A 115,343-nucleotide genomic window follows, 5' to 3' on the forward strand; every position below is an offset into this window, starting at 1 on the left:
CTAAGAGATACACCCTATATGTATCGATTACAGAACGGGCAGGTTTCTGCCGTAATAGATTTCCTGCATTTCGTGATACAGCAGATCGGTAATTCTTTTCCGTTCAGCAGCGCTGAGCTCTTCTGGACTGACGTTGAACAGGTAGTGTTTCAGGTCGAAGTCTTTCAATAACATCTTGGTATGGAAGATATTTTCCTGATATACGTTCACGTCCATCATGTGATAGAGCGCTTTCATGTCCTCTGACATGAAGTTCTGAACCGAATTGATCTGGTGATCGATGAAATGCTTTATGCCGTTGACATCACGGGTAAATCCCCGCACGCGATAGTCGATAGTCACAATATCGGATTCAAGCTGGTGGATGAGGTAGTTCAGCGCTTTCAGCGGTGAAATCACGCCGCAGGTAGAAACTTCAATATCTGCGCGGAAGGTACAGAGTCCGCCTTCCGGGTGGCTTTCCGGATAGGTATGGACACAGATATGGCTTTTATCCAGATGGGCAACGACGGAGTTAGGCAACGGTCCCGGGTGTTCTGAGGTATCGACATCTCGTGGATCGATGGGTTCTTCGCTGACCAGAATGGTCACGCTGGCGCCTTGTGGGTCATAGTCCTGACGGGCGATGTTAAGGACGTTGGCACCAATAATTGAGCAGGTTTCAGTGAGGATTTCTGTTAAACGGTTAGCGTTATATTGTTCGTCGATATAGGCGATATAAGCATCGCGATCGTCGGCCGTTTTGGTGTAACAGATATCGTAGATACAAAAACTCAGGCTTTTCGTTAGGTTGTTAAAGCCGTGTAGCTTCAGCTTGTGCAATTTACGTCACCCCCTTATGGCTGTGTGATTCCCTAAGTAATGGATTATTGGGCATTTTGTAACGCGCTCAACAGATACTGTGGCAGGGCAAAGCTGCCGATGTGAACATCAGGCGTGTAATAGCGACAAGCGATAGCGGATTGCGCAAAACGCTGGCGCAGCGTGGTGGCCTCTATCTGGCGCAGCGCAGGGTTATTGCTGGCCCAGGCAAACGTCATAATGCCGCCGTAATAAGTCGGGATCGCTGCCTGATAAAAGCTGACATCTTTGAAATAGTGGCTGAGTTTTTTATGGCTGCCGACGGCTTCATCCTGTTGCAGGAAGCACACCCCATTCTGCGCGACGAAAATCCCGCCTTCGTTCAGGCAGCGGGCGCAGCCCTGATAGAAATCGGAGGTGAACAGGCTTTCACCTGGGCCGATGGGGTCGGTGCAATCGGAAATAATGACGTCAAATTTTTCGTTGCACTGTCTGACAAAGTTAACGCCGTCATCAATCACCAGATTAAAACGCGGGTCGTCATAGCTACCGGCGCTGTGATTGGGCAGATATTGGCGACAAAATTCCACCACGCCTGCATCGATTTCTACCATCATGATATGTTCGACGCCGCGGTGCCGACTGACTTCCCGTAGCATACCGCCATCGCCGCCACCGATGATCAGTACGCGTTTGGCGCTGCCGTGTGACAGAAGGGGAACGTGGGTGAGCATTTCGTGATAGATGAATTCATCGCGTTCGGTGGTTTGCACCACGCCGTCAAGCGCCATCACGCGACCTAATGCGTCGTTTTCAAAGATGATGAGATCTTGATGATCGGTCTTTTCGTGATACAGCACGCGATCAACCGAAAAGTACTGGCCAAAGTTGGCATGCAGGGTTTCATACCACATTTCTTTCTGGGACATGTTAGGGCTTCCTCCGCGATAACAGCCATGAAAATTGGCGCGCCATCATAGCTGACTCTTTTGCCGCTTGCACGGTCAAATTTCAGTCAGCACAGAGGAGGGGGGAACTATTGTGCGTAGGAGAGCAGACCCAGTGAATTACGTGCCAGAGACTGACATTTCTTTGGTGTCGGGATAGCGATTTTACTCAGATCGCGATAGCTGTCTTCACCCATCGCCGTCATGTCATACGCGCTGTAATTACTGAGATCCCAGCGGTTTTGCTGAGCAAAAGCGACCAGCGTCCGACGAATCTGTTCATTCGGCAGATCTTGATAACCACAGTGGTTTTTCAGATAAACAAAGATCGCGGTCAGATCGGCCAGATCTTCCGCTTCAAATTCATTCAGCGCCTTGCTGGCGGAAGAGAAGCTCATCAGGCTTAGCAGGAGCAGAGCCAGCGCAGAGTTTTTCATGGTTGAACCTGTTCCAAATGTTGTCAGATGACGTTATCACAGATATCCCATGAGGTTCCAAGTTTTCTTACGGGAAACATCTGATATCCCCGTCATTCTTCAAGCTGCATGTGCGTTGGCAATACTCGGCTCATCTCTGAGCCTCGCCCTGAAGGGTCGCCGCAAGCGGCGCTCAAATCGGCTAAGCCGATTTGTCCTCGCTCACCCCAGTCACTTACTTATGTAAGCTCCTGGGGATGAATGAGAGACATCCTGTCTCTCACCAGAGGCCAGCCACTGGCTGGTCAAATTCGTTCCTGACGAATTTGTCGCTGTGTCGCCGCCTGCTTGCAACTCGAATTATTTAGGGGATTGCGATAAAAAATGAATGGCGAAAAGGCGGAAAACTCATAATTGCAATCGATTGAAATGATTGGTTTTTATTTTGTTGATAGTCGGCGATGGCAATCGCCTCAGGTTAATCGCAGGATTAAAGCCCATTTATCGCTGTTTGATACGATGACGCCGCCGTTAGCCTCTGTTATTAATAACAGCGATCTCATCTAATACAGTTTTTATTCTATGATCTCCGGTGTCTGGCGCGTCAGTAGTTGGTTGTTGGCGGGACTGTTGCTGCTTCCTTTAGCAACGGTTTTTTATCAGGCTTTTTTTGCCGATGGGATGGGATTTACCCAACTGTGGCAAATCGGGTTACCCACCTATCTGATACATTCAGCGGTCATCGTGATTGGCACGCTTTTCTTCAGTTTACTGTTTGGGTTGCCTTCCGCCTGGTTTATCGCTATGTACCGTTTTCCCGGTCATCGCGTACTGCAATGGGCGCTTTGCCTGCCGCTTGCGATGCCCGCGTTCCTGCTCGCCTACCTTTATACCGATGTGTTGCGGCATCTGTCCCAGTTGTTGAAGGAAGGCGGGCTGCAGATAGCCTCGTCATGGGGGGAATCCCACATCGCTGGGCTACCCGTTTCGCTGGGCTGCATCAGTCTGGTGCTAGCGCTGGTACTTTATCCCTATATTTACCTGCTGGTGCGTGAAGCGCTGGCGAAACAGCCTGCCAGCTTGATTCATTCGGCTCGATTACTGAATCAAACACGTACCCAGGTTTTACGCCGCTTATGTTTACCTATTGCATGGCCTGCGATTGCCTGCGGTAGTGCGCTAGTGGTGGTCGAAACGCTGGGCGATTATGGCGCGGCGTCTTATCTTGATACCCCAACGATGACAACGCAGGTGCTGGATATCTGGCAGAAGCAGGGCGATATCGGTGCGGCGGCACGCGTTGGCGTATTGATTTTGCCTGCGATCTTCCCCTTGATGTTTCTGGTTAATGTCTGGCGTCGCAAGCAGAGAATTTATCAAGCTCAAGCCAATCCTTCTCAGGTGGTTCCGCCTGTGTTGAGCGGGTGGCGCAGTAAGGTGGTTCGCAGTTACTGCTGGGGCATCGTTTGTCTGTCGTTTCTGTTCCCGGTGCTATATCTACTCTTTCTGGCGCTTCGACACATGATGTCGGTATGGGATATGGCGTTCCTCCATGCAGTGATGAATAGCCTGTTAGCATCAGCCATCGCGACTATCATCATTACGCTAATGGCGCTGTCGTTTATCTTCTATACGCGCACGGCTGGGATATTTGCCAATCAGACACCAGTTCGGCTAGTCAGCCTGAGTTTTGCCTTGCCCGGCGCGGTACTGGCCGTCGGACTGTTTACCTTGCTGTCGCTGGTGGACAGCGGAATTAATCTATTTGCCAACGTGGCGGGGTTACCTCCCGCGGAGGCTTTGCTAGCGGGATCGCTGTTTATTCTCATCCTCGCCTATAGCGTTAAATTTGGGCGTCTGATGCTGGACAGCCTTGAGCGCAGTATGGAAGCCATTCCGCGTTCGCTGGACAGCGCGAGCCTTGTACTGGGGGCTTCCCCGCTCAGCCGCTGGTCACGCCTGCATATCCCGCTGTTGCGCCGCAGCCTGTTTATCGGGGCGCTGCTGATTTTTACGGAAAGTATGAAAGAGCTGAATGTTTCGCTACTGCTACGCCCTTTCGGGATTGATACGTTGGCAACGTATGTTTTCCGCCTTACGGCGGATGAGCAGATTGCGTCATTTGCCTTTCCTGCGCTTGTGCTAGTGCTGGTGGGGCTAATCCCTGTTTTCTGGCTGAATCGCGCACTGAATATAAAAGGATAATGACATGGCCGCGCCGATAGATATTCTGAGCGTTCAGGCGGTAAGTTGTACGTTGCAGCAGTCTCCCGTGTTGGAGAACATCTCATTTGCCGTGCGTGATGATGAGACGATCTGCCTGTTGGGGCGAAACGGCTGTGGTAAAACGGCGCTATTACAGGTGATTGCGGGCCTGCTGCCGATTACTCAGGGCAAGATTTTGCTGGAAGGTGAACCCGTCAGCTCGCCGCAAGAGTACGTCCTACCCGAGCTGCGTCAGGTTGGCCTGATTTTTCAGGACTACGCGCTCTTTCCGCATCTGACGGTGGAAGGCAATATTGCGTTTGGTTTATATGGCCGCTCGGACAGCGAGGTAAAGCCAATCTGTGCGGAGATGCTGACGCTCTTGCAACTGGATGATGTCGCCGCGCGCTATCCACACGAGCTATCCAATGAACAGCAGCAGCGTTTGGCGATTGCCCGGGCGCTGGCCTGTGAGCCGAAACTGCTGTTGTTGGATGAACCTTTCCCGGGTCTGGACAGCCAGACTCGCTACTGCCTGATCACCGAATTACGGCAGGTTCTCAAACAGCGTCATGTTGCCGCGGTTTTCGCTACGCACAGCCGAGAGGAGGCCTTTGCCTGCGCCGACCATCTGATTTTGCTGGATGAAGGGAAGATTATGCAGCAGGGCTATCCCTCCGAGCTGTACCATCGACCGAATAGCCGCTTTGTGGCTGATTTTATGGGGAATACGAACTATTTACCTGTGAAAATTATGAGCGACCATCAATGGCAAAGCCCATTGGGCGATCATCAGGCGACCCATCCGCTCAATCAGCCGATGGATTCACAATGCGACTGGATGGTGCGTCCGGCAGACGTGGCGTTGGCGCTCGATCCCGATGGTCCGGCGTCGATCGAAGATAGGCTATTTATGGGCACATCAAACTTGTATCGGGTGAAGATGGGAGAGCTGCTGCTGCTGGTGCAGACTGGCAACTGGTTTGAACCGGGGCAGCAGGTGCGTTTAAGCATTAAGACGGATCCGCCAGTCTTGTATCCTGCTTTACCCGCCGTCAGCAGTTCGGCTGACGGCCCTGAAACGAAATGATTATGCCTTTGTGTGCAGGTCTGACGCAGGCATGAGCCAGGTGCTATTGTGCTTTTCAAACCCTCATTTCGGGTCGTCATCCACCGCCAGCGGCGCGGCCCCAATGACGTTTTCGCCAACAGCCCAATGAACTGTTGACTGGAAAGCGGGACATTCACTTTGTAGCAAACATCCACCAGTGGTGTACGCATGGTGTCTCTTTCATGGTGTGGTTTCTGATATACTTCGCGCGCTTGGGCATTGCCTAGGCTGATTCAAACGTCAGCATTGGCGCATCATCGATAATGAGTCTGTCATTTTTCCGATGGTGCTGAATACCTTACTTCAAAGAGTTATCAGTATGATGAAACATACCGTGGAAGTCATGATTTCTGAACAGGAAGTGATGGCGCGGGTTACCGAACTGGGGCAACAGATCAGCGAGCACTACCGTGATAGCGGCAGCGATATGGTACTGGTGGGGCTATTGCGCGGATCGTTTATCTTTATGGCCGATCTATGTCGGGCGATCGATGTCCCTCACGAAGTGGATTTCATGACGGCATCCAGCTATGGCAGCGGTATGAACAGTACGCGCGATGTTAAGATCCTGAAAGATCTGGATGAGGATATTCGCGGCAAAGACGTATTGATCGTTGAAGATATTATCGACTCGGGCAATACGCTGAGCAGGGTGCGGGAAATTCTGCAACTGCGCGAGCCGAAATCACTGGCTATCTGTACGTTGCTGGATAAACCAGAGCGCCGTGAAGTGGCGGTGAAAGTCGAGTGGGTTGGATTCTCGATCCCTGATGAGTTTGTTGTGGGTTACGGTATCGACTATGCCCAGCACTATCGTCATTTACCTTACGTCGGCAAGGTGGTTCCGCAGGAATAGCGTACAAGATAAGGCTGATGCCGTGAGCGACGCCCAGCGAGTGGGCGTCAGACGGCGTATCAAGGCAGGGAAGAAATCGCGCGGCGATAACGCTGTTCCAGCGTCTCCCGGTTGGTCGCGGTCACTTCCAGATCGCGCAGACGGCCATCCTGAATACCGTAAACCCAACCGTGGATCGTGACCTTCTGACCACGCTTCCAGGCAGACTGCATGATGGTGGAGTGGCCGAGGTTATAAACCTGCTCGACAACGTTGATTTCACAGAGCGTATTCAGCCGCTGTTCGGGAGGCAATTCCCCCAGCAGCGAACTATGCTTGTACCACAAATCACGGATATGCAGCAGCCAGTTGTTAATCAAACCCAGTTCTGGGTTTTCCACCGCAGCCTGAACACCGCCGCAGCCGTAGTGGCCGCAGATAATAATATGTTCGACTTCGAGAACTTCGACGGCATATTGCACGACAGACAGGCAATTGAGGTCGGTATGAATAACCAGATTGGCGACGTTGCGGTGAACAAACAGTTCACCAGGCTCAAGGCTGGTCAGACTTTCCGCAGGTACGCGACTGTCCGAGCATCCAATCCATAGAAAACGGGGTCGTTGTGCCTGCGCCAGACGTTCAAAATAGCCAGGATCCTCTTCCACCATCGTTTTAGACCAAAGCTGGTTGTTCGCGATGAGCGTTTCAATTTCTTTCATGAAAGTAAATGACCTGTAACAAACAAGGGGCAGTGAGGAGTAATATAAGGCAACATGCGTCGTTTGAAAAACGATAGTTTATACTCGTCATACTTCAAGTTGCATGTGCGTTGGCTGCGTTCACTCACCCGAATCACTTACTTGAGTAAGCTCATCGGGCTTCCTTCTCTTGCCGCCTTCCTGAAACTTGAATTATTTAGAGTATATATTTGTCACACTTTGAATCTGTAGAACTCACTGATAATAAGGCAATCCATTTCTTATGACATATGCACTGGAACTGGCGCAACTAACCAAAACCTATTCGGGAGGCGTCCAGGCGCTACGGGGGATCGACCTGAACGTGGAAGCGGGGGATTTCTATGCGCTTCTGGGGCCAAATGGCGCGGGAAAATCGACCACGATTGGGATTATCAGCTCGCTGGTGAATAAAACGGCCGGTAAAGTTCGCGTCTTCGGCTATGACCTTGAGCTGGACAAAGTGAATGCGAAACGCCAACTGGGGTTGGTCCCGCAGGAATTTAACTTCAATCCTTTCGAAACGGTATTACAGATTGTGGTTAATCAGGCTGGCTATTATGGCGTGAAACGTCAGGATGCGTTGCAGCGTGCCGAAAAATACCTGAAACAGCTGGATCTGTGGGAGAAACGCAATGAAAAGGCGATGATGTTGTCCGGCGGGATGAAGCGTCGTCTGATGATTGCACGTGCGTTAATGCATGAGCCTAAGCTGCTGATTCTTGATGAACCGACCGCCGGTGTAGATATCGAATTACGTCGTTCCATGTGGGGCTTTTTGAAGGAGCTGAACGCGCAGGGCACCACGATTATCCTGACAACGCACTATCTGGAAGAAGCAGAAATGCTGTGCCGCAACATCGGGATCATTCAGCGGGGTGAGCTGGTGGAAAATACGTCGATGAAGCAGTTGCTTGCTCAGTTGAAGTCCGAAACGTTTATTTTCGATCTGGCGGCGAAAAGCCCGCTGCCACAGCTGGAAGGCTATGTGTTCCGCCTGGTGGATACGTCAACGCTGGAAGTAGATGTGATGCGTGAGCAAGGTTTGAACGCGTTATTCAGCCAGCTCAGTGCACAGGGGATAACGATATTAAGTATGCGTAATAAAGCGAACCGGTTGGAAGAGCTGTTTGTCACCTTGGTTAATGGGGACGGGGCGAACGGTAAGGGAGAAAAGGCATGATGCATTTGTATTGGGTAGCGCTACAGAGTATTTGGGTGAAAGAAGTCACTCGATTTGGGCGTATCTGGATTCAGACGCTGGTGCCGCCAGTGATCACCATGACGCTGTATTTCATTATTTTCGGTAACCTGATCGGCTCACGTATTGGTGATATGCATGGTTTTACCTACATGCAGTTTATCGTTCCGGGCCTGATCATGATGGCGGTCATTACCAACGCCTATGCTAACGTCGCTTCTTCCTTTTTCAGCGCCAAGTTTCAACGCAATATTGAAGAACTGCTGGTCGCGCCAGTACCGACTCACGTGATCATTGCGGGCTATGTTGGTGGAGGGATTGCTCGTGGCCTGTGCGTCGGGGTACTGGTGACTGCCGTATCGCTGCTCTTCGTCCCGCTGCATGTTCATGCCTGGTGGATCATTGTTCTGACACTGTTGCTGACGGCGACGCTGTTCTCGTTGGCGGGCTTATTGAATGCGGTGTTTGCAAAAACCTTTGATGATATCAGCCTGATTCCGACATTTGTGTTAACGCCGCTGACCTATCTGGGTGGGGTGTTTTACTCGCTGACGCTGCTGCCGCCGTTCTGGCAGGCCGTTTCCAAGCTGAACCCAGTGGTGTACATGATCAGCGGCTTCCGCTATGGCTTCCTAGGTATTCAGGATGTACCGCTGCTGTTCACAATGTCAGTGCTGATTGCCTTTATCGTGGTGTTTTATCTGCTGGTCTGGTGGTTGATTGAACGCGGTCGCGGGTTACGGACGTAGTATGTGAATGAGAAGGCGGTGGTAACACCGCCTTTTGCTTATCTAAAGCGATCAGGCAACCTGAACCGGAATCGCTTTTGCCTGACGTTGCAGCTCGTTATCGCCAGAGAAATAGGCAACCTTCGGGCTGTGACTTCTGGCCTGTTCGTCGGACATCTGCACGTAAGAGCAGATAATCAGTTTGTCGCCCACGCAAGCAAGGCGAGCGGCAGCACCGTTCACAGAGATAATGCGTGAGCCTCTTTCGCCAGAAATGGCGTAGGTCGAGAAACGCTGACCGTTATCAACGTTGTAGATATCAATCGCTTCGTATTCCAGAATGCCGGCAGCATCCATAAAATCCTGATCGATGGCGCAAGAGCCTTCATAATGCAAGTCAGCCTGAGTTACTTTGACCCGGTGCAGCTTGCCTTGCAGCATGGTACGTATCATCGCTTTGTTACCTCGGTTCATACAGTCAAATCGACCTGGTGGTTATCAATCAATCTGGCCTTGCCTAACCAGGCAGCCATCAAAATCACTGCACGCGTGCTGGCCGCGCTCAGCGGTTGCAGCGTATCTGCATCGCGGATAAACAGTTCATCAGGCGTAAAGCCCGCTTTACGCAGCTTGTCTGCCGCCTTTTCCAGCAAGGTGTCTATCTGGCGATCGCCGTTGTCCAACTGTGTCGCCATGTCCATCATCACCTGATAAACATACGGCGCCCGCTGGCGTTCTTCCGCACTGAGATAGCCATTGCGCGAACTCAATGCTAAACCGTCTTTGGCACGCACGGTAGGGACACCAATAATATCAATGTCATAGCCCATATCGCGGACAAGCTGCCGAATCAGCGCTAGCTGCTGGTAATCTTTCTCACCGAAGCAGGCGACATCCGGTTGTACCATATTGAACAACTTACTGACGATGGTCGCAACGCCCCGAAAATGACCGGGACGGCTGGCACCTTCCAACATGGAAGACAGGCCGGGCACATCGACAAACGTTTGCGACTCCAGTCCATTGGGGTATATCACATCCGGGCTCGGTGCGAAAACCAGATCGGCACCGCGGCGATTCAATTTCTCGCAGTCTTCCTGTAACGTCCGGGGGTAGCGGGCTAAATCATCTGGCCGCTCAAACTGCATAGGATTGACAAAAACGCTGACAATAACGATATCGGCACGCGCTCTGGCTTCATCGACCAGCGTCATGTGCCCGTCATGCAAATTACCCATAGTGGGAACTAAAGCAATGCGTTTCCCTTCCTGACGCCAGCGACGAACCTCGCGGCGCAGCAGCAGAGGGGTTTCGATTATTAACACACTCGTACTCCTAAAAAATATACCCGTCATCCTTCAAGCTGCATGTGCGTTGGCTACGATACTCGGCCCACTTGCGTGGACCTCGGCCCGTAGGGGCCGCTGCAAGCAGCGTTCAAACCTGCCTCTGGCAGATTTGTCACTCACCCGAATCACTTACTCAAGTAAGCTCATCGGGATTCTTTCTCTTGCCGCGTTACGAGGACCATAAATGAGCCTCGCCCTAAAGGGGCCAACGCTTTGCGTTGTTCAAAACGTTAACGTTTTGTCCTGCAACTCGAATTATTTAGGGTATAAGCCCGATTAACGGAATGCTCGTTTTTTAATGAAATGACTGTTCTTAATGAAACGAATGTTCTTCGGCCGGGTAAATACCCTGTTCGACTTCTTGTGCATACAAACGCACTGCCGCGCGGATATCACCACCGCTTTGCGCCAGAAAATTCTTGGCAAACTTAGGTGTGTTGTCGCCGGTAATGCCGAAAGCATCATGCATGACAAGAATCTGTCCATCGGTCACATTGCCTGCGCCAATACCGATCACCGGAATCGACAGGGCATCTGTTACGCGCTTGGCCAGTGCGACAGGCACACATTCCAGCACGAGCAGCTGCGCTCCAGCTTCTTCAAGCGCAAGGGCATCGGCCAGCAGTTGATTGGCATCGCTTTCGCTCCGGCCCTGAATTTTATAGCCGCCGAAGATGTTAACGGACTGCGGCGTCAGACCCAGATGACCGCACACCGGCACTGCACGTTCAGTCAGCATTTTTACCGTCGGGGCAAGCCAGCTTCCGCCTTCCAGCTTCACCATATTCGCACCGGCACGCATCAGTTCTGCGGCCTGGCTGAACGTTTGTTCTGGCGTGGCATAGGTCATAAAAGGCATATCGGAGAGAACCAGCGCCAGCGGTGCGCCACGGCGGACACACTGCGTGTGGTAAACGATATCGTGTGTGGTCACGGGCAATGTGGAATCGTGACCCTGCACGGTCATTCCCAGTGAGTCACCCACCAGCATCACGCGGATGCCTTGCTCGAAAAACAAGCGAGAGAAACTGGCGTCGTAAGCGGTAATCGTAGCGAATTTTCGCTGCTCTTGTTTCCATTGGCGCAAGTGGGAGATAGTCGTCGGTTTCATGACGGTCTTCCTATGTCAATAGGGCGAAGAATTGAGGGGGACATTCTAATGTAAGCCGACGTGTAGCGATACACCCGTCGCGCTTCAAGTTGTAGATGGGGGGGAATTATTCGCGGTCGACTGTTCCAGTTAGCTTCGCGTTATCACATGGTTCAGCATCCCACTCTTTATTATCCCATAAGGTCAGACCGTTGCGGTCGACATGGGTTAACCGCTGGGCGAGGGGTTCGCCGTCGGGGAATGCCAGTTCAGGGGCGATTTCTGCGAGCGGGTAGAGCATGAATTCGCGATTCTTCATGTCGTAATGCGGCACGGTCAGACGCTCGGTCTGGATAACGACATCGCCGAACAGCAGAATGTCCAGATCCAACGTGCGTGGACCCCAGCGATGTTCCTTGCGTTCGCGGCCTTGTTCCCGCTCGATGGCCTGTGTGTGGTCCAGCAGCGATTCTGCCGCTAATGCGGTTTCCAGTTCAACAACGGCATTGAGGTAGTCTGGCTGATCCTGCGGGCCAAGCGGGCGGCTACGATAAAACGAGGAGCAGCAAACGACGCGCGTATGTGGAATCGCATCTAGCGCAGACAATGCCGCGCGCACCTGTTGCAAAGGCTGGGCAAGATTGCTGCCCAGCGCCAGATACACGCGCGTCATTAGGCTGGATCTCGACGTGCTGTTGTCGGTTTACGCGGTCGACGAGGGCGGGAACGACGATGTGGCGTCGGGCCGTCATCCAGCGATTTCAGCATGTTTTGCTGACGTGGCGGTGCGGCAACCTGGAATTCTCCCCACCACTGAGCCAGGCGCAGCAGCTCCTGATGGTTTTCGATTTCGGCACGCAGGCAAAGCAGGTCATACGCGGCGCGGAATTTAGGGTGTTCCATCAGCTTATAAGCGCGTTTACCCTGACGACGCGACAGACGCATTTGTAACTGCCAGATATCACGGACTAAAGACGTAATGCGCTTAGGAATTGCCAGAGAACGGCACTGCTCATCCAGTATATCGTTCATCGCCAGCGAGAAGGCATCGAGGTAGGCCAGTCCGCTTTCCTGAGCCAATTTTTGTGCATGTTCAATCAGCGGATACCACAGCATGGCGGAAAACAAAAACGCTGGATTGACTCGCATATCATTTTGCAGGCGCTGATCGGTATTTTTCAGCACCTGTGCAACCATGCGCTCCAATGTGGAATCGCCGTTTGGTGTGAAGTAGCGACTCAGCAGCGGGAAAAGCGGCTGGAACAGCTGGTATTCACACAGCATTTTATAGGTTGGATAGCCATAGCCCGATTGAAGTAGCTTCAGCGACTCTTCAAACATGCGCGCCGCAGGAATATCGTGCAGCAATGAGGCCAGACGAGGAATCGGCTCAGCGGTTTCCGGGCTGACCGTCATGTTCAGCTTGGCGGCGAAACGGACGGCGCGCAGCATACGCACCGGGTCTTCACGGTAGCGTGTTTCGGGATCGCCAATCATACGGATGACGCCCTGACGCAGATCGTTCAGGCCATCGGTATAGTCACGTACGCTGAAATCAGAAATGCTGTAGTAGAGGCTGTTGATCGAGAAATCGCGGCGTTGGGCGTCTTCTTCAACGGAACCAAAAATATTGTCGCGTAACAGCATGCCGCTTTGGGCCTGCTGAGAGGAGTTTTTGACTTCTTGCTGTTCCTGATGCTGTTCGTGGTGACCACGGAACGTGGCAACTTCAATCACCTCTGGCCCGAACATGATGTGGGCGAGACGGAAACGACGCCCGACCAAACGACAGTTACGGAATAGCTTGCGCACTTGTTCGGGGGTGGCGTTAGTGGTGATATCAAAATCTTTCGGCTTTTTGCCCAGAAGCAGGTCGCGTACGCCGCCGCCAACCAGATAAGCCTCGTAGCCCGCTTTGTTCAGGCGATAAAGTACTTTCAGCGCGTTATCGCTGATATCGCTGCGTGAAATAGTATGTTGGTCACGCGGAATCACCGTCAGATGCTGGCGCGGTTCCTCTGATTCGACCATTTCGTTCTCACGATTCAGTACCTTACGACAAAAATTAGCAACTCGGGAAAAGATAATACACCTCGATAGTGATGGATAAATCAACGGCACAGCAAAAAATTTCTGGGAAACGTTTTTGACATCGACCCAGTGACGGCCTGCAAATGTGACGGCCAAAGAGAGTGCGTCACTAAAAATAGCGGCTAATCATAGCTCACCAATGCTCCTTTGAGAATGCCGATGTGATCGCGGACGGGTTTATTGCCGCCTGTAACGGAACAACATCAAGGGACCAGTGCGCGACAGACCAGGCCAGAAGTGCAGAAAGCGTCATCTCCTGACCATTCTCCGGCAGCGGTTGGTTCAAGAACTGCAGTGCAGCCAGCAGCACGGGACGCGGATCGCTATTCGGCAGCGCTGGTGCATGATTCTGCTTGGAAAGTTTATTGCCCTCGGTATTCAGCACCAGCGGCAGATGAACATAGGTAGGGATCGCGTAGCCCAATTGCTGATAGAGCGAAATTTGTCGCACTGTCGGCTCGATAAGATCGGCACCGCGCACGATCTCCGTAATCCCCTGATCGTTATCGTCGATCACGACGGCCAGATTATAGGCAAACAGCCCATCGCGGCGGTGGATAATAAAATCTTCCTGCGCGAGTGCCGTGTCGGCATACAGCTCGCCACGCAATTTATCGTGAAAGTGAAATACCGGCGTTGTCTGGCGCAGGCGTAGCGCGGCGTTATCGGAGGGCAGGTTACGCGTCCGGCAATAACCGTCATAGTGTCCACCTAGCTGCTGAATACGGTTACGCGTACAGGTGCAGTAGTAGCTAATGCCTTGCTGTTGAAGTTGCCGAAGAATCTCGCGGTAACGCGCATGCCGCTGCGACTGGTAAATCACCTCGCCGTCCCAATACAGGCCGTAATGTTCTAATTGTGCAAGGATACGGGAGGCAGCGCCGAGAATTTCCCGTGGCGGGTCGATGTCTTCAATGCGTACCAGCCAGCGCCCTTGTTGGGAACGCGCTTGCAGATAACTACCGAGTGCAGCGATCAGTGAGCCAAAATGCAGGTCACCAGAAGGAGAGGGGGCAAAACGCCCGACATAACGATGTGTTTTGGTGAAAGCAGTTGTTCCAGACATAAGAGGTTGATGCTATCTCGTCAGCGCTTTATCCAGACAGAAGATAGAGTGATGAACATCATTCATCAGCGGTAGCATTCCTGGAGTCGGCCCCCGCGACGGGCAGGAGCCGATTCTGGACAGGAAAATTAGCCTGCCATTTGCTTTTCGCGTATCTCTGCCAGCGTTTTGCAGTCGATACACAGATCGGCGGTCGGACGTGCTTCCAGACGGCGGATGCCAATCTCGACGCCACAGGATTCACAGAATCCGAAATCCTCATCTTCGATTTTCACCAGCGTTTTGGCGATTTTCTTGATCAGCTTGCGCTCACGGTCACGGTTACGCAGTTCGAGACTGAACTCTTCTTCCTGCGCTGCGCGATCCACGGGATCCGGGAAATTAGCGGCTTCATCGCGCATGTGCGATACCGTACGATCCACTTCATCCATGAGTTGGTTGCGCCATGCTTCAAGAATACGTTTGAAATGAGCCAACTGAGCGTCGTTCATATACTCTTCGCCCGGCTTCTCCTGGTACGGCTCTACTCCGGCAATTGCGAGAATGCTCAGAGAAGATGTCTTACGGTTTTGCCCTTCTTGCATGTTGCTTCTCCTACATAACACGACACGCATAATACCCTTTTATGCAGTGAAATTGCGGCGTTGTTGGCCATAACTTCAGCTATCTGGGTATATCGGCCCCCAAGGGGGGAAAAAACAGGCCGCTATAAATAGCAGATGAAGATGGGGTTGGCAATGCTTCCTGACACCGGCCTGATAAAGTGTGAGGAACAACCTGCTTACATTAAATAATAAACAATGTGTTACGCCTTTGGTGGTACGTTCGGCGTGTTATGCAATGCTTGTACATCATCCCAACAACGGTAGCTTATGCGTCAATTGAATACCATCAGGGCATAATGTGGAGCCGTAACATAAAATTTCAACCCCAGCCAGCTGTGCTTCGATAAATAATTCCGCATAGCGTGAATCAATATGCCGAGCGGGAGAAACCTGCTGGATCCCTGAATGGAGCACGGCGAAAAAAAGGACTGCACGTTTTCCATTGGAAACCATCTGTTGCAGCTCACGCAGATGCTTTTGCCCTCTGAGTGTAACCGCATCCGGAAAGTAACCACATTCATGTTGCAATAATGTGACGGATTTCACCTCAATATAGCAGTCAATCCTGTCCTGCGCCTGTAAAAGCAGGTCGACTCGGCTATTTTCCGTACCGTATTTTACTTCCGTTTTTACGTTCGGGTAACCTGCTAGCTCTTCTATACGATTTTCCAATAAGGCTTCGTACAATAATGTGTTGGCACGCAGAGTATTGACACAAATCCAGTGATTTTGTTGCGTTTCAGTTAGTTCCCAGCTCTGGGCATACTTACGCTTAGGGTTATCCGATGTGGAGTACCAGACGGTATCGCCGGGCATGGCGCAGCCCGTCATCGCACCGGTATTGGCACAGTGCAGCGTGAGCGTCTCGCCTTCCGGGGTCACGACATCGGCCAAAAAGCGTTTGTAACGTTTAATCAATCGGGCAGGTTGTAAACGTGGGGTATAGTTCATGCGTATCCTGTTTTTTGTTTATCCACTCGACTACTTATTTAATAAATGACCAGCTTTCCAGCTGTTGATAGCGGGTTTTGCCGTTGTCGAAAAGTGACTCGTAAAGCGAAAAGTGCGTCATGTCGACCTGCCAGCTAAAGGTGGCGGGGGGAATCGCAACGGGGCGAGTCGCGCCGCGCAATAGCGTAATGTGCGGGTGAAACGGCAAGGCCGTTTGATAGCAGCCGTTGCGCGCGGCCTGAGAACGCAGCAGTTCCGCCAACTGTAACAGCCCACGCGGTGCACGGCGGCAGCCCAGCCAGACCACGCCAGGGCGCGGCCAGTGTCCGGCGTCATTCAGCGTAAGGGAAAAGGCGGGTTGGTGGATACGGCTCGCCAGCGTTTGCAAAACCTGCGCTTTTTGCTTGCTGACATCGCCTAAAAACGCCAGCGTCAGATGAAGATTGACCGCCGCGACCGGACGACCGGCTTCCAGAGGGAAGTGCTCGGCACGCCAGCGGAGAATCTCTTGCTGTGTAGTTTCCGGTAGTGATAAGGCAAAAAACAGGCGGCGTGTGGCTGGCATGGCGATCTCTCTGTTCTGATTCCATCAGATGCTACATTCATCCAGATGCTACAATGCTCGCCGCTGAAAGTTAACTTTATACGGAGATGTCTGTGATTTTACCGCCCGTCAGCGCCGTGCTGGATGATGTCATAACGGCGCTACATACCGCGCCTCAGGTGCTGCTTAATGCGCCAACAGGGGCGGGGAAATCGACCTGGCTGCCGTTGCAATTGCTGCAACAGGGCAATGTGGACGGGCGCATCATCATGCTGGAGCCGCGTCGTTTGGCGGCGAAAAGCGTGGCCTGGCGGCTAGCGCAGCAGCTCGGTGAGGAACCGGGACAGACGATAGGTTATCGCATGCGGTCGGAAAGCCGCGTGAGTGACGCAACGAAGCTGGAAGTCGTCACCGAAGGGATGCTGACCCGCCTGCTGCAACAAGATGCGGAACTGCAAGGCGTGGCGCTGATCATCCTTGATGAATTTCACGAGCGCAGCGTGCAGGCCGATTTGGCATTGGCGCTGTTGCTCGATGTGCAACAAGGGCTGCGTGAAGACTTAAAACTGCTGATTATGTCCGCCACGCTCGACAATGCACGGCTGGCGACGCTGCTGCCGGAAGCCGTCTGCGTGGTTTCCGAAGGTCGCAGCTATCCAGTTGAGCGGTGTTATGCGCCGCTGAATAATCAGGAGCGTTTAGAAGAAGGCGTTGCGCGACAGGTACGGCGTTTGCTCAGTGAAGAAGCTGGTTCGCTGCTGCTGTTTTTACCCGGCGTCGCGGAGATTCGCCGTGTGCAGGCGCTGCTGGAAAATAGCGTGTCGAGCGAGACAGATCTTTGTCCTTTATATGGTGCATTGACGCTGGCGGAGCAGCAAAAGGCGATTCTGCCCGCGGAACCGGGCCGTCGTAAGGTGGTGTTAGCCACCAATATTGCTGAAACCAGCCTGACGATTGAAGGGATCCGGCTGGTGATGGATAGCGGCCTTGAGCGTGTAGCCAGCTTTGATGTGAAAAGCGGCGTCACGCGACTGGTGACGCAGCGAATCAGTCAGGCATCGATGGTGCAGCGCGCCGGACGTGCCGGACGTTTGAGCCCCGGTATTTGCTGGCATCTGTGCTCACGTGAACAGGCAGAACGCGCAGCGGCGCAAAGCGAAGCTGAGATATTGAACAGTGATTTAAGCAGCGTCTGGCTGGATTTATTACAGTGGGGCTGCACTGATGTGACGCAGTTAACCTGGTTGGATACCCCGCCAGCTCCTGCGCTTTATGCTGCACGCCAACTGCTGTGCCAGCTTGGTATTACTGATGAACAAGGTCGGCTGACTGCCGAGGGTCGGAAAATAGCCGCGTTAGGCAGCGATGCCCGTTTGGCGACGATGTTATATGCCGCGTCACAGCAAAATTCAGATGCGCTGGCGACCGCCGGATGTCTGGCGGCGATCCTCGAAGAGCCGCCGCGTAGCGGGTCGATTAATCTGGCCGACTGGCTGCATCGCCCATTGCCGCACTGGCTGCGGCGAGCAAAACAGCTGACACGCCGTTTATCGACGGCTCCGGGGCGCATTGACAGCGTAGAAGCCGACTGGCTGCTGGCACAAGCTTTCCCCGATCGCATCGCCCGGCGGCGCAGTCAGGATGGGCGCTACCAGCTTGCGAACGGCAGCGGTGCGATGATGTCGGCTGATGAGGCGCTATCAGGTACGGAGTGGTTGCTGGCTCCGGCGCTCTTACAGAACGATCGATCAGCACAAAACAATCAGAACGCGGATGCGCGGATCCTGCTGGCGTTGCCGCTGGATATTGAACGGCTGGAACGGCGGCTACCCGGATTAATAAATGAGCGTAACGTGGTGCACTGGGTCGAAGAAAAGGGTACTCTGCGCGCCAGCCAGCGTGACCAGATAGGCTGCCTGACGCTACGAACGCGCCCGTTGAATAAGCCTTCCGATGAAGCACTACAGCAGGCGCTGTTATCCTGGATTCGGGAGCAGGGGATTGAAGCATTAAACTGGGACGCTGCGGCGTTACAGCTCCGCGCTCGGCTACAGTGCGCTCGCCAGTGGTTGTCTGAGGTTGACTGGCCGCTGGTGGATGACGATACGCTGCTGGCAACGCTGGAAATCTGGCTACAGCCGTCACTTGTCGGCGTGCGTGATTTACGGGCGCTGCACCAGATTAATTTGAGCGATGCGCTGCTGCGACTGTTGGACTGGCCGCTGCGCCAGCGGCTGGATAGTGCGCTGCCCACGCACTACACGGCACCCGGCGGTAGTCGTTTGCCTATCGCCTATTATGACGATAAGCCTCCCGTGCTGTCGGTGCGAATGCAGGAAATGTTTGGCGAGCAGCAGAGCCCGCAGCTGGCAGAAGGGCGTGTGGCGCTGGTATTGGAACTTTTATCACCCGCACAGCGACCACTACAGATTACGCAGGATCTCGCGGCATTCTGGCAAGGCACCTACCGCGAGGTGCAAAAAGAGATGAAGGGGCGTTACCCCAAGCATGTCTGGCCGGACGATCCGGCGAATACGGCTCCGACGAGACGTACCAAGAAATATCAGAATCACTAATTTCAGATGTTTCCGCTTTCCCAAACAAGGAGTTGGAAACAGAGTAGGCGGCTTGAGCGCAGAGCAGATAGCCGTGAACAACCTGATGGAGAAGTTATTGTAATGTCTGGGGATGACCGCGAACCTATCGGACGCAAAAGTAGAGCGCCAAAACGTAAGCCTGAACGCAAGCAGGCCATACGACGCCGTAGGGATGACGACTATGATGATGAAAGCTATGACGATTATCGGGGCGACTATGACGACAATGATGATGACGACATCGATGACACCATGACGCGTAAATCGCAGAGAAGACAGCGCTGGTTAGGGCTGGCGATCAAGCTGTTCCTGATATTTTCCGTGGCGATGGCGATCTATGGCGTGTACCTCGACAGCCAGATCCGCAGCCGTATTGAAGGCAAAGTCTGGCAGTTGCCGGCCGCCGTCTATGGTCGCATGGTCAACCTTGAGCCGGGCATGGCCTATAGCCAGAAAGAGATGATCAGCCTGCTGGAAGGTATGCAATACCGTCAGGTGAGCCGCATTACCCGCCCAGGTGAATTCAGCGTGCGTGGCAACAGCATCGACATACTGCGCCGTCCGTTTGATTTCCCCGATGGAAAAGAAGGGCAGATTCAGGCGCGCCTGACGTTTGCCAACGATCGCTTGTCGCAGATCCAGAATCTGGACAACCAGCGTAACTTCGGCTTTTTCCGCCTCGATCCGAAGCTGATCACCATGATGCAGTCGCCGAATGGCGAACAGCGTTTGTTCGTGCCGCGTGCCGGTTTCCCCGATCTGCTGGTTGATACGCTGGTCGCGACCGAAGACCGTCATTTTTATGAACACGATGGCATCAGCCTGTACTCAATTGGTCGTGCGTTCTTAGCGAACATCACGGCGGGGCGCGCAGTTCAGGGCGGCAGTACGCTGACGCAGCAGTTGGTTAAGAACCTGTTCCTGACTAACGAGCGTTCGCTGTGGCGTAAAGCTAACGAAGCCTATATGGCGCTGATCATGGATTATCGCTACAGCAAGGATCGTATCCTTGAGCTGTATCTGAACGAAGTGTATCTCGGTCAGAGCGGTAACGATCAGATCCGTGGTTTTCCGCTTGCCAGCTTGTATTATTTTGGTCGTCCGGTGAATGAACTGAGCCTCGATCAGCAGGCACTGCTGGTGGGCATGGTGAAAGGGGCATCGTTGTATAACCCGTGGCGTAACCCACAGATTACGTTAGAGCGACGCAATCTGGTGCTGCGTCTGTTGCAGAATCAGCAGGTTATTGATGCCGATCTGTACAACATGCTGAGTGCACGTCCGCTGGGCGTACAGCCGAAAGGCGGCGTCATCAGTCCTCAGCCCGCGTTTATGCAACTGGTACGTCAGGAACTGCAACAGCGGCTTGGCGACAAGGTTAACGATTTATCCGGCGTGAAGATCTTTACCACGCTCGATCCGGTCTCGCAGGATGCGGCGGAAAAAGCGGTGGAAGTTGGGGTTCCGGCACTGCGTGCTGGTCGTAACGTCAGCGATCTGGAAGCGGCGATGGTGATTGTCGATCGCTTCAGCGGCGAAGTTCGCGCGATGGTTGGCGGTGCTCAAACGCAGTACGCCGGGTTTAACCGTGCGCTACAGGCGCGTCGTCCTGTCGGATCGTTGGCGAAGCCGCCGACTTATTTGACCGCGCTGAGCCAGCCGGATACCTATCGTCTGAATACCCAGCTGGTGGATGAGCCGCTGTCGATCAAACAGTCTAATGGACAGCTATGGCAGCCGAAGAACTACGATCGTGAGTTCCGTGGCCGCGTCATGCTGGTTGATGCGCTGGCGAACTCGCTGAACGTGCCGACCGTCAATCTGGGTATGGCCGTGGGGCTGAATCAGATTACGGAAACGTTGAAGCGTTTAGGGATCCCAGAAAACGTGATTCAGCCTGTACCGGCGATGCTGCTGGGTGCGATCAGTCTGACACCGATGGAAGTGGCGCAGGAATACCAGACGATCGCCAGCGGCGGCAACCGCGCTCCGCTTTCCTCGCTGCGTTCGGTGATTGCGGAAGACGGTACGGTGCTGTATCAGAGCTTCCCGCAGGCGGAACGCGCGGTTCCGGCGCAGGCGGCTTATCTGACGCTGTATGGCATGCAACAGGTTGTCGAACGCGGTACGTCGCGTTCCCTGGCGGTGAAATTCCCAAATTATCATCTGGCGGCGAAAACGGGTACTACCAATGACCTGCGTGACAGTTGGTTTGCGGGGATCGACGGTAAAGAAGTGGCGATTAGCTGGGTAGGGCGCGATAACAACGGCCCGGCAAAGCTGACGGGGGCGAATGGTGCGCTGACGATTTATCGTCGCTATCTGGAAAACCAAACGCCGCTGCCGTTAATGCTGACACCGCCGGAAGGCATTACGACCATGACGGTGGATGCCAGCGGTAACTTTATCTGTAACGGCAGCAGCGCTGGGCGCGTACTGCCGGTCTGGACGGACAATCCGCAGGCACTGTGTCAGGCGAGCCAGCCGCAGCCTTCAGCGCAGCAAGACCAGCAAAACGGAGAAGGTGTCGCGGACTGGATCAAACAAATGTTTGGTCAATAATCTCTCACAGCCCCCAGTTAATCTATTGTCTCTTATAGACAAAGACAGGGGTATCACGGGCTTTGTCGTTATTCGGCGTAATTTCCGCCAAAAGCCTCGAGATCACGGCGGGAAGGGAAGCCCGCCGACGCCGTGTGATTAGCCGGAGAGGTTAATAGCTTCGACCAGCATCCAGAAGGTGGTGAGCACCAGAGAAAGCGCCATGATGCCGTTGAAGGCTTTCAGTTTCCACTGTTCCTGAAGATGTTTACCGATGCGATCGCCGAGTAGTGCCCAGACTAAAATACAGGGCAGATTGAGCGCCATAAAGGCGACTACTGTGGTAAAAAGGCCGCCGCTGGCGGCATAAAGCAGCGCGATGTTGCTGGACATCAGCCAGGCTTTCGGATTTACCGCCTGAAATAGCGTCCCTTGCAGTACGGTCATCGGCTGTACTCGCCCCTGTAATTCCGGTGCCGATGAGCGCACGATTTTCCACGATAGCCACAGCAGATAGACGCACCCCAGCACAGTGAGCGGGAGGCGAATCATACTCATCCAGCTCAGCAGAAGTTCCAAGGCTACGCCCATCAGCGCCGTTTGTATCCCGCAGCCAACGGAAATGCCCATCATCATCGGTAACGTACGACGCAGGCCAAAATTGACGCCTGAGGTTGCCAGCAGCAGATTATTGGGTCCCGGCGTGATGGACATGACGGTGACGTAGCTGAAAAAAGAAGGGTCGAGCATGGTGTTATCCTGATGATGAGGGAAAACACTATGGTAGGCAGAAAAAAGAAATGGTTACAGATACACAAAATGACTATTGTTATGGGTACAAAATGTATTAATCGTTAACTGTACTCATCGGCTGGCGGGGGAACTGTGTCCATTATCGACTCACAAGAAAGTACGCTCTATCAACAGCTCGCGGAAACCTTCGCCACGGCGATTCATCAAGGAACGTTAGCGCCGGGAAGCCGTCTGCCTTCTATTCGCCGCGTTGCCGGTTCGCATCAGGTCAGTGTGAATACGGTGTTGAATGCCTGGCGCATTCTCGAAGATCGCGGATTGATCGAAGCACGACCGCAGTCCGGCTACTTTGTGCGGGGGCGTCTGCCGTCGCTGACGGAGAGCAAGCCCCACCGTGCGCAGGTGATTGTGCCGGGCAGTGAGCAACTGGATCTGATTGATACCGTTTTTGCTGCTCAGACGCACCCAGATTACATCAATATTTCTCTGGCGTGCCCGCAGCATGCCGATTTCTATCCGACCGAAAAGATCAGCCGTATTGCCGCTTCCTTGCTACGGCGACAGCCCGACCTGATTGGTCGCTATGCGCTGCCGCCGGGCAGTGAACGGCTGCGGCGCGAAGTGGCGCGGCGGGCGATGGATTTGGGTATGACATTGACCCGCGAGGACATCACGATCACCCACGGCTGTATGGAAGCGTTACAGTTGGCGCTACGTACGGTCACGCAGCCGGGCGACTGTGTGGGGCTGGAGACGCCAACCTATTTTTATCTCTTTCCTCTGCTTGCCAGTCTGGGATTGAAAACGCTGGAGATTCCCACCGATCCGCAACGTGGTCTTGCGCTGGATGCGTTGGAACTGCTGCTGTCAGAGCAGCGATTACAGGCGATTATTGCCATGCCGAACGCGCAGAATCCGTTGGGATGCAGCATGACGCTGGCGGATAAAAAGCGGCTGGCAAAGCTGGTGAACGACTATAAGGTTCCGCTGATCGAGGATGGGTTATACAGCGAACTTCAGTTTACCTGGCCGCTGTCGCCGACGGTGAAAGCCTTCGACCGTGACGGCTGGGTGATTTACTGCTCCAGCTTCACGAAAACGCTGGCACCCGATTTCCGCATCGGCTGGATGGCATCGGGCCGTTTCCGTGCCAAAGTGGCGCGGCTGAAAGCAGTCTCGTCAATGGCGGAATCGGCGCTGCTATCGGAAACGCTGGCGCAGTTTCTGGAGTCCGGCGGTTACGATCACCATCTGCGTACGTTGCGTCGCCGCTATGCCGCGCAGATGGATGAAGCGCGTGGGTTGATTGCCCGACATTTTCCGCAGGGAACACGCGCGACGCAGCCGCAGGGCGGTTTTGTTTTCTGGCTGGAGTTACCGGGTGGTGTGGATGGTGTTGAGTTATTCCATCGCCTGCTGCAAGAGCGGATTTGCGTCACGCCCGGCGAACTTTACACGCTGAGCGGTCGCTGTAAACATGCGCTTCGGCTATCGTGCTGCTACCCGTTTGATGAACGCTACACCTATGCGCTTAAGCGCGCGGGGGCGCTGGCCTGTGAGATGAGTGGTATCGAGCCGGGGAATGGGGATTAATGGTGCGTCTGGTTTGCGCTGAAATGACGGCGCCAGTGAGTGACGCCGTCGTCGTGTATTCAGTTGGCTTTTACAATCGTGAGAAGCAGAGCTGTGCGGCTTCTATAGTGCGATCGATGTCCTGTGGCGTGTGTGCCAGCGACATAAAGCCCGCTTCAAATGCGGACGGCGCGAGGTAAATTCCTTCTTCCAGCATCATGTGGAAGAACAGCTTAAAGCGCTCGACGTCACACTTCATCACATCCTGATAGCAGGTGACGCTCTCCGCATCCGTGAAGAACAGGCCGAACATGCCGCCTGCCTGATTCACCACCAGCGGAATATTTTCGGCTTTCGCGGCAGCCAGCAGGCCATCGGCCAGCTGATTGGTCAACGCGGTGAGCTTTTCATGTACGCCGGGTTTCGCGACTTCGGTTAAACAGGCAAAGCCTGCGGCCATGGCAATCGGGTTACCGGACAGCGTTCCCGCCTGATAAACCGGGCCGGTCGGTGCCAGCGCCTGCATGACTTCACGCTTACCGCCGAATGCGCCGACTGGCATGCCGCCGCCGATGATTTTCCCCAGACAGGTCAGATCTGGCACTACGCCGTAGTGTGACTGTGCACCTGCCAACGCCACACGGAAACCGGTCATCACTTCATCGATGATGAACAGGGCACCAAACTCGTCGCACAGAGCACGCAGGCCGGGAAGGAAATCTGGTAGCGGTGGAACGCAGTTCATGTTGCCCGCAACCGGTTCGACAATGATCGCGGCGATCTCGTCAGGATATTGTTCAAACGCGGCGCGAACAGATGACAAATCGTTATAGACACAGGTCAGCGTGTGGCGGGCGAAATCGGCTGGAACGCCGGGGGAATTAGGTTGGCCCAGCGTCAGCGCGCCAGAGCCGGCTTTCACCAGCAGGCAGTCGGCGTGGCCGTGGTAGCAGCCTTCAAATTTGATGATTTTGTCGCGGCCGGTGTAACCACGCGCCAGACGGATCGCACTCATGGTGGCTTCTGTACCGGAGTTGACCATCCGCACCATATCCATGCTCGGCACCAACGAGGTGACCAGACGCGCCATCTGCACTTCCATTTCTGTCGGTGCGCCAAAGCTCAGGCCGCGTTCTGCTGCCGCGATCACCGCATCACGGATTGCCGGGTGATTGTGCCCCAGCACCATCGGGCCCCACGAGCCCACGTAATCAATGTACGCTTGCTCGTCAGCGTCATAGAGATAAGCGCCATCAGCCCGTTCGATGAACAGCGGAGTACCGCCAACGCCGTTAAAAGCACGAACGGGTGAGTTCACACCGCCGGGAATAAGTTGCTGCGCCGCAGCATACAGGCTTTCAGATTTGTTCATTACGCGGTCCTGACTGGTCTTGATCGTAAAATGTAGGGGTATTCTAATGAACTGACCGCCGTTATGAAATCGCTGTGCGGGTTTTCACTTGAAAACAGACCGCGCCATACCCATAGAGAGTACTGGCTGTGGGGGAGAGGAGGCGGCATAATGCGGCGATTATTTCAACAGTAGCTGTCAAATCTTGAACGTTTTCGCATACTGCCGGATAATAAGCGTATGAATATGGGTCTATCACCTGATAAACCCTGAGTTGGGAGTAAAAATATGAGCGATGATATAGCAGCACTGCCTCTGCAATTTACCGATGCGGCGGCAAGCAAGGTGAAAAACCTGATTGCTGATGAAGAAAACCCAGAGCTGAAACTGCGTGTATACATCACGGGCGGCGGCTGTAGCGGTTTCCAGTATGGTTTTACCTTTGATGATCAAATCAACGACGGCGATATGACCATTGAGAAACAAGGTGTGGCGCTGGTGGTTGATCCGATGAGCCTGCAATATCTGGTTGGCGGTGCGGTGGACTATACCGAAGGGCTGGAAGGTTCTCGTTTCATCGTCACGAATCCGAATGCGAAATCCACCTGCGGCTGTGGCTCCTCTTTCAGCGTCTGATCCTGCTTTGCGGTTATTCACCGACTAAAAAAATAAAAACCGTGTCTCGGCAACAAGACACGGTTTTTTTATATGCCCGTCATACTTCAAGCTGCTTGTGCGTTGGCTGCCCTTACTCACCCCAGTCACTTACCTGTGTAAGCTCCTGGGGATTCGCTCGGTTGCCGCCTTCATGCAACTCGAATTATTTAGGGCATAGTAAACAAGCAATCTGTCACAAGACGCGTTAATTAAAAGAATACGCCTCGTGTTTTTACTGTGATTACCATTCGACCGTAATCAGACGCGTTTCCGTACCCTGTGCGATTTTGCCGCAGAGGTCGAAAATTTTGCCTGATCGATATGAATACGTGACTCAGTAATTTTAGGTTGTGGTACAGAGGCTACGTTACATTTCATTTGATATTGACCGGACTGAGGCGTTACGCCGCACGCCGGTAGTATCGTCCGTTGAGCGTTAATTTGTCCGCCCTGACACCCTGCATATGCCGTGCTACAGACCGCCATAAATACTAACGAAGCTATTGTCAGCGGAATGGTTTCATGGTGTTAATTAACAATCACTTGGCTGACGAAAGCGTGGGTCTTAACTCTGCTAATTGAGAACAAATTTGCTGGGCTGCCAATAGCAAACGAGGGCCGCTGCGGCTAAACCAGTCTTCATTGACGGTAATAACCGGAGCCGCTAACTGCGGCTGCCAAAACGCCTGCACGTTGGAAATCCTCTCTGGCGCACCACCGACAATAATGGCCTGCGGCTGGCGTCTTAACACCTGTTCACGGCTGACCTGCGGCCAGGGCACGGGGCTGTCGCTAAAGACATTTTCGGCGCCGCACAGTGAAACGATCTGGCTTTGCAGCGTTGCTTGCGAAGAAGTAAACAGCGGTTGAGTGCCAAATTGAATGAATACCCGCACTGGTGCGGCGTGAGGTGCCTTGCCAGAGTGCCGGAGCTCACCTATTTCCTGCTGAAAATCTGTCGCGGCTCGTTCGGCTTGCTCAGGATGGCGGCTGTAGGTCGCCAGCTGTCGTAGTGACGCCGGAATATCGTCTAACGTCTTCGCATCCAGATAAACGATAGGAATCGAGAAATTGGCGAGCTGTTCCAGCGGCCGCTGCGGGTTCCCCTCGCGCCACGCCAGAATCAGATCGGGTTTGAGGGCGAAGATCCGCTCCAGGTTGATTCCCTGCCAGGAAGCTACCTGTTCCAGCTTTTTCGCTTCTGGCGGGTAATCTGACCAGGCGCTGACCGCAACCAGTTGTTCGCCCATGCCTGCCGCATAGGCCATTTCCGTCGCGTGTGGTGCGAGACTGATCACTCGCTGCGGAATAGCATAAGCGGCGGTGCAGAGCAGTAGCCCAGTTAGCCAGCAGAGGAGCCTGACTGTCACGATTAGCGTGCGGCCAGCTTGGCCAGAATCGCTTCTACCATCCGCGTTGATTGCTGTGCCGCAACGCTCAGAAACTCATCGAAACTCAGGTGTGAGGCTTTATCGGCCACATCAGAAATCGCGCGCACAACGACAAACGGGACGGCGAACTGGTGGCAGACATGGGCGATCGCAGTCGCTTCCATTTCTACGGCAATCGCCTTTGGGAAAGTGGTGCGGATACGAGCTAACGGCTCTGCGCCGTTAATGAAGGCATCGCCGCTGACAACCAGGCCGCGCACGGCGTTCAGCTGTAACTCGGCAATTGCTTCCTGCGCCAGTGTGATGAGTTTTTCATCGGCAGGGAAAGCGGCAGGGCAGCCCGCCATCTGGCCAGGCTCATAGCCAAAGGCCGTGACGTCAGCATCGTGGTAGCGCACTTCATCGGAAATCACGATATCACCGACGTTCAATGTGGGTGCCAGTCCGCCAGCGGAACCGGTGTTAATGACCACGTCTGGCTTGCTGTGTTCCAGCAGCAGCGTGGTGCCCAGCGCGGCGGAAACTTTGCCGATACCGGATTTCAGCAGGGCGACGTCTACGCCGTTGATTTGTCCGGTGTAGATTTCGCAACCTGCACGCTGGAAGGTCTGACGGTTTTCAATCCGATCGCGCAGCAGCGTTACTTCTTGTTCCATCGCGCCGATAATACCGACTTTCATAAGGTTCCCCGCAAATTCTGTTATAAATGGAAGGCGTATACCTAATGCTGGTCACTGAAGTCCCATTTTAGGGGAAACACAGGGTGAGGTTCCCGCAGGGATGCCTCACCCCTGTGGTCGCACCGTGTATCTCGATCGTTAAATGACCAGCATTAGGTGTATATCGCTGATGTTAGTCTATCATGGCTAGCGGGATGAGATGGAATGTCCATTATTGTGCTGTCGCGGGATGATAGGGAGAACCGTATGTCTGATATCGATTTCGCCAAAAAAATGAGCTTTCAGCGCCATTTCAGCCGGCCTAAAACGGCTGAGGATGAATATACGATTGTGCGTCAGTTTGAGAGCGATCGGGGGCGTATTATTAACTCCGCTGCTATCCGCCGCTTACAGCAAAAAACCCAGGTCTTTCCGCTAGAACGTAATGCGGCCGTCCGCTCTCGTCTGACCCATTCAATGGAAGTTCAGCAGGTTGGCCGCTATATCGCCAAAGAGATTTTGCACCGCCTGAAAGTTGACGGGCGGCTAGCGTCGCTGGGTCTGAACGACAGAGAAACACCGTTTGAAAGTCTGGTCGAAATGGCGTGCCTGATGCATGACATCGGCAATCCGCCGTTTGGACATTTTGGCGAATCGGCGATTAATCAATGGTTCAGAAAATTACTGGATAGCCACTATCTGGACAGTGAATCCTCGGAACGCGTCGATGACTGTAGAGTGCCTACGCTGCGGATGCAGCAGGATGGGCTGGACGAATTGCGTGGGCAAATCCGACAGGATCTGAGTCACTTTGAAGGCAATGCACAGGCGATCCGGCTGGTGCATACGTTGCTGAAGCTCAATCTGACCTACGGGCAGGTGGCCTGCATTCTGAAATACACCCGTCCTGCGTATTGGCACGGCGAGCTTCCGGCGGATTACCATTATTTGATGAAGAAGCCGGGCTACTATCTGGCAGAGGAAGCGTTTGTCGCTAAACTGCGTGAAGAGCTGGATATGGGCGAATTTCACCGTCATCCGCTGAGCTACATTATGGAAGCGGCCGATGATGTCTCGTACTGTATCGCGGATTTAGAGGATGCCGTCGAGAAAGATATTCTCACGATCGAAGAACTTTACGACCTTTTGCGTGAAAATTGGGGCGCAGGAATAGAGAAAGACATCTTCGCTAAAACGATTGAACATGCCTACAAAGGACGTGAACGTTTAAAATGGCGCAGCCACGACGATCAGTTCTTCATGAATCTTCGCGTGAATACCGTGGCGCAGATGGTGCCGCATGCCGCGAAGCGTTTTATCGATAACCTGCCGGAAGTCTATGCCGGTTCGTTTAATCAGGCATTGCTTGAGGACGACAGCCCGCAGAACCGCCTGTTAGGCATTTTCAAACGCGTCGCCTTAAAGCACGTTTTTAACCATCATGAAGTTGAACAGTTGGAGCTACAGGGCGACCGCGTAATTCGCGGCCTGCTGGATATTTACAGCCCGCTGCTCGAGATGCCCTATCAGGATTTCAGCCAGCTTGTTAGCGACGATACGCACAAACGCTATCCGATTGAAACGCGGCTTTATCACAAATTATCCAGCAAGCACTGTCTGGCCTATTGCGAAGCGGTTGCTGAGCTGGAAGGATTACCCGAAACCGAGCGCGTCATCCGTGAATATTATTATCGGGCGCGCCTGATTCAGGATTACATCAGCGGTATGACGGATTTGTACGCCTACGACGAATACCGCAAGCTGATGGCGGCAGATTAGCGATGAACAGGCCGCAATGGAAATCACGACTTTTGTAAAGCCGTTCAATATTTCCTTACGCTTCACGATCTTCCCCTCGGGAACCTTGTTGGTCCATATTTATCTCATACAGCACGACCACTGAGTGTACCCGGTGTCGGGTACACGGGCCGTAAGACTCGCGTGTTGATGACTATGAGATAACCTCCTATGAAAAGAAAATCACTGGTTCTGAGTGCGCTGGCGTTAAGTCTGGCGATGGCGATGGGCTCCACCACGGCGAATGCCGCTGAGTCAGCGGCGTCTGCCGCGTCATCGGGTCAATTACCCAGCTTGGCCCCTATGCTGGAAAACGTCATGCCTTCCGTGGTGAGCATCTATGTGGAAGGGCATACCACCCATGCGGGCAATGTGGGAAAAGAAGGTATCCCACCGCAGCTTCAGCCGTTTTTTGGTGAAAACTCGCCTTTCTGTCAGGAGGGATCGCCGTTCCAGTCATCGCCAATGTGTCAGGGAGACGGTGACGACGACGGCCAGCCAGCGCAGCAGGAAAATTTCCAGGCGCTGGGCGCGGGCGTCGTTATTAATGCAGAAAAAGGCTATGTGGTGACCAACAGCCATGTGGTGGATAATGCTGACAAGATTCAGGTTCGACTCAGCGATGGTCGCAAATATGACGGCAAAGTGTTAGGCAAAGACCCGCGTTCAGATATCGCGCTGGTGCAGTTGAAAGACTTTAAAAACCTGACGGCAATTAAGGTCGCAGATTCTGACCAACTGCGGGTCGGTGATTATACGGTAGCGATTGGTAATCCGTATGGTCTGGGTGAGACGGCGACATCGGGCATTGTGTCCGCGCTGGGGCGTAGCGGGTTGAATATTGAAAACTACGAGAACTTTATTCAGACCGATGCAGCGATCAACCGAGGGAATTCTGGTGGTGCGCTGGTCAACCTGAACGGAGAGCTGGTTGGGTTGAATACCGCGATTCTTGCTCCAGATGGCGGCAATATCGGGATTGGTTTCGCTATCCCCAGCAATATGGTGAAAAGCGTCGTGGCACAGATTGTCGAATTTGGCGAAGTAAAGCGCGGAGAGCTGGGTATCACTGGGACGGAGCTGAACTCCGAACTGGCGCAGGCGATGAAAGTTGATGCACAGCGCGGTGCGTTTGTAAGCCAGGTACGGCCGAAGTCGGCGGCAGATGAGGCGGGCATCAAGGCGGGCGATGTGATTGTCACGCTGAATGGTAAAGCGGTCAGCAGCTTCTCTGCACTGCGTGCGCAGGTTGGATCGCTGCCAGTGGGCAGCAAAGTCGCGCTGGGACTGCTGCGTGAGGGTAAAGCGCTGACGGTTGAGGTAACGCTGCAACAGAGCAATCAGGCTCAGGTGGCTTCCGGTAATCTTTACTCTGGCATTGAAGGTGCCGAGCTGAGCAATACTCAGGTGGACGACAAAAAAGGCGTCAAGGTGGATAACGTTAAACCCGGTTCCGCAGCGGCTAAGGTTGGCCTGAAGAAGGACGACATTATTCTGGGCGTTAACCAACAGGCGGTACAGAATATTGGCGAGTTGCGTAAAATTCTGGACAGCAAACCGGCCGTATTGGCCTTGAATGTGCGTCGCGGTGACAGCACGATTTACCTGTTGGCTCAGTAATCAATCTGTTCAGTATGTAAGTTAATAATTACCTTTTAAGACAATTTGTTACGTTAGTCTTTTTGCTGGGCACGCGGGTGCCCGGCTACCTCTCGCTTCTCCCTGAAAGTGCTTTTGTGAGTTCTTCCACAGATTTAATCTAATTCCCGTTTCTTTGTTAATTTGCACAATGTGTGGCGCGCCGTGTGGCGGTATGCTGGTGCAATTGTCAATGTTCCTCTCAGAGGTAAAAATGGCGTCGTATCATCTTAATGCCAAGATGGCGCAGGATATTGTCGCGCGGACCATGCAGATCATTGATAGCAATATCAACGTGATGGATGCTCGCGGTAAGATTATCGGCAGTGGCGATCAGGAACGATTGGGGGAACTGCACGAAGGCGCGCTGCTGGCGCTTTCACAGGGGCGAGTTGTCGATATTGATGATGCTGTGGCGCGTCACCTGCACGGTGTGCGCCCGGGCATCAATTTACCTTTGCGCATCGACGGTGAAATTGTTGGTGTCATCGGCCTGACGGGGAATCCTAGCCAGCTACGGCAGTACGGCGAGCTTGTCTGCATGACGGCGGAAATGATGCTGGAGCAAGCGAGGCTGTTGCATATGCTGGCGCAGGATAGCCGCCTGCGTGAAGAGCTGGTACTGAACCTGATTCGCACCGACGATCTGTCTCCCGCGCTCATGGAGTGGGCGCAGCGCTTAGGCATCGATCTAAATAAGCCGCGTGTCGCAGCGGTGATCGAAGTGGACAGCGGGCAGCTCGGCGTCGACTCTGCTATGGCAGAGCTACAGCAGTTGCAGACGTTGCTGACCACGCCGGAACGCGACAACCTCATTGCTATCGTTTCTCTGACGGAAATGGTGGTGCTAAAACCGGCACTGAACAGCCACGGTCGCTGGGATGCAGAGGAACACCGGCGTCGCGTGGATACGCTGATGTCGCGTATGGCGGAAAGCAGTCGGCTGCGGGTACGGCTGGCGCTGGGGAACTATTTTGCGGGCTCCGGTAGCATCGCGCGTTCTTACCGCACGGCACGAACGACCATGAGCGTAGGCAAACAGCGTATGCCCGCTCAGCGCTGTTATTACTATCAGGATTTGATGCTGCCCGTGCTGCTGGACAGCCTGCGCGGTGGCTGGCAGGCAAACGAGCTGGTGCGCCCGCTCTCGAAGCTTAAAGCAATGGACGGCAATGGTCTGCTGCGTCGGACATTGGGTGCCTGGTTTCGTAACAACGTCCAGCCCGGCGCGACGGCAAAAGCGCTGTTTATCCACCGCAATACGCTGGAATATCGCCTTAACCGCATCTCTGAATTGACGGGGTTAGATCTGGGGAATTTTGACGACCGTCTGCTGCTGTACGTGGCTTTACAACTGGATGAAGAAGAGTAGGGCAGAAAGACACGCCGTTTACGTCTTCCGTCACTCAAGTTTCCCTTGCACCGTATCCACCTGATGCCGCAAGGCATCAGGGTTACCTCATATCGCGTCGTAAAACATTTCCGCTGCAATAAAATCGCTTAGACTGAAAACTATTACATAATCATTAACAATATAACGCGATAGCATAAATTATCGCGAAACAATATTTTTGCCCCTTCCTTATATCCACTATTGTCACTTCCATGTTGTCAGCCTGATTGATCTTGACCCGTCCTATCTCAAGCTGCATTTACGCGGTTCAAATCGATAACGTTTTGTCCTGTAAATAGAATTATTTAATTTATTAATCAGTCACATCCGTCATGATTTCATCTGATACTTTCGAGCATTAGGGAGTGATAAAAATGCCAATACGTCGTCTGGGGTTATCTGTTGCTACGGCAGCACTGTTGTTTTCCGGTGTGGCCTCGGCGGCTACCGAATTATTAAATGTGTCTTACGATCCGACGCGCGAACTGTATCAGCAATACAATGCGGCGTTTATTAAGCATTGGAAAGCCACTAGCGGTGAAGATATCACCATCAAAAATTCGCACGGCGGTTCTGGAAAGCAGGCGCGTTCGGTAATTGACGGCTTACAGGCTGACGTGGTGACGCTAGCACTGGCGGGTGATATTGATGCGCTAAATCTGAATCAACCGATGATCGATCCTAAATGGCAGGCACGTCTGCCTGACAACAGCACCCCTTACACCTCCACCATCGTTTTTCTGGTGCGCAAAGGTAATCCGAAGCAAATCAAAGACTGGAACGATTTGGTGAAACCAGGCGTTGATGTGATCACGCCAAACCCGAAAACCTCCGGCGGCGCGCGTTGGAACTTCCTAGCTGCCTGGGCTTATGCCAAAGCGCAACCGGGTGGTAATGATGAAACCGCACTGAAATTTGTCACTGAACTGTATCGCCATGCGCCCGTACTGGATACCGGTGCGCGTGGGGCAACCATCAGCTTTGTGCAACGTCAGCTAGGCGACGTGCTGCTGGCATGGGAAAACGAAGCGTACCTGTCTCTGCAAGAGCAGGGCGGCGATCAGCTTGAGATCGTGACGCCGTCTCTGTCGATTCTGGCAGAACCGCCGGTTGCCGTTGTCGACAAAGTCGTTGAGCGTAAGGGAACGCAGAAGCAGGCCGAAGCCTATCTGCAATACCTCTACAGTGATGAAGCGCAGCGCATCATCGGTAAAAATTTCTACCGTCCACGTAATGCCAAGATCGCTGAAGAGTTTAAAGATCAGTTTGCACCGGTGAATCTGGTGACGATTGATAAGGATTTCGGCGGCTGGAAAGCGGCACAGGACAAATTCTTTAACGACGGCGGTGTGTTCGACGCCATCTTTAAAGAGATTAATAAGTAAGTTTTTAATGTCTGACGGATTAAGGCCGCTATCACCCTAGCGGCTTTTTTCAGGTTAAGAAGGCAGAGGATCTGCCGCCTTAACCTTTCTGTCAGGTAGCGCGCGTCGGCAAGCAGTTGTTGGCTGGGTAGTGAGTATGAAAATTAAAGGCACGGTATGTCACAACGTTCTTCCTCAGTGATCCCCGGTTTCGGGCTAACGTTAGGGTTTAGCCTGAGCTATTTAGGATTAATTGTCCTCATTCCGTTGGCGGGGATGTTTTTGTATGCCAGCCAACTAACGTTTGCTCAGTTTTGGGATCTGATCACCAGCCGTCAGGTGCTTTTCTCCCTACGGCTTTCGTTTGGTACGGCGCTGGCAGCGGCGTTGATTAACGGTATTCTCGGGACGCTGCTGGCCTGGGTGCTTGTGCGGTATACCTTTCCCGGCCGTAAAGTGATCGATGCCATGATCGACATGCCCTTCGCGCTGCCAACTGCCGTGGCGGGGATCGCGCTGACGGCGTTGTATGCGCCGAATGGCCTGATTGGCTCGCTGTTTCCGTTCAAAATTGCCTACACCGGTATTGGCATCACGCTGGCGCTCATTTTCGTCACGCTGCCTTTCGTGGTCAGAACGCTGCAACCGGTGTTGGCCGATATTCCGAAAGAAGTGGAAGAAGCAGCCGCCTGCCTTGGTGCACGTCCGCTTCAGGTTTTCCGCCATGTCTTGCTGCCTGCGGTGTTACCGGCGTGGCTGACGGGGTTTGCGCTGGCCTTTGCCCGTGGGGTTGGAGAATACGGTTCCGTGGTATTTATCGCGGGGAATATTCCATTTAAAACCGAAATTCTGCCGCTGCTGATCGTCTCCAAGCTCGATCAGTATGACTACAAGGGAGCAACTGGGATCGGCGTATTCATGCTGCTGGTTTCTTTCATTATGCTGCTGCTGATTAACGTGTTGCAGCGCCGCATTCAACCGAAACTGTAAGGGCCGGTCGTCATGGAACAGGTTATTTCCGCTCAGGCCAGCGCGGCTAAAAGAAAAAAACAGCCCGCCGCCTATTACATTCTGATTTCACTCGCGTGGGTCGTCTTTTTTCTGATTCTGGTGCTGCCGTTGATGATGGTGGTGACTCAGGGGCTGGATAAAGGTGTCGGCGCATTTTGGGACGCGATTACCGAACCGGATGCGATCTCTGCGCTTAAGCTGACGCTACTCGCGACCGTCATTTCTGTACCGCTAAACGTAGTGTTCGGGCTGGCGACGGCGTGGTGCGTGACGAAATTCGAATTTCGTGGCAAGAGCTTCTTGCTGGCGCTGATCGATTTGCCATTCTCCGTTTCGCCTGTGGTTGCAGGGCTGGTGTACGTGCTGCTGTTTGGGGCACAAAGCTCGCTCCATCCCTTTCTGCTCGAACACGATCTGCAAATTGTTTACGCCGTGCCGGGTATCGTACTGGCGACAATTTTTGTCACGCTGCCTTATGTTGCCCGTGAACTGATTCCGCTAATGGAAGAGCAGGGCTCGCAGGAAGAAGAAGCGGCGCGACTGCTGGGTGCGAACGGCTGGCAAATGTTCTGGCACATCACGTTGCCGAATGTGAAATGGGCGCTGATTTACGGCGTGGTGCTGTGTACCGCGCGTGCAATGGGGGAATTTGGCGCCGTTTCCGTCATTTCCGGCCACATTCGCGGACTGACTAACACGCTGCCGCTGCATATCGAAATTCTTTATAACGAGTACAACATCGTTGCCGCTTTCAGCGTGGCGATTCTGCTGCTGATAATGTCACTAGTGGTGTTGCTGCTGCGCCAGTGGAGTGAAGGTCGATTGACGAAGCAAATACAGAAACAACAGGAGTTGGCCAAAAATGAGCATTGAAATTCGCAATATTAATAAACAATTTGGCCAGTTCCGGGCGCTGAACGAGATTAATTTGTCGATCCATAGCGGTGAGCTGGTGGCGCTGCTTGGGCCATCGGGCTGTGGTAAGACGACGCTGCTGCGTATTATCGCCGGGCTGGAACAGCCGGATAGCGGCAGCATTATCTTTCACGGTCAGGATGTGTCCGTTCACGATGTGCGTAAACGCAACGTGGGGTTCGTATTCCAGCACTACGCGCTGTTCCGTCACATGACGGTGTTCGATAACGTGGCGTTTGGGCTGCGAATGAAGCCGAAAAATATCCGGCCATCGAAGAGTGACATCGAAAAGAAAGTGCATGAGCTGCTGAATCTGGTGCAGTTGGACTGGCTGGGGGATCGCTATCCTGAACAGCTTTCCGGCGGCCAGCGTCAGCGTATTGCGTTGGCGCGTGCGTTGATCGTCGAGCCGAGCATCCTGCTGCTGGATGAACCTTTTGGCGCACTGGATGCCAAGGTACGCAAAGAGCTGCGTCGCTGGTTGTCTCAGTTGCATGAAGATATCGATCTGACGTCGGTATTTGTGACGCACGATCAGGAAGAAGCGATGGAAGTCGCTGACCGCATCGTGCTGATGAACAAAGGCGTGATTGAACAAATCGGCACGCCAGCGGAAGTGTATAACAACCCAGCCAGCGAATTTGTTTACCATTTCCTTGGCGACAGTAACCGACTGAAAGTGGCGCAGACGGAAGAGACGATTCTGTTTCGTCCGCATGAAGTGTCGTTATCCGTTCAGGCGCAGGAAGGCTATCAGGCAGTGACAGTGCGAGATATTCGCCCACTCGGTGCCTTGACTCGTTTGTCGTTGAAGCTGGGCGAGCAGTCAGAGCTGATTGAAGCGGAAGTTGCAAAAGACGATGCAAGTCTGCACGGGCTACAGAAAGGCGATGTGATTCAGTTCAAACCCAAGCGTTATAGTCACGATTGGGAAATTTGATCGATAGGGCATCGAAATAAAAAACCCGCGAATTCGCGGGTTTTTTGCTTTTGTCGTGAATACCTGCCTGGTGGCAAGGATTAGCGATAAGCGGGGTTAGAGGCAACAGAATAGCGACCACTACCGACCAGCATGATGATAATGCCCGCGAAGAAATAGAGTGCTTCCAATTCCAGCGCCCAGGCCCCCACTTTGGTCAGAGTGAAGAATTTACCCATTCCCACCATCAGCGTAGCAACAACCAGCGTCAGCGCAGCAATCAGGCCTGAAACGCGGGTAAATACGCCCAGAATAATCAGAATCGGGGCAACAACCTCACCGATATAAACGCCATAAGCGATAAAACCAGGCAGGCCTGCACCTTGCAGCATCTGTACGATCCAGCCTACACCGTGCTCAACTTTTGCTACGCCGTGAAACAGCAGCAGAATACCCACGGTTAAACGCAGTAAAAGTTTACCTGCATCGGGATGATCGGTTAAACGCGTGAACCACTGATTCAACTGAGAAATCATACTAGACAACCTCGTGAGTTAACGAAAAGTGCTATTGGATATAAGGCGGCAGTGTCGTCGATTTAACGCCTGAATAGAAAACAAATAAATTTGATATTTTCTGTCAAAAAATTAGGTGAACAGGGCAAGTGCGGATAAGCATAGCACCGCGATTGCGGTGGTCTAATGATGGATGGGAATAATGCAATAACAAGATGTTATGAAAAAGGGTGTAGTCTGAATGGCTGAAGGTCAGAGGAATGGGTTGTATACAGGGAATCGTTTTAAGAGTGGATGCAGTTTGGAACCTATCCCGGATGCGACAGGCCCCTTTTCCATAACCTGTTTATGCTTCGCCGAGTAGTGCTTTTTTGGCGGCATTGAGAAAGTCGTCCGACAAAGTGTCGCCAGCTGTTGCGCGTGCTAGCGCCAGCGCGCCGGATAACAGGGCGAATTGCGCCAGAGCATGCTGCTTGCGCTGCTCTTTATCCTCTATCGTGGAGAGGGACTCCAGCCTGTCCAGCATGGCTTTGACACCGCTGAGATAAATGTCGTGTACTGGTTTATCTGCACTTTCTCTGGCTATGTCATTGGCTAGTGCCGTGAGGGCGCAGCCATCTTTTGCGCCGTCGCGATGGGCGGGGGAAAGATAGTGTTCCACCAGTGTTTCCAGATTATGTTTATCTGCATGCTGGCACATTTCCTGCCAGCGAGTACCGGAATCCTCAAGCGCTTTTCGGCTGGCGATGGCGGCGAGTTCATCTTTAGAGGCAAAATGACCATAGAAACCACCGTGGGTTAAGCCTGCCGCAGCCATCAAGTCGTTCACGCTAACGCCGTTCAGGCCCCGTTCACGAAAGAGCTGTGAAGAAACCTGGATGATTTCTTCTCGGTTACGCTCCATCTGTTGTTTTGATACACGGGCCATGTTGTTCTCCTTTTTCTGTCAGGCATCATCTTAGGGTATGAAAAAGTCAGACTCAATAGATGATGCCTTTCATCAATAGCCGGATCAGGCCCGTGGCGGCCACGGTGTAATAATATGAGCGCTGTCGCCTCCCTGGGCCCGAGGCAATGACCCTGCGATCTGATCGTGCGGCGTCCCCAGAGAAATAGCACTGACTTCATCCAGTCGCTCGACCTGCTCGTCGCTTAGCGTCACATTTAATGCGAGCAGCGTATCATCCAACTGCGCCAGCGTGCGGGAACCCAGAATAGGGATCAGGCTGGTGCTAGCGCGGGCTGATTTATACCGCAACCAGGCGATGGCAATTTGTATTGGCATGACGTTCAAGTCGTTTGCAACGCGAAAAACCTCATCCAGCAAGGTCGTGTCTTGCTCGGTGTGCACTAATCTTCCGCCAAAACCGATCAGACGGCCTTCTTTGCTTTTACGGTATTTGCCCGTCAGCAGGCCGCCGCCCAGCGGAGACCAAAGTGTCGCTGCCAGCCCCATTGCTTCTGCCATCGGCAGCAGTTCTCGTTCTGCGGTGCGCTGCACCAGACTGTATTCCACCTGAATACCGGCAATTCGCGACCAGCCGCGCAGTTCCGCGATGGTATCTGCTCGGGCAATGCGCCAGGCGGGAAAATTAGAGAGGCCTGCGTACTGGATTTTCCCTGCCCGAACGAGATCGTCGAAAGCGCGAACAATCTCTTCCAGTGGCGTTAATTGGTCATCAAAGTGCGCCCACAGCATATCAATACGATCGGTTTTCAGTCTCTTCAGGCTGTTTTCTACCGATGAGAGCATGTTCTTGCGGCTATTGCCGGTTTGGGAAATTCCGGCATCCGGCATGGCACTTAAGGTGTACTTCGTCGCAACGACAAAATGGTCGCGATCTGCGGCAATGAATTCTCCGACCATTTGCTCAGATTGGCCTAACTGGTAAGCATCCGCTGTATCGATGAAGTTGCCGCCCGCGTTGGCATAACGATCAAATACCTGTTTAGCCTGTTCTTTTTCAGAACCATAGCCCCAACCGGTGCCAAAATTTCCTGTTCCGAGAGCAAGTTCGGAAACGCGTAAGCCCGTATTACGTCCAAAAGTCGTGTATTTCATGCTGCTACCTTTATTTTTAGATGTTGGATGACATTTATTATATATGTCATGTATCATCTATATTGCAAGTGGAGCGGCATTATTTTTACGGGATGTCGAGTTAATTGGGGTTGCTTAACCGTATGAATGGCGTTTTTAATCACTGCTCAACGCCGCTATGACGTTAAACCTTAAAAGGAAATATTTATGTCTGATGATGTTCTGTTTAGTCCCTTCACGCTGAAAGGGTTAACCCTTCCTAACCGCATTGTCATGGCACCGATGACGCGAGGTATGGCTGAAAACGGCATTCCTGGTCCAGCGCAGGCGGAATATTATCGCCGCCGTGCCGAAGGGGGAGTTGGGCTGATTCTGACAGAGGGAACGGTAGTCGATCGTCCCGCTTCGCGTAATATGCCAGGAATCCCGCTCTTTCACGGCGAAGCCGCGTTGACCGGTTGGGACGCGGTGGCGAAAGCGGTTCATGCCGCTGGTGGTCGTATTGGGCCGCAAATTTGGCATACGGGTTCAACCCACGGACGTGGCTGGGAGCCTGATGCGCCTGTTGAAAGCCCCTCGGGAATCGTCGGTCCAGATGAGCCTCGCGGTGTGGTGATGACCGAAGAAGATATTGCCGATACCGTGGCAGCTTTCGCTCGCGCTGCGGCGGATGCGAAACGATTGGGTTTTGACACGCTGGAACTGCATGGTGCACATGGTTACCTGATCGACCAATTCTTTTGGTCGGGCACGAATAAGCGTGAAGATGCCTTTGGTGGCGCAACGATCCGCGAACGCTCTCGCTTTGCCGCTGAGGTAATTCGTGCTGTCCGGGCCGCTGTTGGTGAGGATTTCCCGCTGATCCTGCGTGTGAGTCAGTGGAAGCAGCAGGACTACAGCGCGCGTCTGGCGAGTTCCCCACAGGAGATGACGGACTGGCTAGCACCGTTGGTTGAGGCTGGTGTGGATATTCTTCACTGTTCCCAGCGTCGTTTCTGGGAGCCTGAATTCCCAGAGGTTGATGGGGCGGAAGGGCTGAACTTCGCCGGTTGGGCGAAAAAACTGACGGGGGCGGCGACAATCAGCGTTGGCTCGGTGGGGTTGAGCTCGGATTTCTTTGCTGCGTTTGGCGGTGAAGGTTCTGGCACGGCGGAATTGGACAATCTGCACGCGCGGATGGAGCGAGAGGAGTTTGACCTGATCGCGGTAGGCCGAGTCCTGCTTTCTGATGCGCAATGGGTACAAAAAGTGCGTTCTGGGCAGACTGATAAATTACGCGGTTTTGATGCTGCGGATTTAGCCGTACTGGCGTGATATTTAGGTGCCGTAGCTGAGTAGGGCTGCGGTACTTTATTGAATATTGGGAAAGCTAATGCGGAATCATTGAGCAGGTTGTCACCTACACGATACATGCAATATATAACATTGGGGGGATTTATTTCAGAGAGGATTCACTTTGCGGAAGTGGTGGGTCGTGCAGGATTCGAACCTGCGACCAATTGATTAAAAGTCAACTGCTCTACCGACTGAGCTAACGACCCGCAGAAGTGGTGGGTGATGACGGGATCGAACCGCCGACCCCCTCCTTGTAAGGGAGGTGCTCTCCCAGCTGAGCTAATCACCCACTTCTGAACTACATTTACTTCTTGATTTTCTTCAAATTCTAATAAGAAGACCAGCTGGTATGAGATTGGTGGGTGATGACGGGATCGAACCGCCGACCCCCTCCTTGTAAGGGAGGTGCTCTCCCAGCTGAGCTAATCACCCAATCTCAAATCTTCTTACTCTACACAGCGAGCTACTCTTATTTAAGACTCAAAAGAGTGGTGGGTGATGACGGGATCGAACCGCCGACCCCCTCCTTGTAAGGGAGGTGCTCTCCCAGCTGAGCTAATCACCCCCGCTGTGTGGAGTCGCATTATAGGGATCCTTGAATGTGAGTCAACGCTTTTTAAAACTAAAATGATTGTTCGTTGCAAAATTAGTCAAGGCGTCGTATTTATCGCCGTTGGTGCTGCATCCTTGCGCAATTCAGCCTGTTATCTTGCCACCGCTAGCAGAATAAAAGCATGTGCGGCATGTTACGGCGTTGAGGAATCGAAGCAGAGTGATAGAATGTTGCCCACTTTTGTTCTCTGAGCTTATGTCGGTCTATGCCGACAGCCGTTGCGTAATAAGGCTGTAATCCCAAATGAAAATCAAAACCCGTTTCGCCCCTAGTCCTACTGGCTATCTCCACGTCGGCGGCGCTCGTACCGCACTGTATTCCTGGCTGTTTGCTCGTCATCATGACGGCGAGTTCGTGCTGCGTATTGAAGATACCGATCTGGAGCGTTCAACTCAGGACGCGATTGATGCCATTATGGATGGTATGAACTGGCTGAGCCTGAACTGGGATGAAGGCCCGTACTACCAGACTAAACGTTTTGACCGTTACAACGCAGTAATCGATCAGATGCTGGAAAACGGTACGGCATATAAATGCTATTGCTCTAAAGAACGTCTGGAAGCGCTACGTGAAAAGCAGATGGAAAACGGCGAAAAGCCACGTTACGACGGCTGTTGCCGTGGTTCTCACGAACATCATGCTGATAATGAGCCGCACGTCGTGCGTTTCCTCAACCCGCAGGAAGGCTCGGTCATCTTCAATGACCGCATCCGCGGGCCGATCGAATTCAGCAATCAGGAGCTCGATGACCTGATTATCCGTCGTACTGACGGTTCACCAACCTACAATTTCTGTGTCGTTATCGATGACTGGGATATGGAAATCACGCACGTTATCCGTGGTGAAGACCATATCAACAACACGCCGCGTCAGATCAACATCCTGAAAGCGTTGGGCGCACCCGTGCCAGAATATGCGCATGTGTCGATGATCCTGGGCGACGACAGTAAGAAATTGTCCAAGCGTCACGGCGCTGTGGGTGTAATGCAATACCGCGATGACGGCTATTTGCCGGAAGCACTGCTGAACTATCTGGTGCGTTTAGGCTGGTCGTCTGGCGATCAGGAAATCTTCTCTATAGATGAGATGAAATCGCTGTTCTCGCTGGATGCTGTCAACAAATCGGCGAGCGCTTTCAATACTGAGAAGCTGCAATGGCTGAACCATCACTATATTAACCATTTACCCGCAGAATATGTGGCGACGCATCTGTCATGGCATATTGAGCAGGCTGGAATTGATACCCGTACTGGGCCGCAGCTGAGCGAACTGGTTGGCTTACTGGGCGAACGTTGCAAGACGCTGAAAGAAATGGCGGACTCTTGCCGTTATTTCTATGAAGATTTTGCTGAGTTTGACGCTGATGCAGCGAAGAAACATCTGCGTCCGGTTGCCCGTCAGCCGCTTGAGCTGGTACGCGAGAAGCTGGCCGCGATAACGAGCTGGACGCCGGAGAATATCCATCACGCCATTCAGGGCACGGCGGACGAGCTTGGTCAGGGCATGGGTAAAGTCGGTATGCCACTGCGCGTTGCGGTAACCGGCGCGGGTCAGTCTCCGGGCGTTGACGTGACTGTGCATGCGATTGGTCAACAGCGTTCGCTGGCGCGCATTGATAAAGCGTTGGCGTTCATTGCTGAGCGTGAAGCGCAGCAATAAGCCCTACTGCATGAATAGACAAGAAGCCCCAGCCAAATGCTGGGGCTTCTTATTTTATGACTTAGGGGATTATTGACCGGCGATAGCAACCGCTTTACCGATGGCATCGGGGATCACGTCGCCATGCCCTTTACCGGGGAACAGAATAAAGTCGGCTTTTGTGCCTTGTTCGTTAAGCTGTGCGACCAGCGCTGTTGCTCTTTCCACCATTTTTCTTTGGCTGAGACGCTCTGCCCGCTTTTCATCAACCGGTTTACCCGCCTGCGTTTTGGCTAGCTCATCTTCATTTTCCCCTGCCGTGACGGTAATGGATTGCGGCGGTGTAGCGATCAGCCGCGTTCTTGCCGGAATCACAACGCCATTTCCCCACCAGATAGACGGGCTTGCGGCAACATAACGCTGGAAAGATTCGGTGTGGTTAAAAAGCGTATAGAGCGTAAACAGACCGCCGAAAGAGTGCCCGGCCAGCGTTTGTTTTTGCTTATTCACGGCGTAGTGCGCTTCAACCCAGGGTTTTACCGTGGACTGCAGGAATTGATAAAACGCCTCAGCTTCGCCGCCTGCGGCAAAATCTGGGTCGGTGAGCGTTGTCGGTGGCGTGTAGTCACGCGTTCTGGCGGGAACATCGTATGGCTTATCGATCGGATAACCCACGGCGACAATCATCGGTGCCGCGCCATTTTTTGCGTTATAGCTATTTACGGCAACGGGAAACTGAGCATTGCCATCCAGCATGTACAGAACCGGATAACCCCCTTCAGGTGCCGGTTGGCGGGGAAGTGCGATGAAAAGCCGATAGGCATGCTGCGCATCGCTTTTCATCTCAATTTGCCTGATCTCAAATTGAGCTTTTGCTTGTTCGGTCATATCAGGAATAGTGGGCTGTGCACGAACAGGCAACATGCCAGAGGCAGAGACCATCATGGAAAATACAATCATAGGAAAATAGCGCATGTGATGGGGCTTATATAGGAGGCAGAAGCGTAACGTGAAGTGATGATAATAAATCGCGTTATCGTTAGCAGCTTTTTATTGTGCTTATGATGAGATGACATCGAAATGGCCGCCTGTTTTTCTTACCTTTGGCGTCTTTTTCAGCGGTTAATAGGATAACCGGATTTAGCCGTTGACACTGCGAATCGGGTTTCATATTATGCGACGCGTTCGCACAGTACTTGCCCTCGCGGTGATGCTGTAAGATACGGGGCTATAGCTCAGCTGGGAGAGCGCTTGCATGGCATGCAAGAGGTCAGCGGTTCGATCCCGCTTAGCTCCACCAAACACTCCCTCTGTTTGGTTGATTATCACGAACATTCCACACGTTGTGGGGCTATAGCTCAGCTGGGAGAGCGCTTGCATGGCATGCAAGAGGTCAGCGGTTCGATCCCGCTTAGCTCCACCAAATCATCGCATACTTCTTATTTCATTCCGTTTTTTCAATTTCTCCCTATTCAATCAACGTTTTTCATTTGCTTAATACGTTTGTCAGCGATTCTTTGTAAATCATTCTTTGTAAACGACAGTTGGTTGCCTTCATTTTTTGAAGACAACCAAACCGTTATCGCTTAAGCCTCTTCCGAGAGCCTTGGCGTCCAGTCTATTGGCGACAGCCCTTGCTGTTCCAAAAGCTGGTTAGCCTGCGAAAAATGTTTACAGCCCAAGAAACCGCGGTGTGCAGATAGGGGGGAAGGGTGCGGCGATTTCAGAATATGGTGGCGCTGCTGATCGATGATGTTGCCTTTTTTCTGTGCATGCGAGCCCCATAGCAGAAAAACCAGGCCTTCCCGCTGCTCATTCAATGCCGCGATGACGCGGTCAGTAAACGTTTCCCAGCCCAAATTAGCATGCGAGTGTGCCTGTCCGGCTTCAACGGTTAATACCGTGTTGAGCAGTAAAACGCCTTGCTCCGCCCAGCTTTGTAGAAAACCATGCCGTGGAATTTCAAATCCAGGGATGTCGCTCGCCAATTCTTTATAAATATTACCCAGAGAAGGCGGGGCGGGTACGCCCGGACGTACAGAAAATGACAACCCGTGCGCCTGATTCGGGCCGTGATAGGGATCTTGCCCGAGAATGACGACTTTGACCTGATGCAGTTCAGTAAAGCGGAACGCGTTGAAAACATCCTTCTGCGGGGGATAGATAGTTTTACCCGCTGCACGTTCCTTCCCAACGAATTCAAGGGTATTAATGAAGTAAGGCTGCTGCTTTTCTTGTGCCAGCACGTCATGCCAGGTGAGAGATGTCGCCATCATGCACTCTTTTTTACAGGTTGAATGGTGTTGTCGGTAGCTTACCGATCTATCGTCCTGAGGTAAAACCGTAACCGCTATTCTCGGGATGAAAGGCCCTTTTTTGAAAAAAAATTGAAAATTTACAAAAATATTTGCAATTCAGCATGTTGGTAAAATTGATATAAAACAATATATTGCCATTATCCCACTAAGTTGCGGGGTTTTAAAATTGATTTAAGTCAAGGATGTCTGGTTGTCAGGCTGGTATATAAGAGGCAGATACAAACGGTTTTATACGATCGTTACGAAATTTAGCAATTTTTTTGCTGATAGCGATTTTTACTCAGTTAGTTTTTAACTAAGACAATAACACGCCGTTTTACGGAGGCAATTATGGTTACTGGTATTCAAATCACCAAGGCTAACGACAGCGCGCTGATCAATTCTTTCTGGTTGCTGGATGAAGAAAAATCACAGGCGCGTTGCGTGTGTGCTAAATCGGGTTATAGCGAAGATCAAATCGTTCCGGTGAGCGATCTGGGTCAGATCGAGTATCGTGAAATTCCGCTGGAAATCAAACCTGAAGTGCGTGTGGAAGGCGGTCAACACCTGAACGTAAACGTTCTGCGCCGTGAGACGCTGGAAGATGCCGTTAAGCATCCGGAAAACTATCCGCAACTGACTATCCGCGTATCTGGCTACGCTGTGCGTTTCAACTCATTGACGCCAGAGCAGCAGCGCGACGTTATCGCTCGTACTTTTACCGCAAGCCTGTAAGTTGTTACTCAAGCCTTAACAAAAAGGGAGCCGAAGCTCCCTTTTTTTACATCTATATAAAACATCGACTGTTTTATTCGGCAGAGGGTTCGTCGGTTTTCTGCGTTGGTTGACGACGCTTACCAATATTTTTAGCATCGCGATGACGAACTTTTACCTTAACTTTTTCTTTTTCCTTCTCTTTTTTCTCTTGTCTCTTAGCCAGCACTTTTTTCGACGGTTTCCCCGTCGTTTTGGCGCTTGGCGCTTTCGTCTCTGGGCGGAGTTCTTCAATGACGCGCGGTTTTAGCGGTTCATTCAAGTAGCGACTGATTTTTCCCAGCAGCAGATGGTCGTGCGCTTCGACGAAAGAGATAGCACAGCCTTTACGACCGGCGCGACCGGTGCGGCCGATACGGTGAAGGTAAGTATCCGATGTGCGTGGCAAATCGAAGTTAAATACGTGGCTGACATCGTCAATATCGATGCCACGCGCTGCGATATCCGTTGCTACCAGCACGTTGACACGCCCGTCGCTGAGACGTTTGATCGCCTCATTACGTTTAGCTTGCACCATTTCGCCTTCAAGATAGCAGGAGTTAATGCCCGCTTCACGCAACCAGCCAACCAGCTCATGCACTCGCTCACGCTTGCGTACAAAAACGATAGAACGCGTCACGTCCGGCTGTTTTAACTGGTGGCAGAGCAGCGCCGTTTTGTGTTTGAGATCGTCAGCGCGGTAATACCATTGCAGAATTTTTTTACGTTCCCGACGCGATGGGTCGGATTCGATTTCAACGGGTTCGTTGAGCAAGCGCTCGGCGAAATCTTTGATCGCGTCCCCTTCCAGCGTTGCAGAAAACAGCATCGTTTGCTTGCGCCAGCGGGTTTCTCCAGCGATGTGTTCAATATCCTGAGCGAAGCCCATATCCAGCATTCTGTCTGCTTCATCCAGAATCAGCGTTTCTACCGCGCGGCAATCGAAGTTTTCTTCTTTAATGTATTGCAGAAGACGGCCCGTCGTCGCGACGACGATATCCTGATTTTCACTGAAGACTTCTGCGTGGTTCATGTAGGCCACGCCGCCGGTGATCGTAGCGATATCTAGGTGCGTATGTGCAGCAAACGCTCGCGCCTGATCGGCCACCTGCATGGCGAGTTCACGGGTCGGCGTGAGGATCAGAATACGAGGTGGACCCGATTTTTTACGAGGGAAATCGATAAGATGCTGCAAAACCGGCAGCAGATAGGCGGCGGTTTTACCTGTTCCTGTTGGCGCGGAGCCCAGTACGTCACGGCCTTCCATCGCCGGAGGGATCGCCTCAGCTTGAATCACGGTCGGGCGCTCGTAGCCCATGTCGCGCAGGGCGTCTAACAGGCTTTCATCAAGATCAAGCTCGGAAAAATTGGTTACAGTCATGGTCTACCTCTATTTGGGGCGCCGATTATAGACGGATTGGCCGGTTTCTTCACCTGTTTAAGCAGACATCGGCACTTTTCCTGTACTGATGTTTCACCTATGCTACTGCGGTTTGCGTTTGGAATCTTATTTTCATGAGTCATCAGGCTGATAATAAACTGACACTGCGTCGGGATGGATTTACCTTCAAGCAATTCTTTGTGGCGCACGATCGTTGTGCCATGAAGGTGGGAACCGACGGCATTTTGCTGGGTGCCTGGACGCCGGTGTTTTCAGCCACAAGGATTCTGGATATTGGCAGCGGCTCCGGCCTTCTCGCACTGATGCTGGCGCAACGTTCTGAACCGCATGTTCCGATTGATGCCGTCGAACTGGATAGTGCCGCCAGCGATCAGGCAAAGGAGAACATTGCCGCCTCGCCATGGGCTGACAGAATCACGGTGTATGCTGAAGATATCGTCGGTTTTGCTGAGACGCGAGCCGCCGACTATTCGTTGATTATCAGTAACCCACCTTATTTCCCGCCGGGGATCGCATGCGGATCGGCTCAGCGCGATCAGGCTCGCTATACTACCTTGTTAACCCATGAAACGTTGTTGCGCTGTGCTCATCAACTGCTGATGCCTGAGGGCCTTTTCTGCGTGGTGCTGCCGGTTCAGGTTGCTGAGCATTTTATTCCGCTGGCGCAGCAGCACAATTGGCACGTTCACCAGCAGCTTCACGTATCGGAGCAGGAAGAGAAACCTGCGCATCGCGTTTTGCTGGCGCTGTCTCGCCAGGAAAGAGAATGTGCGAATTCCTCACTGGCCATTCGTGATGCAGAAAGGTGCTACTCGACGGATTTCCAGCGGCTGACAAAAGATTTTTATCTCTTTATGTAGATGGCAGACGCCTTGTTGCTGCGCCTGCCTTTGCTGAGTGAACTATTTTTTATGAGTTATTTTTTATGAACTACGGCACCAGAATGGTGGGGGTTGGGGCATCGAACTGTTCTGGGTAGTCCAGAGTGTAATGCAGCCCGCGGCTTTCTTTTCTTTCCAATGCGCAGCGGACGATGAGTTCGGCGACCTGCACCAGATTACGCAGTTCCAGCAAATTGTTGGAAATGCGGAAGTGGGCGTAGTACTCATTGATTTCCTGCTGAAGCAGTTGGATGCGGCGTTGTGCCCGCTCCAGTCGCTTAGTCGTCCGCACGATCCCAACGTAATCCCACATAAACAGACGTAGCTCGTGCCAGTTATGCTGAATCACCACTTGTTCATCTGAGTTATCGACCTGGCTTTCATCCCAATCCGGTAACTTTTTCACTGCTTTGATTTGCGGTAAGCGCTGCAAAATATCCTCAGCGGCTGACCAGCCGTAAACCAGACACTCCAGCAATGAATTAGACGCCATGCGATTTGCGCCATGCAATCCGGTGTAGCTGACTTCGCCAATCGCATACAGACCGTCAAGATCGGTACGACCATGCTGATCGACCAGCACGCCGCCGCACGTGTAATGTGCCGCAGGGACGATGGGTATCGGCTCACGCGTCAGATCGATGCCGAGGGACTGTAACTTTTCATCGATAGTGGGGAAGTGCTGTTTGATGAATGCTTCGGGCTTGTGGCTGATATCCAGATACATGCAGTCTGCGCCAAGCCGTTTCATCTCATGGTCAATTGCCCGGGCTACCACGTCACGCGGGGCCAATTCGCCTCTGGCATCGAAATCGGGCATAAAGCGTGTGCCGTCAGGACGTTTAAGGTACGCGCCTTCACCGCGCAGCGCTTCCGTTAGCAGGAAGTTTCGTGCCTGCGGGTGGAACAGGCAGGTCGGGTGAAACTGATTGAACTCCAGATTTGCTACGCGGCAACCCGCACGCCAGGCCATGGCGATGCCATCGCCAGAGGAAATATCGGGGTTCGTGGTGTATTGATACACTTTGGATGCGCCGCCGGTCGCCAGAACCACCGTTTTCGCTCGGCAGGATTCTACGCGTTCCCGTTCACGGTTCCATATATAAGCACCGACAATGCGGCGTGTGCCGGGCAGACCCAGCTTATTCGAGGTAATTAAATCGACGGCGTTGCAGCGTTCCATAATCCGAATATTCGGATGAGATAGCGCTTTCTGCACCAGCGTGTTTTCCACTTCTTTTCCGGTTGCATCCGCGGCATGCAGAATTCGACGATGGCTGTGCCCGCCTTCGCGCGTGAGATGGTAACGCTCTTCGCCGCTGGTGCTGGTTTCGGTATCGAATAGCACGCCTTGTTCGATAAGCCATTGCACGCAGTGTTTGGCATTGCTGGCGATAAACTCAACGGCTTCCCGTTCACACAGGCCATCGCCGGCGATCAGGGTATCTTCGATATGAGAGTCAATCGTGTCCGTTTCATCGAAAACTGCGGCGATGCCGCCCTGAGCATAAAACGTTGCGCCTTCGTTGAGTGGGCCTTTGCTTAATACCGTCACGTTGGCTTGTGAAGCCAGACGCAGAGCCAGCGAAAGCCCGGCAGCACCGCTGCCAATGATTAAAACATCACAGACGTATTCAGTGGTCGTTTGCATGGTCGTGTCGTGGGTGCAAAAAGAAGAGGAGATCGGATGGTAGCACCCAATGGTTGATTGCTGCATTGGTTTTTAGCCCCCTATCTACACGCTAAATAAGCGAAGGGAAGGGAATGCTGAATCGTGCGCATACCCCAAATTTATCGTATCATCCTCGGAGAAGCGTGGAGCCTCAGATGAAGACCATTTTTGATGAAGAGAATGCGTCATGATACGCATCGCAAAGACGAGTAACGGCGCTAAGCAAAATAAAAATGATGACTCGGAACTTTATTGGATGTCTTGGTTCTAATGAGGAGCTTGCTCTAAATGACTTATATAGCTGGCAGTACTATTTTACGCGTGGAGAACGGTTTGAGTAGAGATTACCTCGGATGAGCGAGCAACTGGCAGATCAGGTTCTGGTCGAGCGAGTCCAAAAAGGCGATCAAAAATCGTTTAACTTGTTGGTCGTTCGTTATCAGCATAAGGTAGCGAGCCTGGTATCGCGGTATGTTTCCCAAGGGGACGTGCCAGACGTGGTGCAGGAATCGTTTATTAAAGCCTATCGCGCGCTAGAGTCATTCCGCGGCGATAGTGCGTTCTATACGTGGCTGTATCGTATCGCAGTGAATACGGCCAAAAATTATTTGGTTGCTCAGGGACGCCGTCCGCCTTCCAGCGACATTGATGCTAATGACGCGGAAAACTATGAAAATGCGGGCGCACTGAAAGAAATATCGAACCCTGAGAATTTAATGTTGTCAGAAGAATTACGAAGCATCGTTTTCCGAACTATCGAGTCTTTACCGGAAGATTTACGTTTAGCGATTACTCTGCGTGAGTTGGACGGTTTAAGCTACGAAGAGATCGCCGTGATTATGGATTGTCCCGTCGGCACTGTTCGTTCTCGTATTTTCCGGGCGCGGGAAGCGATTGATAATAAAGTACAACCGCTTATTCAGCGCTAGCGAGCGTTTTCAGCTATCCGCATGACTAATGATGGATTTGACAAGGTAAAGGTGTCGGTATGCAGAAAGAGAAACTTTCCGCTTTAATGGATGGCGAAGCAGTAGATTCCGAACTGTTAGGCGCACTGTCACGGGATGATGCGTTGCAGCAAAGTTGGCAAAGTTATCATCTGATTCGTGATGTGATACGTGGTGACGTGAGTGAAAACGTGATTCACCTGGACATCGCTTCTCGTGTTGCTGCTGCAATCGAAAAAGAACCTGTTCGTCTGGTTCCACAAGCGCAGCCTGAATCTCAGCCACAGCCTGTCGAGTGGACGAAGATGCCTTTCTGGCACAAAATCCGCCCGTGGGGCAGCCAATTGACGCAAGTCGGTGTCGCAGCCTGCGTATCTTTAGCAGTGATTGTCGGCGTACAAAATTACCAGCAGGGTAATGCTTCTGAACAGGTTGTGGAATCCGGCGTGTTCAGTACCTTACCTGCTATGGGTACCGCCTCTCCAGTGAGTTTGGGTGTGCCGTCAGAAAATGTGGCCCCTAACAGCGGTCAGCAAAGATCCGATATGCAACGCAATCGCCTTAACGCCATTTTGCAGGACTACGAATTACAGCGTCGGCTGCATGCCGAGCACGCTCTGCCGCAGGAGGATCAGCAAGCGGCAATTCAGGTTCCCGGTACTCAATCATTAGGAACACAGCCCCGGTAATGAAGCGTGTTTGGTCCGCCGCCTGTTTTCTGATTGGCAGTCTGTTTTATTCTACTTTCGCCTCGGCTCAGAATGTTGAGCCGGGCGCGTTGCTGCAACAGATGAATGGCGCTACTCGTTCTCTGAATTACGAAATTTCCTTTATTAACATTACCCTGCAAGGTTTCGAGTCGGTACGGTATCGTCATGCTGTGGTCAACAACCGTGCCTTAGCGCAGTTGCTGTTTATGGATGGTCCGCGACGCGAGATTGTGCAGCGTGGCAATGAAGTCAGCTATTTCGATCCTGGTTTTGAGCCGTTTACGCTCACTAGCGATCATATCGTTGATTCTCTCCCTTCTTTGGTCTTCGCTGATTTTCAGAAACTATCGCCCTATTATGATTTTGTTCCTGCTGATGGACGGGTACGCATTGCCGATCGTCTGGCATCAGGCATTCGGGTCATCTCACGCGATGGCACACGCTACAGCTATACGGTGTGGATTGATGCGGAATCCAAACTTCCACTGCGCATTGATTTACAGGATCGCAATGGCGACAAACGGTTGGAGCAATTCTTAACGACATCATTGATTGTTGACGATGATCTGGTGAGCGTGATGCGTCCGCTGGAAGGTATCAAACTTCCTCCTGCGCTACCCGCGCCTGCTGCGGAAAAAGGTGATTTTACCTGGGTGCCTGAATGGTTGCCTGCCGGCATGAAAGAACAGTCGCACAACAAAAAAGTATTGCCAGGTTCGTCCATTCCTATTGAAACACGTCTGTATAGCGATGGTTTATTCAGTTTTTCGGTTAATATTAGCCCGTCTTCTGAGGTGAGTGAGGAACAGTCTGTACTCACGGGGCGGCGCTCCATTCACACCGTCATGAAAGACAACCGCGAGATTACCGTTGTCGGTGATATACCGCCCTCTACGACTAAGCGCGTGGCTGACAGCATTAGTATGAAGGCGGAGCCGTGATTAAAGAGTGGGCGACAGTGGTGTCATGGCAGGATGGAATTGCGGAGCTGCGGTGTGAGCCAAGTGCGGGCTGTGGCACCTGCAAATCCCGCTCGTCGTGTGGAACCGGTTTATTAAGTCAGCTTGGGCTCTCTGCCGAAAACACGCTGTACGTTCCTTGCGATCGGCCTTTGGAAATTGGACAAAAAGTGGAGCTGGGTATTTCTGAAGGACGGTTATTGTTTTCCGCCGCTCTGGTTTATGTTGTCCCGCTGTTTGGGTTGCTGTTCGGGGCAGCGATATGCCAAACGCTGTTCGGCACCGATCTGGCCGCGGTTATTGGCGCGCTGTTAGGCGGTAGCGTGGCGTTTATCGGCGTGAAGCGCTGGGCAAAGCAGCTAGGTAAAAATAAACGTTATGAACCCGTTATCCTGCAAATCGCACTGCCGGGCACGCTCTTACAAAATTGACCTGTTCACCCCAGCGTAAACGGCGCGCGGCGCGGAAATATTGCTTACTCGCTTGTTATCTTTCGACACGATATTTGCCACGTAATGACACTTTACTTCCTGCTTTCCTCTTGTTGTTCTGCTATTCCAAATAAAACCGTCATAATCAAGGGGAATGCACTGGACATGACTAGGTTTTCAGGCTTCTCGCATGTAGAATGCTGCGATTCAGGTGGAATAATATCGCTGCTGTTTTCACCTATGCGCATGCCCATCGGCAAGAATTTCAGGAATATCAAGGTAGAAAAATTTTTATAATGAAGCATATACGAAATTTCTCCATTATTGCCCATATCGACCACGGTAAATCAACGTTATCTGACCGTATTATCCAGATTTGCGGCGGTTTAACCGAGCGTGAAATGGCGGCGCAGGTTCTGGATTCCATGGATCTGGAACGTGAACGCGGAATAACGATTAAAGCGCAAAGCGTCACGCTGGATTATAAAGCGCAGGACGGCCAAACCTACCAGTTAAACTTCATTGATACGCCTGGACACGTTGACTTCTCTTATGAAGTTTCCCGCTCGCTCGCCGCCTGCGAAGGCGCGCTGCTTGTCGTTGACGCGGGGCAGGGTGTTGAAGCGCAAACGTTGGCTAACTGCTATACCGCGCTGGATATGAATCTGGAAGTGGTGCCGGTTCTGAATAAGATCGACCTACCTGCTGCCGATCCAGATCGCGTTGCTCAGGAAATTGAAGACATCGTCGGCATTGATGCCACCGACGCTGTGCGCTGCTCTGCAAAAACGGGGATTGGCGTGCCGGATGTTCTGGATCGTCTGGTGCGTGATATTCCTCCGCCGGAAGGCAGCCCTGATGAACCGCTGCAGGCGCTGATTATCGACTCCTGGTTTGATAACTACCTTGGCGTTGTGTCGCTGGTACGTATCAAAAACGGTACGATGCGCAAAGGCGACAAAATTAAGGTGATGAGCACGGGTCAGGTTTATAACGCCGACCGTCTCGGTATTTTTACGCCGAAGCAAATCGACCGTGATGTATTGAACTGCGGCGAAGTAGGCTGGTTGGTGTGCGCCATCAAAGATATTTTGGGTGCCCCAGTAGGGGATACACTGACTCTGGCGCGTCAACCGGCTGAAAAAGCGTTGCCGGGCTTCAAGAAAGTCAAACCGCAGGTCTACGCTGGCCTGTTCCCGATTAGCTCTGACGACTATGAAGCCTTCCGTGATGCGTTAGGCAAGTTGAGCCTCAATGATGCCTCTCTGTTCTATGAGCCAGAAAGCTCTACCGCGCTGGGCTTTGGTTTCCGCTGTGGCTTCCTGGGTCTGCTCCACATGGAGATCATTCAGGAACGTCTGGAGCGTGAGTACGATCTGGAACTGATCACTACGGCACCGACGGTAGTGTATGAAGTAGAAACGACGGCTAAAGAAACCATTTATGTTGATAGCCCGTCTAAACTGCCACCGCTGAACAATATTCAGGAACTGCGCGAACCGATTGCCGAGTGTCACATGCTGATGCCTCAGGAATATTTGGGTAACGTGATTACGCTTTGTATTGAGAAGCGTGGCGTGCAGACGAATATGGTGTACCACGGTAATCAGGTTGCGTTGACGTATGAGATCCCGATGGCCGAAGTGGTACTCGATTTCTTCGATCGCCTGAAATCAACGTCTCGTGGTTATGCCTCGCTGGATTATGGCTTCAAGCGTTTCCAGGCATCAGACATGGTGCGCGTTGATGTATTAATCAACAACGAGCGTGTCGATGCATTAGCCCTGATTACTCACCGTGATAATTCACAATACCGTGGCCGTGAATTTGTCGAAAAGATGAAAGAATTGATTCCGCGTCAGCAGTTTGATATCGCGATTCAGGCCGCCATTGGTAACCACATTATTGCGCGCTCTACGGTTAAGCAATTGCGTAAAAACGTACTGGCCAAGTGTTATGGTGGCGACGTCAGCCGTAAGAAGAAACTGTTGCAGAAACAGAAAGACGGTAAGAAGCGTATGAAGCAGGTCGGTAACGTCGAACTGCCGCAAGAAGCGTTTCTGGCAATTCTGCACGTCGGCAAAGACAGTAAATAAATTCTGAGGAGTTGGCATGGCCAATATGTTTGCCGTAATTTTGGCATTGGTGACGCTGGTCACGGGGATTGTCTGGTGTTTAGAACGTTTCGTCTGGGCACCCGCTCGCCGGAAGAAATTTGCTGCGATGAGCGGCGCCGATCTGGCTGATGGTGCCGTTTCATCGAAAGCCGTTGAGCAACCCGGCTGGATTGAAACAATCGCATCCGTCTTCCCAGTAGTGGCTTTGGTATTGGTTGTGCGCTCCTTCATTTATGAGCCGTTTCAAATTCCATCGGGTTCGATGATGCCGACGCTGTTGATCGGTGATTTTATTCTGGTGGAGAAATTTGCCTATGGCATTAAAGAACCCTTCACGCAAAAAACGCTGATCGAAACCGGTCATCCGAAGCGTGGCGACGTGGTGGTATTTAAATATCCGTCCGATCCTAAAGTGGACTTCATCAAACGCGTGGTTGGCGTACCGGGCGATCGCGTGAGCTATAACCCGATAACCAAGCAGGTGACGATTCGTCCATCCTGTCAGGGGCAGCAGGCGTGCGATACCGCACTGGCCGTCACATACAGTAACGTACAGCCTAGCGATTTTGTTCAGACCTTCAATCAGCCTGGACTAGAGTCGCGCAGCGGTTTTTATGAGGTGCCTGTCAATGACAATAGCGTGGAAGGGGCCCGCATGAGCGCGCGCAAAGAATCATTAGGCAATGTGACGCACAATATTCTGTTGGTGCCGGGTCAGCATGATCAACTCGGTGGTTATTACCAGCAATCGCAGCAGCAGCTTGCGACATGGGTTGTCCCTGCCGGACACTACTTCATGATGGGTGATAACCGTGACAACAGTCTGGATAGTCGCTATTGGGGTTTTGTGCCAGAGAGAAATCTGGTCGGTAAAGCCACCGCTATCTGGATGAGTTTTGAGAAGCAGGAAGGTGAATGGCCTACCGGCGTACGTTTGAGTCGCATCGGTGGCATTCATTAACCAAAAATAAGCATTAATTAAAAGTAAGCATTAACCGAAATAAGATACAGGCAGCATTCTGATGCTGTCCGTTGTAGAATATTTTCAGTAACGCTCTTTTTGAAAGAACATGCCCTAAGTAGTGCGAGTTGCAGGACAACACGTTAGCGTTTTAACCACGCTAACACAGGCAACGCGAAGTATGACGGGCAGAAAGGCAGGCTCCCTTAGGGGAGCCAATGCAAACGAAACAGTTTTGACCGAATTAGTAAGCAGGGCTGTTCCGTATGCTGCTGTTTTTGACGCATCGTTGATCTATTGGTAACACATGAATCCCATCCTGATAAATCGTTTACAAAGAAAGCTGGGCTATACTTTTCAGCAGTACGATCTTTTGTTACAGGCGTTGACGCACCGTAGCGCTAGCAGCAAACATAATGAAAGACTCGAATTCCTGGGTGATTCCATCCTGAGTTTTGTGATCGCTAATGCGCTGTATCATCGTTTTCCCAAGGTTGATGAAGGGGACATGAGTCGGATGCGAGCGACGCTGGTGCGAGGAAATACGCTGGCGGAAATCGCGCGCGAATTTGAACTGGGAGAGTGCTTACGCCTCGGTCCCGGTGAATTAAAAAGTGGTGGTTTCCGTCGAGAATCGATCCTAGCTGATACGGTCGAAGCGCTGATTGGCGGTATTTTCCTCGACAGCGATATTCAGACTATCGAACGTTTGATCCTGAACTGGTATCAGACGCGTCTGGATGAAATCAGTCCCGGCGATAAGCAAAAAGATCCGAAAACGCGGTTGCAGGAATTTCTGCAAGGGCGTCACTTACCTCTGCCAACGTATTTGGTGGTGCAGGTTCGTGGGGAGGCACACGATCAGGAATTTACTATCCACTGTCAGGTGAGCGGCTTTAGTGAGTCGGTCATTGGTACAGGATCGAGCCGTCGTAAAGCCGAACAGGCTGCGGCTGAACAAGCGTTGAAAAAACTGGAGCTTGAATGAGCGAAGTACAGACACACTGCGGTTTTGTCGCGATTGTTGGTCGACCAAACGTCGGTAAATCGACGTTACTGAATCAATTACTGGGGCAGAAGATTTCTATTACGTCACGTAAGCCCCAGACGACGCGGCACCGTATCATGGGGATTCACACGGAAGGGCCTTATCAGGCTATTTATGTGGATACGCCGGGATTGCATATTGAAGAAAAACGGGCGATTAACCGCCTGATGAACCGTGCTGCCAGCAGCTCAATTGGTGACGTTGAGCTGATCATTTTCGTTGTTGAAGGGACACACTGGAACGACGACGATGATATGGTATTGAATAAGCTGCGCGATCAGAAACTCCCAGTGTTATTGGCGATCAATAAAGTCGATAACGTCACGGATAAAACTAAGCTGCTGCCGCATATCCAGTTCCTCAGCCAACAAATGGACTTTCTTGATGTCGTTCCAATCTCGGCTGAGAAGGGCACGAATGTCGATACGATTGCCAGCATTGTGCGTAAACACTTACCGCAGGCAACGCACCACTTCCCGGAAGATTACATCACCGATCGCTCACAGCGCTTTATGGCGTCGGAAATTATCCGTGAAAAGCTGATGCGCTTCCTAGGTGAAGAATTGCCGTATTCTGTGACGGTTGAAATCGAGCGTTTCGTGACGAACGAGCGCGGCGGTTATGACATCAACGGCCTGATTCTGGTTGAGCGTGAAGGCCAGAAGAAGATGGTCATTGGTAACAAAGGTGCCAAAATTAAAACGATTGGTATCGAATCTCGTCAGGATATGGAAGAGATGTTCGAGGCCAAAGTGCACCTTGAGCTGTGGGTTAAAGTGAAATCCGGTTGGGCAGATGACGAACGTGCCCTGCGCAGCTTGGGTTATAGCGAAGACTTGTAAGGTTCACGCCGATGGAAGGCTGGCAGCGCGCATTTGTCTTGCATGGGCGACCTTATAGTGAAACCAGCTTATTGCTGGATCTGTTTAGTGAAAGTGATGGTCGAGTTCGTGTGCTTGCCAAAGGCGCGCGAGCCCGACGCTCTAGCCTGAAGGGCTGTTTACAGCCTTTCACTCCGCTGCTGGTGCGCTGGGGTGGCCGAGGAGAAGTGAAAACATTACGCAGCGCCGAGCCTGTCTCCCTCGCGCTACCACTGACTGGCTCGATGCTCTATAGCGGTTTATACGTTAATGAACTGCTGTCCCGTGTGCTGGAACATGAAACCAATTACTCCGCTCTTTTCTTCGATTATCTCCACTGTTTACAACATCTTGCTGCACAGGATGCCTCGCCCGAGCCAGCATTAAGACGCTTTGAATTAGCGTTATTGGGCTATCTGGGATACGGCGTTGATTTCCTGCATTGTGCTGGTAGCGGCGAACCCGTGGCCGATACCATGACTTATCAGTATCGAGAGGAAAGGGGGTTTATTGCCAGCCTAGTGGTCGATAATAAAAGCTTTACTGGGTATGAGTTACGCTCGCTAGCGTCGCGTGAATTTCCAGATGTCGGCACATTGAAGGCGGCAAAGCGTTTCACTCGTATCGCGTTAAAGCCGTATCTGGGGGGAAAACCGCTGAAAAGTCGTGAATTGTTCCGCCAGTTCATTCCTGCTGCTAATTTGTCCAAACCCACATCTTCTGATAAATAATCCCGTCACCTCAGTACCCTGACGCTGTGACATCGGTGTAAACTGCCACGTATCGTGCATGACATTACCGAGGATTTATCATGGCTGAACTGCTGCTTGGCGTTAACATCGATCACATTGCAACGCTGCGTAATGCGCGTGGAACGGCGTATCCCGATCCCGTTCAGGCGGCTTTTGTCGCTGAGCAGGCGGGGGCGGATGGTATCACCGTGCATTTGCGTGAAGATCGTCGCCATATCACGGATCGTGATGTGCGGATCCTGAGAGAAACGCTCCAAACCCGCATGAATCTGGAAATGGCTGTCACGGAAGAAATGCTGAACATCGCCTGTGAGGTGAAGCCGCATTTCTGCTGTCTGGTACCGGAAAAACGTCAGGAAGTGACCACCGAAGGCGGGCTGGATGTCGCGGGGCAGCAGGATAAAATCGATAACGCAGTAGCCAGACTTAGTCAAGTTAACATCTTGGTTTCACTCTTCATTGATGCGGATAAGCGACAAATCGATGCCGCCGTGGCCAGCGGTGCACCCTATATCGAGATCCATACTGGGGCGTATGCCGATGCGCCAGATGACGAAGCACGCCAACATGAGTTCGAGCGCATTCGTGATGCGGCGTCTTATGCGGCGGCGAAGGGGCTTAAAGTTAATGCCGGCCACGGTCTGACGTACCATAACGTTCTGCCGATTGCTGCCTTGCCAGAAATGCATGAATTGAATATTGGGCATGCGATTATCGGGCGTGCAGTGATGTCCGGTCTGAAGGATGCTGTTGCCGAAATGAAGAGTCTGATGCGAGAAGCACGCCGCTGATGGCAATTCTTGGGCTCGGAACGGATATTGTCGAAATTGCTCGTATTGACGCGGTGATTGAACGTTCAGGCGAGCGACTGGCTCGCCGCATTCTGACGGATGCTGAATGGGCGCATTATCAGCGGCATCAGCAGCCTGTTCGTTTCCTCGCCAAGCGCTTTGCCGTGAAAGAGGCGGCAGCAAAAGCCTTTGGTACCGGAATCCGTAACGGGCTCGCGTTCAACCAGTTTGAGGTTTTTAATGACGAACTGGGTAAACCCTGTCTGCGGTTTTTTGCTAAAGCAGCGGAGCTGGCTGAACAGATGGGCGTCAGACACGTCCATGTGACGCTGGCGGATGAAAGACGCTATGCCTGTGCGACGGTGATTATCGAAAGCTGATCGTCCGTAAACGGTTGTTTAAATCCTGTCGGCATGGTGGATGAGAACGTATTTTTCCCACAGTTGCTCATTGCCTTCAACATGGTTTGGATCTTTGATGATCGTGTTGTCGATCGGACAGACTTTCTGACACGTAGGGGTGTCGTAGTGGCCAACACACTCGGTACAGAGGGTGGTGTCAATTTCATAAATGTCCACGCCCATGGAAATAGCCTGATTAGGACACTCGGGCTCACACATGTCACAGTTGATGCATTTATGGGTGATGAGTAACGCCATGATGTTCTTCTACCTTACAAACAGGGCGCAGATTATACCCGCTGATGCTTGTTTAAACACGCGTAACTGTCATTGGTGGAGAATATACTGTCAAATCGGTTTCTCCTGTCTTCAATGTGCCTCTCTTCCGAGACCGTTTACTGCGGGTTTTGCATGTTTTCGAAGGCCTTCAGCATGCAATTTATTGACAGTATAAATAGTGAGGTTACAGGGTAAAATTACCATCTGTTCGTTAAATTGGTTTTATACCTATCCTTTAAACTGTATAAATCAGCCAGTGCGACTGTGTTTCTTGGGTTTTAATTTATTGATTTACAATTTAAATAAATTTAGTTGTGATATTGAACCACTTATTTTTGTAATATCATGGACAGTGATTTAATCGGTATTGCTGATTAAGTTTGCATCTGGAGAGTCGATGATGGTGCATGTCCGTATGATATAATTTTATGACTAATAGTGTCAGTTTAATGGCGGAACTCATAGTGCAGCAGGAAGGTCATCTTAATCAGGTTGGGGCAGGATTTTTCCAACAGGGAGACACAGAGCCATTAGGCGCTGATTACTGGCATCAATGCCAACGGCGGTATACTTTTCAGCCCATTTACCGAACATCAGGTAAATTAATGGCTATTGAGTTACTGACTTCCGTTTTTTCTCCTACCCTGCCGCAAAAGTTCATCTCTCCTGAAAAATACTTCGCGAATATCGATGTTGAAACTCGCCTGTTAATTATTGTAGAACAACTGCAACTTTTATCTCAGTGGAGTTTTCGATTTACTCGCGACGAGCTTTTTGCCTCTGTCAATATTGATGGTATGACGCTACTGGCGTTGCAGAATAGTCTGGAAGCCAAACGTTTGATCGCGGCAATGCCCTGGATTCGTTTTGAAATAGTCGAAAATCAGGGAGGGCTGCCAAAAGAAATCTTAACCAAGCTCCCTGAAGCGCAAACACTGTGGCTGGATGATTTCGGCTGCGGCATGGCGAATTTTTCATCACTCATGCTGGCCCAGTATGATTGCATCAAAGTAGCACGTGAGCTCTTCATTCTTCTGCAACAAAGTGGTGAAGGGAAAACCGTTTTCCCTGTGCTGATCGCTTTGCTATCGCGTTTTTGCAATTATGTCGTCATTGAAGGAATCGAAACAAAGGAAGAGTGGGCGATTGTTCAGGCATCACATGCTCATGCTGCCCAAGGATACTACCTCTCTCGCCCTCAGCCGTTTGAGTATTTTGAAACGTTGAAACTTGAACTTTAGGTGATAACCTGTTGTTTTGGCTATCACTTTTTACATTAGAGTACCGCTGTATGCCCATCCATGTTTCTTCTTCATGTTAACTCATTATATTTCCTAACATTTCATTGTTGTACAAATTTTATCCTATCTAACAGGTTTCCTTTCTCTTGTTGTTTCCAAGTAATAATGCTGAATTTTGTTTTATTTTTGTTATTTAATTCTTGTTTTACTTGTTATGACGGTGTTTAATTTCGATAAAGTAACGGGGAGGAACACTGCGAATTTTGCATCAAATTATGACATATATAATCAGACACTTGCGTTAATGATTTTATTTTTTCTTTTAATTATTTGATTTTTAATGGTAAAAAAATATAATGTTTACTGTTAACGATCAAAAATCACTTTGTGATAGATTTTGTTGATTAAAACAATGATACTTATTGGTATAATTGATTTGCTTACAAAAATTTGATGTTCAAAATATATCGCCATGTACCCTTAGGATTATTCTTTTATTCCATTAGAGAAGCTTATAACCCGAACAATTACGACTATTAAATTAAGATACTCTTTTGAATTTGTTGTTTTTTATCTGCGCACAGTCATATGCGAGGGCTTTATGCTTACGTTGCTATGTTTCTAAACACTCCTGCTTCATGGAGCGTTTTTTCTTTCATCCTTTCTGCTCTCCGGAAATGCACTCATCCTGAAAATCTATGGGGTGGGGGCTTGTTACCGGGATTTTTCGTCATCAGCGTTGTGATTTGTACGATCAGGACCACTCGGGCCTGAGGAGAGTGTCATTGTGTATGAAATTATAATAACCCTACTTTTACTGTTGTTATTGTTTTCTTCTGTAAAAAATAGAAAAATCAAACAAAATTTTAAAACTGATCAGAAAAAGCAAGATTTCCTTAACATGGCTTTTTTTGCGATGGAATATAGCCCTGCCTCAATTATGATTGCAGATGAAAATTGTGAAATTATTTACGTCAATCGTCAGTTTATTACCATGTCTGGCTATATGCCCGATGAAGTTATTGGCAAAAAAACGAATATATTAAACTCTGGCATGACCAACGCTAGTGTCTATGAAGATCTGTGGGCTACCATAAATAAAGGTAATATTTGGAGCGGTGAATTCGTTAACCGACGTAAAGATGGGCAGTTGTATTGGGAAAAGGCCAATATTGCTAAAATATATAATAAGGCGAGTAACACGACCCAATACGTCGGCATTAAGTTAGATATTACAGAGCGGAAATCGCAGGAACATCATGATAATTCATACAATCGTGCGCTGGATTTGTTATCAAGCGGCGCGCCGCTGAAGGATATTCTGGATGCGATCATTTTCAGTGTGGAAGAAAAAAACCCAGGTCGTATCGTTTGTTCTGTACTGCTCGTTGATAAAGAAAAGAAATGTTTGACGCTTGGATCTGCACCGAGCCTGCCAGGCTTTTATAAAAATGCCATTCACAACGTTAAAATTGCCGATGGCGTGGCTTCTTTTGGGACCGCAGCCTATACCGGAAAACGTGTGATTGCTGACGATATTTCCGTGCATCCACATTGGTCTTTATATAAAGGGCTCGCATTATATGCCGGGCTGCGTTCCTGTTGGTCTGAACCTATCATTGGTCAGAACAAAGAAATATTAGGGGTTTTAAGCGTTTATCATCGTAAAGTGTATGTCCCGACTGAAGAGGAAATTTTCTCTATCGAGAAGTCGGCGCAGCTGATTGCGATCGCTATAGAGCGATATCATGCCATTGATATGCTGCGGCGCAGCGAGGAACACTATCGGCAACTGGCGCACTATGATTCATTAACGTCATTGGCTAATGGTCTGACGTTTGCCGAGCAAATGGAACAGGCGATTCTGTTATCGAAACAAACGGGTAGAAAAATCGCGCTGATGTTCCTGGATCTCGATAAATTTAAACAGATAAACGACTCTTTTGGGCATGCTGTTGGCGATTTGCTATTAAAAGAGGCGGCGGCGCGTATGCGTGGTGCGGTACGCGATTCTGATACGGTATATCGCCGTAGCGGCGATGAATTTATTATTCTGCTTCAGGGTATTAAGGAAATTGACAATACCCTTTATGTTGCAGATAAAATCCATAACGCACTGAACAAGCCTTTTGAGATCGATGGGAAAACGCTGGATATATCATGCAGTATCGGTATTGCGCTGTATCCAGAGCATGGTACCGATTCTTTGACGCTGGCAATTAATGCTGATTCCGCCATGTACCAGGCTAAGGCCATGGGGCGCAGTCAGACTCAGATTTATCACAGCATGAACGATCATTGATAAATGAAATAAAAAAGGCGCTCTGTCGAGTGCCTTTTTTATTATCTTTCTCGTAGTGCTTCTGCTTTTGCCCGAATAATCGGCTTTAACAAATAGCTGAGGATAGTTTTCTTGCCGGTGATTATATCAACAGAAGCCACCATGCCTGGAATGATAAGAAGCGGCTTATCGGCTGAACCCAAATAATTCTTATCAGTTCGTAAGCGAATAATATAAAAGCTGTTCCCTTCTTTATCAGTGACGGTGTCTGGGCTGATTTGTTCCAACTGACCTTTTAAACCTCCATAGATGGTGTAGTCATAGGCGGTCAATTTTATGATGGCATCCTGACCTGGGTGTAAAAAGGCAATATCCTGAGGGCGAATTTTCGCTTCGACCAACAGCTTGTCATCCAGTGGAACAATTTCTACCAGATCGCTACCCGGTTGAATCACTCCCCCGATGGTATTCACCAGAACTTGCTGTACGATACCGCGAACAGGGGAGACGACCAGCGTTCGGTTTACCCGATCTTCGAGAGCTTTACCCGTTGCTGCAATTTTGTTCAGGCTGGTTTGTGCTTCACTAAGTTGAGATAACGCCTCGCTTTTATAGCGACTACGCGTTTCCTCTATTTTATTTTCGCCCTCTTTAATCGCAGACTCCGCCCGTGGAATGGAGAGCTTGATGGAATCAAGCTGGCCACGAGTTTCAACCTCAGCACGGCGCAGGCGTAAAACTTCTACTTTAGAAATGGCGCCTTCCGCGATCAGCGGTTCCGACATTTTAATTTCTTGCTGGAGCAGGCTTAGGCTATTGCGGAACTGAATTTCCTTGGCTGAGAAATCCCGCAATTCCTGCTGGCGCTGGATCAACTGCTCTTCCAGACCAGATATCTCATTATGCAGTTGCTGGCGACGGCTGTTATAAAGCTCTTTTTCTCCTGCCGCGATTTTAGGCGCTTGTGTCGTGATTTCTGCGGAAAGCACGAGCTCTTGACCGTTGATTTCAGCGTTCAGACGTTCAATTCGCGACAGCAGCGCAAGTCGATCGGCCTCGGTTTCACCGACGTTGGAGGCAAAGCGGGTATCATCAAGGCGCAGCAAAGGATCGCCTGCATTGACAACTTGTCCCTCACGAATGAACACTTCCGTGATAATGCCGCCTTCCAGATTTTGGATTTTTTGCAGCCGAGAAGATGGGATCGCTTTCCCATCACCTCGGGTGACTTCATCAATATTTGCGAGCCCAGCCCACAGGATGAAAAACAGGAAAAAAGCACCGATAGCCCACAGCGTGAAGCGAATCGATCGCGGCGAATCCTCGGTCATTGCTCGGCTCACTTCAGGCATCGTTTGCAGGCTCTCTTCATCTCTGCCGACAAAATACTGTTTGATTCGTCTGATATATTTACCGAGACGCATTGATCTGCCCCTTCTTCAACGCATCCATCACGATTGCTTTCGGCCCATCGGCAATAATTTTACCTCTGTCGACAATCACTAAACGATCGACCAGCGCTAGCATGGAAACCCGATGGGTCACCAGCAAGAGCGTTTTCTCTGCAATCACGGGGGCCAGAGCTTGTTTTAACCGATCTTCGCTGGTGTTATCCATCGAACTGGTGGGTTCATCCAACACCAGAATCGGCGGATCGAGCAGCAGCGCTCTGGCTATCGCGACAGCCTGACGCTGCCCGCCAGAGAGTTGTTGACCACGTTCACCAACCTGAAGGTTATAGCCATCAGGGTGCAGACGAGCAAACTCATTCACCCCTGAAATTTCTGCGGCTCGCAGCATGGCTTCGTCTTCGACATAGCGTGCGCCGCTAATCAGGTTATTGCGCAGTGATCCACTAAATAGCTGAATATCCTGAGGAACATAGCCGATATTGTGGCGTAAATCGCTGACATCCAACTGACGAGCATCGACGCCGTCGATCAGAATATTACCTGTATTAGGCTGATAGAGGTTTACGATCAGTTTTTGCAGCGAGCTTTTTCCCGAGCCGCTACGGCCGATGACGCCCACTTTTTCACCGGGCGCGATGGTCAGGCTGATGCCTTGCAGCGAACTGGTTTTTTGTTCTGGGTAATTGAACGTCACATCGCGAAATTCGATACCGCCCCGGATGCTCTCGCGTTTCAGCGGGCGTTCGTTATCGCTACGCTCCTGCGGTAATTGCATCATCTGCTCGGTGGTTTGCATCGTCAAACGCGCCTGCTGGTAACGGCTGACCAAGCCAGACAATTGGCCCAACGGCATGAGCGCTCTGCCGTTCAGCATGTAACAGGCAATCAATCCACCCATACTGAGTTTGCCGTTAATCAGCATATAGACGCCGACGACAATCATGGCAACGCCAGCAAATTGCTGGAACCACTGCGTCAGGTTTACCGCCAGTGAAGACAATGCCTTGGCCCGCATTTCCAGCTTGCTCAGGCTGCCAATAGTCTGTTCCCACTGGTGCTGCCGTTCACTTTCCGCATTATTGACCTTGATCGCGTCTAGGCAGCTCAAGGTTTCGATCAGCGTAGCCTGCCGTTCACTGGCAAGGTGCATCGTTTTTTCAATGGTGGCGGATAGCGGTTTTTGCATTGCCCAGCTCGCCAGCAAGGCAATAGGGTAGGCGAGTATGGAAACCCAGACCAGCGGGCCGCCGATGATGCCGATAACCAGCAGCAGAAGCAGCGTAAAAGGAAAATCGATCAACGTCGTCAGCGTCAGTGAGGAAAGAAAATCTCTTAGTGATTGAAATTCGTGAATATTTTGTGCAAAGCTACCGATTCGTGGCGGTCTGGCCTTCATCGACATGCCCGTGATTCGTTCAAATAACGTGGCAGAAATAATCAGGTCGGTTTTTTTGCCCGCCATATCGAGGCAAATGCCACGCAGCGTTTTGAGTATCAAATCGAAAATAAATGCGCCGGTCACGCCGATAGCCAGCACCCACAGTGTCGCCGTTGCCTGATTGGGCACAACTCGGTCATAGACATTCATCACGAACAGCGGCGTGGCAAGCGCGATAATGTTCACTAGCAAACTGGCGAGGACCGCATCGAGATAGAGCGAGCGTGAAAGCTTCAGCGTATCTTTGAACCAGGATTTGGTTCGGGGGATCAGCGACGGATTTTGCAAATCGAACTGATGACGAGGCTGGGCAAACATCACTAAACCGAGGTAATTCTGTTGCAGCGTATTGTGCTCAACGGAAATTTCTCCGCCTTCTGTTTCACTGGGCATCAGACGTGCGCTGCCGTTAGCGTTCCAGCCCAACAGAATCGCCGCGCGTCCTTCCCGTAACAGCAGCATCGCTGGGAGCGACATGTCGGAAATTTTATTCAGAGAACGTTTGAGAACACGCCCTTGCAGCCCCGCGCGTGCAGCGGCTCTTGGGAGCAATTTTACTGATAACCGTTGGTTGGCTAAGGGGAGCCCCGCGGTGAGTGTGGTACGACTGACGGATTTCCCCTGCAAGGTGCAGAGGATCAGCAAGCTATCCAATAAGGGATCGTCATGACGGCTGCGAGGGTCACTATTTTCATGAATGATGGGTTCATGACCCACCGGCTCTTGGACGATAGACTCCCCGGTAGCTGATTTATCAGAACCATTTGTCTCTTGTACTGAATGCAACTTCATTTAACTAAACGTTCCCTTACGCAACGCAATTCCCCGCATATAAAGCATAATTTATCGCCGTCTGACCAATGAAATATATTAATTAAGGCTCGGCAACTCTGCTTGGGTGGTGACGTTGGTCAGGCTGGTACCCGCATCAGGCGCTGGGATCGCCAAACGGTTTAATAGCTCTCCCATACGGGATGCGATCCGATATTCAGTATAGAGGGAGGTGAAGCGAACCTCGACCAGACGGCGCTGTGCGGTGAACAGCTCGTTTTCACTGTCCAGAAGGTCCAATAATGTCCTTTCTCCCAGACCAAATTGCTTCTGATAGGCGGTTCGTACTTTCATACTGCGGTCGGCATATTCGGCGGCAATCGGCAGTTGCTGACGCGAGTTATTTAACGCTGACCAGGCTAACTTGAGTTCTTCGCTCAGCAGGCGTAGGGCATTATTTCGAACATCCTGTGCTTCTTTTACCTGATAGGCTTTTGATTCCATGTTGGCTTTACTGCTACCGCCTTCATACAGGTTGTAGCGCATGCGCAGCATCGCCTGCCACTCATTATTTTGACCACGTGTTCCGCCAACGTTGTTATCCATCGTGCGAGAGAGCTCAACGTTGAGGCGTGGGTAAAACGTTGATTTTGAAGTCTCATATTGCTGCTGAGTGGCTTCAATATCTGACTCCGCGGATTTCAGCGCTGGGTTGTTAGCCAGCATGATGCGCAGTGTTTCTTCCAGCGAGGCGGGGAGTTTTATCGCAGACGCATCGGGCATCACCAAATTCTCTGGCACCTTACCCACAATGCTCATGTAGTTGATTTTGGCATCATCAAGATTGGTTTTTTCTGTCAGCACGTTGTTACGAGCCTGTGCAAGACGTGCTTCGGCCTGATCCAAATCGGCCAATCGCCCAACGCCTTGTTCGCTACGCAGCCTGATTTGATCGTAAATGCGCTCATGGCTTGCAAGGTTGGCTTCCGCCAGACGGACAAATTCCTGACGTTGCAGCACACTGAGATAGACCTGAACGGTATCTAACGCCGTCGCCTCACTGGTATTTAATACTTTATAGGCGCGTGAGTTGACCGTAGCGCGTTGTCTGCCCACTTCGCTGGAGGTGGCGAAGCCATCAAACACAGTCTGGCTTAGATTGATACTCGATTCCTGGCGGCTGAGCTCAACGCGCTTATTGGTGCTGGCGCGTGTCGAGGGGCTATCAGTCTCTTCGCGGCCAACGCCAGCACTTAGCGTGATGGAGGGGAGATATCCGCCTTTTGCCGCACGCAAATCATGTTCGGCAGAAAAACGGCTATTAATGGCAGCGCTTACTTCAGGATGTGTATAAAGCGTGCTTTTTATTGCTTCCTGAATCGTCTCGGCATGTGTCGTCGCTGTGGAAAAAACGGTAATAAAAGGTAATAAAGCAAAATAATATCTACGCATCATCAGCAGTTTTCCTTCACAAAAAAACTTTATTTGTGATTATTCCTATTAAAGTGTTTGAGTGGTATATAAACGCTTAACGAGTTGATTTTATTTTATTCCTTTTACATCAATGTTTTAAGTGCTGCTTCTGAAAAGGCCTTAATGCGAGAAAAATAAGGCCTACTCTAAATGAGTAAATTTCTGGAAAGAATATTCTGAATTTTTTATTATATCGTGCATTGAGTCAAGCATTTGACGCATCACGACAACACTATCGTAACGATTTTTTCATAAAATGTCGGGACGACACACAGCAAATCAACCTTATCAGGATGATAGCAAAAATCTATAGCCGCAATATCGCCATATTATAAAAATAATTATAGATATCAAGGAGAAAGTATTTTGAATGGTGTGATTGGTGTCATTAAATTCGTTATTGGACAAGTGTTTATCGTCGCGCTTGATGGAAGCCAGAGATTGCTGGTTGCTGGCGATCGGGTTTACAGCGGTGAAGAAGTAGTAACTGGCGCTAATGGCGCGGTTTCAATCACACTACCCGATGGAAAAACATTAGATCTAGGACGTGATAGCCGCTGGAGCGATGTTAGCAATGCGTCCTCTCAGGCCAATGCGGATGTTGCTGATGATGTTGCTGCGATACAAGATGCTATCGCTCAGGGGGCCGACCCAACGCAAGTATTAGAAGCGACTGCCGCGGGTAATGACAACACCGGAGAAGCGGGTGACGGCGGCGGTGGGCATTTCAATCCTGCGGTGGTGCTGAATTTAACGGCCGAGGTCGTTACCACCCCGATTGGTTATGATACCGCAGGCCTATCGTTTACTGACCGCGCTTCATCCGTTCTGGATGGCGCCGATTCATCCATGTTGCAGGCTGCGACAGCGGACACCACTGATACCACACCGCCTTCTGTCACCATCGTTATAAATAGTGGTGGCACAGTAATTTTCGTCTTCACAAAACCGATTAGTGGTTTTGATCTCAGTGATATCAGCGTAACAAACGGCGCAGTAACGAATCTGGTACAGGATCCGAATGATCCGACTCGCTGGACGGCGACATTGACGCCTGCCGCTAACTTTGAGGGAGAAGTCCGCGTCAGTATTTCTGACAGCAGCTACACCGATGCTGCCGGTATTCCTGGCACGGGGGGAAGTGAAGCGATAACGGTCGATACATTGCCTCCAGTGGCGTCGATCGCTATCGATAACGTTACGTCCGATAACGTGATTAACGCAGTTGAATCCGGTCAGACGATTGCGGTGACGGGTCAGGTGGGTAATGAAGTCAATGCGGGCGATACGATTACCGTCAACGTCGGCACCGAGACCTACCAGACCACGGTGAATGCCGATGGCAAGACCTGGAGCGTGAATGTGCCGGGATCGGTGCTGGCCGCAAATAGTGATATCTCGGCGACCGTGACCACGCGCGATACCGCGGGCAATGTCACCACTGCCAACACGAGTCACGCTTACGGTGTCGATACCGTCGCGCCGGTGGCGTCGATCGCTATCGATAATGTCACGTCGGATAACATCATTAACGCGACCGAATCCGGTCAGACGATAGCGGTGACGGGGCAGGTGGGTAATGAAGTCAATGCGGGCGATGCGGTTACCGTTAAAGTCGGTACCGAGACCTACCAGACCACGGTGAATGCCGATGGCAAAACCTGGAGCGTGAATGTTCCGGGATCGGTGCTGGCAGCGAATAGTGATGTGAGTGCCACGGTCACCACACGCGATACAGCCGGTAATATCACGACCGCCAATACCTCGCACACTTACGGTGTGGATACCTGCGCCGGTGGCGTCGATTACTATCGACGATGTGACATCGGATAACGTCATCAATGCCAGCGAATCCGGTCAGACGATAGCGGTGACGGGTCAGGTGGGTAATGAAGTCAATGCGGGCGATGCGATTACCGTCAAGGTCGGTCCCGAGACCTATCAGACGACGGTGAATGCCGATGGCAAAACCTGGAGCGTGAATGTTCCCGGTTCTGTTTTAGCCGCGAATGGCGATATCTCGGCGACCGTGACCACGCGCGATGCCGCGGGCAATGTCACCACTACCAACACGAGTCACGCTTACGGTGTCGATACCGTCGCGCCGGTGGCGTCGATCGCTATCGATAATGTCACGTCGGATAACATCATTAACGCGACCGAATCCGGTCAGACGATAGCGGTGACGGGTCAGGTGGGTAATGAGGTCAACGCGGGCGATGCGGTTACGGTTACCGTCGGTACCGAGACCTATCAGACCACGGTGAATGCCGATGGCAAGACCTGGAGCGTGAATGTGCCGGGATCGGTGCTGGCCGCTAATGGTGATATCTCGGCGACCGTGACCACGCGCGATACCGCGGGCAATGTCACCACCGCCAATACTTCTCATGCTTACGGTGTGGATACCGTTGCACCGGTGGCGTCTATTACGATTGACGCTGTCACCAGCGATAACATCATTAACGCGACCGAATCCGGTCAGACGATAGCGGTCACGGGTCAGGTGGGTAATGAGGTCAATGCGGGCGATACGATTACCGTCAACGTCGGTACCGAGACCTACCAGACCACCGTCAATGCGGATGGCAAGACCTGGAACGTGAATGTGCCGGGATCGGTGCTGGCCGCAAATAGTGATATCTCGGCGACCGTGACCACGCGCGATACGGCAGGTAACGTCACCACCGCCAACACCAGTCACACTTACGGCGTGGATACCATCGCGCCGGTGGCATCGATCGCTATCGATAATGTCACCAGCGATAACATCATTAACACGACCGAATCGGGTCAGACGATTGTGACGGGTCAGGTGGGTAATGAAGTCAATGCGGACGATACGATTACCGTCAACGTCGGTACCGAGACCTATCAGACCACCGTCAATGCGGATGGCAAAACCTGGAGCGTGAATGTGCCGGGGGCGGTGCTGGCCGCAAATGGTGATATCTCGGCGACCGTGACCACGCACGATGCCGTGGGCAATGTCACCACTGCCAACACCAGTCACACTTACGGTGTGGACACCGTTGCACCAGTCGCGTCTATCTCTGTCGATAATGTCACGTCCGATAACGTGATTAACGCGACCGAATCCGGTCAGACGATAGCGGTGACGGGGCAGGTGGGTAATGAAGTCAATGCGGGCGATACGATTACCGTCAACGTCGGTACCGAGACCTACCAGACGACCGTCAATACCGATGGCAAAACCTGGAGCGTGAATGTGCCGGGATCGGTGCTGGCCGCAAATGGTGATATCTCGGCGACCGTGACCACGCACGATGCCGTGGGCAATGTCACGACTGCCAATACTTCTCATGCTTACAGTGTGGATACCGTCGCGCCGGTGGCGTCGATCGCTATCGATAATGTCACGTCGGATAACATCATTAACGCGACCGAATCCGGTCAGACGATAGCGGTCACGGGTCAGGTGGGTAATGAAGTCAATGCGGGCGATACGATTACCGTCAACGTCGGCACCGAGACCTACCAGACCACGGTGAATGCCGATGGCAAGACTTGGAGCGTGAATGTTCCGGGATCGGTGCTGGCCGCGAATGGTGATATCTCGGCGGCCGTGACCACGCGTGATGCCGCGGGCAATGTCACCACCGCCAATACTTCTCATGCTTACGGTGTGGACACCGTTGCGCCAGTCGCGTCTATCTCTGTCGATAATGTCACGTCCGATAACGTGATTAACGCAGTTGAATCCGGCCAGACGATAGCGGTGATGGGTCAGGTGGGTAATGAGGTCAACGCAGGCGATGCGATTACCGTCAACGTCGGCACCGAGACCTACCAGACCACGGTGAATGCCGATGGTAAAACCTGGAGCGTCAACGTTCCAGGAACTGTTCTTGCTGCTAACGGTGATATCTCTGCTTCGGTCACCACACGTGATACCGCAGGCAATGTCACGACTGTGAACACCAGTCACGCTTACGGCGTCGATACGGTTGCGCCAGTAGCGTCGATTGCTATCGATAACGTTACGTCCGATAACGTGATTAACGCCAGCGAGTCCGACCAGACGATAGCTGTGACGGGCCAGGTCGGTAATGAAGTCAAAGCCGGGGATGCGATCACCGTTACTGTTGGCACCGAAACGTACCAGACGACGGTGAATACGGATGGCAAGACCTGGAGCGTGAATATTCCGGGATCGGTGCTGGCCGCAAACGGCGATGTGAGTGCGACGGTCACCACACGTGATGCGGCAGGCAACGTGACCACCGCGAATGCCAGCCACGCTTATGGTGTTGATACCGTTGCGCCAACCGCATCGATCTCTATTGATAGTGTCACCAGCGATAACGTGATCAATGCGGAATCCGGGCAGACGATAGCGGTGACGGGTCAGGTGGGTAATGAAGTCAATGCGGGCGATACGATTACCGTCAACGTCGGCACCGAGACCTACCAGACGACGGTGAATGCCGATGGCAAAACCTGGAGCGTCAATGTTCCCAGTTCGGTGCTGGCCGCGAATGGCGATATCTCTGCCAGCGTGACGACACGCGATGCGGCAGGTAACGTCACCACCGCCAATACGACTCATGCTTACGGCGTGGATACCATCGCGCCGGTGGCATCGATCGCTATCGATAATGTCACCAGCGATAACATCATTAACACGACCGAATCCGGTCAGACGATAGCGGTGACGGGTCAGGTGGGTAATGAAGTCAATGCGGGCGATGCGATTACCGTCAAGGTCGGCACCGAGACCTACCAGACCACGGTGAATGCCGATGGCAAGACTTGGAGCGTGAATGTTCCGGGGCGGTACTGGCGGCTAATGGTGATATCTCGGCGACCGTGACCACGCGCGATACGGCAGGTAACGTCACCACCGCCAACACCAGTCACGCTTACGGCGTGGATACCGTTGCGCCAGTCGCTTCAATTTCAATTGATGATGTCACCAGCGATAACGTGATTAACGCGACTGAATCCGGTCAGACGATAGCGGTGACGGGTCAGGTGGGTAATGAGGTCAATGCGGGCGATACGATTATCGTCAACGTCGGTACCGAGACCTACCAGACCACCGTCAATGCGGATGGCAAGACCTGGAACGTGAATGTGCCGGGATCGGTGCTGGCCGCAAATGGCGATATCTCTGCCGGCGTGACGACACGCGATGCGGCAGGCAATGTCACCACTACCAACACGAGTCACACTTACGGTGTTGATACCATCGCACCGGTGGCGTCGATCGCTATCGATAATGTCACGTCGGATAACATCATTAACGCGACCGAATCCGGTCAGACGATAGCGGTGACGGGTCAGGTGGGTAATGAAGTCAATGCGGGCGATACGATTACCGTCAAGGTCGGTACCGAGACCTACCAGACCACGGTGAATGCCGATGGCAAGACCTGGAGCGTGAATGTGCCGGGGGCGGTGCTGGCGGCTAATGGTGATATCTCGGCGACCGTGACCACGCGTGATACCGCGGGCAATGTCACGACTGCGAACACCAGTCACGCTTACGGTGCCGATACCGTTGCACCGGTGGCGTCGATCGCTATCGATAATGTCACGTCGGATAACATCATTAACGCGACCGAATCCGGTCAGACGATAGCGGTCACGGGTCAGGTGGGTAATGAGGTCAATGCGGGCGATACGATTACCGTCAACGTCGGTACCGAGACCTATCAGACCACCGTCAATGCGGATGGCAAGACCTGGAACGTGAATGTGCCGGGATCGGTGCTGGCCGCAAATAGTGATATCTCGGCGACCGTGACCACGCACGATGCCGTGGGCAATGTCACCACTGCCAACACCAGTCACACTTACGGTGTGGACACCGTTGCACCAGTCGCGTCTATCTCTGTCGATAATGTCACGTCCGATAACGTGATTAACGCGACCGAATCCGGTCAGACGATAGCGGTGACGGGGCAGGTGGGTAATGAAGTCAATGCGGGCGATACGATTACCGTCAACGTCGGTACCGAGACCTACCAGACCACGGTGAATGCCGATGGCAAAACCTGGAGCGTGAATGTGCCGGGATCGGTGCTGGCCGCAAATGGTGATATCTCGGCGACCGTGACCACGCACGATGCCGTGGGCAATGTCACGACTGCCAATACTTCTCATGCTTACAGTGTGGATACCGTCGCGCCGGTGGCGTCGATCGCTATCGATAATGTCACGTCGGATAACATCATTAACGCGACCGAATCCGGTCAGACGATAGCGGTCACGGGTCAGGTGGGTAATGAGGTCAATGCGGGCGATACGATTACCGTCAAGGTCGGTCCCGAGACCTACCAGACCACGGTGAATGCCGATGGCAAGACTTGGAGCGTGAATGTTCCCGGTTCTGTTTTAGCCGCGAATGGTGATATCTCGGCGACCGTGACCACGCGCGATGCCGCGGGCAATGTCACCACTGCCAACACGAGTCACGCTTACGGTGTCGATACCGTCGCGCCGGTGGCGTCGATCGCTATCGATAATGTCACGTCGGATAACATCATTAACGCGACCGAATCCGGCCAGACGATTGCCGTTACCGGAAAGGTAGGTAATGAAGTTAAAGCCGGCGATGCGGTTACCGTCAACGTCGGTACCGAGACCTACCAGACGACCGTCAATACCGATGGCAAAACCTGGAGCGTGAATGTGCCGGGATCGGTGCTGGCCGCAAATAGTGATATCTCGGCGACCGTGACCACGCGTGATACGGCAGGTAACGTCACCACCGCTAACACCAGCCACGCTTACGGTGTAGATACGGTTGCACCAACCGCCTCGATTACTATCGATAACGTCACCAGCGATAACGTGATTAACGCGACCGAATCCGGTCAGACGATAGCGGTCACGGGTCAGGTTGGCAATGAAGTCAAAGCCGGTGATGCTATTACCGTAAAAGTCGGCACGGAAACCTACCAGACGACCGTCAATGCGGACGGTAAAACCTGGAGCGTGAACGTTCCGGGAGCGGTGCTGGCAGCGAACGGCGATGTGAGTGCCACGGTGACCACCCGCGATACCGCCGGTAACGTGACTACTGCCAATACCTCGCACACTTACGGTGTGGATACCGTTGCGCCGGTTGCTTCAATTTCAATTGATGATGTCACCAGCGATAACGTGATCAATGCGACCGAATCCGGCCAGACCATTGCGGTGACGGGGAAAGTCGATAACGACGTCAACGCGGGCGATGCGGTGACGGTGAAAGTCGGCACCGAGACCTACCAGACGACCGTCAATACCGATGGCAAAACCTGGAGCGTGAATGTGCCGGGATCGGTGCTGGCCGCTAATGGTGATATCTCGGCGACCGTGACCACGCGCGATACCGCGGGCAATGTCACCACTGCCAATACCAGCCACGCTTACGGTGTGGATACGGTTGCACCAACCGCATCGATATCTATCGACAATGTCACCAGCGATAACATGATTAACGCCAGCGAGTCCGGCCAGACGATTTCCGTCACCGGGCAGGTAGGCAATGACGTCAAAGCAGGCGATGCGGTTACCGTCAACGTCGGTACCGAGACCTACCAGACCACGGTGAATGCCGATGGCAAGACTTGGAGCGTGAATGTGCCGGGATCGGTACTGGCGGCTAATGGTGATATCTCGGCGACCGTGACCACTCGCGATACCGCTGGCAATGTCACCACAGCCAATACCAGCCACGCTTACGGTGTGGATACGGTTGCACCAACCGCATCGATATCTATCGACAATGTCACCAGCGATAACATCATTAACGCGACCGAATCCGGCGAGACCATTGCGGTGACCGGTAAAGTGGATAACGACGTCAAAGCCGGTGATGCGGTTACGGTGAAAGTCGGCACCGAGACCTATCAGACCACCGTCAATGCCGACGGCAAAACCTGGAGCGTGAATGTGCCGGGATCGGTGCTGGCCGCGAATGGTGATATCTCGGCGACCGTGACCACGCGCGATACCGCAGGCAATGTCACGACCGCTAACACCAGCCACGCTTACGGTGTAGATACGGTTGCACCAACCGCCTCGATTACTATCGATAACGTTACCAGCGATAACGTGATTAACGCGGCCGAATCCGGCCAGACCATTGCCGTTACCGGTCAGGTGGGCAATGAAGTTAAAGCGGGCGATGCCATTACGGTAAAAGTCGGCACCGAGACTTACCAGACGACGGTGAATGCGGACGGTAAAACCTGGAGCGTGAACGTTCCGGGAGCGGTGCTGGCAGCGAACGGCGATGTGAGTGCCACGGTGACCACCCGCGATACCGCCGGTAACGTGACTACTGCCAATACCTCGCACACTTACGGTGTGGATACCGTTGCGCCGGTTGCTTCAATTTCAATTGATGATGTCACCAGCGATAACGTGATCAATGCGACCGAATCCGGCCAGACCATTGCGGTGACGGGGAAAGTCGATAACGACGTCAACGCGGGCGATGCGGTGACGGTGAAAGTCGGCACCGAGACCTACCAGACGACCGTCAATACCGATGGAAAAACCTGGAGCGTGAATGTGCCGGGGGCGGTACTGGCGGCTAATGGCGATATCTCGGCGACCGTGACCACGCGTGATACCGCCGGCAATGTCACGACCGCTAACACCAGCCACGCTTACGGTGTAGATACGGTTGCACCAACCGCCTCGATTACTATCGATAACGTTACCAGCGATAACGTGATTAACGCGGCCGAATCCGGCCAGACCATTGCCGTTACCGGTCAGGTGGGCAATGAAGTTAAAGCGGGCGATGCCATTACGGTAAAAGTCGGCACCGAGACTTACCAGACCACGGTGAATGCCGATGGCAAGACCTGGAGCGTGAATGTGCCGGGATCGGTGCTGGCCGCAAATGGTGATATCTCGGCGACCGTGACCACGCGTGATACCGCGGGCAATGTCACGACTGCGAACACCAGTCACGCTTACGGTGCCGATACCGTTGCACCGGTGGCGTCGATCGCTATCGATAATGTCACGTCGGATAACATCATTAACGCGACCGAATCCGGTCAGACGATAGCGGTGACGGGTCAGGTGGGTAATGAAGTCAATGCGGGCGATACGATTACCGTCAACGTCGGTACCGAGACCTACCAGACCACGGTGAATGCCGATGGCAAGACCTGGAGCGTGAATGTGCCGGGGGCGGTGCTGGCCGCAAATGGTGATATCTCGGCGACCGTGACCACGCGTGATACCGCGGGCAATGTCACGACTGCGAACACCAGTCACGCTTACGGTGCCGATACCGTTGCACCGGTGGCGTCGATCGCTATCGATAATGTCACGTCGGATAACATCATTAACGCGACCGAATCCGGTCAGACGATAGCGGTCACGGGTCAGGTGGGTAATGAAGTCAATGCGGGCGATGCGGTTACCGTCAACGTCGGTACCGAGACCTACCAGACCACGGTGAATGCCGATGGCAAGACCTGGAGCGTGAATGTGCCGGGATCGGTGCTGGCCGCAAATAGTGATATCTCGGCGACCGTGACCACGCGCGATGCCGCGGGCAATGTCACCACCGCCAACACCAGTCACGCTTACGGCGTGGATACCGTTGCGCCAGTCGCTTCAATTTCAATTGATGATGTCACCAGCGATAACGTGATTAACGCGACCGAATCCGGTCAGACGATAGCGGTCACGGGTCAGGTGGGTAATGAAGTCAATGCGGGCGATACGATTACCGTCAACGTCGGCACCGAGACCTACCAGACCACGGTGAATGCCGATGGCAAGACCTGGAGCGTGAATGTTCCAGGATCGGTGCTGGCCGCAAATAGTGATGTGAGTGCCACGGTCACCACGCGCGATGCCGCGGGCAATGTCACCACCGCCAACACCAGTCACACTTACGGCGTCGATACGGTGGCACCTGTAGCGTCAATTTCAATTGATGATGTCACCAGCGATAACGTGATTAATGCGGCCGAATCCGGTCAGACGATTGCGGTCACGGGTCAGGTGGGTAATGAGGTCAACGCGGGCGATGCGGTTACGGTTACCGTCGGTCCCGAGACCTATCAGACGACAGTGAATACCGATGGTAAAACCTGGAATGTCAATGTTCCCGGTTCTGTACTGGCTGCTAACGGTGATATCTCGGCGACGGTCACTACGCGCGATACCGCAGGCAATGTCACCACCGCGAATACGACTCACGCTTATGGTGTGGATGCGGTTGCGCCAATCGCGTCTATATCTGTCGATAATGTCACGTCGGATAACGTGATTAACGCGACCGAGTCTGGCCAGACCATTGCCGTTACCGGTCAGGTGGGTAATGAAGTTAAAGCCGGTGATGCGGTTACCGTGAAAGTCGGTACCGAGACCTACCAGACCACCGTCAATGCCGATGGTAAAACCTGGAGCGTGAATGTTCCCGGTTCGGTGTTAGCCGCCAATGGCGATGTGAGCGCGACGGTCACCACCCGTGACACCGCAGGCAACGTTACGACCGCCGATACCAGCCACGCTTACGGCGTCGATACCGTTGCACCAGTTGCCTCGATTACTATCGATAACGTCACCGCCGACAATGTCATCAATGCCAGCGAATCCGGCGAGACCATTGCGGTGACCGGTAAAGTGGATAACGACGTCAAAGCCGGTGATGCGGTTACGGTGAAAGTCGGCACCGAGACCTATCAGACCACCGTCAATGCCGACGGCAAAACCTGGAGCGTGAATGTGCCGGGATCGGTGCTGGCCGCGAATGGTGATATCTCGGCGACCGTGACCACGCGTGATACCGCCGGCAATGTCACGACCGCTAACACCAGCCACGCTTACGGCGTGGATACGGTTGCACCAACCGCCTCGATCTCTATTGACGATGTCACGTCCGATAACGTGATCAACGCGCGAGTCCGGCCAGACCATTGTGGTGACGGGTAAAGTTGATAACGACGTCAAAGCGGGCGACGCGGTTATCGTTAAAGTCGGTACCGAGACCTACCAGACCACGGTGAATACCGATGGCAAGACCTGGAGTGTGAATGTTCCGGGTTCGGTTTTGGCTGCGAATAATGATGTGAGTGCCACCGTGACCACCCGCGATGCCGCAGGCAACGTCACCACCGCCAATACCAGCCACGCTTACGGTGTGGATACGGTCGCGCCGGTGGCGTCGATTACTATCGATAACGTCACCGCCGACAATGTCATCAATGCCAGCGAATCCGGCGAGACCATTGCGGTGACCGGTAAAGTGGATAACGACGTCAAAGCCGGTGATGCGGTTACGGTGAAAGTCGGCACCGAGACCTACCAGACCACGGTGAATGCCAATGGCAAGACTTGGAGCGTGAATGTTCCAGGATCGGTGCTCTCGGCTAATGGCGATATCTCTGCTTCAGTCACCACGCGTGATACCGCAGGCAACGTCACGACGGCTAACACCAGCCACACTTACGGTGTGGATACGGTTGCGCCAATGGCGTCGATTACTATCGATAACGTCACGTCGGATAACATCATCAACGCGACTGAATCCGGTCAGACGATTGCGGTGACGGGTCAGGTGGGTAATGAAGTCAATGCGGGCGATACGATTACCGTCAACGTCGGTACCGAGACCTACCAGACCACGGTGAATGCCGATGGTAAAACCTGGAGCGTGAATGTGCCGGGATCGGTGCTGGCCGCAAATAGTGATGTGAGTGCCACGGTCACCACGCGTGATACCGCCGGCAATGTCACGACCGCTAACACCAGCCACGCTTACGGTGTAGATACGGTTGCACCAACCGCCTCGATTACTATCGATAACGTCACCAGCGATAACGTGATTAACGCGGCCGAATCCGGTCAGACGATAGCGGTCACGGGTCAGGTGGGTAATGAGGTCAATGCGGGCGATACGATTACCGTCAAGGTCGGCACCGAGACCTACCAGACCACCGTCAATGCGGATGGCAAAACCTGGAGCGTGAACGTTCCTGGTTCCGTTCTGGCCGCCAACGGCGATGTGAGCGCGACGGTCACCACACGAGATCCGGCAGGTAATGTCACCACCGCCAACACCAGCCACGTTTACGGTGTTGATACGGTCGCGCCAACCGCGTCTATTACAATCGACGATGTGACGTCGGATAACGTCATCAACGCCGCTGAATCCGGACAGACGATTGCGGTGACGGGTAAAGTCGATAACGACGTCAAAGCCGGGGATGCGGTTACGGTTAAAGTCGGTAACGAGACCTACCAGACGACCGTGAATGCCGATGGCAAAACCTGGAGCGTGAATGTGCCGGGAGCGGTGCTGGCCGCAAATGGTGATATCTCGGCGACCGTGACCACGCGTGATACCGCGGGCAATGTCACCACCGCCAACACCAGTCACACTTACGGCGTCGATACGGTGGCACCTGTGGCGTCTATTACGATTGACGCTGTCACCAGCGATAACATCATTAACGCGACCGAATCCGGTCAGACGATAGCGGTGACGGGTCAGGTGGGTAATGAAGTCAATGCGGGCGATGCGATTACCGTCAAGGTCGGTCCCGAGACCTACCAGACGACCGTCAATGCCGACGGCAAAACCTGGAGCGTGAATGTGCCGGGATCGGTGTTGGCCGCAAATGGTGATATCTCGGCGACCGTGACCACGCGTGATGCCGCGGGCAATGTCACGACTGCCAATACTTCTCATGCTTACGGTGTGGACACCGTTGCACCAGACATTGATATTACGAATTTCGCGGGTAACGATGGCTACGTTAGCCAGAGTGAGTCGAAAAACACCTTGGTCAGCGGCACGAGCAACGAGAAGAAGGTCGATCTAGTCTTTACCGATGTGAATGGTAAGTCGGTTACGCTGCATGACGTGCCTGTGACGAACGGAAAATGGCAGACGAATGTCGATCTGAGTACGTTAGCGGAAGGCAAGATTACCGCAGGGGCGACGGCAACCGATGCGGCAGGTAATCAGGCGCATGATAGCAGTCAGGCGATCATGGATATTACGCCGCCAGCCGCACACAACAACACAGTGTCTGGTACGGAAGACACGCCGCTGCACATTGGCTGGAGCGATCTGGGCGTATCGAGCGATACCACAAGCATCGTGGTTTCGTCTTTACCGTCAGCCAGCGCTGGTACGCTCTATTTTAACGATAACGGGAGTTGGAAAGCGGTCACGGTTGGGCAAACCTTTACCGCTGGCAACACCGATCTGCGCTTTACGCCGGTGGGTAATCTCTCTGGTGCGTTGCTGGGTGATATTGGTTATCGGCCTGTCGATAGCGCAGGGAACACGGGCGATAAAGCCGCGTTGCACATTGGTATTACGCCTGTCGCGGATGCTCCGACGGTGACGCTTTCGGTGACATCCGGTGATACGACGCCAACATCGACGATTATTCAGGTAAATGGGGGCAGTAATAACCCGAATGGGTTTGATGTTCAGGATGGTAAAATCGTCAAAATTGGTTCGGATGTCCGCGTTTGGTTAAGCCCGGGGGATACGGCACCGAAATCGGATCATCCTACTGATCAAATCAAATATTACGGTAAAGATAATGGGAATGGTAACCCCCAAGGAACGGGTAACTATACCGATATCTTTGTGGTACATGATGGTAGCGGTTACTGGCAGGACGGTAATTGGCGTTCTCTCAATGCGGTTCAGGGGAATCTGAATACCATTTCTTCTGGGACAGATTCCGATTATGTCTTTATCCAAGGTACGAAAACGCAAGGATATGGTAGTACGGTTGGTACCAATAATAACGCCAGCAGCAATGTCAATACGCTAGAGAATGTGTCGGTAACCTATAAAGGAACAACGTTACTTCAAGGTAGCAATCACCTTGATGGCATTATTTATGGCGATGGGGTCGTAGTTGCTGCAAACAGTGGTCGTACGACGACGAAAACGTCTACTGAGGCTGGCGCGCAGACACATACGCTTGATGTCTCGGCAGCTCTGACCGATCGCGACGGGAGTGAAACCCTGTCAGGGATTACGCTCACGGGGATCCCGAAAGGGACGGTGCTGACTGACCACATTAACAATGTGAAATACACCGTTGGCGACGATGGATCGTACCTCATCAAGAACGCCAATAATGTTCAGACGCTGGCTGGCAAGATTACGCTCGACGTACCTGTTGATGCAGGTAAGTTCAACGTGGTTGCACAAGCAACATCGACAGAAATTGCCAACCACGATACGGCGACTGGCTACTCTACTGAAGGTATTGAGCAGTACGGGATGAGTGTCGGTACGATCGGTGATGACAACATGTCCGGTACACCTAGCCACGATGTGATGGTCGCGGATGTCTCCGGGTTGCAGATCATTGAAGGCAAGAATTACAACATTGCCTTTATGGTCGATTCCTCCGGCAGTATGTCGTCAATGGATATCGAGAATACGCGTACATCCTTGAGCAACGTGTTCAAAAGTCTGATCAATAGTGCTAGCGGCGTAAACTCCGGTACGGTAAACGTTTTTCTGGCTGACTTTGATACGCAGGTGGGTAAAACCGTATCCGTAAACCTGAATGATCCCAATGCACTGGATAATTTGACCGCCGTATTGAATGCAATGGTTGGCGGATCGGAGAAAGGCGGTGGAACCAACTATGAAGACGTGTTCAAAACGACGGCTAACTGGTTCCAAAGCGATGTGGTGAAAAAGAATGTGGGGAATAACCTGACGTATTTCATTACTGACGGCGAGCCAACGTTCTATCAGAAGAATGAAGCCGATGTCGTGAAAGTAAGTGACTGGAACCAAACGCTGAATATCGATAGCTTCGCCTACAAGCCAGGGCAGTCCTACTCTATGGATGTCCGCGGTGCTGTGCGTGAAGTGATTGATAGTAAAGGGAACGTCTATCAATATGCCTTGAGCGATAACAGTAATAAAATTGTTGGGACGGTCATTGGACAAGTACACGCGCAGGGGGATGGAACGTATCAAATATCCTCTCTGGGCGGCGTCGGTAATAACAGCAGCTATTGGGCGCAGGACTACCACGGTAACTGGTACTGGGTTGATAATTCAGGCAACCGCGATGTTAGCAATACCAATGCGACTGAGGCTTTCAATTTGCTGAAGAAGCAGTCAGCGATTGAAGCGATCGGTATTGGTGCTGATTTAAATGGCGATACGCTGAAGCGCTATGACTCCGACGGTGTGGTTCAGGATCACATTGATCCTGCTAATCTTAATAAAGCGATTCTGGGTAGCAGCGAATCAATACCTGCGGGTAATGACCAACTGAGTGGTGGGTTGGGCAATGACATTCTGTTTGGCGATGTCGTGTCATTCCCTAATATCGACGGCAACGGAATCACCGCCTTGCAGAACTACATCGGCAAGCAGTTAGGTATGCAAACCGGTGTGCCGACAGCCAAAGATATGCATAGCTATATTGCAACGCACAGCGCGGAATTTGATTTGTCATCGGCGAAAGATGGTAATGACATACTCAATGGCGGCGACGGAGATGATATTCTCTTCGGCCAGGGAGGAAATGACACCCTCTATGGTGGGGCGGGGAATGACCTGCTTTACGGCGGCAGCGGAGACGACATCCTGATTGGCGGCGCGGGGGGCGATACGCTCATCGGCGGAGCGGGTGCGGATACCTTTAAGTGGCAGGCTGGCGATATCGGCAACGATGTGATCAAAGACTTCAATGCCAAAGAGGGTGACCGGATTGATTTAAGCGATCTGGTGGGCGAACTGGAGGAAGGTACCGATATCAGTCGCTATATTCGCATCACCGATAATCATGGTTCACCGACGATTGAAGTGAGCACTGCGGGGAACTTTACGGCGGATAAAGGCGGAACGGTTGCAGTGTCGATTACGTTGGAACACTATAACGGTGCATTGCCGTCGCTTGAAAGTCTGGTCAGCAAGCCAGAACCGTCTAGCTGACTAAAAGGGGGAGCCTGCCCGGCTCCTTTCTTTATCAAAAACTTAAAAGGTCTCCGAAAATGTTTTATATCCAGCGCGACAGTGATGGTCACCTGATGAAGGTAGAAAAGAGTCCTTTTCCTGAAATGAACGGCGAACTGTCCGATGATTCGGGTGAGGCGCAGGCCTGGTTCCGCAGTCATCAGGCCGCGATGTCCAGCCTCCAGCAACTGCGGCAAAGCGATCTGGAAATGGTGCGCGTGCTGGAGGATTTAATTCAGGTTTTGATTCAGAAAGGCGTGGTCAGCATTACTGATTTCCCTCAGGCGGCACAGCTGAAGTTGATCAACCGTGCGCAGGCGCGTGAAGCCTTGAATGGCGGGTTGAACAAGCTGATTGGCGACGATGAAGAGACTATGTTTTAAGGAAAGGATGTTTTAAGGAAAGGATGTTTTGAAGAAATCATCCCTTAACGTCACGTTCAGCCGTTTCCGGCTTCTCACTATCGTACTGAGAAGCCGGGGTCGTTAAACGCCGTTAGCCAAAATAATGTGGTATCAGATTCTGACCGCTGGCACCGGTTCACCCAGCAGCCGTCCCATCGCGCCCTGTAATCCCATCTCCTGAAGCACTTTCAGCTCACCTGCGGTTTCAACACGTTCGGCGATGAGCGGCAGGGCAATACTGTTGGTGGCGCGATACAGCGCTTCGATAAACATTTGTTTATCGTCTTCCTGATCGATATTGCGGATGTAGCTGCCATCGACTTTCAGGTAAGCCAGCCCCCACTGGGACAGGTTGCCGATCATATTAAAGCGTCCACCAAAATGCTGTAGCCCCAGCGCACAGCCATGTTCATTCAATAGCTTAATTAAGGCTTCCAACTGTGAGCTGTCTGGCAATTGGTTCTCATCCAGCTCCAGAATCAGTCGTCTGGCGACGTCAGGCTGATGCTTCAATGGAGCAAGCAGATCGGCGAGCAGATGAAGATTCAGAACCGTGGTGCCGGACAGGCTCAGCGCCAGATTGCCGTCGTGCTGGCGAAGATAGTCCAGCACTTCGCGCAGCATAGTCTGATCCAGACGGGTATCCCAGCCAAAGCGTTGGATCCACGGCAGGAAGCGACCTGCGGCGATACTGTTTCCTTGCTCATCCTGAATGCGCGCCAGAACCTTATGATGCAGCACCTGGCTGGGATCGTCACAGGAGACGACCGGTTGCAGGAAAAGCTGCAAGCGTTCCTGTTCCAAAATGGGATCGAGCAGGTTAAACCATCTATGGCGATCGGTTTCGACCTGTTCGGCACTGGCGGACGGTATGTCGTGAGGCGCGGTGCTATCGGTATTGCTTTCGGCTCGCGTGAGCACCTGATCGCCCTGAATAAACAGGGATTGCGCGGTGTCACCGGGGCGGAAAGGCACCATGCCGAATTGGGCGACAGGTGAGACATCGGTTTCGCCTGTCAGATACAACGTTTCGATGTTGCGCGTCAGTTCGCCAATCAGCGCATAGGCTTCTTTATCGACCAACCCTGGGCAGAACAGCGCAAATTCCCCGCCGCGGATACGGGCCAGAAGACTCTCCGCATGGGTATGCTGCTTTTGCGTGTTACGCAGAATATGCCCGACGGAGGCTAATAGCGCATCGGTGCGCTGGCCGCCCAGCCGCTGATTCATCCCCGCCAGATCCTGAACGCGAATCATAATAAGGAAGCCGGGGGCGGTTTCTTCGTCAGCCAGCTTGTCGTTGAACTGCATGTCAAACGCGCGACGGTTATTCAATCCGGTTTGAGGATCCTGATAGGCTTCCTGACGTAAGCGCTCGCTCCGTTCCGCTTCCTCTTCAAACAGCGTTTTGAGCTTGCTGACCATCAGGTTCATCGCTTGTGCAACACGGCGAAACTCGGGCGTATTGGGCAAATCCGGCTGGCTAAGGAATTCACGACGGGTAATGGCCAGCGACTGATCGACAATATAATCCAGCGGACGCAGTTGGCGGCGCAGGAACAGCGCGCCGAGGAGTACGCCCAGCGTGCCGCAGCCAAGCAGCCACAGGAAGGTGGCCGTGCTGCTGCGCCACAAACGGGTGACTGCGAACATCGGATGGCTGACGACTTCAACTTTTGCCGCCTGTTCCCAGCCGCGCATCACGATGGCTTCGCCCGCACCGGGTTGCAGGTTCACTAACTGAACAAACCAGCGCGGGACGTCAGGGATATCCGGCGAGGCAGTGCGTTCCAGCGTAACGTTGCTGGTTTTTAAATCCCGCACGCGGATACTGGAAAAGTAGCCGCTGTCGAAAATCGAGCTGACCATCAGCTCAACCATTGCTGGGTCATCGATATTTGGCGTCAGGGAAAGCCCCAGTGCGGTAGCGGCATCCTGCGCGTGGGAGTGAAGCTGGTTATTGTACTGTTCACGCGAATTTTCCAGGCTGACGAAAAAACTCCCGCTGAAAATAATTAGCACAAACAGGCAGATGGCTATCAGTAATTGTTTGTATAGAGACATAGCCTACCCTTACTCCTCAATTGAAAACCCTTCGGCACGCATTTTGGTTAATACATCCTGCCAGCGTGAAAGTCGTTTACTGTCACCGACGCGTTTATTGCTGCCACTGGCGCCGGGCAGCCAGAGGCCTCCGCCATTAAAGGCATACACCGGAACTAAATCAGTGCGCTCTGTCGCGGGTTGGATCTTATCAGTCAGATTATCCAGCACCAGCGGAATCGAGGTGGGGGTGGGATAATAGGTGACCACCATATGCGCTTTATTAAGACGCAGGGCTTTAACATAGGTAATACGTAATTTGTCCGCCGGGACGCCTAAATGACGCAGCGTAAAATACTTGGCGAGCGCATAATCTTCGCAGTCCCCGGCACCTTTACGCAGCGCTTCAATCGGCGTAGCCCAGTAATCTTCCTGATTCCAGACGACAATATCATCGCGAAACAGCATACGGTCATTGAAAAATTGGTTCACGCTACTGAGTAGAACCTTTTCCTCTTTGTTGAGGGCGTTGGCCAACAGCGTCTGCCATTCATCTATTCGGCGGCGAGCATCGGGCGTTGCTGGGCCATAAAACTGCTCGGTTCGCTGATTAATGGTAATAAAATCCCAGTCCGCGCGCAGGGAACCCGCCAGCAGAAACAGCAGACAGCTAATCAAGAGAAGTGTGTAACTGGAGAGTCGCACTGAGGTTTCTCTGTTTACCTTGCGAGATGAATGTGGAGGGGTAATTCGATGCAGAATAGCGTACTTTCATACTCCCCAAAAGCAGTATAGTGGCGAAAAGAGTAGTTTGTCATAAGCGTGTAAAACGCTGGCATAAAGCATGAGGTAGCAGAATGCGTTCAGATGTGATAGATGGAGATAACCTTAATTTAGGGAAGCTGGTTTCCGAAACTCGGAATCCGGCAACGATGGCGCTGGATCAGCTCTCTACGCTGGAGATGATGCTCGCGTTTAATCAGGAAGATCGGAAAGTGCCTGAAGCTATTGCGCAGGTTTTACCTGCGATTGCTGAGGCTGTCGATCTGGCAACGGCCTCGTTGCAGGAGGGCGGGCGGCTGATCTATTTGGGCGCGGGGACCAGCGGCCGTTTGGGCGTGCTGGATGCTTCAGAGTGTCCGCCGACGTTTGGTGTGCCACACGGGCTGGTTATCGGGCTGATTGCTGGCGGGCCTGGCGCGTTACTTAAGGCAGTTGAAGGTGCGGAAGACGACCCTGCACTCGGTGAAGCGGACTTAAAAGCGCTGAATTTAACCGCTGCCGATATGGTTGTTGGCCTTGCGGCATCAGGCCGAACGCCGTATGTGATTGGCGCATTGCGCTATGCGCGTGACGTTGGTTGCCGGACGGCGGCGATCTCCTGTAATCCGCATTCACCCATCGCACAGGAAGCGCAGGTGGCGATTTCTCCGGTGGTTGGCCCAGAAGCGTTAACGGGGTCGACGCGCTTGAAGTCGGGAACGGCACAAAAACTCGTCCTGAATATGATTTCTACCGGCGCAATGGTTAAGCTGGGAAAGGTCTACCAGAATTTGATGGTCGATGTGAAGGCAACCAACGTGAAGCTGCTGGATCGGGCTTGCCGCATTGTGGTTGAAGCAACGGGTGCTGAGCGGGAGCAAGCGCAGCAGGCGCTGGTGCAGGCGGATAATGAGGTTAAGCCTGCAATCCTGATGCTTCTGGCTAATATTGACGTGGAAGCGGCGCGTGAGCGCCTGAAACAACACAATGGTTATCTGCGTGAGGCGCTAATTGGCGGATAACATTATCTTGGGGTAAGTCGGGAGAAATGTTTTGAGTGATAAGCGAGAGCAACGCATTGTTTTTTTTGATCTGGATGGCACGTTGCATCAGCAGGACATGTTTGGCAGCTTTTTGCGTTTTTTACTTCGTCGGCTGCCGTTAAATCTCGTTCTGGTTGTCTCGCTATTACCGATTATCGGGCTGGGGCTACTGATTCGCGGTCGCGCGGCCCGATGGCCGATGAGTTGGCTGCTGTGGGCGATTACGTTTGGCCGTGATGAAGACGAATTGGTTCAACTGGAAAAGCAGTTTGTCAGCGCGTTTCGTCATGATGTCACACCGTTTCCGCAGGTTCAGCAGCGGCTGAAAACCTATCTTGAAGACAGCAATGCGCAGGTCTGGCTCGTGACCGGATCGCCGCAGCGGCTGGTGGAAAAGGTCTATCATGATTCGCCTTTTCTGCCCAGCGTTCGCCTGATGGGAAGCCAGATTACGCGCCGCTACGGCGGCTGGGTATTAACGCTGCGCTGTCTCGGACATGAAAAAGTAACGCAGATGGAGCTGCGTCTGGGCGCGCCGCTCAAGCTCTACAGCGGTTACAGCGACAGCAAACAGGACAATCCGCTGCTCTATTTCTGCGAACACCGTTGGCGAGTCACCCCCGAAGGTAGCCTGCAACAGCTGGAATGATTTTTTCACCCTTTCATCTGATTTTTCATCTCTTCATATAGGTATAATGCGCCGCCAAAATATGAATTGTTGAATGAGGAAATGTGAGTCGCGTGAGTAACGATGAATACTGGATGCGCTATGCGTTAACGCTAGCTCAACGTGCTCAGGATGAAGGCGAAGTACCGGTTGGAGCGGTGCTGGTGCTGGATAACGAGGCCATCGGCGAAGGGTGGAACCGGCCGATTGGGCATCACGATCCTACCGCGCATGCTGAGATTATGGCGCTGCGGCAGGGAGGGCTGGTGTTGCAGAACTACCGCCTGCTAGAGACAACGCTGTATGTCACGCTGGAGCCGTGCATCATGTGTGCGGGCGCGATGATACACAGCCGTATTGGGCGTCTGGTGTACGGTGCGTCAGATGAGAAAACGGGGGCAGCGGGCTCGTTGGTGGATATTCTGCGCCACCCCGGCATGAATCATCAGATCGTGATTGAATCGGGCATTCTGGCTGATGAATGTTCTGCAACGCTCAGCACGTTCTTTCGCCTGCGTCGTGAACAGCACAAAGCCCGTCGTGCCGCTGAGAAAAACGCCGCGCAGGAATAGCGGGGCGTTTTTCCTTCCATACGGATCTATTCCGGCACCTTTTATTCCGGTACCTTGCTGAGAGGAACGGCCGGATAGCCTTTCGCGATCTGGGTTTGTTGCTGCGCTTTGGTTTCTTTTTCTATCAGATAACCTTCCAGACTCACCATATAACGCCGAATGTTTTCCACGTAGTTATAGGCTTCGTGTCCGCGCGCGTAGCCGTAGGTGGTTTGGGTGTAATAGCGCTTCTGGCTCAGCATCGGCAAGCGCATCTTCACATCGACCCAACTGTCGGGATTACCTTTCTGTTTTTCGGTCAATTTACGTGCATCAAGCAGATGAGCGTATCCCATATTGTAAGACGCCAGTGCAAACCAGATTTTTTCATCTTCCGGGATGGTGTCCGGCATTTTCTGCATCATGTGCGACATATATTGCGCACCGCCGCGAATACTTTGCTCTGGGTCGACGCGATCGGTGACGTTCAGGCTTTCTGCCGTGTTGCGCGTGAGCATCATCAGCCCGCGCACGCCGGTAGGGGAGGTCGCCAGCGGGTTCCAGTGTGACTCCTGATAGGAGATGGCGGCCAGCAGCTTCCAGTCGATATCGGTGGCGTATTTTTCAAACAGCGGTCGCAGATCCGGCAGCGTTTGATCAATCGCGCTCAGGAACGTGGTGGTATCGACATAGTCAAATTCGCCAACGTGGCCGAGATACTTCTCCTCCAAACGCGCGAGCGTACCGTCTTCGACAATTTGGCTGAAGAAATCCAGCAGCGCGGCGGACAGGCTGTCATCGTGTGAGCGTCGCATATACCAGGTAACTGGCTCTTCGTCGCTGAGATCGAAGGTGACGGCGAGCTGCGGATGAATTCGCTGCATTAAGCCGATGGTGACCGAATCACCCAGCGTATAGTCCAGTTTGCCGTCGGCAACCTGCTTCAGTAAGTCCTGCGTGCTCTGATCGGAAGCCGATTCCCAGCTTAGCTGCGGGTATTTTTCTGCTTTTAGATCGCGCAGGGTAGCGGCGTGGGCGGAACCTGACGTCACGACGAGGCGGCCTTGCAGTTTATCCAGTGTTTTTGGGCGGGGTGAACCGAGGCGGTACACCATCTGTTGTGAAATGGAATAGTAGGTTGGGCCGGCACGGAAGCGTTCCAGACGCTCATGGTTGTAGATCAGCCCGGCAGCCAGCAGATCGGCGTCGTCACCGTCCAGATCGTCGAACAGTTCGTCAAGATTCTTGCGTGACGAGACCACCAGCTTGACGCCGAGGTAATCGGCGAACCGTTTTGCCAGTTCATAGTCCAGACCTGTCGGGGATCCGTTGCTCATTGCATAGGTCAGCGGTGAGTTGACCGTGCTGATACGCAACTCACCGCGTGAGAGGATCTGCCTGAGCTGTACATCCTGACTACTGCGCCAGGGAATACTAGGCCATAGCGCTAACGCCAGCAGTAACGTGATAATCCCGATGAAAAAATAATTTAATTTTAAAGGCTTCAAATAGTTATCTCTCGGCGGCCGTGTGGCCAGGCTGTCTGTAACGGCAGTTTTTTTATACGTCATTTCCCAGAGTGGGGGCATTTTGCTTAACAAACCGCCAGTGTGCAACTTTTATTGATTTGGTCACCGATTAATCATTCGTCGGACGCGAAGTGAAATTATCGCCACGCAAACGGTTTCGTCCGAGGGAAGGATTCTCTATAATATGCGTGTTTCCCCCCTGTTGTGCCCCATGGCTGTATCGCAGCCAGTGCATCGAAGACGAGAGAACTTTAGATTATGGAAATACTGCGTGGTTCACCTGCTTTATCGGCTTTTCGTATTAATAAATTGCTGGTCCGCTGCAAAGAGCACGTTTTGCCGGTCAGCGATATCTATGCTGAATACGTACATTTCGCCGATGTCAGCGCCCCGTTGAACAACGATGAACAGGCCAAACTGACACGTTTGCTGAAGTATGGTCCTTCTCTCGCGGAGCACGAGCCGCAAGGCCATCTGTTACTGGTCACGCCGCGCCCCGGCACCATTTCGCCGTGGTCTTCCAAAGCAACGGATATCGCCCATAACTGTGGGTTAAGCAAAGTACTGCGTCTGGAGCGTGGTCTGGCTTTCTATATTCATGCGCCGACGCTGAGCGATGAACAGTGGCAGCAACTGGGGGCACTGCTGCATGACCGAATGATGGAAAGCGTATTTAGCGACCTGAAACAGGCTGAAGCGCTGTTCTCTCATCATCAACCTGCACCTTTCAAACGCATCGAAATTCTGCTGCAAGGACGTCAGGCACTGGAAGAGGCGAACGTCCGTCTGGGACTGGCATTGGCAGAAGATGAAATTGACTATCTGCTGGAAGCCTTCACCAAACTGGGCCGCAATCCTAACGATATCGAACTGTATATGTTCGCCCAGGCGAACTCTGAACACTGCCGCCACAAGATTTTCAACGCTGATTGGGTGATCGACGGCGTTACTCAGCCGAAGTCACTGTTCAAAATGATCAAAAACACCTTTGAACACACGCCCGATCACGTTCTCTCTGCCTATAAAGATAACGCCGCCGTCATGGAAGGTTCCGCCGTCGGCCGTTTCTACACCGATCCTAACGGGCAATATACTTACCATCAGGAAGACGCCCATATCCTGATGAAAGTTGAAACGCATAACCACCCAACCGCCATTTCACCGTGGCCGGGCGCAGCAACGGGATCCGGTGGTGAAATCCGTGACGAAGGCGCGACAGGCCGTGGCTCCAAGCCGAAAGCGGGTCTGGTGGGCTTCTCTGTATCGAACCTGCGCATTCCTGGCTTTGTTCAGCCGTGGGAAGAAGAAGAGTTCGGCAAGCCAGAGCGTATTGTCAGCGCGCTGGATATCATGACCGAAGGCCCATTGGGCGGCGCGGCATTCAATAACGAATTCGGCCGTCCTGCACTAACGGGCTATTTCCGTACGTATGAAGAGCGTGTTGATAGCCACAATGGCACAGAGCTGCGCGGCTACCATAAACCGATCATGCTGGCGGGCGGCATTGGTAACATCCGTGCCGATCACGTCAAAAAAGGCGAAATTAGCGTTGGTGCCAAACTGATTGTACTGGGCGGACCGTCCATGAATATCGGTCTGGGCGGCGGTGCAGCCTCTTCTATGGCATCGGGTCAGTCTGATGCGGATCTGGATTTTGCTTCTGTACAGCGCGATAACCCAGAAATGGAGCGCCGCTGTCAGGAAGTGATCGACCGCTGCTGGCAATTGGGTGAAGCCAACCCAATCCTGTTCATCCACGATGTCGGCGCAGGCGGTCTGTCTAACGCGATGCCGGAACTGGTGAGCGACGGTGGTCGAGGCGGTCGCTTTGAACTGCGCGATATTCTGAACGACGAGCCGGGCATGAGCCCGCTGGAAGTCTGGTGTAACGAATCGCAGGAGCGCTACGTTCTGGCCGTTGCGCCAGAACAGCTGGCACAGTTTGATGAAATTTGTCGTCGTGAACGCGCACCTTATGCGGTGATTGGTGAGGCGACGGAAGAATTGCATCTGACGATGAACGATCGTCACTTCAACAACCAGCCGATCGATCTACCGCTGGATGTGCTGCTGGGCAAAACGCCGAAGATGCTGCGTGACGTTGAGCGCAAGCAGGTAGAAGGCATGCCGCTACAGCGTGATGAAATCTATCTGGCAGAAGCGGTCGAGCGCGTGCTGCACTTGCCTGTTGTCGCCGAAAAAACCTTCCTGATCACCATCGGTGACCGCTCTGTTACCGGTATGGTAGCCCGAGATCAGATGGTCGGTCCGTGGCAGGTGCCAGTGGCTGACTGTGCGGTGACCACTGCCAGCCTTGATAGCTATTACGGCGAGGCCATGTCTATCGGTGAACGTGCGCCAGTCGCGCTGCGTAACTTCGCCGCCTCCGCGCGTTTGGCGGTGGGTGAGGCGCTGACGAACATTGCGGCCACGCATATCGGCCCGCTGACTCGTGTGAAGCTGTCTGCGAACTGGATGGCAGCAGCCGGCCACCCGGGCGAAGATGCCGGCCTGTACGATGCGGTGAAAGCCGTGGGTGAGGAACTGTGCCCAGCACTGGGTCTGACGATTCCGGTGGGTAAAGACTCTATGTCGATGAAAACCCGCTGGCAGGAAGAGGGCGAAGATCGTGCGGTCACCTCGCCGATGTCGCTGGTGATCTCTGCGTTTGCCCGTGTGGAAGACGTGCGTAACACGGTAACGCCACAGCTGCGTACCGGACAGGATAATGCGCTACTGCTCATCGATCTGGGTGCAGGCAATAAAGCGCTGGGTGCGACGGCGCTGGCACAGGTTTATCGCCAACTGGGTCGTAAGACGGCAGATGTGCATAGCCCTGAGCAACTGGCTGGCTTCTTTAATGCCATGCAGCAACTGGTCGCGAATAAAGCGCTTCTGGCCTACCACGACCGTTCAGACGGCGGCCTGCTGGTTACGCTGGCGGAGATGGCGTTTGCTGGCCATTGCGGCGTGACTGTCGATATCGCGTCTCAGGGCGAGGATACGCTGGCGACACTGTTTAACGAAGAGCTTGGCGCAGTAATCCAGATCCCTGCGGCACGTCGTGCGGAAGTGGAAGCGGTTCTGGCACTGCATGGTCTGGCAGATTGTGTACATTACCTCGGTCATGCTGAAGAAGGCACGCGTTTCACCATCAATCAGGGTGCAGAAGCGATCTATCAGGAAAGCCGTTCAACGCTGCGTCGCTGGTGGGCTGAAACCAGCTGGCAGATGCAGCGCCTGCGTGATAACCCGCAGTGTGCCGATCAGGAACATATCGCCAGACAGGATGATAACGATCCCGGCTTGAACGTGTCGCTGACCTTCGATCCGCAGCAAGATATCGCCGCACCTTATATCGCTAAGAATGTCCGCCCTAAAGTGGCGGTCCTGCGTGAGCAGGGTGTGAACTCTCATGTCGAAATGGCGGCGGCGTTCGATCGTGCGGGCTTTGATGCCATCGACATCCATATGAGTGACCTGCTGGCGAATCGCCGTAACTTGCAGGATTTCCAGGCGCTGGTTGCGTGTGGCGGCTTCTCTTATGGTGACGTGCTGGGCGCGGGTGAAGGCTGGGCTAAATCCATTCTGTTCAACTCTCGCGTACGTGATGAATTCGCTGAATTCTTCCTGCGTCCACATACGCTGGCACTAGGCGTATGTAACGGTTGCCAGATGATGTCCAACCTGCGTGAGCTGATTCCGGGCGCCGATCTCTGGCCGCGTTTTGTCCGCAATAAATCCGATCGCTTTGAAGCGCGCTTCAGCCTGGTCGAAGTGGAGAAAAGCCCGTCGCTGTTCATGAATGATATGGCCGGATCACGCATGCCAATTGCCGTTTCACACGGTGAAGGTCAGGTTGAAGTTCGCGACGATGCCCATCTGGCGGCGATTGAAGAACACGGTCTGGTGGCGCTGCGTTATATCAACCACTACGGTCAGGTAACCGAGAACTATCCAGCTAACCCGAATGGTTCGCCAAACGGTATTACGGCAGTCACCAGCACCAGTGGTCGGGCAACCGTCATGATGCCACACCCTGAACGCGTGTTCCGTACCGTCAGTAACTCCTGGCACCCAGAAGAATGGGGCGAGGATGGTCCGTGGATGCGTATGTTCCGCAACGCGCGTAGACAGCTGGGCTAAGTTAAGGTCAGCCAGAGAAAGGGGCTTAGGCCCCTTTTTTACGTCTGTTTTCTCAGTTTGTCGTTTTTTTGCGACGAACAAACTTTTTAGTGTCTCTAATTGGTGACATTTAACTGTTTGATTTATATGAATGGTGCGATGATGTCATAAAGTTGTCTGTTTTTAGCGACATAAAGCGTCTCTTTTACGCGTATTTTCGTTATTTGTATTCTGGATTATGTTTTTCTTAGCAATGATTAAAATAAAGATTGTTAATAATCAGTATGTTGATTTTAATTTTTTAAAATTGGCATGCTAAATGCTATTAATAAGCGTTGCTCATTCAACTGGTTATGATTGCGTTGCTAACTGGCAAACATTTTCGCTCATAACATCTGGAATGATGCCAAAAGAAAGGGTGCCTATCGTCCACCAGACCGATAACAGGGCGTGAAAACGAACGTTATCAAGCATCGGGCGACACGTTGAGTGAGGCACCGCCTATTCAGTTACGCGGCCAGAGGGAGCGATTCTTCTGGCTGCGTGACGTTTCATACCCGCCGCCTCTCCCCCAGAGAATCTCCCTGATTGCTTTTTACGGCGCTACTTTTTACGACGTTACTTTTTTACGTCGTTACATGGATATTCATGCCGTATTGCGAAGCGTTGCGCATGCCGCAAGGGAAAACATTGAAGTTTTATAAGACTCAGTTAGCATCAGAGCGGATTCGATAGGTAACGAGATGATTTCTTTGAAACGATGGCGTTTATTCCCGCGTTCCCTGCGGCAATTAGTAATTATGGCGTTCTTGTTGGTTTTGCTGCCGCTGTTGGTGCTGGCCTATCAGGCTTATCAAAGCCTGAACATGTTGAGCGAACAGGCTGCGGAGATTAACCGGACAACGCTGACGGATGCCCGCCGCAGTGAGGCGATGACTAGCGTCGCGCTGGCAATGGAGCGTAGCTACCGCCAATACTGCGTATTGGACGATCAGACGCTGGCGACGCTTTATCAGAATCAGCGTAAACAGTATTTGCAAATGCTGGATTCTCACGCGCAGGTCCTGCCCGATCCCCGTTATTACCAGACGCTGCGTCAACTCCTTACTCAGCTCGGCGAAATACGCTGCCATAATAGCGGCCCGGAACAAACGGCATCTAGCCTGCTGGAAGGGTTCTCCCGCGCTAACGGGCAGATGGTGCAGATGACGCGTGACGTCGTTTTCTCCCGTGGGCAGCAGCTTCAGCAGGCTATTTCTGAACGCGGTCAGTTCTTTGGCTGGCAGGCGCTGCTCTTGTTTCTGGTCAGCGTGCTGCTGGTGGTTCTCTTTACTCGGATGATTATCGGCCCCGTTAATGGCGTCGAACGAATGATTAACCGCCTGGGGGAAGGGCGCTCGCTGGGCAATACCAGTACCTTTAAAGGGCCACGTGAAATTCGGACGCTGGCGCAGCGCATTATCTGGCTGAGCGAGCGTCTGTCCTGGCTGGAGTCGCAGCGACATGAGTTTTTACGCCATATCTCCCACGAACTGAAAACACCGCTGGCTAGCCTGCGGGAAGGCACTGAATTGCTGGCCGATGAAGTGGTTGGTCCGCTGACTACCGATCAGAAAGAGGTCGTCGCTATTCTTGATAGCAGCAGCCGCCACCTGCTACAGCTGATCGATCAACTGCTGGACTATAATCGCAAGCTGGCGGATACGCCAACCGAGCTGGAACGGGTTGAAATCGAAGAAATCGTTGATATTGTCGTGGCCTCTCACAGCTTGCCCGCCCGCGCCAAAATGATTTACACCGATGTGACGCTTGCCGTTGAGCACTGTTGGGCGGAAACGACGCTATTGATGCGAGTGATCGATAATCTCTATTCCAATGCGGTGCACTACGGTAAGGAATCCGGTAACATTTGGATTTATAGCCGTCAGATTGGCAATCGCGTTCAGATTGATGTTGCCAACAGTGGTACGCCCATTCCCGATGCAGAGCGGAGCATGATTTTTGAGCCCTTTTATCAGGGCAGCCATCAGCGCCGTGGCGCAGTCAAGGGGAGTGGGTTGGGATTGAGCATTGCGCGTGATTGCATTCGTCGTATGCGTGGTGAGCTTAGCCTGATTACCGTGGACTATGCTGATGTGTGTTTCCGCATTGAGCTGCCCTTATTGTCCGATAATGAATAGTCCGATAATGAATAAAGTCCGAGAATGAATAAATAATGAATGTAGGATTTATGAAGGGATGGCTGGCGAGTAGAGGATTTTTCCGCCTGTTGAAAGTGGTGGTCATGTCGTCACCGCTCGTTTTGGCCGCGTGTAATAGCCATGTGAGCAGCGGATCGGCGTTGCTTGAGGCAGAGGCGATACCGCCGAAAGAGCAGGTTGCCGATTTCCGTATCGCGCCATGCGAGCATCTGTGGAAGATAGACGATCGTGAATCCATGAACAACGCGCTTTATTGGCTGCGGGCGATGGACTGCGCAGGGCGTTTGACGCCGTTCCAAGCCCGTGAAGAAGCTGGGCAGGTTGCGGCTGATAGCTGGGACAGCGTGTTTAAGCAAGGCATTCTGCTGGATAATGCCGGTATTACTCAGGCTGAACGCCGTCAGGTGCTGGAACTGATTAATTTATATCGTCTTGCTTTCCCGGCGGCGCTGCGCCCGCTGATGCAAACCTGGCGTGACAGACAAACGCTGTTCCTGGCGCTATCGGATGAACGTCTGCGCTATAAGCGTTTGCAAGAATCCAGCGACAAACAGCTAGATGCCATGCGTGTTCAGCAAAGTCACCTGCAATATCAGTTAGAAACGACCACGCAGAAACTGGAAAATTTGACGGATATTGAGCGTCAACTGTCGTCTCGTAAGCAACTGTCGGGGGAAATGCCGGATAACGACGGCGATCGTCGCGGTAGCTCCGGTGTGAATAGCGGTAGTGCAAATAAAGACGGTTCGCGCAATTCGGCAACGAAGGAGTCAACAAGACAATGACAGCCCGAAAAACGGCGAGTTTGTTGCTCGTAGATGATGACCCCAGCCTGCTGAAACTCTTGGGTATGCGTCTGACTAGCGAAGGATTTAGCGTGATGACGGCGGAGAGCGGCCAGGAGGCGCTGCGGCTGTTAACACGCGAGACGTTCGATCTGGTGATCAGCGATCTTCGTATGGATGAAATGGATGGCATGGCGCTGTTTGCCGAAATACAGCGTTACCAACCAGGGATGCCAGTGATCATTTTAACCGCTCACGGTTCCATTCCCGATGCGGTCGCGGCTACGCAGCAGGGCGTATTCAGCTTCCTGACGAAGCCCGTTGACCGTGATGCGCTCTACAAAGCGATAGACGAAGCGCTGGCATTGTCCGCCCCAGCGGGGGATGAAAGCTGGCGTGAAACCATCGTGACGCGCAGCCCGATTATGCTGCGTCTGCTGGAACAGGCCAGAATGGTTGCGCAGTCGGACGTCAGCGTGCTGATTAACGGTCAGAGCGGGACTGGGAAAGAGGTGCTGGCTCAGGCGATTCATGCGGCAAGCCCGCGAGCAAAGAAAGCCTTTATTGCGATTAACTGCGGCGCGCTGCCGGAGCCATTGCTAGAATCGGAGCTGTTCGGCCATGCGAAAGGAGCCTTTACCGGTGCGGTTAGCAGCCGTGAAGGGCTTTTTCAGGCAGCAGAAGGCGGCACGCTGTTTTTAGATGAAATCGGCGATATGCCGCTGTCCTTACAGGTTAAGCTGCTGCGTGTTCTGCAGGAGCGAAAAGTCCGCCCGCTGGGTAGCAACCGCGATTTGGACATTGATGTGCGGATTATTTCCGCCACACACCGTGATTTGCCGAAGGCGATGGAGAAGAGCGAATTCCGCGAAGATCTCTATTATCGGCTCAATGTGGTAAATATGAAGCTGCCAGCGCTGCATGAACGTGCCGAAGATATTCCGATGCTGGCAAACCATCTGCTGCGTGAATCCGCCAATCGCCACAAGCCTTTTGTGCGCACTTTCTCAACCGATGCAATGAAGCGCTTGATGACGGCAAGCTGGCCGGGTAACGTGCGTCAACTGGTGAATGTCATCGAACAGTGTGTGGCGCTGACCAGTGCACCGGTTATCAGCGATGCGCTGGTTGAGCAGGCGCTGGAAGGTGAAAACACTGCCCTGCCAACGTTTGTTGAAGCACGACATCAGTTTGAGCTTAACTATTTGCGAAAACTATTACAGATCGCAAAAGGTAACGTGACGCAGGCTGCGCGAATGGCCGGGCGTAACCGAACGGAATTTTATAAACTGTTGGGCCGCCACGAGCTGGATGCCAACGATTTTAAAGACTAGCGCTGAGAGAGCCGTGCGGGTGTAGATTGTCCGCTTGAGTTCTGACATGCTGTCCACTTGCTGATGCTCGGCTTTGGCCGCAACATAGATAACACAAAGGTTCCTCCATGAAGAAAATTGATGCGATTATTAAGCCGTTCAAACTGGACGATGTGCGTGAAGCGTTAGCTGAAGTGGGCATCACAGGGATGACGGTAACGGAAGTTAAAGGCTTTGGTCGTCAGAAAGGCCACACCGAGCTGTATCGTGGCGCAGAATACATGGTCGATTTTCTGCCAAAAGTAAAAATCGAAATTGTCGTGTCAGATGACATCGTTGATACCTGCGTGGAAACCATCACGCAGACCGCGCAGACGGGTAAAATCGGCGACGGTAAAATCTTCGTCTTTGATGTGGCGCGTGTTGTCCGTATCCGTACCGGTGAAGAAGACGAAGAAGCGATTTAATCGTTTCGTCAATACCACGTATACTCTAAATAATTCGAGTTTCAGGAAGGCGGCAAGTGAGGGAGTCCCGATGAGCTTACTCAAGTAAGTGATTCGGGTGAGCTAACGAAGCCAACGCACATGCAACTTGAAGTATGACGAGTATAGAAGCCAGCCTATCAGGCTGGCTTCGTCACATTTACTTCCCTTTGGGCGCGGTAGGCACCCAACCCGCCAATACCTTATCTGCGGTGTATTCTGCTGCTTCCGCATTGCTTAGCTGACGGCGCTGATCGTTTTTCTCTGCACCTGCGCCTTTGGATTTATACTCGAAAAAGCGCGAATCCTGTGGATAGAACCAGATTGTCGCACCTTGTTTATCTTTACCGGACATTTTGTCCCAGCCATAGATATGATCATCCATGCTGGTGTTCAGGAACACCGTTTGCCCGATGGCGTTAGGATTGGCATAGCGTCCATCTGGAAAGGTCGTTGTTGGGTGCCAAGGTCGACCCAGTCCATAACTTTTTGCGGGGACGTCTTTCTCTTTAATCACTCGGCTATTGGTAATGACCAATCCATATTTTTGCTTAATATCCGTGCTGGGTGCGGTGAGATAGCCCAGCGGCTGACCTTTCACGTCGGTACGGTTGCGTGAGACGATGTCGCAATTGTCAAATAATGCAGTGCCGTCGCCAAAGATGAAGTCAACGGTTCCGCTGATTCGGCATTGTGAGAAGAAGCTGCGTCCGCCTTTCACATATAACGTGTCCTGGTACCCGACCAGGCTGACATCATGAAACCATGCACGATCGCTATTTTCGGCAACCAGCAGTGCAACGGCCTGCGAGTCTTTTAGTTTAGTTGGATCGTCGCTGGCTTTAGCCTGATTGGCGGGGTAATCGAAATCATTGCGGATGGTCAGCGAACGGGCACTGAAGTCAGGCGCATCGACTTTCACCGTGTTGCTGCCGTAAGTTCCCCATTTGCTGCCATCGGGTTTGAGCGTCCCGGCTGCGGTGTTTGCCGTGATCACGGTGCCGTTACGGCTTTCTCCCTTTAGATGAATGTTGGGGCGCGTAATCGTCAGGCGCTCATGGTAGACACCATTTTTCACATAGATAACAAATGGCGAACTGTCTGCCGGTGCGCTGGCAATCGCTTCAGTAATGGTTTTGTAGGCCTTGGCGTCCTCTGAGTTGGCGGAAACCAGCGCATTGTAGTCGGCTGCCTGTGCTAACGACAAAGGGGCGGAAATTAACATGGCTAAGGTCAGCGTCTTGCAGAGGTGTGAGGTGTCTATCATGTCCATAGTCCTTTAATTGGTAATAGGGAAGGGTACATCACGCGCGGCGCTTAAGTACGTCGCGCGTGATTCGGTCTTATTGTTTTGCCTGACTGATGACTATTTGTGCTTGCTGGTCGTTTTTTCTGCCAGCGACGCTAAAGCGGGTTCCTGCCGAATGGCATCAGCAACAATCCCTGCTACGGCGATAGCGCCTTTTTTCTGAAAATGGGTGGTATCCGGCTTGCTCAGACTACCCGCCTGATCGCGATAAAAAGGGTATTGCTTAGGATCGATCACCAGCCAGTACTGTTTCCAGTGGTCGTTGCCGCCCTGATTCGCCAGCGCAATAGTGGCTGGCTCAACGTCCAGTAAAACTACCTTGTTATCTACTGCCGTATTCTTGATGGTCTGACTGTAATCGCCGATGAACGCGTAGCCGTTATCTGCATTTTGCTTGGTGAAGTGGCTATGTACCGCTGGCGTGCCATCTTTGCCTTCAGCTGTTTTCACTCGGGTGGTCGGGGTAAGCAGAACTGGTGTGAGTTTGTGCTGGCGGGCAAAAGTGATGTAGCGCTCCAGCGATGTCTGGAACGACATGTCAGCTTTCCCCTGTGGTGCCTGTTTTTTCCCTGCGACATCGTTCGGGTAAGTACAGAGGTTAGCGACATCCGCCGAGCCGCGCACTGCCTTCGCCCCGTTGCAGTTTTGATCGTTGTGTCCCATTTGGATAAACAGGAAATCACCTTCTTTCATCAGGGGTTGCATCTGGCGGAACCAGCCTTCATAAAAATAGTCGCGTGAGCTACGGCCTGAACGTGCGCCATTGACGACTTTCACGCCGCTATTTTTACTGAACTGTTGTTCAAAAACCTGTCCCCAGCCCATGCGAGGGAAGCGCCCCTTTTCATAGGTGGCTGCTGTCGAGTCACCGACGATAAAGATTCGAGTTTGTGCTTGCTTAATCGCATCCAGATTCTGACGTGCAGCGCGATAATCCAGTGGTTCATAGTCGCCTTTGTCATTCAGGCCAACAATCGGGTGAAATGCGCTGTCAGTCAGCACGGTGTGGCCGGAGTAACCCGTATTGTTGTGATAATTGCGGTTATGGTTAATGACGCTGACGATTTTGGTGACTGCATCCTGCTGGGCTGCGGGGTAAGTCAGAGGATCGAAACGCTTGGGCGCGCTGACGCCTACCTGTTTTAACGCGTCATTAAAGCCTGCATGAAAATCGGCGTAGGCTTTTTTCCATGCGGCGGCGTCCAGCTTCGGTGATGCCGTGTCGTCCGTTAGCTGCTGTGGACCAATGTAGCCTGCTGCCACCGCAATATCTGAGGTAATGCGGTCAGTCAGCGGGTTGATATTGGCAATATTCTCTTTACCGTCATGCAATGATGGGGCGACAGCAGACAGGCAAATTGCACGAGAAATATTATTTAGCAGGCAGTTATTGCCGCCAGATTCGACGGCTAAAAGACGTAACGGCGGTGTGAGGCCAGAGATATCAAGGTGATATTTTCCTTGCTCATCCGTCTGTGTCTGCCTCTTCTGTCCCTGCTGATCTCTGATAATGATGGTGGCAGGCAGATGAATATTCCGTACAGTGACATGACCGGATAAGCCGGTTTTTTCACCCAGCGTTGAACCGGACAGCAAGTTAACGCTGTCCGACGCAGAGGTCTGGTGTGCCGCGGCGGGCGTTTTAGCGTGTACCAGTGTGAAAGGGGCGGAAAGTATCAGAGCTAAAGCTACACTTTCTGAAAAACGTTTTGCCATGGTCAGACATATCCCTTGTTGGTTAGTCGAAAACGGTTAATGAACCCAGACGTTATCAAAGGAAGGTCGCTGTTTTTTTATCGCTCTTATCACGGCCTTTAGCGAGAACGTCGGGCTTTTATTGTGCACCCAAGCCGATTCAAGGGCGATGCCTAAACACAGCTCCTTTGGTGAAATAACTATTCATTAAAAATGAAATGTTATTTTAATAAGTATTTGTTTTTTGTGACCCACCTCTTTTTTAGTGGAGCACTGCCGTATTGGCATATAGATTTGTGATCAATAAGGTGTTTTACAGACGACGGTTTTCTGAACGATGAAAAAAGGCCGCAATCGCGGCCTTTGGGTTTGATCCGTCACCAATGAGGGTTAGACGACTTTATGTGGACCAAAACATTCGTAATGCAGTTGCTCAGCAGGGACGCCCATAGCCAGTAACTGCTGTGCGATAAACTGCATGAAAACCACAGGGCCGCACAGGTAATAGTGCATATCTGGCGTGGTTAATTCATCTTTTAACGAGGCCAACTGCATCAACCCACGGTGATGATAATCTTCGCCCGGGCGATCGACCTGCTGCGGTTCCCGATACCAGATGTGATGCTGGAACTGTGGCAGAGACTGTCCTGTTTGTTTGATTTCATCCGCAAACGCATGCGCTGTGCCATTTTCTGCTGCATGTAGCCATAGCACCTTCGCCTGATGATCCTGCAGCTTGAGCGTATGCAACATGCCCAGCATCGGGGTTTGCCCCACGCCGCCAGAAATCAGGGCAACCGGTGTGGAAGCAGGGATATCCAGGAAGAAATCGCCGTGCGGTGCCGCCAGATGAATGATGTCGCCTTCACGCGCGGTATCATGCAGATAGCCGGAAACAGTGCCTTGAGCTTCACGTTTCACCGCAATCCGGTAGGATTTTCCATTTGGCGCGTGAGTCAGAGAGTATTGGCGAATTTCCTGATTGGAAAAACTGTCATGCTTGATGTAAACCGCCAGATACTGGCCCGGTTGAAAATCAGCAATAGGCTGGCCGTCGGTGGGTTCCAACGTGAAGCTGGTAATCACCGAGCTTTGTGGCTGCTTGTTCACAATACGGAAAGGTCGCACGCCGCTCCAGCCGCCGTTTTGCGCTTCGGTACTGCGGTAGATATCGCCTTCGCGCTGAATGAAGACATTCGCCAGCACGCCATAGGCCTTACCCCAGGCATCCAGTACTTCTTGCCCTGGGCTAAACAGTTCATCCAGCGTTGCCAATAAATGATTACCGACGATCTGATACTGATCGGCCTGAATGTTAAAGCTGGCATGCTTCTGGGCGATACGCTCAACCGCAGGCAGCAGCGCCGCCAGGTTTTCAATATTCGTTGCATAAGCACAGATAGCATTGAACAACGCTTCACGCTGATCGCCATTGCGCTGGTTGCTCATGTTAAAAATATCTTTGAGCTCAGGGTTATGCGTAAACATGCGATCGTAAAAATGTGCGGTCAGTTTCGGGCCTGTTTCCGCCAGCAGAGGAATGGTTGATTTAACGATGGCGATAGTTTGGTTATCCAGCATGGTGACTCCTTTTTATTGGCATTATTTATAAGTTGTATTTTATATGCATCTTATTGGGTTTATCCGCCGCTGTAAATTACCTTTTTAGTGGTAGGGGTTTTTAGGCGAAGCCAAAGGGAATAACATGAAGAAATAGCAGGTTGAGAATGAAGAAAAATCCGTTTACCACCGCGCAGCAGATAGTTGCTGAAGCCTTGCGCTGCCTGTAGCTAATCGTTTGCGTAAAAACCTCTGTCAAGGCCTATCTTCATTAGGGAAAAACGGTTTACACTATACGCCATTCCCCAAAAGGGTAGCCCAATTCCCAAATGGGCCATTAATTCCCAGTATATTTATGTTAGCTGAGTCAGGAGATCCGGATGTTAAAGCGTGAAATGAACATTGCCGATTATGATGCCGACCTGTGGCAAGCAATGGAGCAAGAAGTGGTGCGTCAGGAAGAGCACATTGAACTGATTGCGTCAGAAAACTACACCAGCCCACGCGTTATGCAGGCTCAAGGGTCTCAGCTGACGAACAAGTATGCTGAAGGTTATCCAGGCAAGCGTTACTACGGCGGCTGTGAGTATGTGGACATCGTTGAGCAACTAGCCATCGATCGTGCGAAAGCGCTGTTCGGTGCAGATTATGCCAACGTGCAGCCGCACTCCGGCTCTCAGGCAAACTTTGCCGTTTACACCGCGCTGCTGCAGCCGGGTGACACCATTCTGGGGATGAACCTGGCGCACGGTGGTCACCTGACGCACGGTTCTCCGGTTAACCTGTCAGGTAAACTGTATAACGTTATTCCTTACGGCATCGACGAAAGCGGCAAGATCGACTACGACGAAATGGCTGAACTGGCGCGTACGCACAAGCCAAAAATGATCGTCGGCGGTTTCTCTGCTTACTCTGGCGTGGTTGACTGGGCGAAGATGCGCGAAATCGCTGACAGCATCGGTGCTTACCTGTTTGTTGATATGGCACACGTTGCTGGTCTGATTGCCGCGGATGTTTACCCTAACCCAGTTCCTCATGCTCACATCGTGACCACCACCACGCACAAAACGCTGGCTGGCCCACGCGGTGGCCTGATTCTGGCGAAAGGCGGCGACGAAGAGCTGTACAAAAAACTGAACTCAGCTGTTTTCCCTGGCGGTCAGGGCGGCCCGTTGATGCACGTTATCGCGGGTAAAGCGGTGGCGCTGAAAGAAGCGATGGAGCCTGAATTCAAGGTTTATCAGCAGCAGGTTGCGAAAAACGCCAAAGCAATGGTTGAAGTTTTCCTGTCGCGTGGTTTTAACGTCGTTTCTGGTGCAACCAGCAACCACCTGTTCCTGCTAGATCTGGTTAGCAAAAACCTGACCGGTAAAGAAGCGGATGCTGCGCTGGGCCGTGCAAATATCACCGTGAACAAAAACAGCGTGCCTAACGATCCGAAGAGCCCGTTCGTGACTTCTGGTATCCGTATCGGTACGCCAGCGGCAACTCGTCGTGGCTTTAAAGAAGCGGAAGTGCGTGAACTGGCTGGCTGGATCTGTGATGTGTTAGACAACATCAACGACGAAGCGACCATTGAACGCGTGAAACAGAAAGTTCTGGATATCTGCGCCCGCTTCCCGGTTTACGCATAATTCGGCATTTTCTCTGACATCACTGTCGGAACACTTCCCAAACGCCAGCCTGTGTGCTGGCGTTTTTTATGGCGGCCATCCCTGGCCGCCACCCTACGGGCCGTCGCAAGCGACGTTGAAAAACGTTCCCTACGTTTTTTTATGGCGTTCCATACCCGGCCGTCGCAAGCGATGGTGAATAACGCGTTGCACCGCCGTGTGCACTCTGACACAGTAACCGGCAAAAAGAGTAGCGAGCAAAAAAGTGCCGAAGCTAGGGGAGTTCGTCATCGAAAGGGAGACATTATGGTTTTGCAATCGACGCGCTGGTTGGCGCTGAGCTATTTCACCTACTTTTTTTGCTATGGCGTTTTCCTGCCGTTCTGGGGCGGGTGGCTGAAAGGCGAGGGGTTGTCCGCTGAGTTGATCGGCATGCTGCTGGGCGCGGGGCTGGTGGCGCGCTTCGTCGGTAGTCTGGTCATCACGCCCAGCGTGAAAGATCCGTCCAAATTGATTACGGTGTTACGTGGGCTGGCGTTGCTGTCACTGGCGCTGGCCGTTGGTTTCTGGCTGGGGAATGTCTGGCTGTGGCTGATGATCGTGATGATCGGGTTTAACCTGTTTTTTGCGCCGCTGGTACCACTGACGGATGCATTAGCTGCGACGTGGCAGCGGCAGGTCGTGATGGATTACGGCAAGGTGCGGGTCTGGGGTTCGATCGCGTTTGTTATCGCTTCTGCCGCAACGGGGGAACTGGTCGCAATCTGGGGACACCCCGCGATTCTGGCCATTCTCAGCGCGGGGCTGGTTGTGATGCTATTAGGTATGCTGCTTCGCCCCAGCGTGATGCCGCAAGCCGCAATATCAACGGCGCAGTCGGTTAGCGTCACGCCGTGGAAACGATTGCTGACCGAACCCGCGGTATGGCGTTTTCTGCTTTGCGTGTCGCTGCTGCAAGGTGCACACGCGGCGTACTATGGTTTCAGCGTCATTTATTGGCAGGATTCGGGCTATTCCGCCTCGATTATTGGCTATCTCTGGTCGTTAGGCGTGGTTGCGGAGATTGTTATCTTTACCTTCAGCCAACGCCTGTTTCGACGCTGGAGTGCCAGACAGCTTTTGCTGCTCTCTGCCGTATGCGGCGTGGTGCGCTGGGGCTTGATGGGCGCGACGGTGGCTCTGCCGTGGCTGATTGTGATACAGATATTGCACTGTGGCACCTTCACCGTCTGCCATCTGGCTGCCATGCGCTTTATCGCGGCACGTACCGGTGGTGACATTTTGCGGTTACAGGCGGTGTATTCCGCGCTGGCGATGGGCGGAAGTATCGCGGTGATGACGATGGTGTCCGGTTTCCTGTTTGAACACCTGCAGGGCGGCACGTTCTGGGTGATGGCGCTGTTGGCGGTTCCGGCCCTGTTTATTCGGCCTTCTGTCCGTCACCATACGGTGGTCGAAAAGGCATAAGTTATGGCGCGTATTGTCAAGATAACGTAGTGTGGTAAAAATAATGTTACATTATAACTCTTTGAAACGGTGGTGCGGACAGATAACGTTGCTGATGACAGGTTTGGCGTTCGGCCAGCCCGTTTTCGCTCACCCACACAGTTTTATTGATATGCAGACGACAGTTGAGAGCCAGAACGACAACATCACCGGTTTACGTATGCTGTGGACGATGGATCCCATCACGTCTGCCGACCTGTTGTATGACGCTGGAAAGGCGAAGAAGGACTCTGAAGTCTGGAAAAAGCTGGCGGCGGAAGTCATGGCTAATGTCTGGGGGCAGCACTATTTCACCGATATCTATCGTGATGGTCAGCCCGTGAAATATACGCTGCTGCCAACCGAGTATCACCTTTCCCGCAAAGGCAATCAGGCGGTACTGGAATTTGTATTGCCGCTGGCACATCCGCAGCCGCTGGCTGGAAAGCCTTTACTGATTTCTACTTACGATCCTACCTATTTTGTTGATATGTCATATCAAAATGATAAGGCTGTGAAACTTGCACCTGAGCTAGCCTCGCGCTGTAAAACCACGCTCGTCACACCAGAACCTAACGCTGAACTGCAATCCTATGCGCTGTCGCTGGATAAGAATGATGCGCCGGATGAAGACATGGATCTGGGGAAACAGTTTGCACAGCGGGTGACGTTGCAATGTCAGTGAACCTCGGCTCACTGCCGCGTCGGCGTTCGTTGTTGAGCCGATTTCGCGATCTGTGGCCATTGTGGCTGTTCTTGGCGCTGCTGGCCTCGGCGCTGCATTACATCGTGGGATACTGGCCTCAAATTGTGCTGCAAAGCGCGATCTGGCAGAAATCGCTGCATCAGCAGATGTCGCACCTATTGCAGATGGTGGAACAGCAGCCGCATCAGGCGGGGCTGAGTCTGATGATGTTCAGTCTGGTCTATGGCGTGCTTCATGCCGTCGGGCCGGGGCACGGTAAAGTCGTCATTATGACCTATCTGGCGACGCATCCGTCGAAGCTGAAAAGCAGCCTGAAGTTGACGCTTGCCGCGTCGCTGGTTCAGGGGCTGATGGCGGTGGCACTGGTGAGCGTGGTATTAGGGATCTTGCAGCTGTCTAGTCGGACGTTGCATAACAGTAGTTTCTGGATGGAAAAGGGGAGCTTCGTGCTGGTGGCGGGGCTGGGACTGTTGCTCTGTTTCCGTGCGTTGAAACAGCTGTATATCGCCGTCGCGCGGCAGCCTAAACCGGCGACAATTTTGCGCGTAACGCCTTTGCGTGTCACCCAGCTTAACGTACCAACCGATAGACGTATGGTGCTTCGCCCGACGCCTGCGCTTTTTTCTTCTTCTCATCAGCACGATGCCGACTGCGGCTGCGGACACCGCCATCTCCCGAGCAATGAGGAACTTGAGCGCGATAGCAGTTGGCGCACACGTCTGATGATTGTGCTGGCGATGGGCATGCGCCCGTGTTCAGGCGCTATTCTGGTGCTGCTTTTCTCTAAAGTGATCGGCGTGTATTGGTGGGGCGTAGCCTCTGCGCTGGTGATGGCTGCTGGAACGGCGATCACGATCTCTGCGCTGGCCGTGTTGGTTTTTTACTGCCGTCGCGTGGTTGAGCGCTTAGGTACAAATCGTGCCTCGCCCGTGTGGCAGCGTGCGACGTTTTCTCTTCTGGCGTTTGCTGGCGGGCTGATTTTGGTTGGCTCCGGCGTCCTGCTCTACCTCAGTGCACAGCCCGCAATGATGGGCGGTATTCGGCCATTCTCCGGCTAATTTTACCTTTTATTAACGCCGCGCTAAAAACCCATTGCTTCTGATAATTACGGCAGGATATCATTTAAATAATGATAACTATTATCATTTGTAACCATAATCGCAGAAGGGAATAAGAATGAAGAAATGGCTGTTTTCAGTCGTTGCTCTGTTGGGGCTGAGTGCTAGCGTTATCGCCAGCGCTAACCCGATTGTTATTGAAGACGTTAGTGGCAGGAAGGTAGAAATCAAATCCGAAGTGAAGCGGATTATCCTCGGGGAAGGTCGACAGATTTATCTGCTGGCTGCTTTTGATACTGAGGCACCGTTCCAGCGCGTGGTTGGCTGGCGTGACGATCTGCCAAAAGCGGATTACGACGGCTACATGGCTTATGAAAAGCAATACCCAGAAATCAAAAAGCTGCCGACCTTTGGCGGAGCGAAAGACGGCACCTTCAACGTCGAGCAGGCATTGACGCTGAAGCCGGATTTGGTGTTGATGAATCTGGAATCAAAAGCGGCGACGGATGAAGGCAAGTTGATTGAGAAGCTCAGTTCGCTGGGGATTCCGGTGGTGTTCATCGATTTCCGCGAGAAGCCGTTTGAGAACGCAGAAAAAAGCATTCACATCATGGGCCAACTGGTTGGCAAACCACAACGTGCGGAAGAGATTATTAAATTCCGCCGTGAGCAGATTGAGCTGGTTACCGATCGGTTAAAGAACTATCAGGGCCCACGTCCGAAAGTGATGATCGACCGCGCGGGCGGCTATGATGAAGAGTGCTGCATGTCATTCGGTGATGAAAACTTCGGCCGCATGGTTGAGGTTGCTGGCGGTGACAACATTGCCAAGAACATCATCCCCGGCACGTTTGGTACGCTGAACCCAGAGCAGATTATCAGCTCTCGCCCGGATGTGGTGGTGGTGACCGGAGCTAACTGGAAAAACTACAACACGGCGAATGGCTGGGTTGGCGTTGGACCAGGTGCCGATCAGAAGGAAGCGCTGCAACGCCTGCAAAAGCTGATGGAACGCTCGGCATTCAAAACGCTGCCGGTAGCAACCGATGGCAACGCCCATGCCATCTGGCATCAGTTCTATGATAGCCCGTATCAGTTTGTGGCGATTCAGGTATTAGCAAAATGGATGCACCCGGAACTGTTTAAGGATATCGATCCTGATGCAACATTCCGTACCTTCCATGAGAAGTTCCTGCCTCTGCCGTATCAGCCAGGTTACTGGGTCACGCTGCCAGCGAAGAAATAACGCCGTCAGATAATAAAAAAAGCACTGAGTTCTATCGCTCAGTGCTTTTCTGTACTTATTTTCATCTTCCTGCAAGTAGCCTGTACATTGGTTGTGTTATTGGCGGATTAAACTACTTTCCACTCATCCTGATCTTGATTTTGTTCGCATTCAAAGCAAACACTTTTTCCCCTTCTGTTTATCGGATGATGAATTTTTTAGATTTTTTAACTATTACTTCTTTTTTTTAATAGCCAATAATTATTAATGCAGGTTTATTAAATGGTATTTGCGACCAATACTATAAAGCTGCTTGTTTCTCTGGCGATAATGGATGTGGTGACGATGTCTCAGATTCTGGTTCGATATGGCGTGTAGGAATAAACATTCCGTTTTTTACGCATATTTGAATCAGGAAAAATCCGCGGTATAAAATTTAAAAAAGGAGTGGCTATGAATATCACACAACGCTTGTTACTGATATTCTCATTAATGTCCTTAGCGCTGATCTCGTTGGTCATCGTTACATTGTCATTATTATCAGGCTTTCAATCTCGCGCTGAATATGTACAGGAAAATACGATCCCGAGTTTCAAATACATAAGCCAACTAGTCGAAAAAAGTAACTCATTGGTGCTTTTTTTGTATCGTCACCAAACCGTCTCTGAAAATGACAAACTCAATTCAATTGAGCAGGATATAACGAAAACTACTGAAGAAGTAAAAGCGCTTAATGATTATTACCTGAAAAATCTTTCATCGAATGAAGAAGATACTCGGGTGTCAAATCAGGCTGCGGATATAATTGGAAAACTGCAGTCTTCACTTCCTGCTTTTTTTGCTGCATCGCGCTTAAACCAAAAAGAAGACTCTCTTAAGCTTTTACAGGGAGTTGGGGGGCCGGGAGAAGCGGTTCGCAATTTAATCGCAACTTATCGCGAACAGTTTAACCTTAATGTCCGAATCGGGGATGAGTTGCGTAAGCAGAATGTGGCAGCTTACGAGAAGTCATGGATCGGTCTATTATCGAGTTCGTTATTGATTGTGTTATTGATCGGCTTTTTCGCGGTAAGAACTATTCTGGGCATTAGAAAAAGCTTGAATGATATGAGCCAAACGATGGAAAACGTTAGTAATAGTCTTAACCTGACGGTTCAGGTCGACGATCGACGCAAAGATGAAGTAGGAAATACCGCTCGCGCCTTTAATAGCCTGATGCAGCGGGTATCCTCTGCGCTGGCTTCGGTGAGTGCGTCATCGCAGTCGGTGAGCAGCGCGGCGACGCAGATTGCGGCGGGGAATGAAGATTTGTCATCCCGCACGGAAGAACAGGCCGCTTCGCTGGAGCAAACGGCTGCGAGTATGACGGAACTTGCGGAAACGGTGCGCCAGAATGCGGAGAACACACAACAGGCGAGTCTGCTGGCGGGGAACGCTAGCCGGATTTCCATCAATAGCGCGGATTCCGTCAGCACGATGCTGAATACGATGGAACACATTCGTACCAGTTCGGGCAAGATCACCGACATTATTGCGCTTATCGAAGGCATCGCGTTTCAGACTAATATCCTCGCCCTGAATGCGGCGGTGGAAGCCGCGCGTGCTGGTGAACAGGGGCGTGGTTTTGCGGTGGTTGCGGGAGAAGTACGTACGCTGGCACAGCGATCATCCACGGCGGCGCGTGAAATCAAAGATTTAATTGATGCCTCAAATTCGCTGGTATCGGAGGGTGTAGATCAAGCGAGCGATGTAGGAAAAAATATGTCGGCGATGAAAGACGCCATCCAGCAGGTGACCGACTTGGTGAATGAAATTGCGGCGGCAACGGAAGAGCAAAGTAAGGGGATTAACCTAGTACATCAGGCCGTTAACCAGATGGATGATGTGACTCAGCAAAATGCTGCATTGGTGGAAGAGGCGTCTGCGGCGTCACAGTCGTTGCAGGAACAGGCAAGTACACTGAGCCAACTGGTGGGGCAGTTCATTGTAGGGCAGGCGGCCACTCAGGCACTGGCTTCTGTGCCTGTATCCGCCCCCTCTCAGCTCGCTGTACCACGCCTTTCTCCCGCAAAGAAAAAGGTAGCCCAGAATGATACGGATTGGCAGCGTTTTTAACCCCGTACACTGCGTGCAGTATAAATGATAAGTACGGCGTTTTGGCGTGATGAGAAAACCATCTTATAAATAAGATGAGAATAAGGAAGACGGTGAGGGAACTCACCGTCTGTTTGTACAGAGAAAAGCTTAGATGGTCGGTTCGCTGACCAGCCCGTCGATAATCACCTGCGGCACCCCTTGCGAACAGCGCTCGATGCGCCCGCGTACGCCATAGACCGCTGACAGGCTTTCCGGGCTAATCACCTCGGCCGGTGCGCCATTGGCAATCAAATTACCGTTTTGCAGCATCAACACGTGGTCGCCGTGGCGTAGCGCGATATTGATGTCATGCACTACCACAACGGTGATGATGTTGCGCTTACGCGTTTCCTTGCGTACCAAATCCATCACGTGGAACTGATAGTTCAGATCCAGCGCGCTGAGCGGTTCGTCCAGCAGGAGCAGCGAGGGTTGACGGATCAGCGACTGCGCCAGCCCAACCAGCTGTTTCTGTCCGCCAGAGAGCTGATCAAGATAGCTCAACGCCAGATGTTCAATGCCCAACTGACGCAGCAGGGTCATGACTTCATCCTGCTTTTCGGCGTTGTGCATACCGCCGGACGCGCGCTGTGCGACGATAATCGACTCCAGTACGTGCAGGTGAACGCCTGCAGGTAGGGACTGCGGCAGATAAACGACTTTTTCCGCCCGCTGAGCGAATGGCAACGTCATCAGGTTGGTGTCATCCAACCACAGTTCACCTTTGGACGCGTTCAGACCTGCCATTGCACGCAACAGCGTTGATTTACCGCTGCCGTTAGGGCCGAGCAGCACGGTAATTTTTCCGCGCGGCAGCTGTGGTACGGACAGATCGCGAATCACCTGACGCTTGGGGTAACCCGCGCGAAAGTGGGAAAGGCGTAATCCAGAAGCGGTTTGCTGGTTCATACGTTTCCTCTGTGGCGCAGGATAATACTCAGGAAGAAGGGAACGCCAACCAGTGAGGTGACGATCCCGACCGGGATAATGACGCCGGGGATAAGGTTTTTCGAGGCGACGGACGCCATCGACAGCACCAGCGCGCCAGTTAACGCACTGGCAGGCAGATAGAAGCGGTGATCTTCACCGAAAATCATACGTGCGATATGCGGAGCAACCAGACCGATAAAGCCGATTGGACCAACAAACGCGACGGAAATGGCGGATAAAATACTGATGCGCAGCAGCGTCGCCAAACGCAGGCGGCGGACGTTAATGCCAAAACTCACGGCGCGATCTTCACCCAACCGCAGCGCGGTCAGTTTCCATGAGCTCATCAGTGAAATTGGCATCACGATGATGAGCACCAGCAGCAGAATTCCCAGTTTTTCCCACGAGGCGCGGGCCAGGCTGCCCATCGTCCAGAATACCAGACCTTGCAGCGTGTCTTCGTTGGCGATGAACTGGAGCATGGAAACCAGCGCGTTGAAGGTGAACACCAGCGCGAT

Annotated in this window: 85 protein-coding genes, 6 tRNA genes and 3 pseudogenes (1 of these 94 cut by a window edge); 52 read left to right on the forward strand and 42 right to left on the reverse strand. The window is 52.4% G+C overall.

Annotation, left to right across the window (positions count from 1 at the left end; genetic code table 11):
* Positions 1–27: 27 nt before the first annotated feature.
* The 3 genes from speD to IG609_RS05060 form a co-directional block, all read right to left on the reverse strand.
* A complete protein-coding gene (gene speD, locus IG609_RS05050; protein ID WP_180786927.1) occupies positions 28–822 on the reverse strand; it encodes an adenosylmethionine decarboxylase in 795 nt (264 codons plus the stop codon).
* 44 nt (positions 823–866) lie between these two features.
* Positions 867–1,730, reverse strand: a complete 864-nt coding sequence (gene speE, locus IG609_RS05055; RefSeq protein ID WP_193397730.1) for a polyamine aminopropyltransferase — start codon at positions 1,728–1,730, stop codon at positions 867–869.
* Between the two features lie 107 nt (positions 1,731–1,837).
* Positions 1,838–2,185, reverse strand: coding sequence for a YacC family pilotin-like protein (locus IG609_RS05060; RefSeq protein WP_010280797.1), 348 nt, complete (start codon positions 2,183–2,185; stop codon positions 1,838–1,840).
* A gap of 561 nt (positions 2,186–2,746) precedes the next feature.
* On the opposite strand from IG609_RS05060, the gene IG609_RS05065 reads away from it, so the two are divergent.
* The gene (locus IG609_RS05065) at positions 2,747–4,369 is read left to right on the forward strand and encodes an ABC transporter permease (RefSeq protein WP_193397729.1); all 1,623 of its coding nucleotides are present in this window, start codon (positions 2,747–2,749) and stop codon (positions 4,367–4,369) included.
* A 4-nt stretch (positions 4,370–4,373) separates the two neighbouring features.
* The gene (locus tag IG609_RS05070) at positions 4,374–5,459 is read left to right on the forward strand and encodes an ABC transporter ATP-binding protein (protein WP_193397728.1); all 1,086 of its coding nucleotides are present in this window, start codon (positions 4,374–4,376) and stop codon (positions 5,457–5,459) included.
* Between the two features lie 89 nt (positions 5,460–5,548).
* On the opposite strand, the pseudogene IG609_RS20575 reads toward IG609_RS05070, so the two are convergent.
* Positions 5,549–5,650 (reverse strand): annotated as a pseudogene (locus tag IG609_RS20575) (GNAT family N-acetyltransferase); the annotation flags it as partial.
* Positions 5,651–5,802: 152 nt separating this feature from the next.
* Between IG609_RS20575 and hpt the strand changes: the two are divergent.
* Complete coding sequence (hpt, locus tag IG609_RS05075) at positions 5,803–6,336, forward strand: hypoxanthine phosphoribosyltransferase (protein WP_011094841.1); 534 nt, start codon at positions 5,803–5,805, stop codon at positions 6,334–6,336.
* 59 nt (positions 6,337–6,395) lie between these two features.
* On the opposite strand, the gene can is transcribed toward hpt, so the two are convergent.
* Positions 6,396–7,037, reverse strand: coding sequence for a carbonate dehydratase (gene can / locus IG609_RS05080; protein ID WP_010280785.1), 642 nt, complete (start codon positions 7,035–7,037; stop codon positions 6,396–6,398).
* Between the two features lie 262 nt (positions 7,038–7,299).
* On the opposite strand from can, the gene IG609_RS05085 reads away from it, so the two are divergent.
* A complete protein-coding gene (locus IG609_RS05085) occupies positions 7,300–8,238 on the forward strand; it encodes an ABC transporter ATP-binding protein (RefSeq protein ID WP_014916287.1) in 939 nt (312 codons plus the stop codon).
* A complete protein-coding gene (locus IG609_RS05090; RefSeq protein WP_193397727.1) occupies positions 8,235–9,005 on the forward strand; it encodes an ABC transporter permease in 771 nt (256 codons plus the stop codon). The genes IG609_RS05085 and IG609_RS05090 overlap by 4 nt, the downstream gene beginning before the upstream one ends.
* 51 nt (positions 9,006–9,056) lie before the next feature.
* Here IG609_RS05090 and panD read toward each other — a convergent pair whose 3' ends face one another.
* The 9 genes from panD to thpR form a co-directional block, all read right to left on the reverse strand.
* A complete protein-coding gene (panD, locus tag IG609_RS05095; protein ID WP_102118608.1) occupies positions 9,057–9,437 on the reverse strand; it encodes an aspartate 1-decarboxylase in 381 nt (126 codons plus the stop codon).
* A 17-nt stretch (positions 9,438–9,454) separates the two neighbouring features.
* Entirely contained in the window at positions 9,455–10,309 is an 855-nt protein-coding gene (gene panC / locus IG609_RS05100; protein WP_193397726.1) for a pantoate--beta-alanine ligase, read from the reverse strand.
* Between the two features lie 337 nt (positions 10,310–10,646).
* A complete protein-coding gene (gene panB, locus IG609_RS05105; protein WP_193400208.1) occupies positions 10,647–11,444 on the reverse strand; it encodes a 3-methyl-2-oxobutanoate hydroxymethyltransferase in 798 nt (265 codons plus the stop codon).
* 106 nt (positions 11,445–11,550) lie between these two features.
* Positions 11,551–12,096, reverse strand: a complete 546-nt coding sequence (gene folK, locus IG609_RS05110) for a 2-amino-4-hydroxy-6-hydroxymethyldihydropteridine diphosphokinase (protein ID WP_193400205.1) — start codon at positions 12,094–12,096, stop codon at positions 11,551–11,553.
* Positions 12,096–13,508, reverse strand: coding sequence for a polynucleotide adenylyltransferase PcnB (gene pcnB, locus IG609_RS05115; protein ID WP_205562224.1), 1,413 nt, complete (start codon positions 13,506–13,508; stop codon positions 12,096–12,098). The genes folK and pcnB overlap by 1 nt, the downstream gene beginning before the upstream one ends.
* Positions 13,509–13,647: 139 nt before the next feature.
* Positions 13,648–14,580, reverse strand: coding sequence for a tRNA glutamyl-Q(34) synthetase GluQRS (gene gluQRS, locus IG609_RS05120; RefSeq protein WP_193400203.1), 933 nt, complete (start codon positions 14,578–14,580; stop codon positions 13,648–13,650).
* A 128-nt stretch (positions 14,581–14,708) separates the two neighbouring features.
* Positions 14,709–15,164 carry an RNA polymerase-binding protein DksA gene (gene dksA / locus IG609_RS05125; RefSeq protein WP_005969032.1) on the reverse strand — a complete coding sequence of 152 codons (456 nt, stop codon included), beginning with the start codon at positions 15,162–15,164 and terminating at the stop codon, positions 14,709–14,711.
* 267 nt (positions 15,165–15,431) lie between these two features.
* Positions 15,432–16,136 (reverse strand): DNA/RNA nuclease SfsA, encoded by a 705-nt coding sequence (gene sfsA / locus IG609_RS05130; RefSeq protein WP_193400201.1) that lies wholly within the window; start codon positions 16,134–16,136, stop codon positions 15,432–15,434.
* Between the two features lie 34 nt (positions 16,137–16,170).
* The gene (thpR, locus tag IG609_RS05135; protein ID WP_193397721.1) at positions 16,171–16,701 is read right to left on the reverse strand and encodes an RNA 2',3'-cyclic phosphodiesterase; all 531 of its coding nucleotides are present in this window, start codon (positions 16,699–16,701) and stop codon (positions 16,171–16,173) included.
* 92 nt (positions 16,702–16,793) lie between these two features.
* Between thpR and hrpB the strand changes: the two genes are divergently transcribed.
* Both hrpB and mrcB read left to right on the forward strand, forming a co-directional pair.
* Positions 16,794–19,256 (forward strand): ATP-dependent helicase HrpB, encoded by a 2,463-nt coding sequence (gene hrpB / locus IG609_RS05140; protein WP_193400199.1) that lies wholly within the window; start codon positions 16,794–16,796, stop codon positions 19,254–19,256.
* Between the two features lie 102 nt (positions 19,257–19,358).
* Positions 19,359–21,839: a bifunctional glycosyl transferase/transpeptidase gene (gene mrcB / locus IG609_RS05145; RefSeq protein ID WP_193397719.1), complete on the forward strand. Its 2,481-nt coding sequence runs from the start codon at positions 19,359–19,361 to the stop codon at positions 21,837–21,839.
* A gap of 138 nt (positions 21,840–21,977) precedes the next feature.
* Here mrcB and IG609_RS05150 read toward each other — a convergent pair whose 3' ends face one another.
* Positions 21,978–22,568, reverse strand: a complete 591-nt coding sequence (locus IG609_RS05150) for a LysE family translocator (RefSeq protein WP_193397718.1) — start codon at positions 22,566–22,568, stop codon at positions 21,978–21,980.
* 135 nt (positions 22,569–22,703) lie between these two features.
* On the opposite strand from IG609_RS05150, the gene IG609_RS05155 reads away from it, so the two are divergent.
* Positions 22,704–24,164 (forward strand): aminotransferase-like domain-containing protein, encoded by a 1,461-nt coding sequence (locus IG609_RS05155; RefSeq protein WP_193397717.1) that lies wholly within the window; start codon positions 22,704–22,706, stop codon positions 24,162–24,164.
* A gap of 70 nt (positions 24,165–24,234) precedes the next feature.
* Here IG609_RS05155 and hemL read toward each other — a convergent pair whose 3' ends face one another.
* Entirely contained in the window at positions 24,235–25,515 is a 1,281-nt protein-coding gene (gene hemL, locus IG609_RS05160; protein WP_193397716.1) for a glutamate-1-semialdehyde 2,1-aminomutase, read from the reverse strand.
* Between the two features lie 267 nt (positions 25,516–25,782).
* Here hemL and erpA point away from each other — a divergent pair, with 267 nt between their 5' ends.
* Positions 25,783–26,130 (forward strand): iron-sulfur cluster insertion protein ErpA, encoded by a 348-nt coding sequence (gene erpA, locus IG609_RS05165; protein WP_005969047.1) that lies wholly within the window; start codon positions 25,783–25,785, stop codon positions 26,128–26,130.
* A gap of 560 nt (positions 26,131–26,690) precedes the next feature.
* On the opposite strand, the gene btuF is transcribed toward erpA, so the two are convergent.
* Positions 26,691–27,521 carry a vitamin B12 ABC transporter substrate-binding protein BtuF gene (gene btuF / locus IG609_RS05170; protein ID WP_193397715.1) on the reverse strand — a complete coding sequence of 277 codons (831 nt, stop codon included), beginning with the start codon at positions 27,519–27,521 and terminating at the stop codon, positions 26,691–26,693.
* 2 nt (positions 27,522–27,523) lie between these two features.
* Entirely contained in the window at positions 27,524–28,222 is a 699-nt protein-coding gene (gene mtnN / locus IG609_RS05175; protein WP_193397714.1) for a 5'-methylthioadenosine/S-adenosylhomocysteine nucleosidase, read from the reverse strand.
* Positions 28,223–28,468: 246 nt separating this feature from the next.
* On the opposite strand from mtnN, the gene dgt reads away from it, so the two are divergent.
* The 7 genes from dgt to IG609_RS05210 all read left to right on the forward strand — a co-directional run bounded on the left by dgt (position 28,469) and on the right by IG609_RS05210 (position 37,259).
* Positions 28,469–29,980 carry a dGTPase gene (dgt, locus tag IG609_RS05180; protein ID WP_193397713.1) on the forward strand — a complete coding sequence of 504 codons (1,512 nt, stop codon included), beginning with the start codon at positions 28,469–28,471 and terminating at the stop codon, positions 29,978–29,980.
* A 189-nt stretch (positions 29,981–30,169) separates the two neighbouring features.
* Positions 30,170–31,618: a serine endoprotease DegP gene (gene degP, locus IG609_RS05185; RefSeq protein ID WP_193397712.1), complete on the forward strand. Its 1,449-nt coding sequence runs from the start codon at positions 30,170–30,172 to the stop codon at positions 31,616–31,618.
* A 232-nt stretch (positions 31,619–31,850) separates the two neighbouring features.
* The gene (locus IG609_RS05190; RefSeq protein WP_102118572.1) at positions 31,851–33,008 is read left to right on the forward strand and encodes a CdaR family transcriptional regulator; all 1,158 of its coding nucleotides are present in this window, start codon (positions 31,851–31,853) and stop codon (positions 33,006–33,008) included.
* A gap of 401 nt (positions 33,009–33,409) precedes the next feature.
* Entirely contained in the window at positions 33,410–34,414 is a 1,005-nt protein-coding gene (locus IG609_RS05195) for a sulfate ABC transporter substrate-binding protein (RefSeq protein WP_404825791.1), read from the forward strand.
* Positions 34,415–34,570: 156 nt separating this feature from the next.
* Entirely contained in the window at positions 34,571–35,383 is an 813-nt protein-coding gene (cysT, locus tag IG609_RS05200; RefSeq protein WP_193397711.1) for a sulfate ABC transporter permease subunit CysT, read from the forward strand.
* A 12-nt stretch (positions 35,384–35,395) separates the two neighbouring features.
* On the forward strand, positions 35,396–36,277 hold the full coding sequence (gene cysW, locus IG609_RS05205; RefSeq protein ID WP_102118569.1) for a sulfate ABC transporter permease subunit CysW: 882 nt from the start codon (positions 35,396–35,398) through the stop codon (positions 36,275–36,277).
* Complete coding sequence (locus IG609_RS05210) at positions 36,267–37,259, forward strand: sulfate/molybdate ABC transporter ATP-binding protein (RefSeq protein ID WP_010299494.1); 993 nt, start codon at positions 36,267–36,269, stop codon at positions 37,257–37,259. The genes cysW and IG609_RS05210 overlap by 11 nt, the downstream gene beginning before the upstream one ends.
* Positions 37,260–37,339: 80 nt before the next feature.
* Here IG609_RS05210 and IG609_RS05215 read toward each other — a convergent pair whose 3' ends face one another.
* The 3 genes from IG609_RS05215 to IG609_RS05225 all read right to left on the reverse strand — a co-directional run bounded on the left by IG609_RS05215 (position 37,340) and on the right by IG609_RS05225 (position 39,815).
* Positions 37,340–37,774 (reverse strand): DoxX family protein, encoded by a 435-nt coding sequence (locus tag IG609_RS05215; protein WP_193397709.1) that lies wholly within the window; start codon positions 37,772–37,774, stop codon positions 37,340–37,342.
* A gap of 325 nt (positions 37,775–38,099) precedes the next feature.
* The gene (locus IG609_RS05220; RefSeq protein ID WP_193397708.1) at positions 38,100–38,681 is read right to left on the reverse strand and encodes a TetR/AcrR family transcriptional regulator; all 582 of its coding nucleotides are present in this window, start codon (positions 38,679–38,681) and stop codon (positions 38,100–38,102) included.
* Positions 38,682–38,765: 84 nt separating this feature from the next.
* A complete protein-coding gene (locus tag IG609_RS05225; RefSeq protein WP_193397707.1) occupies positions 38,766–39,815 on the reverse strand; it encodes an aldo/keto reductase in 1,050 nt (349 codons plus the stop codon).
* A gap of 186 nt (positions 39,816–40,001) precedes the next feature.
* On the opposite strand from IG609_RS05225, the gene IG609_RS05230 reads away from it, so the two are divergent.
* Positions 40,002–41,108 (forward strand): NADH:flavin oxidoreductase, encoded by a 1,107-nt coding sequence (locus IG609_RS05230; protein ID WP_193397706.1) that lies wholly within the window; start codon positions 40,002–40,004, stop codon positions 41,106–41,108.
* A gap of 151 nt (positions 41,109–41,259) precedes the next feature.
* Here the strand turns inward: IG609_RS05230 and IG609_RS05235 are convergent.
* From IG609_RS05235 to IG609_RS05250, 4 genes are all read right to left on the reverse strand, one after another.
* Positions 41,260–41,335, reverse strand: a tRNA-Lys gene (locus IG609_RS05235).
* Positions 41,336–41,342: 7 nt separating this feature from the next.
* A tRNA-Val gene (locus IG609_RS05240) sits at positions 41,343–41,418 on the reverse strand.
* A gap of 67 nt (positions 41,419–41,485) precedes the next feature.
* Positions 41,486–41,561: transfer RNA gene (locus IG609_RS05245), tRNA-Val, on the reverse strand.
* Positions 41,562–41,618: 57 nt separating this feature from the next.
* Positions 41,619–41,694, reverse strand: a tRNA-Val gene (locus IG609_RS05250).
* Between the two features lie 291 nt (positions 41,695–41,985).
* On the opposite strand from IG609_RS05250, the gene gltX reads away from it, so the two are divergent.
* On the forward strand, positions 41,986–43,401 hold the full coding sequence (gene gltX / locus IG609_RS05255; RefSeq protein WP_193397705.1) for a glutamate--tRNA ligase: 1,416 nt from the start codon (positions 41,986–41,988) through the stop codon (positions 43,399–43,401).
* A 69-nt stretch (positions 43,402–43,470) separates the two neighbouring features.
* On the opposite strand, the gene IG609_RS05260 is transcribed toward gltX, so the two are convergent.
* A complete protein-coding gene (locus IG609_RS05260; RefSeq protein WP_226374192.1) occupies positions 43,471–44,340 on the reverse strand; it encodes an alpha/beta hydrolase in 870 nt (289 codons plus the stop codon).
* Between the two features lie 264 nt (positions 44,341–44,604).
* Here IG609_RS05260 and IG609_RS05265 point away from each other — a divergent pair.
* Both IG609_RS05265 and IG609_RS05270 read left to right on the forward strand, forming a co-directional pair.
* Positions 44,605–44,680 (forward strand) — tRNA-Ala (locus tag IG609_RS05265).
* A 47-nt stretch (positions 44,681–44,727) separates the two neighbouring features.
* Positions 44,728–44,803, forward strand: a tRNA-Ala gene (locus IG609_RS05270).
* Positions 44,804–44,966: 163 nt separating this feature from the next.
* Here the strand turns inward: IG609_RS05270 and ung are convergent.
* The gene (ung, locus tag IG609_RS05275) at positions 44,967–45,653 is read right to left on the reverse strand and encodes a uracil-DNA glycosylase (RefSeq protein ID WP_193397703.1); all 687 of its coding nucleotides are present in this window, start codon (positions 45,651–45,653) and stop codon (positions 44,967–44,969) included.
* A 375-nt stretch (positions 45,654–46,028) separates the two neighbouring features.
* Between ung and grcA the strand changes: the two genes are divergently transcribed.
* Positions 46,029–46,412: an autonomous glycyl radical cofactor GrcA gene (gene grcA, locus IG609_RS05280; protein WP_005973551.1), complete on the forward strand. Its 384-nt coding sequence runs from the start codon at positions 46,029–46,031 to the stop codon at positions 46,410–46,412.
* Between the two features lie 73 nt (positions 46,413–46,485).
* On the opposite strand, the gene srmB is transcribed toward grcA, so the two are convergent.
* The gene (srmB, locus tag IG609_RS05285) at positions 46,486–47,811 is read right to left on the reverse strand and encodes an ATP-dependent RNA helicase SrmB (RefSeq protein ID WP_193397702.1); all 1,326 of its coding nucleotides are present in this window, start codon (positions 47,809–47,811) and stop codon (positions 46,486–46,488) included.
* 134 nt (positions 47,812–47,945) lie between these two features.
* On the opposite strand from srmB, the gene trmN reads away from it, so the two are divergent.
* Positions 47,946–48,692, forward strand: coding sequence for a tRNA(1)(Val) (adenine(37)-N(6))-methyltransferase TrmN (trmN, locus tag IG609_RS05290; protein WP_193397701.1), 747 nt, complete (start codon positions 47,946–47,948; stop codon positions 48,690–48,692).
* A 70-nt stretch (positions 48,693–48,762) separates the two neighbouring features.
* Here trmN and nadB read toward each other — a convergent pair whose 3' ends face one another.
* Positions 48,763–50,364, reverse strand: a complete 1,602-nt coding sequence (nadB, locus tag IG609_RS05295) for an L-aspartate oxidase (protein WP_039360787.1) — start codon at positions 50,362–50,364, stop codon at positions 48,763–48,765.
* Positions 50,365–50,738: 374 nt separating this feature from the next.
* Between nadB and rpoE the strand changes: the two genes are divergently transcribed.
* From rpoE to rseC, 4 genes are read left to right on the forward strand one after another with little or no spacing between them, the layout of a single operon-like run.
* On the forward strand, positions 50,739–51,314 hold the full coding sequence (rpoE, locus tag IG609_RS05300; RefSeq protein WP_102118560.1) for an RNA polymerase sigma factor RpoE: 576 nt from the start codon (positions 50,739–50,741) through the stop codon (positions 51,312–51,314).
* Positions 51,315–51,373: 59 nt separating this feature from the next.
* On the forward strand, positions 51,374–52,021 hold the full coding sequence (rseA, locus tag IG609_RS05305) for an anti-sigma-E factor RseA (RefSeq protein WP_193397700.1): 648 nt from the start codon (positions 51,374–51,376) through the stop codon (positions 52,019–52,021).
* On the forward strand, positions 52,021–52,983 hold the full coding sequence (gene rseB / locus IG609_RS05310; RefSeq protein ID WP_193397699.1) for a sigma-E factor regulatory protein RseB: 963 nt from the start codon (positions 52,021–52,023) through the stop codon (positions 52,981–52,983). Before rseA ends, rseB begins: the two co-directional genes overlap by 1 nt.
* Positions 52,980–53,432 (forward strand): SoxR-reducing system protein RseC, encoded by a 453-nt coding sequence (rseC, locus tag IG609_RS05315; protein WP_193397698.1) that lies wholly within the window; start codon positions 52,980–52,982, stop codon positions 53,430–53,432. The genes rseB and rseC overlap by 4 nt, the downstream gene beginning before the upstream one ends.
* 92 nt (positions 53,433–53,524) lie before the next feature.
* Here rseC and IG609_RS05320 read toward each other — a convergent pair whose 3' ends face one another.
* Positions 53,525–53,737, reverse strand: coding sequence for a hypothetical protein (locus tag IG609_RS05320; RefSeq protein WP_193397697.1), 213 nt, complete (start codon positions 53,735–53,737; stop codon positions 53,525–53,527).
* Here IG609_RS05320 and lepA point away from each other — a divergent pair.
* From lepA to acpS, 7 genes are all read left to right on the forward strand, one after another.
* Positions 53,729–55,528 carry a translation elongation factor 4 gene (lepA, locus tag IG609_RS05325; RefSeq protein WP_039476015.1) on the forward strand — a complete coding sequence of 600 codons (1,800 nt, stop codon included), beginning with the start codon at positions 53,729–53,731 and terminating at the stop codon, positions 55,526–55,528. The genes IG609_RS05320 and lepA overlap by 9 nt on opposite strands.
* Positions 55,529–55,544: 16 nt before the next feature.
* The gene (gene lepB / locus IG609_RS05330; RefSeq protein WP_193397696.1) at positions 55,545–56,510 is read left to right on the forward strand and encodes a signal peptidase I; all 966 of its coding nucleotides are present in this window, start codon (positions 55,545–55,547) and stop codon (positions 56,508–56,510) included.
* A 307-nt stretch (positions 56,511–56,817) separates the two neighbouring features.
* Positions 56,818–57,498 carry a ribonuclease III gene (rnc, locus tag IG609_RS05335; protein WP_010302498.1) on the forward strand — a complete coding sequence of 227 codons (681 nt, stop codon included), beginning with the start codon at positions 56,818–56,820 and terminating at the stop codon, positions 57,496–57,498.
* The gene (gene era / locus IG609_RS05340) at positions 57,495–58,400 is read left to right on the forward strand and encodes a GTPase Era (protein WP_012822898.1); all 906 of its coding nucleotides are present in this window, start codon (positions 57,495–57,497) and stop codon (positions 58,398–58,400) included. Before rnc ends, era begins: the two co-directional genes overlap by 4 nt.
* Positions 58,401–58,411: 11 nt before the next feature.
* A complete protein-coding gene (recO, locus tag IG609_RS05345; RefSeq protein ID WP_193397695.1) occupies positions 58,412–59,149 on the forward strand; it encodes a DNA repair protein RecO in 738 nt (245 codons plus the stop codon).
* Positions 59,150–59,229: 80 nt separating this feature from the next.
* On the forward strand, positions 59,230–59,961 hold the full coding sequence (pdxJ, locus tag IG609_RS05350; RefSeq protein ID WP_193397694.1) for a pyridoxine 5'-phosphate synthase: 732 nt from the start codon (positions 59,230–59,232) through the stop codon (positions 59,959–59,961).
* Positions 59,961–60,341: a holo-ACP synthase gene (acpS, locus tag IG609_RS05355; protein WP_193397693.1), complete on the forward strand. Its 381-nt coding sequence runs from the start codon at positions 59,961–59,963 to the stop codon at positions 60,339–60,341. The genes pdxJ and acpS overlap by 1 nt, the downstream gene beginning before the upstream one ends.
* 18 nt (positions 60,342–60,359) lie before the next feature.
* Here the strand turns inward: acpS and IG609_RS05360 are convergent, their stop codons facing one another.
* On the reverse strand, positions 60,360–60,620 hold the full coding sequence (locus tag IG609_RS05360) for a YfhL family 4Fe-4S dicluster ferredoxin (protein WP_102118553.1): 261 nt from the start codon (positions 60,618–60,620) through the stop codon (positions 60,360–60,362).
* 470 nt (positions 60,621–61,090) lie between these two features.
* On the opposite strand from IG609_RS05360, the gene pdeH reads away from it, so the two are divergent.
* Both pdeH and IG609_RS05370 read left to right on the forward strand, forming a co-directional pair.
* Complete coding sequence (gene pdeH / locus IG609_RS05365; protein ID WP_193397737.1) at positions 61,091–61,882, forward strand: cyclic-guanylate-specific phosphodiesterase; 792 nt, start codon at positions 61,091–61,093, stop codon at positions 61,880–61,882.
* 787 nt (positions 61,883–62,669) lie between these two features.
* Positions 62,670–64,184, forward strand: coding sequence for a sensor domain-containing protein (locus tag IG609_RS05370; RefSeq protein WP_116163070.1), 1,515 nt, complete (start codon positions 62,670–62,672; stop codon positions 64,182–64,184).
* A gap of 41 nt (positions 64,185–64,225) precedes the next feature.
* On the opposite strand, the gene IG609_RS05375 is transcribed toward IG609_RS05370, so the two are convergent.
* The 3 genes from IG609_RS05375 to IG609_RS05385 all read right to left on the reverse strand — a co-directional run bounded on the left by IG609_RS05375 (position 64,226) and on the right by IG609_RS05385 (position 69,239).
* The gene (locus IG609_RS05375; RefSeq protein ID WP_193397692.1) at positions 64,226–65,587 is read right to left on the reverse strand and encodes an HlyD family type I secretion periplasmic adaptor subunit; all 1,362 of its coding nucleotides are present in this window, start codon (positions 65,585–65,587) and stop codon (positions 64,226–64,228) included.
* Positions 65,574–67,805 (reverse strand): type I secretion system permease/ATPase, encoded by a 2,232-nt coding sequence (locus tag IG609_RS05380; protein ID WP_193397691.1) that lies wholly within the window; start codon positions 67,803–67,805, stop codon positions 65,574–65,576. The genes IG609_RS05375 and IG609_RS05380 overlap by 14 nt, the downstream gene beginning before the upstream one ends.
* 78 nt (positions 67,806–67,883) lie before the next feature.
* Entirely contained in the window at positions 67,884–69,239 is a 1,356-nt protein-coding gene (locus tag IG609_RS05385) for a TolC family outer membrane protein (protein ID WP_193397690.1), read from the reverse strand.
* A gap of 384 nt (positions 69,240–69,623) precedes the next feature.
* On the opposite strand from IG609_RS05385, the pseudogene IG609_RS20580 reads away from it, so the two are divergent.
* The 3 genes and pseudogenes from IG609_RS20580 to IG609_RS05410 form a co-directional block, all read left to right on the forward strand.
* Positions 69,624–82,876: pseudogene (locus IG609_RS20580) on the forward strand (Ig-like domain-containing protein); the annotation flags it as partial.
* A gap of 788 nt (positions 82,877–83,664) precedes the next feature.
* Positions 83,665–85,179: pseudogene (locus IG609_RS20585) on the forward strand (type I secretion C-terminal target domain-containing protein); the annotation flags it as partial.
* 59 nt (positions 85,180–85,238) lie between these two features.
* A complete protein-coding gene (locus IG609_RS05410; RefSeq protein ID WP_193398773.1) occupies positions 85,239–85,583 on the forward strand; it encodes a tryptophan synthase subunit beta in 345 nt (114 codons plus the stop codon).
* A gap of 132 nt (positions 85,584–85,715) precedes the next feature.
* Here the strand turns inward: IG609_RS05410 and lapD are convergent, their stop codons facing one another.
* On the reverse strand, positions 85,716–87,668 hold the full coding sequence (gene lapD / locus IG609_RS05415; RefSeq protein WP_193398772.1) for a cyclic di-GMP receptor LapD: 1,953 nt from the start codon (positions 87,666–87,668) through the stop codon (positions 85,716–85,718).
* Between the two features lie 9 nt (positions 87,669–87,677).
* Positions 87,678–88,352 (reverse strand): cysteine protease LapG, encoded by a 675-nt coding sequence (gene lapG / locus IG609_RS05420; RefSeq protein ID WP_193398771.1) that lies wholly within the window; start codon positions 88,350–88,352, stop codon positions 87,678–87,680.
* A 152-nt stretch (positions 88,353–88,504) separates the two neighbouring features.
* Here lapG and murQ point away from each other — a divergent pair, with 152 nt between their 5' ends.
* From murQ to tadA, 3 genes are all read left to right on the forward strand, one after another.
* Positions 88,505–89,431 carry an N-acetylmuramic acid 6-phosphate etherase gene (gene murQ, locus IG609_RS05425; RefSeq protein WP_193398770.1) on the forward strand — a complete coding sequence of 309 codons (927 nt, stop codon included), beginning with the start codon at positions 88,505–88,507 and terminating at the stop codon, positions 89,429–89,431.
* A gap of 31 nt (positions 89,432–89,462) precedes the next feature.
* A complete protein-coding gene (gene yfhb, locus IG609_RS05430; protein ID WP_193398769.1) occupies positions 89,463–90,101 on the forward strand; it encodes a phosphatidylglycerophosphatase C in 639 nt (212 codons plus the stop codon).
* A 113-nt stretch (positions 90,102–90,214) separates the two neighbouring features.
* Complete coding sequence (tadA, locus tag IG609_RS05435; RefSeq protein ID WP_226373393.1) at positions 90,215–90,691, forward strand: tRNA adenosine(34) deaminase TadA; 477 nt, start codon at positions 90,215–90,217, stop codon at positions 90,689–90,691.
* A gap of 41 nt (positions 90,692–90,732) precedes the next feature.
* Here the strand turns inward: tadA and mltF are convergent, their stop codons facing one another.
* On the reverse strand, positions 90,733–92,259 hold the full coding sequence (mltF, locus tag IG609_RS05440; protein WP_404825797.1) for a membrane-bound lytic murein transglycosylase MltF: 1,527 nt from the start codon (positions 92,257–92,259) through the stop codon (positions 90,733–90,735).
* Positions 92,260–92,457: 198 nt separating this feature from the next.
* Here mltF and purL point away from each other — a divergent pair, with 198 nt between their 5' ends.
* The 5 genes from purL to glnB all read left to right on the forward strand — a co-directional run bounded on the left by purL (position 92,458) and on the right by glnB (position 101,090).
* The gene (purL, locus tag IG609_RS05445; RefSeq protein ID WP_193398766.1) at positions 92,458–96,345 is read left to right on the forward strand and encodes a phosphoribosylformylglycinamidine synthase; all 3,888 of its coding nucleotides are present in this window, start codon (positions 92,458–92,460) and stop codon (positions 96,343–96,345) included.
* Between the two features lie 722 nt (positions 96,346–97,067).
* Positions 97,068–98,504: a sensor histidine kinase gene (locus tag IG609_RS05450; RefSeq protein WP_102119357.1), complete on the forward strand. Its 1,437-nt coding sequence runs from the start codon at positions 97,068–97,070 to the stop codon at positions 98,502–98,504.
* A gap of 35 nt (positions 98,505–98,539) precedes the next feature.
* On the forward strand, positions 98,540–99,310 hold the full coding sequence (gene qseG / locus IG609_RS05455) for a two-component system QseEF-associated lipoprotein QseG (RefSeq protein WP_226373378.1): 771 nt from the start codon (positions 98,540–98,542) through the stop codon (positions 99,308–99,310).
* Positions 99,307–100,644, forward strand: coding sequence for a two-component system response regulator GlrR (gene glrR / locus IG609_RS05460; RefSeq protein ID WP_193398765.1), 1,338 nt, complete (start codon positions 99,307–99,309; stop codon positions 100,642–100,644). The genes qseG and glrR overlap by 4 nt, the downstream gene beginning before the upstream one ends.
* Positions 100,645–100,751: 107 nt before the next feature.
* Positions 100,752–101,090, forward strand: a complete 339-nt coding sequence (glnB, locus tag IG609_RS05465; RefSeq protein WP_005970202.1) for a nitrogen regulatory protein P-II — start codon at positions 100,752–100,754, stop codon at positions 101,088–101,090.
* 178 nt (positions 101,091–101,268) lie between these two features.
* Here glnB and pemA read toward each other — a convergent pair whose 3' ends face one another.
* The 3 genes from pemA to hmpA form a co-directional block, all read right to left on the reverse strand.
* Positions 101,269–102,375, reverse strand: a complete 1,107-nt coding sequence (gene pemA / locus IG609_RS05470) for a pectinesterase PemA (RefSeq protein ID WP_193398764.1) — start codon at positions 102,373–102,375, stop codon at positions 101,269–101,271.
* Between the two features lie 99 nt (positions 102,376–102,474).
* A complete protein-coding gene (paeY, locus tag IG609_RS05475; RefSeq protein WP_193398763.1) occupies positions 102,475–104,133 on the reverse strand; it encodes a pectin acetylesterase PaeY in 1,659 nt (552 codons plus the stop codon).
* A gap of 369 nt (positions 104,134–104,502) precedes the next feature.
* Positions 104,503–105,693: an NO-inducible flavohemoprotein gene (hmpA, locus tag IG609_RS05480; RefSeq protein ID WP_193398762.1), complete on the reverse strand. Its 1,191-nt coding sequence runs from the start codon at positions 105,691–105,693 to the stop codon at positions 104,503–104,505.
* 359 nt (positions 105,694–106,052) lie between these two features.
* Here hmpA and glyA point away from each other — a divergent pair, with 359 nt between their 5' ends.
* The 6 genes from glyA to IG609_RS05510 all read left to right on the forward strand — a co-directional run bounded on the left by glyA (position 106,053) and on the right by IG609_RS05510 (position 113,874).
* The gene (gene glyA, locus IG609_RS05485; protein WP_010301142.1) at positions 106,053–107,306 is read left to right on the forward strand and encodes a serine hydroxymethyltransferase; all 1,254 of its coding nucleotides are present in this window, start codon (positions 106,053–106,055) and stop codon (positions 107,304–107,306) included.
* Between the two features lie 285 nt (positions 107,307–107,591).
* The gene (locus IG609_RS05490) at positions 107,592–108,752 is read left to right on the forward strand and encodes a 3-phenylpropionate MFS transporter (RefSeq protein ID WP_193398761.1); all 1,161 of its coding nucleotides are present in this window, start codon (positions 107,592–107,594) and stop codon (positions 108,750–108,752) included.
* A gap of 43 nt (positions 108,753–108,795) precedes the next feature.
* Positions 108,796–109,455 carry a DUF1007 family protein gene (locus tag IG609_RS05495; protein WP_193398760.1) on the forward strand — a complete coding sequence of 220 codons (660 nt, stop codon included), beginning with the start codon at positions 108,796–108,798 and terminating at the stop codon, positions 109,453–109,455.
* The gene (locus tag IG609_RS05500; protein WP_193398759.1) at positions 109,446–110,534 is read left to right on the forward strand and encodes a nickel/cobalt transporter; all 1,089 of its coding nucleotides are present in this window, start codon (positions 109,446–109,448) and stop codon (positions 110,532–110,534) included. Before IG609_RS05495 ends, IG609_RS05500 begins: the two co-directional genes overlap by 10 nt.
* Positions 110,535–110,652: 118 nt before the next feature.
* Positions 110,653–111,780: an ABC transporter substrate-binding protein gene (locus IG609_RS05505; protein WP_193398758.1), complete on the forward strand. Its 1,128-nt coding sequence runs from the start codon at positions 110,653–110,655 to the stop codon at positions 111,778–111,780.
* A 432-nt stretch (positions 111,781–112,212) separates the two neighbouring features.
* Positions 112,213–113,874 (forward strand): methyl-accepting chemotaxis protein, encoded by a 1,662-nt coding sequence (locus IG609_RS05510; RefSeq protein WP_193398757.1) that lies wholly within the window; start codon positions 112,213–112,215, stop codon positions 113,872–113,874.
* 129 nt (positions 113,875–114,003) lie between these two features.
* On the opposite strand, the gene IG609_RS05515 is transcribed toward IG609_RS05510, so the two are convergent.
* Both IG609_RS05515 and IG609_RS05520 read right to left on the reverse strand, forming a co-directional pair.
* Entirely contained in the window at positions 114,004–114,804 is an 801-nt protein-coding gene (locus tag IG609_RS05515; RefSeq protein ID WP_193398756.1) for an ABC transporter ATP-binding protein, read from the reverse strand.
* A protein-coding gene (locus IG609_RS05520; protein ID WP_193398755.1) for a FecCD family ABC transporter permease crosses the window boundary here: on the reverse strand, positions 114,801–115,343 show its 3' portion. The gene runs 540 nt beyond the window's last position; 543 of the gene's 1,083 nt are visible here — the last part of the coding sequence; its start codon lies off the right edge, out of view — the gene reads right to left on this strand; it ends in the stop codon at positions 114,801–114,803. Before IG609_RS05520 ends, IG609_RS05515 begins: the two co-directional genes overlap by 4 nt.

This window comes from Pectobacterium quasiaquaticum, assembly GCF_014946775.2.
Classification (GTDB): domain Bacteria; phylum Pseudomonadota; class Gammaproteobacteria; order Enterobacterales; family Enterobacteriaceae; genus Pectobacterium; species Pectobacterium aquaticum.

Coding starts and splice junctions, on each gene's coding strand:
- pdxJ (WP_193397694.1), top strand. CDS start 59,230: ATGGCTGAACTGCTGCTTGGCGTTAACATCGATCACATTGCAACGCTG.
- hmpA (WP_193398762.1), bottom strand. CDS start 105,693: ATGCTGGATAACCAAACTATCGCCATCGTTAAATCAACCATTCCTCTG.
- gltX (WP_193397705.1), top strand. CDS start 41,986: ATGAAAATCAAAACCCGTTTCGCCCCTAGTCCTACTGGCTATCTCCAC.
- rseB (WP_193397699.1), top strand. CDS start 52,021: ATGAAGCGTGTTTGGTCCGCCGCCTGTTTTCTGATTGGCAGTCTGTTT.
- mtnN (WP_193397714.1), bottom strand. CDS start 28,222: ATGAAAGTCGGTATTATCGGCGCGATGGAACAAGAAGTAACGCTGCTG.
- dgt (WP_193397713.1), top strand. CDS start 28,469: ATGTCTGATATCGATTTCGCCAAAAAAATGAGCTTTCAGCGCCATTTC.
- pdeH (WP_193397737.1), top strand. CDS start 61,091: ATGGCGGAACTCATAGTGCAGCAGGAAGGTCATCTTAATCAGGTTGGG.
- IG609_RS05490 (WP_193398761.1), top strand. CDS start 107,592: ATGGTTTTGCAATCGACGCGCTGGTTGGCGCTGAGCTATTTCACCTAC.
- gluQRS (WP_193400203.1), bottom strand. CDS start 14,580: ATGTCTGGAACAACTGCTTTCACCAAAACACATCGTTATGTCGGGCGT.
- acpS (WP_193397693.1), top strand. CDS start 59,961: ATGGCAATTCTTGGGCTCGGAACGGATATTGTCGAAATTGCTCGTATT.
- IG609_RS05510 (WP_193398757.1), top strand. CDS start 112,213: ATGAATATCACACAACGCTTGTTACTGATATTCTCATTAATGTCCTTA.
- dksA (WP_005969032.1), bottom strand. CDS start 15,164: ATGCAAGAAGGGCAAAACCGTAAGACATCTTCTCTGAGCATTCTCGCA.
- IG609_RS05085 (WP_014916287.1), top strand. CDS start 7,300: ATGACATATGCACTGGAACTGGCGCAACTAACCAAAACCTATTCGGGA.
- cysW (WP_102118569.1), top strand. CDS start 35,396: ATGGAACAGGTTATTTCCGCTCAGGCCAGCGCGGCTAAAAGAAAAAAA.
- sfsA (WP_193400201.1), bottom strand. CDS start 16,136: ATGAACTATACCCCACGTTTACAACCTGCCCGATTGATTAAACGTTAC.
- panB (WP_193400208.1), bottom strand. CDS start 11,444: ATGAAACCGACGACTATCTCCCACTTGCGCCAATGGAAACAAGAGCAG.
- ung (WP_193397703.1), bottom strand. CDS start 45,653: ATGGCGACATCTCTCACCTGGCATGACGTGCTGGCACAAGAAAAGCAG.
- IG609_RS05060 (WP_010280797.1), bottom strand. CDS start 2,185: ATGAAAAACTCTGCGCTGGCTCTGCTCCTGCTAAGCCTGATGAGCTTC.
- rseA (WP_193397700.1), top strand. CDS start 51,374: ATGCAGAAAGAGAAACTTTCCGCTTTAATGGATGGCGAAGCAGTAGAT.
- rnc (WP_010302498.1), top strand. CDS start 56,818: ATGAATCCCATCCTGATAAATCGTTTACAAAGAAAGCTGGGCTATACT.
- tadA (WP_226373393.1), top strand. CDS start 90,215: ATGCGCTATGCGTTAACGCTAGCTCAACGTGCTCAGGATGAAGGCGAA.
- IG609_RS05320 (WP_193397697.1), bottom strand. CDS start 53,737: ATGCTTCATTATAAAAATTTTTCTACCTTGATATTCCTGAAATTCTTG.
- erpA (WP_005969047.1), top strand. CDS start 25,783: ATGAGCGATGATATAGCAGCACTGCCTCTGCAATTTACCGATGCGGCG.
- IG609_RS05500 (WP_193398759.1), top strand. CDS start 109,446: ATGTCAGTGAACCTCGGCTCACTGCCGCGTCGGCGTTCGTTGTTGAGC.
- rpoE (WP_102118560.1), top strand. CDS start 50,739: ATGAGCGAGCAACTGGCAGATCAGGTTCTGGTCGAGCGAGTCCAAAAA.
- folK (WP_193400205.1), bottom strand. CDS start 12,096: ATGACGCGCGTGTATCTGGCGCTGGGCAGCAATCTTGCCCAGCCTTTG.
- IG609_RS05505 (WP_193398758.1), top strand. CDS start 110,653: ATGAAGAAATGGCTGTTTTCAGTCGTTGCTCTGTTGGGGCTGAGTGCT.
- IG609_RS05410 (WP_193398773.1), top strand. CDS start 85,239: ATGTTTTATATCCAGCGCGACAGTGATGGTCACCTGATGAAGGTAGAA.
- hpt (WP_011094841.1), top strand. CDS start 5,803: ATGAAACATACCGTGGAAGTCATGATTTCTGAACAGGAAGTGATGGCG.
- glnB (WP_005970202.1), top strand. CDS start 100,752: ATGAAGAAAATTGATGCGATTATTAAGCCGTTCAAACTGGACGATGTG.
- IG609_RS05225 (WP_193397707.1), bottom strand. CDS start 39,815: ATGAAATACACGACTTTTGGACGTAATACGGGCTTACGCGTTTCCGAA.
- nadB (WP_039360787.1), bottom strand. CDS start 50,364: ATGCAAACGACCACTGAATACGTCTGTGATGTTTTAATCATTGGCAGC.
- mltF (WP_404825797.1), bottom strand. CDS start 92,259: ATGCCCCCACTCTGGGAAATGACGTATAAAAAAACTGCCGTTACAGAC.
- lepB (WP_193397696.1), top strand. CDS start 55,545: ATGGCCAATATGTTTGCCGTAATTTTGGCATTGGTGACGCTGGTCACG.
- glyA (WP_010301142.1), top strand. CDS start 106,053: ATGTTAAAGCGTGAAATGAACATTGCCGATTATGATGCCGACCTGTGG.
- IG609_RS05515 (WP_193398756.1), bottom strand. CDS start 114,804: ATGAACCAGCAAACCGCTTCTGGATTACGCCTTTCCCACTTTCGCGCG.
- IG609_RS05220 (WP_193397708.1), bottom strand. CDS start 38,681: ATGGCCCGTGTATCAAAACAACAGATGGAGCGTAACCGAGAAGAAATC.
- era (WP_012822898.1), top strand. CDS start 57,495: ATGAGCGAAGTACAGACACACTGCGGTTTTGTCGCGATTGTTGGTCGA.
- thpR (WP_193397721.1), bottom strand. CDS start 16,701: ATGCCAGCCACACGCCGCCTGTTTTTTGCCTTATCACTACCGGAAACT.
- IG609_RS05260 (WP_226374192.1), bottom strand. CDS start 44,340: ATGATTGTATTTTCCATGATGGTCTCTGCCTCTGGCATGTTGCCTGTT.
- IG609_RS05210 (WP_010299494.1), top strand. CDS start 36,267: ATGAGCATTGAAATTCGCAATATTAATAAACAATTTGGCCAGTTCCGG.
- speE (WP_193397730.1), bottom strand. CDS start 1,730: ATGTCCCAGAAAGAAATGTGGTATGAAACCCTGCATGCCAACTTTGGC.
- can (WP_010280785.1), bottom strand. CDS start 7,037: ATGAAAGAAATTGAAACGCTCATCGCGAACAACCAGCTTTGGTCTAAA.
- IG609_RS05495 (WP_193398760.1), top strand. CDS start 108,796: ATGTTACATTATAACTCTTTGAAACGGTGGTGCGGACAGATAACGTTG.
- IG609_RS05070 (WP_193397728.1), top strand. CDS start 4,374: ATGGCCGCGCCGATAGATATTCTGAGCGTTCAGGCGGTAAGTTGTACG.
- IG609_RS05215 (WP_193397709.1), bottom strand. CDS start 37,774: ATGATTTCTCAGTTGAATCAGTGGTTCACGCGTTTAACCGATCATCCC.
- IG609_RS05360 (WP_102118553.1), bottom strand. CDS start 60,620: ATGGCGTTACTCATCACCCATAAATGCATCAACTGTGACATGTGTGAG.
- paeY (WP_193398763.1), bottom strand. CDS start 104,133: ATGGCAAAACGTTTTTCAGAAAGTGTAGCTTTAGCTCTGATACTTTCC.
- lepA (WP_039476015.1), top strand. CDS start 53,729: ATGAAGCATATACGAAATTTCTCCATTATTGCCCATATCGACCACGGT.
- degP (WP_193397712.1), top strand. CDS start 30,170: ATGAAAAGAAAATCACTGGTTCTGAGTGCGCTGGCGTTAAGTCTGGCG.
- srmB (WP_193397702.1), bottom strand. CDS start 47,811: ATGACTGTAACCAATTTTTCCGAGCTTGATCTTGATGAAAGCCTGTTA.
- IG609_RS05190 (WP_102118572.1), top strand. CDS start 31,851: ATGGCGTCGTATCATCTTAATGCCAAGATGGCGCAGGATATTGTCGCG.
- mrcB (WP_193397719.1), top strand. CDS start 19,359: ATGTCTGGGGATGACCGCGAACCTATCGGACGCAAAAGTAGAGCGCCA.
- IG609_RS05375 (WP_193397692.1), bottom strand. CDS start 65,587: ATGCGTCTCGGTAAATATATCAGACGAATCAAACAGTATTTTGTCGGC.
- IG609_RS05065 (WP_193397729.1), top strand. CDS start 2,747: ATGATCTCCGGTGTCTGGCGCGTCAGTAGTTGGTTGTTGGCGGGACTG.
- IG609_RS05450 (WP_102119357.1), top strand. CDS start 97,068: ATGATTTCTTTGAAACGATGGCGTTTATTCCCGCGTTCCCTGCGGCAA.
- IG609_RS05230 (WP_193397706.1), top strand. CDS start 40,002: ATGTCTGATGATGTTCTGTTTAGTCCCTTCACGCTGAAAGGGTTAACC.
- IG609_RS05385 (WP_193397690.1), bottom strand. CDS start 69,239: ATGATGCGTAGATATTATTTTGCTTTATTACCTTTTATTACCGTTTTT.
- glrR (WP_193398765.1), top strand. CDS start 99,307: ATGACAGCCCGAAAAACGGCGAGTTTGTTGCTCGTAGATGATGACCCC.
- qseG (WP_226373378.1), top strand. CDS start 98,540: ATGAATGTAGGATTTATGAAGGGATGGCTGGCGAGTAGAGGATTTTTC.
- purL (WP_193398766.1), top strand. CDS start 92,458: ATGGAAATACTGCGTGGTTCACCTGCTTTATCGGCTTTTCGTATTAAT.
- grcA (WP_005973551.1), top strand. CDS start 46,029: ATGGTTACTGGTATTCAAATCACCAAGGCTAACGACAGCGCGCTGATC.
- lapD (WP_193398772.1), bottom strand. CDS start 87,668: ATGTCTCTATACAAACAATTACTGATAGCCATCTGCCTGTTTGTGCTA.
- pemA (WP_193398764.1), bottom strand. CDS start 102,375: ATGATAGACACCTCACACCTCTGCAAGACGCTGACCTTAGCCATGTTA.
- IG609_RS05380 (WP_193397691.1), bottom strand. CDS start 67,805: ATGAAGTTGCATTCAGTACAAGAGACAAATGGTTCTGATAAATCAGCT.
- recO (WP_193397695.1), top strand. CDS start 58,412: ATGGAAGGCTGGCAGCGCGCATTTGTCTTGCATGGGCGACCTTATAGT.
- panD (WP_102118608.1), bottom strand. CDS start 9,437: ATGATACGTACCATGCTGCAAGGCAAGCTGCACCGGGTCAAAGTAACT.
- cysT (WP_193397711.1), top strand. CDS start 34,571: ATGTCACAACGTTCTTCCTCAGTGATCCCCGGTTTCGGGCTAACGTTA.
- IG609_RS05150 (WP_193397718.1), bottom strand. CDS start 22,568: ATGCTCGACCCTTCTTTTTTCAGCTACGTCACCGTCATGTCCATCACG.
- IG609_RS05090 (WP_193397727.1), top strand. CDS start 8,235: ATGATGCATTTGTATTGGGTAGCGCTACAGAGTATTTGGGTGAAAGAA.
- hemL (WP_193397716.1), bottom strand. CDS start 25,515: ATGAACAAATCTGAAAGCCTGTATGCTGCGGCGCAGCAACTTATTCCC.
- trmN (WP_193397701.1), top strand. CDS start 47,946: ATGAGTCATCAGGCTGATAATAAACTGACACTGCGTCGGGATGGATTT.
- murQ (WP_193398770.1), top strand. CDS start 88,505: ATGCGTTCAGATGTGATAGATGGAGATAACCTTAATTTAGGGAAGCTG.